This window comes from Nonomuraea sp. NPDC049646 (genome assembly GCF_044465525.1).
In the GTDB taxonomy this organism is placed as follows: Bacteria; Actinomycetota; Actinomycetes; order Streptosporangiales; family Streptosporangiaceae; genus Nonomuraea.
The window spans coordinates 389,653-501,069 of record NZ_JBITLU010000001.1; the positions used below are offsets into that span (position 1 = coordinate 389,653).

At 73.9% G+C, this 111,417-nt stretch carries 104 protein-coding genes (1 of these 104 only partly in view); 49 read left to right on the forward strand and 55 right to left on the reverse strand.

Translation table 11 applies throughout. From position 1 onward, the window contains the following. The first annotated feature begins 20 nt into the window (after positions 1–20). From ACIBQ8_RS01840 to ACIBQ8_RS01885, 10 genes are all read left to right on the forward strand, one after another. Complete coding sequence (locus ACIBQ8_RS01840) at positions 21–2,264, forward strand: hypothetical protein (RefSeq protein ID WP_397190713.1); 2,244 nt, start codon at positions 21–23, stop codon at positions 2,262–2,264. A gap of 112 nt (positions 2,265–2,376) precedes the next feature. Continuing rightward, on the forward strand, positions 2,377–3,492 hold the full coding sequence (locus ACIBQ8_RS01845; RefSeq protein WP_397168206.1) for a GntR family transcriptional regulator: 1,116 nt from the start codon (positions 2,377–2,379) through the stop codon (positions 3,490–3,492). 54 nt (positions 3,493–3,546) lie between these two features. Beyond that, complete coding sequence (locus ACIBQ8_RS01850) at positions 3,547–4,839, forward strand: extracellular solute-binding protein (RefSeq protein ID WP_397168207.1); 1,293 nt, start codon at positions 3,547–3,549, stop codon at positions 4,837–4,839. Then, on the forward strand, positions 4,836–5,768 hold the full coding sequence (locus tag ACIBQ8_RS01855; RefSeq protein ID WP_358293385.1) for a sugar ABC transporter permease: 933 nt from the start codon (positions 4,836–4,838) through the stop codon (positions 5,766–5,768). Before ACIBQ8_RS01850 ends, ACIBQ8_RS01855 begins: the two co-directional genes overlap by 4 nt. Beyond that, entirely contained in the window at positions 5,761–6,573 is an 813-nt protein-coding gene (locus tag ACIBQ8_RS01860; RefSeq protein ID WP_397190714.1) for a carbohydrate ABC transporter permease, read from the forward strand. The genes ACIBQ8_RS01855 and ACIBQ8_RS01860 overlap by 8 nt, the downstream gene beginning before the upstream one ends. A 32-nt stretch (positions 6,574–6,605) precedes the next feature. Beyond that, positions 6,606–7,613, forward strand: coding sequence for a Gfo/Idh/MocA family protein (locus ACIBQ8_RS01865; RefSeq protein WP_397190715.1), 1,008 nt, complete (start codon positions 6,606–6,608; stop codon positions 7,611–7,613). Then, a complete protein-coding gene (locus tag ACIBQ8_RS01870) occupies positions 7,610–8,380 on the forward strand; it encodes a sugar phosphate isomerase/epimerase family protein (RefSeq protein WP_397168210.1) in 771 nt (256 codons plus the stop codon). The genes ACIBQ8_RS01865 and ACIBQ8_RS01870 overlap by 4 nt, the downstream gene beginning before the upstream one ends. Positions 8,381–8,388: 8 nt before the next feature. Continuing rightward, the gene (locus ACIBQ8_RS01875) at positions 8,389–9,876 is read left to right on the forward strand and encodes a beta-N-acetylhexosaminidase (RefSeq protein WP_397190716.1); all 1,488 of its coding nucleotides are present in this window, start codon (positions 8,389–8,391) and stop codon (positions 9,874–9,876) included. Further along, entirely contained in the window at positions 9,863–10,888 is a 1,026-nt protein-coding gene (locus tag ACIBQ8_RS01880; protein WP_397168213.1) for an NAD-dependent epimerase/dehydratase family protein, read from the forward strand. The genes ACIBQ8_RS01875 and ACIBQ8_RS01880 overlap by 14 nt, the downstream gene beginning before the upstream one ends. 1 nt (position 10,889) lies before the next feature. Then, positions 10,890–11,897: a dihydrodipicolinate synthase family protein gene (locus ACIBQ8_RS01885; protein WP_397190717.1), complete on the forward strand. Its 1,008-nt coding sequence runs from the start codon at positions 10,890–10,892 to the stop codon at positions 11,895–11,897. 61 nt (positions 11,898–11,958) lie between these two features. On the opposite strand, the gene ACIBQ8_RS01890 is transcribed toward ACIBQ8_RS01885, so the two are convergent. The 5 genes from ACIBQ8_RS01890 to ACIBQ8_RS01910 form a co-directional block, all read right to left on the reverse strand. Next, the gene (locus tag ACIBQ8_RS01890; RefSeq protein WP_397168216.1) at positions 11,959–13,065 is read right to left on the reverse strand and encodes a mandelate racemase/muconate lactonizing enzyme family protein; all 1,107 of its coding nucleotides are present in this window, start codon (positions 13,063–13,065) and stop codon (positions 11,959–11,961) included. Positions 13,066–13,436: 371 nt separating this feature from the next. After that, complete coding sequence (gene ppk2 / locus ACIBQ8_RS01895) at positions 13,437–14,396, reverse strand: polyphosphate kinase 2 (protein ID WP_397190718.1); 960 nt, start codon at positions 14,394–14,396, stop codon at positions 13,437–13,439. Between the two features lie 103 nt (positions 14,397–14,499). Then, positions 14,500–15,576 (reverse strand): phosphate ABC transporter substrate-binding protein PstS, encoded by a 1,077-nt coding sequence (pstS, locus tag ACIBQ8_RS01900; RefSeq protein WP_397168220.1) that lies wholly within the window; start codon positions 15,574–15,576, stop codon positions 14,500–14,502. 68 nt (positions 15,577–15,644) lie between these two features. Further along, on the reverse strand, positions 15,645–16,352 hold the full coding sequence (locus ACIBQ8_RS01905) for an alpha/beta fold hydrolase (protein ID WP_397168222.1): 708 nt from the start codon (positions 16,350–16,352) through the stop codon (positions 15,645–15,647). Position 16,353: 1 nt separating this feature from the next. Next, positions 16,354–17,112: a DinB family protein gene (locus tag ACIBQ8_RS01910; RefSeq protein ID WP_397168223.1), complete on the reverse strand. Its 759-nt coding sequence runs from the start codon at positions 17,110–17,112 to the stop codon at positions 16,354–16,356. A 72-nt stretch (positions 17,113–17,184) separates the two neighbouring features. Here ACIBQ8_RS01910 and ACIBQ8_RS01915 point away from each other — a divergent pair, with 72 nt between their 5' ends. Then, positions 17,185–18,141, forward strand: a complete 957-nt coding sequence (locus ACIBQ8_RS01915) for a helix-turn-helix transcriptional regulator (protein WP_397190719.1) — start codon at positions 17,185–17,187, stop codon at positions 18,139–18,141. On the opposite strand, the gene nhaA is transcribed toward ACIBQ8_RS01915, so the two are convergent. Together nhaA and ACIBQ8_RS01925 are read right to left on the reverse strand one after the other, a co-directional pair. Continuing rightward, complete coding sequence (nhaA, locus tag ACIBQ8_RS01920) at positions 18,138–19,352, reverse strand: Na+/H+ antiporter NhaA (RefSeq protein WP_397168226.1); 1,215 nt, start codon at positions 19,350–19,352, stop codon at positions 18,138–18,140. The genes ACIBQ8_RS01915 and nhaA overlap by 4 nt on opposite strands. Before the next feature lie 101 nt (positions 19,353–19,453). Further along, positions 19,454–19,600, reverse strand: a complete 147-nt coding sequence (locus ACIBQ8_RS01925; RefSeq protein ID WP_397168228.1) for a hypothetical protein — start codon at positions 19,598–19,600, stop codon at positions 19,454–19,456. Positions 19,601–19,696: 96 nt separating this feature from the next. Between ACIBQ8_RS01925 and ACIBQ8_RS01930 the strand changes: the two genes are divergently transcribed. Together ACIBQ8_RS01930 and ACIBQ8_RS01935 are read left to right on the forward strand one after the other, a co-directional pair. Then, on the forward strand, positions 19,697–19,846 hold the full coding sequence (locus ACIBQ8_RS01930; RefSeq protein ID WP_397168229.1) for a hypothetical protein: 150 nt from the start codon (positions 19,697–19,699) through the stop codon (positions 19,844–19,846). Positions 19,847–20,025: 179 nt separating this feature from the next. Beyond that, a complete protein-coding gene (locus ACIBQ8_RS01935) occupies positions 20,026–20,358 on the forward strand; it encodes a YnfA family protein (RefSeq protein WP_352325964.1) in 333 nt (110 codons plus the stop codon). Here the strand turns inward: ACIBQ8_RS01935 and ACIBQ8_RS01940 are convergent. Together ACIBQ8_RS01940 and ACIBQ8_RS01945 are read right to left on the reverse strand one after the other, a co-directional pair. Beyond that, positions 20,336–21,025 carry a glycosyltransferase family 2 protein gene (locus ACIBQ8_RS01940; protein ID WP_397168231.1) on the reverse strand — a complete coding sequence of 230 codons (690 nt, stop codon included), beginning with the start codon at positions 21,023–21,025 and terminating at the stop codon, positions 20,336–20,338. The genes ACIBQ8_RS01935 and ACIBQ8_RS01940 overlap by 23 nt on opposite strands. Next, a complete protein-coding gene (locus ACIBQ8_RS01945) occupies positions 21,022–22,002 on the reverse strand; it encodes an NAD-dependent epimerase/dehydratase family protein (protein ID WP_397168233.1) in 981 nt (326 codons plus the stop codon). Before ACIBQ8_RS01945 ends, ACIBQ8_RS01940 begins: the two co-directional genes overlap by 4 nt. 128 nt (positions 22,003–22,130) lie before the next feature. Here ACIBQ8_RS01945 and ACIBQ8_RS01950 point away from each other — a divergent pair, with 128 nt between their 5' ends. Genes ACIBQ8_RS01950 through ACIBQ8_RS01960 form a run of 3 tightly spaced genes read left to right on the forward strand, consistent with a single transcriptional unit; the run spans position 22,131 to position 24,792 of the window. Continuing rightward, complete coding sequence (locus tag ACIBQ8_RS01950; protein WP_397190721.1) at positions 22,131–23,471, forward strand: glycosyltransferase 87 family protein; 1,341 nt, start codon at positions 22,131–22,133, stop codon at positions 23,469–23,471. A gap of 41 nt (positions 23,472–23,512) precedes the next feature. Continuing rightward, positions 23,513–24,184: a TIGR04282 family arsenosugar biosynthesis glycosyltransferase gene (locus ACIBQ8_RS01955; RefSeq protein ID WP_397190722.1), complete on the forward strand. Its 672-nt coding sequence runs from the start codon at positions 23,513–23,515 to the stop codon at positions 24,182–24,184. Then, positions 24,181–24,792, forward strand: a complete 612-nt coding sequence (locus ACIBQ8_RS01960) for a class I SAM-dependent methyltransferase (protein ID WP_397190723.1) — start codon at positions 24,181–24,183, stop codon at positions 24,790–24,792. Before ACIBQ8_RS01955 ends, ACIBQ8_RS01960 begins: the two co-directional genes overlap by 4 nt. A gap of 95 nt (positions 24,793–24,887) precedes the next feature. On the opposite strand, the gene ACIBQ8_RS01965 is transcribed toward ACIBQ8_RS01960, so the two are convergent. From ACIBQ8_RS01965 to ACIBQ8_RS01980, 4 genes are all read right to left on the reverse strand, one after another. After that, positions 24,888–25,352, reverse strand: a complete 465-nt coding sequence (locus tag ACIBQ8_RS01965) for a PepSY domain-containing protein (protein ID WP_397190724.1) — start codon at positions 25,350–25,352, stop codon at positions 24,888–24,890. 131 nt (positions 25,353–25,483) lie between these two features. Then, the gene (locus ACIBQ8_RS01970) at positions 25,484–26,332 is read right to left on the reverse strand and encodes a GNAT family N-acetyltransferase (protein WP_397190725.1); all 849 of its coding nucleotides are present in this window, start codon (positions 26,330–26,332) and stop codon (positions 25,484–25,486) included. Between the two features lie 64 nt (positions 26,333–26,396). Further along, complete coding sequence (locus tag ACIBQ8_RS01975) at positions 26,397–27,443, reverse strand: methyltransferase (RefSeq protein WP_397190726.1); 1,047 nt, start codon at positions 27,441–27,443, stop codon at positions 26,397–26,399. Positions 27,444–27,556: 113 nt separating this feature from the next. After that, entirely contained in the window at positions 27,557–28,444 is an 888-nt protein-coding gene (locus ACIBQ8_RS01980; RefSeq protein WP_397190727.1) for a hypothetical protein, read from the reverse strand. Between the two features lie 164 nt (positions 28,445–28,608). Between ACIBQ8_RS01980 and ACIBQ8_RS01985 the strand changes: the two genes are divergently transcribed. After that, on the forward strand, positions 28,609–29,223 hold the full coding sequence (locus tag ACIBQ8_RS01985; RefSeq protein ID WP_397190728.1) for a peptide deformylase: 615 nt from the start codon (positions 28,609–28,611) through the stop codon (positions 29,221–29,223). A 13-nt stretch (positions 29,224–29,236) separates the two neighbouring features. Here ACIBQ8_RS01985 and lexA read toward each other — a convergent pair whose 3' ends face one another. Together lexA and ACIBQ8_RS01995 are read right to left on the reverse strand one after the other, a co-directional pair. Continuing rightward, on the reverse strand, positions 29,237–29,896 hold the full coding sequence (gene lexA, locus ACIBQ8_RS01990) for a transcriptional repressor LexA (RefSeq protein ID WP_397190729.1): 660 nt from the start codon (positions 29,894–29,896) through the stop codon (positions 29,237–29,239). Then, positions 29,893–30,714 carry a lysostaphin resistance A-like protein gene (locus tag ACIBQ8_RS01995; RefSeq protein WP_397168248.1) on the reverse strand — a complete coding sequence of 274 codons (822 nt, stop codon included), beginning with the start codon at positions 30,712–30,714 and terminating at the stop codon, positions 29,893–29,895. The genes lexA and ACIBQ8_RS01995 overlap by 4 nt, the downstream gene beginning before the upstream one ends. Positions 30,715–30,933: 219 nt before the next feature. On the opposite strand from ACIBQ8_RS01995, the gene ACIBQ8_RS02000 reads away from it, so the two are divergent. Next, positions 30,934–31,902: an EamA family transporter gene (locus tag ACIBQ8_RS02000; RefSeq protein WP_397190730.1), complete on the forward strand. Its 969-nt coding sequence runs from the start codon at positions 30,934–30,936 to the stop codon at positions 31,900–31,902. 90 nt (positions 31,903–31,992) lie between these two features. Further along, a complete protein-coding gene (locus ACIBQ8_RS02005; protein ID WP_397168251.1) occupies positions 31,993–33,342 on the forward strand; it encodes a S8 family peptidase in 1,350 nt (449 codons plus the stop codon). Between the two features lie 239 nt (positions 33,343–33,581). On the opposite strand, the gene ACIBQ8_RS02010 is transcribed toward ACIBQ8_RS02005, so the two are convergent. From ACIBQ8_RS02010 to ACIBQ8_RS02025, 4 genes are all read right to left on the reverse strand, one after another. Further along, complete coding sequence (locus ACIBQ8_RS02010; protein WP_397168253.1) at positions 33,582–34,304, reverse strand: hypothetical protein; 723 nt, start codon at positions 34,302–34,304, stop codon at positions 33,582–33,584. A gap of 87 nt (positions 34,305–34,391) precedes the next feature. After that, entirely contained in the window at positions 34,392–35,435 is a 1,044-nt protein-coding gene (locus ACIBQ8_RS02015; protein WP_397190731.1) for a response regulator transcription factor, read from the reverse strand. 60 nt (positions 35,436–35,495) lie between these two features. Then, positions 35,496–36,368, reverse strand: coding sequence for an aldo/keto reductase (locus ACIBQ8_RS02020; protein WP_397168256.1), 873 nt, complete (start codon positions 36,366–36,368; stop codon positions 35,496–35,498). A 6-nt stretch (positions 36,369–36,374) separates the two neighbouring features. Next, a complete protein-coding gene (locus ACIBQ8_RS02025; RefSeq protein WP_397190732.1) occupies positions 36,375–37,322 on the reverse strand; it encodes an NAD-dependent epimerase/dehydratase family protein in 948 nt (315 codons plus the stop codon). Between the two features lie 72 nt (positions 37,323–37,394). On the opposite strand from ACIBQ8_RS02025, the gene ACIBQ8_RS02030 reads away from it, so the two are divergent. Next, positions 37,395–38,324 (forward strand): LysR family transcriptional regulator, encoded by a 930-nt coding sequence (locus ACIBQ8_RS02030; RefSeq protein ID WP_397190733.1) that lies wholly within the window; start codon positions 37,395–37,397, stop codon positions 38,322–38,324. A gap of 50 nt (positions 38,325–38,374) precedes the next feature. Beyond that, positions 38,375–38,836, forward strand: coding sequence for a VOC family protein (locus ACIBQ8_RS02035; RefSeq protein ID WP_397190734.1), 462 nt, complete (start codon positions 38,375–38,377; stop codon positions 38,834–38,836). Positions 38,837–38,861: 25 nt separating this feature from the next. On the opposite strand, the gene ACIBQ8_RS02040 is transcribed toward ACIBQ8_RS02035, so the two are convergent. Then, positions 38,862–39,200 carry a hypothetical protein gene (locus ACIBQ8_RS02040; protein WP_397168262.1) on the reverse strand — a complete coding sequence of 113 codons (339 nt, stop codon included), beginning with the start codon at positions 39,198–39,200 and terminating at the stop codon, positions 38,862–38,864. Then, positions 39,158–39,304: a hypothetical protein gene (locus tag ACIBQ8_RS02045; RefSeq protein ID WP_364334320.1), complete on the reverse strand. Its 147-nt coding sequence runs from the start codon at positions 39,302–39,304 to the stop codon at positions 39,158–39,160. Before ACIBQ8_RS02045 ends, ACIBQ8_RS02040 begins: the two co-directional genes overlap by 43 nt. Before the next feature lie 108 nt (positions 39,305–39,412). Here ACIBQ8_RS02045 and ACIBQ8_RS02050 point away from each other — a divergent pair, with 108 nt between their 5' ends. After that, positions 39,413–40,054 carry a 4a-hydroxytetrahydrobiopterin dehydratase gene (locus tag ACIBQ8_RS02050; protein WP_397168264.1) on the forward strand — a complete coding sequence of 214 codons (642 nt, stop codon included), beginning with the start codon at positions 39,413–39,415 and terminating at the stop codon, positions 40,052–40,054. Between the two features lie 13 nt (positions 40,055–40,067). Here the strand turns inward: ACIBQ8_RS02050 and ACIBQ8_RS02055 are convergent, their stop codons facing one another. Together ACIBQ8_RS02055 and ACIBQ8_RS02060 are read right to left on the reverse strand one after the other, a co-directional pair. Beyond that, positions 40,068–41,126, reverse strand: a complete 1,059-nt coding sequence (locus tag ACIBQ8_RS02055; protein WP_397168266.1) for a B12-binding domain-containing protein — start codon at positions 41,124–41,126, stop codon at positions 40,068–40,070. Further along, positions 41,123–42,718: a PP2C family protein-serine/threonine phosphatase gene (locus ACIBQ8_RS02060; protein ID WP_397190735.1), complete on the reverse strand. Its 1,596-nt coding sequence runs from the start codon at positions 42,716–42,718 to the stop codon at positions 41,123–41,125. Before ACIBQ8_RS02060 ends, ACIBQ8_RS02055 begins: the two co-directional genes overlap by 4 nt. A gap of 225 nt (positions 42,719–42,943) precedes the next feature. Between ACIBQ8_RS02060 and ACIBQ8_RS02065 the strand changes: the two genes are divergently transcribed. The 6 genes from ACIBQ8_RS02065 (at position 42,944) to ACIBQ8_RS02090 (ending at position 50,067) form a co-directional block, all read left to right on the forward strand. Next, on the forward strand, positions 42,944–44,302 hold the full coding sequence (locus ACIBQ8_RS02065) for a TrkH family potassium uptake protein (protein ID WP_397190736.1): 1,359 nt from the start codon (positions 42,944–42,946) through the stop codon (positions 44,300–44,302). Then, positions 44,295–44,957, forward strand: coding sequence for a potassium channel family protein (locus tag ACIBQ8_RS02070; RefSeq protein WP_397168270.1), 663 nt, complete (start codon positions 44,295–44,297; stop codon positions 44,955–44,957). The genes ACIBQ8_RS02065 and ACIBQ8_RS02070 overlap by 8 nt, the downstream gene beginning before the upstream one ends. Positions 44,958–45,081: 124 nt before the next feature. Next, positions 45,082–46,209, forward strand: a complete 1,128-nt coding sequence (locus tag ACIBQ8_RS02075; protein ID WP_397190737.1) for a M20 family metallopeptidase — start codon at positions 45,082–45,084, stop codon at positions 46,207–46,209. Positions 46,210–46,322: 113 nt separating this feature from the next. Continuing rightward, positions 46,323–47,210 carry a GNAT family N-acetyltransferase gene (locus tag ACIBQ8_RS02080; RefSeq protein ID WP_397168274.1) on the forward strand — a complete coding sequence of 296 codons (888 nt, stop codon included), beginning with the start codon at positions 46,323–46,325 and terminating at the stop codon, positions 47,208–47,210. Continuing rightward, complete coding sequence (menC, locus tag ACIBQ8_RS02085; RefSeq protein ID WP_397168276.1) at positions 47,207–48,316, forward strand: o-succinylbenzoate synthase; 1,110 nt, start codon at positions 47,207–47,209, stop codon at positions 48,314–48,316. The genes ACIBQ8_RS02080 and menC overlap by 4 nt, the downstream gene beginning before the upstream one ends. 89 nt (positions 48,317–48,405) lie before the next feature. Then, positions 48,406–50,067 (forward strand): helix-turn-helix domain-containing protein, encoded by a 1,662-nt coding sequence (locus ACIBQ8_RS02090; RefSeq protein ID WP_397190738.1) that lies wholly within the window; start codon positions 48,406–48,408, stop codon positions 50,065–50,067. Here ACIBQ8_RS02090 and ACIBQ8_RS02095 read toward each other — a convergent pair. From ACIBQ8_RS02095 to ACIBQ8_RS02125, 7 genes are all read right to left on the reverse strand, one after another. After that, complete coding sequence (locus ACIBQ8_RS02095) at positions 50,045–52,132, reverse strand: prolyl oligopeptidase family serine peptidase (RefSeq protein ID WP_397190739.1); 2,088 nt, start codon at positions 52,130–52,132, stop codon at positions 50,045–50,047. The two genes, ACIBQ8_RS02090 and ACIBQ8_RS02095, sit on opposite strands and share 23 nt — an antisense overlap. Beyond that, the gene (locus tag ACIBQ8_RS02100; RefSeq protein WP_397190740.1) at positions 52,129–53,361 is read right to left on the reverse strand and encodes an erythromycin esterase family protein; all 1,233 of its coding nucleotides are present in this window, start codon (positions 53,359–53,361) and stop codon (positions 52,129–52,131) included. Before ACIBQ8_RS02100 ends, ACIBQ8_RS02095 begins: the two co-directional genes overlap by 4 nt. Continuing rightward, positions 53,358–55,220, reverse strand: a complete 1,863-nt coding sequence (locus ACIBQ8_RS02105; RefSeq protein WP_397190741.1) for an ABC transporter substrate-binding protein — start codon at positions 55,218–55,220, stop codon at positions 53,358–53,360. The genes ACIBQ8_RS02100 and ACIBQ8_RS02105 overlap by 4 nt, the downstream gene beginning before the upstream one ends. Before the next feature lie 46 nt (positions 55,221–55,266). Next, positions 55,267–56,154 (reverse strand): ABC transporter permease, encoded by an 888-nt coding sequence (locus tag ACIBQ8_RS02110; RefSeq protein WP_397168285.1) that lies wholly within the window; start codon positions 56,152–56,154, stop codon positions 55,267–55,269. Then, positions 56,151–57,101 (reverse strand): ABC transporter permease, encoded by a 951-nt coding sequence (locus tag ACIBQ8_RS02115; RefSeq protein ID WP_397168287.1) that lies wholly within the window; start codon positions 57,099–57,101, stop codon positions 56,151–56,153. The genes ACIBQ8_RS02110 and ACIBQ8_RS02115 overlap by 4 nt, the downstream gene beginning before the upstream one ends. After that, a complete protein-coding gene (locus ACIBQ8_RS02120; protein WP_397190742.1) occupies positions 57,098–59,158 on the reverse strand; it encodes a dipeptide ABC transporter ATP-binding protein in 2,061 nt (686 codons plus the stop codon). Before ACIBQ8_RS02120 ends, ACIBQ8_RS02115 begins: the two co-directional genes overlap by 4 nt. 170 nt (positions 59,159–59,328) lie before the next feature. Continuing rightward, positions 59,329–60,717 (reverse strand): serine hydrolase domain-containing protein, encoded by a 1,389-nt coding sequence (locus ACIBQ8_RS02125; RefSeq protein ID WP_397190743.1) that lies wholly within the window; start codon positions 60,715–60,717, stop codon positions 59,329–59,331. A gap of 220 nt (positions 60,718–60,937) precedes the next feature. Here ACIBQ8_RS02125 and ACIBQ8_RS02130 point away from each other — a divergent pair, with 220 nt between their 5' ends. After that, on the forward strand, positions 60,938–62,785 hold the full coding sequence (locus tag ACIBQ8_RS02130; RefSeq protein ID WP_397190744.1) for a S8 family serine peptidase: 1,848 nt from the start codon (positions 60,938–60,940) through the stop codon (positions 62,783–62,785). Between the two features lie 201 nt (positions 62,786–62,986). On the opposite strand, the gene ACIBQ8_RS02135 is transcribed toward ACIBQ8_RS02130, so the two are convergent. The 4 genes from ACIBQ8_RS02135 to ACIBQ8_RS02150 all read right to left on the reverse strand — a co-directional run bounded on the left by ACIBQ8_RS02135 (position 62,987) and on the right by ACIBQ8_RS02150 (position 66,826). Continuing rightward, a complete protein-coding gene (locus ACIBQ8_RS02135) occupies positions 62,987–64,435 on the reverse strand; it encodes an FAD-dependent oxidoreductase (RefSeq protein ID WP_397190745.1) in 1,449 nt (482 codons plus the stop codon). Between the two features lie 158 nt (positions 64,436–64,593). Continuing rightward, positions 64,594–65,052 (reverse strand): hypothetical protein, encoded by a 459-nt coding sequence (locus tag ACIBQ8_RS02140; RefSeq protein ID WP_397168294.1) that lies wholly within the window; start codon positions 65,050–65,052, stop codon positions 64,594–64,596. Positions 65,053–65,054: 2 nt separating this feature from the next. Continuing rightward, positions 65,055–65,633 carry a hypothetical protein gene (locus tag ACIBQ8_RS02145; protein WP_397190746.1) on the reverse strand — a complete coding sequence of 193 codons (579 nt, stop codon included), beginning with the start codon at positions 65,631–65,633 and terminating at the stop codon, positions 65,055–65,057. Positions 65,634–65,869: 236 nt separating this feature from the next. After that, positions 65,870–66,826 carry an NAD-dependent epimerase/dehydratase family protein gene (locus ACIBQ8_RS02150; protein ID WP_397190747.1) on the reverse strand — a complete coding sequence of 319 codons (957 nt, stop codon included), beginning with the start codon at positions 66,824–66,826 and terminating at the stop codon, positions 65,870–65,872. A gap of 185 nt (positions 66,827–67,011) precedes the next feature. Between ACIBQ8_RS02150 and ACIBQ8_RS02155 the strand changes: the two genes are divergently transcribed. Together ACIBQ8_RS02155 and ACIBQ8_RS02160 are read left to right on the forward strand one after the other, a co-directional pair. Continuing rightward, on the forward strand, positions 67,012–67,560 hold the full coding sequence (locus ACIBQ8_RS02155) for a hypothetical protein (protein ID WP_397190748.1): 549 nt from the start codon (positions 67,012–67,014) through the stop codon (positions 67,558–67,560). 2 nt (positions 67,561–67,562) lie between these two features. Next, positions 67,563–70,250, forward strand: coding sequence for a M48 family metalloprotease (locus ACIBQ8_RS02160; RefSeq protein ID WP_397190749.1), 2,688 nt, complete (start codon positions 67,563–67,565; stop codon positions 70,248–70,250). Here ACIBQ8_RS02160 and ACIBQ8_RS02165 read toward each other — a convergent pair whose 3' ends face one another. Both ACIBQ8_RS02165 and ACIBQ8_RS02170 read right to left on the reverse strand, forming a co-directional pair. Continuing rightward, the gene (locus ACIBQ8_RS02165; protein WP_397190751.1) at positions 70,251–72,302 is read right to left on the reverse strand and encodes a SpoIIE family protein phosphatase; all 2,052 of its coding nucleotides are present in this window, start codon (positions 72,300–72,302) and stop codon (positions 70,251–70,253) included. Between the two features lie 80 nt (positions 72,303–72,382). Next, positions 72,383–72,940: a TIGR00730 family Rossman fold protein gene (locus ACIBQ8_RS02170; protein ID WP_397168303.1), complete on the reverse strand. Its 558-nt coding sequence runs from the start codon at positions 72,938–72,940 to the stop codon at positions 72,383–72,385. A gap of 107 nt (positions 72,941–73,047) precedes the next feature. Here ACIBQ8_RS02170 and ACIBQ8_RS02175 point away from each other — a divergent pair, with 107 nt between their 5' ends. Further along, a complete protein-coding gene (locus tag ACIBQ8_RS02175) occupies positions 73,048–73,953 on the forward strand; it encodes a polysaccharide deacetylase (protein ID WP_397168305.1) in 906 nt (301 codons plus the stop codon). An 87-nt stretch (positions 73,954–74,040) separates the two neighbouring features. Here the strand turns inward: ACIBQ8_RS02175 and ACIBQ8_RS02180 are convergent, their stop codons facing one another. Both ACIBQ8_RS02180 and ACIBQ8_RS02185 read right to left on the reverse strand, forming a co-directional pair. Beyond that, on the reverse strand, positions 74,041–75,591 hold the full coding sequence (locus tag ACIBQ8_RS02180) for an alpha-L-arabinofuranosidase B (protein WP_397190752.1): 1,551 nt from the start codon (positions 75,589–75,591) through the stop codon (positions 74,041–74,043). A 231-nt stretch (positions 75,592–75,822) separates the two neighbouring features. Then, positions 75,823–76,077, reverse strand: a complete 255-nt coding sequence (locus ACIBQ8_RS02185; protein ID WP_397190753.1) for a hypothetical protein — start codon at positions 76,075–76,077, stop codon at positions 75,823–75,825. Positions 76,078–76,222: 145 nt separating this feature from the next. On the opposite strand from ACIBQ8_RS02185, the gene ACIBQ8_RS02190 reads away from it, so the two are divergent. Both ACIBQ8_RS02190 and ACIBQ8_RS02195 read left to right on the forward strand, forming a co-directional pair. Beyond that, a complete protein-coding gene (locus ACIBQ8_RS02190; protein WP_397168311.1) occupies positions 76,223–76,519 on the forward strand; it encodes a phosphopantetheine-binding protein in 297 nt (98 codons plus the stop codon). After that, positions 76,512–77,693, forward strand: a complete 1,182-nt coding sequence (locus ACIBQ8_RS02195; RefSeq protein WP_397190754.1) for a cytochrome P450 — start codon at positions 76,512–76,514, stop codon at positions 77,691–77,693. Before ACIBQ8_RS02190 ends, ACIBQ8_RS02195 begins: the two co-directional genes overlap by 8 nt. Positions 77,694–78,076: 383 nt before the next feature. On the opposite strand, the gene ACIBQ8_RS02200 is transcribed toward ACIBQ8_RS02195, so the two are convergent. The 5 genes from ACIBQ8_RS02200 to ACIBQ8_RS02220 all read right to left on the reverse strand — a co-directional run bounded on the left by ACIBQ8_RS02200 (position 78,077) and on the right by ACIBQ8_RS02220 (position 81,903). Continuing rightward, on the reverse strand, positions 78,077–79,513 hold the full coding sequence (locus ACIBQ8_RS02200; RefSeq protein WP_397190755.1) for a WD40 repeat domain-containing protein: 1,437 nt from the start codon (positions 79,511–79,513) through the stop codon (positions 78,077–78,079). Between the two features lie 28 nt (positions 79,514–79,541). After that, positions 79,542–80,252, reverse strand: a complete 711-nt coding sequence (locus tag ACIBQ8_RS02205; protein ID WP_397190756.1) for a hypothetical protein — start codon at positions 80,250–80,252, stop codon at positions 79,542–79,544. Between the two features lie 72 nt (positions 80,253–80,324). Further along, positions 80,325–80,576 carry a hypothetical protein gene (locus ACIBQ8_RS02210; RefSeq protein WP_397190757.1) on the reverse strand — a complete coding sequence of 84 codons (252 nt, stop codon included), beginning with the start codon at positions 80,574–80,576 and terminating at the stop codon, positions 80,325–80,327. A gap of 499 nt (positions 80,577–81,075) precedes the next feature. Further along, positions 81,076–81,243 (reverse strand): hypothetical protein, encoded by a 168-nt coding sequence (locus ACIBQ8_RS02215; protein ID WP_397190758.1) that lies wholly within the window; start codon positions 81,241–81,243, stop codon positions 81,076–81,078. 78 nt (positions 81,244–81,321) lie between these two features. Further along, complete coding sequence (locus ACIBQ8_RS02220) at positions 81,322–81,903, reverse strand: hypothetical protein (protein ID WP_397190759.1); 582 nt, start codon at positions 81,901–81,903, stop codon at positions 81,322–81,324. 535 nt (positions 81,904–82,438) lie between these two features. Here ACIBQ8_RS02220 and ACIBQ8_RS02225 point away from each other — a divergent pair. The 4 genes from ACIBQ8_RS02225 (at position 82,439) to ACIBQ8_RS02240 (ending at position 85,578) form a co-directional block, all read left to right on the forward strand. Then, positions 82,439–83,038 carry an RNA polymerase sigma factor gene (locus ACIBQ8_RS02225; RefSeq protein ID WP_397190760.1) on the forward strand — a complete coding sequence of 200 codons (600 nt, stop codon included), beginning with the start codon at positions 82,439–82,441 and terminating at the stop codon, positions 83,036–83,038. Continuing rightward, positions 83,031–83,915, forward strand: coding sequence for a hypothetical protein (locus ACIBQ8_RS02230; protein ID WP_397190761.1), 885 nt, complete (start codon positions 83,031–83,033; stop codon positions 83,913–83,915). The genes ACIBQ8_RS02225 and ACIBQ8_RS02230 overlap by 8 nt, the downstream gene beginning before the upstream one ends. Positions 83,916–84,043: 128 nt before the next feature. After that, the gene (locus ACIBQ8_RS02235; protein WP_397168322.1) at positions 84,044–84,604 is read left to right on the forward strand and encodes an RNA polymerase sigma factor; all 561 of its coding nucleotides are present in this window, start codon (positions 84,044–84,046) and stop codon (positions 84,602–84,604) included. Beyond that, positions 84,601–85,578, forward strand: a complete 978-nt coding sequence (locus tag ACIBQ8_RS02240) for a hypothetical protein (RefSeq protein WP_397190762.1) — start codon at positions 84,601–84,603, stop codon at positions 85,576–85,578. The genes ACIBQ8_RS02235 and ACIBQ8_RS02240 overlap by 4 nt, the downstream gene beginning before the upstream one ends. Before the next feature lie 39 nt (positions 85,579–85,617). Here the strand turns inward: ACIBQ8_RS02240 and ACIBQ8_RS02245 are convergent, their stop codons facing one another. After that, positions 85,618–86,331 carry an SDR family NAD(P)-dependent oxidoreductase gene (locus tag ACIBQ8_RS02245; RefSeq protein WP_397190763.1) on the reverse strand — a complete coding sequence of 238 codons (714 nt, stop codon included), beginning with the start codon at positions 86,329–86,331 and terminating at the stop codon, positions 85,618–85,620. A 173-nt stretch (positions 86,332–86,504) separates the two neighbouring features. Here ACIBQ8_RS02245 and ACIBQ8_RS02250 point away from each other — a divergent pair, with 173 nt between their 5' ends. Then, positions 86,505–88,346 (forward strand): serine hydrolase domain-containing protein, encoded by a 1,842-nt coding sequence (locus tag ACIBQ8_RS02250; RefSeq protein WP_397190764.1) that lies wholly within the window; start codon positions 86,505–86,507, stop codon positions 88,344–88,346. Between the two features lie 12 nt (positions 88,347–88,358). Here the strand turns inward: ACIBQ8_RS02250 and ACIBQ8_RS02255 are convergent, their stop codons facing one another. Next, positions 88,359–92,135: a protein kinase gene (locus ACIBQ8_RS02255; RefSeq protein ID WP_397190765.1), complete on the reverse strand. Its 3,777-nt coding sequence runs from the start codon at positions 92,133–92,135 to the stop codon at positions 88,359–88,361. 179 nt (positions 92,136–92,314) lie between these two features. Between ACIBQ8_RS02255 and ACIBQ8_RS02260 the strand changes: the two genes are divergently transcribed. Next, a complete protein-coding gene (locus tag ACIBQ8_RS02260; RefSeq protein ID WP_397190766.1) occupies positions 92,315–93,592 on the forward strand; it encodes an NAD(P)/FAD-dependent oxidoreductase in 1,278 nt (425 codons plus the stop codon). Positions 93,593–93,684: 92 nt separating this feature from the next. Here ACIBQ8_RS02260 and ACIBQ8_RS02265 read toward each other — a convergent pair whose 3' ends face one another. The 4 genes from ACIBQ8_RS02265 to ACIBQ8_RS02280 form a co-directional block, all read right to left on the reverse strand. Further along, positions 93,685–94,668 (reverse strand): BtrH N-terminal domain-containing protein, encoded by a 984-nt coding sequence (locus tag ACIBQ8_RS02265; RefSeq protein WP_397190767.1) that lies wholly within the window; start codon positions 94,666–94,668, stop codon positions 93,685–93,687. Positions 94,669–94,730: 62 nt separating this feature from the next. After that, entirely contained in the window at positions 94,731–95,201 is a 471-nt protein-coding gene (locus ACIBQ8_RS02270; RefSeq protein WP_397190768.1) for a hypothetical protein, read from the reverse strand. Positions 95,202–95,224: 23 nt separating this feature from the next. Beyond that, complete coding sequence (locus ACIBQ8_RS02275) at positions 95,225–96,052, reverse strand: MFS transporter (protein WP_397190769.1); 828 nt, start codon at positions 96,050–96,052, stop codon at positions 95,225–95,227. 193 nt (positions 96,053–96,245) lie between these two features. Next, complete coding sequence (locus ACIBQ8_RS02280; protein WP_397168336.1) at positions 96,246–97,010, reverse strand: S1 family peptidase; 765 nt, start codon at positions 97,008–97,010, stop codon at positions 96,246–96,248. A gap of 245 nt (positions 97,011–97,255) precedes the next feature. Between ACIBQ8_RS02280 and ACIBQ8_RS02285 the strand changes: the two genes are divergently transcribed. Next, a complete protein-coding gene (locus ACIBQ8_RS02285) occupies positions 97,256–98,320 on the forward strand; it encodes a serine hydrolase domain-containing protein (protein ID WP_397168338.1) in 1,065 nt (354 codons plus the stop codon). Between the two features lie 29 nt (positions 98,321–98,349). Beyond that, on the forward strand, positions 98,350–98,826 hold the full coding sequence (locus ACIBQ8_RS02290) for a protein-tyrosine phosphatase family protein (RefSeq protein ID WP_397190770.1): 477 nt from the start codon (positions 98,350–98,352) through the stop codon (positions 98,824–98,826). Here ACIBQ8_RS02290 and ACIBQ8_RS02295 read toward each other — a convergent pair. Beyond that, complete coding sequence (locus tag ACIBQ8_RS02295; protein ID WP_397190771.1) at positions 98,823–100,460, reverse strand: RecQ family ATP-dependent DNA helicase; 1,638 nt, start codon at positions 100,458–100,460, stop codon at positions 98,823–98,825. The genes ACIBQ8_RS02290 and ACIBQ8_RS02295 overlap by 4 nt on opposite strands. A gap of 123 nt (positions 100,461–100,583) precedes the next feature. Between ACIBQ8_RS02295 and ACIBQ8_RS02300 the strand changes: the two genes are divergently transcribed. Continuing rightward, positions 100,584–101,033: a DUF6789 family protein gene (locus ACIBQ8_RS02300; protein WP_397168343.1), complete on the forward strand. Its 450-nt coding sequence runs from the start codon at positions 100,584–100,586 to the stop codon at positions 101,031–101,033. Between the two features lie 13 nt (positions 101,034–101,046). Here ACIBQ8_RS02300 and ACIBQ8_RS02305 read toward each other — a convergent pair whose 3' ends face one another. Further along, positions 101,047–101,520: a GNAT family N-acetyltransferase gene (locus tag ACIBQ8_RS02305; RefSeq protein ID WP_397190772.1), complete on the reverse strand. Its 474-nt coding sequence runs from the start codon at positions 101,518–101,520 to the stop codon at positions 101,047–101,049. Positions 101,521–101,831: 311 nt separating this feature from the next. Here ACIBQ8_RS02305 and ACIBQ8_RS02310 point away from each other — a divergent pair, with 311 nt between their 5' ends. The 3 genes from ACIBQ8_RS02310 to ACIBQ8_RS02320 all read left to right on the forward strand — a co-directional run bounded on the left by ACIBQ8_RS02310 (position 101,832) and on the right by ACIBQ8_RS02320 (position 106,615). Then, positions 101,832–104,240 (forward strand): PQQ-dependent sugar dehydrogenase, encoded by a 2,409-nt coding sequence (locus tag ACIBQ8_RS02310; protein ID WP_397190773.1) that lies wholly within the window; start codon positions 101,832–101,834, stop codon positions 104,238–104,240. 19 nt (positions 104,241–104,259) lie between these two features. Further along, a complete protein-coding gene (locus ACIBQ8_RS02315) occupies positions 104,260–106,008 on the forward strand; it encodes a glycoside hydrolase family 75 protein (protein WP_397190774.1) in 1,749 nt (582 codons plus the stop codon). Between the two features lie 64 nt (positions 106,009–106,072). Then, on the forward strand, positions 106,073–106,615 hold the full coding sequence (locus ACIBQ8_RS02320) for a cysteine hydrolase family protein (protein WP_397168349.1): 543 nt from the start codon (positions 106,073–106,075) through the stop codon (positions 106,613–106,615). Here ACIBQ8_RS02320 and ACIBQ8_RS02325 read toward each other — a convergent pair. Next, positions 106,605–107,441, reverse strand: a complete 837-nt coding sequence (locus ACIBQ8_RS02325) for an alpha/beta fold hydrolase (RefSeq protein ID WP_397190775.1) — start codon at positions 107,439–107,441, stop codon at positions 106,605–106,607. The two genes, ACIBQ8_RS02320 and ACIBQ8_RS02325, sit on opposite strands and share 11 nt — an antisense overlap. 77 nt (positions 107,442–107,518) lie before the next feature. Here ACIBQ8_RS02325 and ACIBQ8_RS02330 point away from each other — a divergent pair, with 77 nt between their 5' ends. Then, the gene (locus ACIBQ8_RS02330; protein ID WP_397168353.1) at positions 107,519–108,070 is read left to right on the forward strand and encodes a helix-turn-helix domain-containing protein; all 552 of its coding nucleotides are present in this window, start codon (positions 107,519–107,521) and stop codon (positions 108,068–108,070) included. Positions 108,071–108,082: 12 nt separating this feature from the next. Here the strand turns inward: ACIBQ8_RS02330 and ACIBQ8_RS02335 are convergent, their stop codons facing one another. Continuing rightward, positions 108,083–108,904, reverse strand: coding sequence for an MEDS domain-containing protein (locus ACIBQ8_RS02335; RefSeq protein WP_397190776.1), 822 nt, complete (start codon positions 108,902–108,904; stop codon positions 108,083–108,085). A 200-nt stretch (positions 108,905–109,104) separates the two neighbouring features. On the opposite strand from ACIBQ8_RS02335, the gene ACIBQ8_RS02340 reads away from it, so the two are divergent. Both ACIBQ8_RS02340 and pip read left to right on the forward strand, forming a co-directional pair. Next, on the forward strand, positions 109,105–109,512 hold the full coding sequence (locus tag ACIBQ8_RS02340) for an ATP-binding protein (protein WP_397168356.1): 408 nt from the start codon (positions 109,105–109,107) through the stop codon (positions 109,510–109,512). A gap of 20 nt (positions 109,513–109,532) precedes the next feature. Then, positions 109,533–110,534 carry a prolyl aminopeptidase gene (gene pip / locus ACIBQ8_RS02345; RefSeq protein ID WP_397168358.1) on the forward strand — a complete coding sequence of 334 codons (1,002 nt, stop codon included), beginning with the start codon at positions 109,533–109,535 and terminating at the stop codon, positions 110,532–110,534. On the opposite strand, the gene ACIBQ8_RS02350 is transcribed toward pip, so the two are convergent. Further along, positions 110,483–110,953 (reverse strand): nitroreductase family deazaflavin-dependent oxidoreductase, encoded by a 471-nt coding sequence (locus ACIBQ8_RS02350; RefSeq protein WP_397168360.1) that lies wholly within the window; start codon positions 110,951–110,953, stop codon positions 110,483–110,485. The genes pip and ACIBQ8_RS02350 overlap by 52 nt on opposite strands. A 59-nt stretch (positions 110,954–111,012) precedes the next feature. Next, positions 111,013–111,417, reverse strand: partial view of a TetR/AcrR family transcriptional regulator gene (locus ACIBQ8_RS02355; RefSeq protein ID WP_397168361.1) — the 3' portion only. It continues 210 nt past the right edge of the window; the window shows 405 of its 615 coding nt (coding positions 211–615); its start codon lies off the right edge, out of view; its stop codon occupies positions 111,013–111,015.

Sequence of the window (111,417 nt, forward strand, 5' to 3'; positions counted from 1 at the left end):
ATTCCTATGGAGGTGGCTTCATGCCCGCAAGGCTGTGGAGAATCGCGGGGGCGCTCGCGCTCGCCGTGCCGCTCATCGTGCCGCTCACTGGACCGCTCACTGGGCCGCTCAGTCTGGCCGCACCGGCCGTGGCGAGCGCGGCGGACCCGCCGTCGGTCGTGATCGACTCCGCCGAGCACGCCCCCGGCCTGGTACGGCTGACCGGCCGCTTCACCGCCGCCTACGACGTGTCGGTCGTGGTGGACGGCGAGCGGGTGGAACGGGCCGAGGTCGCCGACCCCGACGCCGACGACAGCGGAACCTGGTCCTACGACCTCGACACCCGCGCCCTGGACGGCGAGATCGAGGTCTACGCCAAGGCCACGGCCGCCGACACCCGCTACGGCGCCTGGTCGCCGCCGCTGACCCTGCGCGTGGACAATCCGCGGGCCAGGGCCCCGCGCGTGTCGATCACCGAGCCCGCCGACGGGGCCCGGCTCACCCGTCCCACGCCGATCCGGGTGGACGTGGCCGGCGCCGATGTGCGCTCGGTCCGGGTGCGCGTCAACGGCGGCCCCTGGCAGCCCGCCGCCGGCGCGCGAGGACACCACGTCGCGCTGCTGAACCCGGCCAGGTACGGCGACGCGATGGCGAGCCTGGAGGCCGAGGCGGTGGACGCGCGCGGCCACGTGTCCAGGTCGTCCACCACGTACGTGGCGCTCGGCGCGGCGCGCGGGCAAGCCCCGGTGCCGCACCGGCAGGACCGGGCGATGTGGATCTGGGAGAAGGCGTCCTACAACCTGGTGCTCAACCCCGGTTCGCGCCGCCTGCTGGAGACCGTCCTGCCCGCCGGGTCGACGCTCTACCTGGGCGTGGACACCTACGCCGGGCGCGACATGATCGAGGACGCGCGTCCCGGGCTGCGTGACCTGGTGGCCTGGGCGCACGGCCGGGGCATGAAGGTGCACGCCACCGTCGCAGGCGGGACGCGGCCGCCGTACCTGGGGGCGCTGTCCCGCTACCGCGAGCGGGCCGTCGGGGAGATGGAACGGGTGCTCGACTACAACCTGTCCTCCGAGCCGGCGGAGCGGTTCGACGGGATCAACGTCGACATCGAGCCGTACAGCCTGCCCTGGTTCACCAGCGGCAAGCCCGACGTGCAGATCCAGTGGCTGGACACGCTGCGCGCGATGATCGCCCGCCGGGACGCCTCCGGCCAGCCGCTGCTGTTCGGACCGGCCGTGCCGCGCTGGCTGGACACCTCCGCCTGCTGCACCGGCATCACCTACGGCGGGACCACCCGCACCTTGGCCGAGCACGTCCAGGACCTCAGCGACTACATCGCGATCATGGACTACCGCGACCAGGCGGACGGCGGCGCCGGCATCATCGCGCAGGCGGCCGGCGAGCTGGCCTACGCCGAGCGGATCGGCAAGCCGCTGTCGGTGGTGGTCGGCGTGGAGACGCTGGACATCGCGACCAGCGGCGACCCCTCCAGCATCACCTTCCGCGAGGAGGGCAGGGACGCGCTGGAGGCCGAGCTGGCCAAGGTCTCCCGGGCGTTCGCGGGCAGCCCGGCCTTCGCCGGGATCGCGCTGCACCACTACGACTCCTACCGGGAGCTGCCCACGGTCTGGGGGCCCTCGGCCAGGTGGCCCGAGCCGCCCGCCGACTCCGGGCCGCCCACGGGCGTGGCCTCGCCGCCGCGGGCCGTGGCGTTCGGCCACGCCACGGTGGACCTGACGTACGGGCGGGCGCGCGACGACACCGAGGTCGCCCACTACGAGGTGCACCGCTCGACCGAGCCGGGCTTCACCCCCGGCCCCGGCACGCTCGCCGGGAAGGCGCGCGGCCTCACCCACACCGACACCGGCCTGCTGCCCGCCACCACCTACCACTACCGGGTCGTGCCGGTGGACGTGGCCGGTCACCGCGGCCCGCCCTCGGCCCCGGTCACCGTGACGACCGGCGCGAGCGCACTGCGGCCCATGGTCGTGCAGTCGATGGCGGTGACGCTGGAGGGCGGCGCGGCCCGCGTGCGGCTGCGCGTGGTGGACGAGGAGAGCGGGCAGCCGGTGGCCGCCACGGTGCGCGGGCGGTTCACCTTCTCCGCCGGCCGCTACGTGACGGTGACCGCGGGCGCCGACGGCTGGGCCACCGCGACGTCGGAGGCGCTGAGGCAGCCGACCGGCGAGGTGGGCTTCGCCGGTCACCGCCTGACCGCCGCGGGCCGCTACTGGGCCGCCGCCTACGACCGCGACAGGGACGTCACGGCCCGCTGGTGACCGCCAGAGGGAGGGAATTCATTCCTAATATGCCGCGAATAACGGAGTGAATTTAGGGTTGACATTACTTTGGAATGACGAGAAGAATCCCGTTATGGAGCCACCTGAAGGAATGAATTCCCTCCCCAGGGGAAGGCGATTCCGCACCCTCGCGGCGCGCCTGCGGCAGGAGATCGTGCAGGGCCGCTGGCCGGTCGGCGGCCGGCTGCCGACCGAGTCGGAGCTGGCCCAGACCTACTCGGTCGGGGTCAACACCGTGCGCCGCGCGGTCGACCTCCTGGTCGAGGAGGGGCTCGTCCGGCGCCGGCAGGGGTCGGGCACCTTCGTGACCAGCTCCGTCACCCCGGGGGCCAGGCCGCGTCTCATCGGCGCGCTCGTCCCGTCGAACACCTACTACTTCCCGCAGGTCGTGCAGGGCATCGAGCGGGCGGCCACCGCCGCCGGCGTGCAGCTCGTGCTGGCCTGCTCCAACTACGACCCCGACGTCGAGGCCGGGCAGATCCAGCAGCTCGTCGACGTCGGCGTGGCCGGTCTGCTGCTGGTGCCCAACCTGCACCTGGCCGCCGACCCCGACGCCCACCTGGCCCGCCTGCGCGGGCTGCCCGTGCCGTACGTCCTGGTGGAACGCCGCCCGGCCGACCCCCGCCCGGCCGACCCGACCTGCTACGTCTGCACCGACGTGCACGGCGGCGGCTACGCGGCGGTGCAGCACCTGAGCGGGCTCGGCCGCAGCCGGATCGGCTACCTCGGCCGGATCGGCACCGCCAGCTCCGAGCAGGTCTTCGCGGGATACCGCCAGGCCGTCGCCGACCTCGGGCTTCCGGAGATCCCGGAGGCCGTGGCCAGGCAGCCCGTCTGGACCGGCCCCGACATGCTGGCCTACGCCAACACGCTGGTCGCCGAGAAGGTGCGCGCGGTGGTGTGCCTCGGCGACCGCGAGGCCACCGCGCTGCTGCCCTACCTGCGCCGGGTCGGCCTGACCGTGCCCGACGACATCGCCGTCGTCGCCTACGACGACGAGGTCGCCGACCTGTCGGAGGTGCCGCTCACCGCGGTCTCGCCGCCCAAGGCCGAGGTCGGCCGCATGGCGACCGAACTGCTGCTGCGCCGGATCGAGCTCGGCCCCGCCGCCCCGGTCTGCCGGGTCGTGCTGCAGCCCCGCCTGGCCGTCCGGGCCTCCTGCGGGGCCGCCTCCGGCAGCCTGGTCGAGGTCCGCGTCCCGACGTGACGGCGGCGTCCCCCTCACCCCCTTCCCCCCTCTTCGTTCCTGTTGGAGGACCCAATGAGAGTGCGCGTGCTCGCCGCTGCCGCGGCGGCCGTCCTCACCGTGGCCGGCACGGCGTCGTGCGGCGGCCCGGCCGACGACTCCGGGGCGGTCACCCTGAAGCTCGGCTTCTACGCCGCAGCCGGCGACCCGGCCGACACGACCATGCGGGAGCTCGTCAAGGAGTTCACGGCCGCCAACCCGTCGATCAAGGTGCAGCTGGAGGTCGCGCCGTACGTCAAGTTCTTCGAGCGGCTCAGGACGCAGATCGCCGGCGGCCAGGCGCCCCAGGTGTGGCTGTCGGACGGCGTGCTCGTGCAGGAGTTCGCCGCCCGCGGCGCGCTCGCCGACCTGAGCGACCGGGTCAAGACCGTCAACGCCGCCGACTTCTCCGGCATCGAGCTGAACCGCGACGCCCAGGGCCGGGTCTTCGGCTTCCCCCAGGGCGCCCAGACCCCGGTGCTGTTCTACAACAAGAAGCTGTTCGCCGAGGCCAAGGTGGCCGAGCCGACGGCTGAGTGGACCTACGACGACCTGGCCGCCGCGGCCAGGAAGCTCACCAAGGACGCCAACGGCGACGGCAAGCCCGACACCTACGGCTTCCGCGCGTACTCGCCGGGGTTCACCGAGAGCTGGTGGCCCATCGTCAAGGCGTTCGGCGGCGACGTCGTCACCGACGGGGGCCGCAAGGTCGTCGTCGACAGCCCGCAGTCCACGGCCGCGCTCGACTGGATGCTGCGCGCCATGGGCAAGGACGGCTTCGCCCCCGACTACGTGACCACCGAGGCCATGGGCAAGGGCGTCGTGCACACGCTGTTCGCGACCGGCCGGGTAGCCATGTCGTACGGCATCTACGCCCGGACGCTGCCCGCGGTGAGCGCGGGCGTCGACTTCGGCGTGGCGCCGCTGCCGAAGGGCCCGGCCGGGCGCGGCAACGTCGCGATCGTCAACTCCTGGGTGGTCGGCAAGGGCGCCTCCCCCGCGCAGGCCGACGCCGCGTGGAAGTGGATCACCTTCTTCTCCGGCGAGGGCCCGCAGCGCAAATGGGCCGAGCTGGGCGAGGCGATCCCGATCAACAAGAAGGTCGCCGCCGCGGCCCTGCCCGCCGACCGCGGCCCGGTCTTCCTGGAGTCGCTCGACGCGGCCACCGACCTCGGCACCAACGCCGTGTGGTCGGAGTACACCGAGGCCCTGGCCAAGCGCATGAACGAGGCGTTGTCGGGCGCCACGCCGGTCGCCACCGCGCTGCAGACCGGCCAGAAGGAGGCCCAGGAGGTCATCGACCGCTTCTACGCCGGGAAGACGCAGTGACGGTGCTCACCAGGCGCTCCGGGCAGGTGGCCGCCGAGCCGCGGCCCCCCGCCCGGCGGCGGCGCACGGGCGAGCGGGCCTGGGCCTTCGCGTTCGCCTCGCCCTACCTCCTGCACCTGGTCGCGCTGGCCGCCTGGCCGCTGCTGGCCTCGCTGTTCTTCAGCATGACCGAGTACGACCTGATGTCCGCGCCGAGGTTCGTCGGGTTCGGCAACTTCACCCGGCTGTTCGGCGACCCGGTCTTCTGGCGCACGCTGGGCAACACCGCCTACTTCGCGGTGCTGTTCGTGCCCGCGCAGACGGCGCTGGCGCTGGCCCTGGCGGTCGCGCTCAACCAGCGGCTGCGCGGCATGGCGCTGTTCCGCGCGGCCTACTTCGTGCCGGTCGTCTCCTCGTGGGTGGTCGTCGCCTACGTGGCCGACGCCGTCTTCAACCCGCAGACCGGCATCGCCAACCAGGTGCTCGGCTTCCTCGGGCTGCCGGCCGAGAACTGGTTGCAGGATCCGGCGCTGGTGATCCCCACGCTGGCGGCGGTCGCGGTCTGGAAGGGCGTCGGCTACATGACGGTGCTCTTCCTGGCGGGCCTGCAGGCCATCCCCGAAGAGCGCTACGAGGCCGCCAAGATCGACGGCGCGTCGGCCTGGAACCGGTTCCGCTACATCACCCTGCCGGGCATCTCCGGCACCACGTTCCTGGTGCTGGTGCTCACCTCCATCGAGACGCTGCAGTCGTTCGAGCAGGTCTTCGTGATGACCGACGGCGGGCCGCACGGCGCCAGCGAGCTGACCGTGCTCTACCTCTACCGGCAGGGTTTCCAGTTCTTCCAGATGGGCTACGCCTCGGCCGTGGCGTGGGTGCTGTTCGTGCTGGTGCTCGCGCTGACCCTGGTGCAGTTCCGGCTCCAGCGCAGGTGGGTGCACTATGCGTAAGACCGTCTCGTACGTGCTGGTGCTGGCGGGGGCGGCGGTCATGCTGCTGCCCTTCGTCGCGGCGCTGGGCAACTCGCTCAAGAGCTTCGCCCAGTACATCCAGGTGCCGCCCGCGTGGCTCCCCGACCCGGTCCAGTGGGACAACTACGCCGAGGTGTGGCGGCGCACGCCGTTCGGGCTCTACCTGGCCAACAGCCTGGTGATCGCGGTGCTCGCGGTGGCCGGGAACGTGCTGACCAGCGCCATGGTCGGGCACGCGCTGGCCAGGATGCGGCTGCCGGGCAAGCAGGCGCTGCTGACGATGGCCCTGGGCACGATGATGCTGCCGGCGGTCATCACGATCGTCCCGAACTTCCTGCTGTTCCGCTCGCTGGGCTGGCTGGACTCGATGCTGCCGCTCATCGTGCCGTACTGGCTGGCCACGCCGATCGGGATCTTCCTGATGCGGCAGACGTTCCTCGGCATCCCCAAGGACTTCGAGGAGGCCGCCGGTCTCGACGGCGCCAACCCCTGGCAGGTGTTCTGGCGCATCCACCTGCCGCTGGCCAAGCCCGCCCTGGCCACGCTCGCGGTCTTCACCTTCACCACCTCGTGGAAGGCCGTGCTGGAGCCCACGATCTACCTCACCTCGCCGGAGAACTACACGCTGCCGGTCGGCGTGCTGAGCCTGAAGGGGCAGTTCGTCGGCAACGACCAGCTCGTGACGGCCGCGGCGATGATGAGCCTGCTGCCGATGCTGGTGGTGTTCGTGCTGGCCCAGCGTTACTTCGTCCGCGGAACCATGTCCGCGGGTCTCAAGGGCTGACGACAGGCCCATTCCGATCCGGAAAGGAAATCGTGACCACAACATCCGGGCTGCGCCTGGGCGTCATCGGCGCGGGCACCATCGCGGAGTTCCACGTGGCCGCCGCCCGCCAGAGCGCCGGGCAGGTGAAGGTCGCCGCGGTGTGCGACGTCCGGGCCGAGGCGGCCGAGAAGCTGGCCGCCGAGGCCGGCGCCCGCGTCTTCACCGACCACCGGGCGATGCTCGACGCCGGCGGCCTCGACGCGGTCGTGATCACCGTGCCGCACGCGCTGCACGCCCCGATCACCCTCGACGCCGCCGCGGCCGGGCTGCACGTGCTCGTGGAGAAGCCCATCGCCACCACCCGCGAGGACGCCGTCCGCATGATCGAGGCGTGCCGGGCGGCCGGCGTCGTGTTCGCCGTCGGGCACGTCCTGCGCTTCGTCCCGATGCTGCGCGCGGCGGCCGGGTTCCTCGCCTCGGGCGAGCTCGGCCAGGTCGTGGTGGCCGCCGAGCGGCGCACCGCCGACTACGCCGACCCCACCCGACCCCGCTGGTTCCTCGACGCCGACATGGCCGGCGGCGGCATCGTGCTCAACGTCGGCACGCACAGCATCGACAAGCTCCAGATGCTGGTCGGCTCGCCGATCGTGGAGGTCACCGCGCACGTCGCCGGGCCCGCCGGCGGGACGGTGGAGACCGAGGCGGTCGCCCTGGCCCGGCACGCCGACGGCACCCGTTCGACGATCTCGGTCACCGGCACCGGCCTGCCGTTCACCGACGAGGCGGAGATCGTGTGCGGCCAGGGCGCGCTGCGCATCAGCCGCGGCGAGGGCGTCTGGTCCTTCCGGGGCGGCGTCGCCACGCAGGTCGCCGCGCCCGGCATCGGCGAGATGGCCACCGCGTTCGCCGCGCAGCTCGCCGACTTCGCGCGGGCCTGCGCCGGCCGCACCGCCCCCGAGGTCACCGCCGAGTACGCCCTGTCGGTCCTCGACGTCGCCCTGGCCGTCTACGACTCCGCCCGCCGGGGCTCCACCGTCACAGTGAAGGGACAGCCATGAACCCGCTCGCGTTCAGCACGCTCGGCATGCCGGGCGCACCGGCCGAGGAGGTCGTCGCCACCGCCGCCCGGTACGGCTGCGCCGCCGTCGAGCTGCGCTGCGCCGAAGGCGAGATCGTCGCGCCGGACACCCCCGACGCCGAGCTGCGCTCGATCGCCCGGACGTTCGCCGCCGCCGGGATCGGCATCGTCGCCGTGTGCTCCTACACCCGCGTGGCCCGGCCGGACGGCGACCCGGTGGCCGAGGTGCTGCGCCACGTCGAGATCGCCGAGGCGCTCGGCTCGCCGTACGTGCGGGTCTTCGGCGGCGTCGAAGGGCAGGACGACCCGGCCGCCGCCGCGACTCGGAGGCTCGCGGACGTGGCCGGGCGGCTGCCGGACAACGGCGTGGACGTGCTGCTGGAGACGCACGACGTGTTCCTGACGGGCCAGGCGGTCGCCGGCGTGCTGGCCGGGGTCGGCTCGCCGCGCGTCGGCGCCCTGTGGGACGTGGTCAACCCGTGGCGGGCCGGCGAGAGCGCCGCGGCCACCGCGGACGCGCTGGGCCCGTACCTGCGGCACGTGCAGATCAAGGACGCGGCCTCGCCCGCCGACCTCGCGCCGGTGCTGCCGGGCAAGGGCGCGGTCGGCGTGCCCGGCGTGCTGGCCGAGCTGGACCGGATCGGCTACGCGGGCTACCTGGCGCTGGAGTGGGAACGCGCCTGGTACCCCGACGCGGCGCCCGTCGGCGAGGCCCTGGCCGCCTTCCGAACGGTGCTGGGACGGTGATCCCGACGGTGATCCCGACAGCGATCCCGCCGGTGATCCCGCCGGTGGTCCCGCCGGTGATCCCCCTGCCCGCCTCGGCACGTCGGGGCGAGGGAACGTTCCAGCCCGGCGTGCGCGCGCCGGTGCGCGGGCCGCACGCCGCCCTGGCCAGGGAGCTGCTCGGACCGGCCGCGGGCGGCGACGCCCCCGGCGAGATCGAGCTGCGGCTGGTGCCGGACCCGTCGCTCGGCGCGGAGGGCTACACCCTCGACGTCACCCCGGAGCGGGCGGTGATCGCCGCGGCCGGCGTCGCCGGGCTGCGCTGGGGCGTGCAGACGCTGCGCCAGCTCGACGGCCCCGGCGGCGTCCCCTGCGGGACGGTGCGCGACGTGCCCAGGTACGCCTGGCGCGGCGTGATGATCGACGTGGCCCGCTGGTGGCGTCCGATGTCCTTCCTGCGGTCGTACGTGGACCTGCTGGCGTTGCACAAGTTCAACGTGCTGCACCTGCACCTGACCGACGACCAGGGCTGGCGGTTCGAGGTGCGCGCGCACCCGCGGCTGACCGAGGCCGGGGCCCGCCGCGCCGAGTCGCCGGCCGGGCACGCCCGCGAGGGCCGGTTCGACGGCGTCCCGCACGGCGGCTTCTACACCCAGCGGGAGCTGCGCGACCTGGTGGCCTACGCGGCGGCGCGCGGCGTGAGCGTGGTCCCCGAGATCGAGTTCCCCGGCCACTCGCAGGCCGCCGTCGCCGCCTGCCCGTGGCTGGGCCACCCCTCCGGGACGCCCGTCCAGGTGCGGACGTCGTGGGGCATCTCCTCCCACGTGCTCAACGTGGGCGAGCGGGCCGCCGGGTTCGCCCGCGACGTGCTGGACGAGCTGTGCGACGTGTTCCCGTCCCGGTACGTGCACATCGGCGGGGACGAGGTACGCGCCGAGGAGTGGGCGGCCGACCCCGAGGCCGCGCGGCGGGTCGCCGAGGCCGGGCTCGACGGGCCGCGGGCCCTGCTCGGCTGGTGGGGCCGGCTGCTCGCCGGGCACCTGCGCGGGCTCGGCCGCCGCGCGGTGGCCTGGGACGACATGCTCGACCACGACCCGCCCGAGGACATGGTGATCATGGCCTGGCGGGGCGTGGACCGGATCGAGGCGGCCCTGCGCGCCGGGCACGACGTGGTCGCCGCGCCGCACACGCACACCTACCTCGACTACGCCGAGTCCGACGCGCCGGGCGAGCCGGTCAGCATCTCCGGCCCGCTCCCCCTGGAGACGGTCTACCGGTACGACGCCGGCGACTCGGTGCTCGGCCTGCAGGCCCAGCTGTGGGGCGAGTACCTGCCCACCAGGGAACGCTTCGACTACAACGCCTTCCCGCGCCTGTGCGCCGTGGCCGAGGCCGCCTGGTCGGCGGGCCGCGACCTGGGCGGCTTCACCCGGCGGCTGGCCGATCACCTCCCCCTGCTGGACCGGATGGGCGTGGCCTACCGGCGACCCGAAGGAGCCGCGCGTGTTCACCTCTGAGCAGCAGCTGGAGGACCGGCTGGCGACCCCGTCGGCCGCGCTGGCCGCCGACCTCGCCGGGCTGGACGGCGACCTCGTCGTGCTCGGCGCGGGCGGCAAGATGGGGCCGAGCCTGGTCCGGCTGGCGCGGCGGGCCCTGGAGGCGGCGGGCCGCGGCTCGGCCCGCGTGTACGCGGTGTCCCGCTGGTCGGACGGCCGGGCGGCGCGGGCGCTGGCCGACGAGGGCGTCGAGGTGGTCGCCGCCGACCTGATGTCCGGCGGCGACCTGGCCGGGCTGCCCGACGCGGCCAACGTCGTGTTCATGGCGGGCGCCAAGTTCGGCACGTCGGCGGCGCCGTACCAGGCGTGGGCGGTCAACGCGGCGCTGCCGGCCGCCGTGGCCCGGCGCTACCGCGACTCGGCGATCGCGGTGTTCTCCACCGGCAACGTCTACCCGCTGGTGGACGTGGCCGGCGGCGGCAGCGCCGAGGAGGACCGGCCGGACCCGGTGGGCGAGTACGCGATGAGCTGCCTGGGCCGGGAACGCGTCTTCGAGCACGCCGCCGCGGCGTACGGCACCAGGGTCGCGATCCTGCGCCTGAACTACGCGGTGGACCTGCGCTACGGCGTGCTGGCCGACCTCGCGGCCACCGTGGCGGCGGGCGAGCCGGTGGATCTCACCACCGGGCACGTCAACGTCGTCTGGCAGGGGTACGCCAACGAGGTCGCGCTGCGGTCGTTGCGGCACGCGCGCGCCCCGGAGGCGTTCACCCTGAACCTGACCGGCCCGGAGACCGCCTCGGTGCGGCGCACGGCGGCCCGGCTGGCCGCCGCGATGGGGACGAAGGCGTCCTTCGCCGGCGTCGAGAGCGGCACCGCGCTGCTCAGCGACGCCTCGCGCTGCCACGGCCTGTTCGGCTACCCGGACGTGCCACTGGACACCCTGATCGCGTGGCAGGCCGGCTGGCTGTCGCGCGGGCTGCCCCTGTCGGGCAAGCCGACCAAGTTCGCGGTACGCGACGGGAGGTTCTGAGATGTCGATCGGCCTGCTGCGGGAGGGGACGGTCATCCCGGCCCACCCGCTGGCGCTGACCTCAGGGCGCGTCCTGGACGAGCGCCGCCAGCGCGCGCTCACCCGCTACTACCTGGCCTCCGGGGCGGGCGGCGCGGCCGTGGCGGTGCACACGACGCAGTTCGAGATCCGCCGGGCGGGGCTGCTGCGGCCGGTGCTGGAGCTGGCCGCCGAGGTCGTGGCCGAGGAGGCGGAGCGGCCGTTCCTCATGGTCGCGGGCGCGTGCGGCGAGACCGCCCAGGCCGTGGCGGAGGCCGAGCTCGCCGCCTCGCTGGGCTACCACGCTGTGCTGCTGTCGCCCCAGGTGCCCGGGGCGGGCGAGCCGGAGCTGCTGGCCCGCGCCAGGGCGGTGGGCGAGGTGCTGCCGGTGATCGGCTTCTACCTCCAGGAGGCGGTGGGCGGACGCCGGCTCGGCCCGTCGTTCTGGCGCTCGCTGAGCGAGCAGGAGTCGGTGGTGGCGATCAAGATGGCGCCCTTCGACCGGTATCGCACGCTCGACGTGGTCAGGGCGGTGGCGGCGTCCGGGCGCGGCGACGACATCGCGCTCTACACCGGCAACGACGACAACATCCTGGCCGACCTGCTCGCCCCCGTCGCGGGCCGCCGGATCGTCGGCGGGCTGCTCGGCCAGTGGGCGGTGTGGACGCGGGCGGCGGTGCTCATGTTCGACGAGGTGCGCCGGGCGTGGGCCGGGGACGACGAGGTCCTGCGTTCCCTGCTGGCCCGCGCCGGCGACCTGACCGACGCCAACGGCGCGGTGTTCGACGTGGCGGGCGGGTTCCGCGGCTGCATCGCCGGGGTGCACGAGGTGCTGCGCCGCCAGGGCCTGCTGGCCGGGACGTGGTGCCTGGACCCGGACGAGGGGCTGTCACCGGGGCAGGCCGCGGAGATCGCGCGGGTGAGCGCGGCCTACCCGTGGCTGGTGGACGACGACTTCGTCGCCGCGCACCTGGACGACTGGCTGCGCTGAGCCGGGGAGCCGGGGAGCCGGGGGCCGGGAGCGACGCGTCCCGGCCCCCGGCTTGCGTGCGTCAGACGGTCCAGTGGGCCGTGGACAGGGCGCGGACGGCGTCCTCGTCCACCTCGACGCCGAGGCCGGGGCCGGTGGGCACCAGGGCCGTGCCGTCCGAGACCTCCACCGTGGAGCCGCCGACGTACGCCGAGCGCACGAACTGGCGGCCGTTGAGGTCGACCGGGGTGTCCACGCCGAACGCCGCGAACAGGTGCAGCGAGGCGGCGAACCCCAGGTCGGTGTCCGTCAGCCCCGAGCCCATGATGCGCAGCCCGGCGTCCTCGGCGAGCTGGCACAGCCGGCGCGACAACGTCAGCCCGCCCGACCGCTGCACCTTGGCGATGGCGATGTCGACGGCGTCGAGCTTGACGAACGTGGCCAGGTCGGAGGGGTGGCGCAGGCTCTCGTCGAGCGCGACCGGCAGCGGGCTGTGGTCGCGCAGCCGGCGCAGCCCGGTGACGTCGTTGGCGGGCAGCGGCTGCTCGAACGCCGTGACGTCCAGGTCGGCCAGCCTGCGGGCCATGCGCAGCGCGCCGTCCACGGTGTAGGCCTGGTTGGCGTCCACCCACAGCGGCGCGTCGGGGGCCGCATCCCTGACGGCCGCGACGACGGACAGGTCCGTCGCCTCGTCGTGCAGGCCGACCTTGACCTTGAACGCGCGGTAGCCCTCCGCCTGCCCCTCCTCGACCGCCTTCCGCACCTCGCCGGGCGTCTGACCGGCCACGATCCAGCCGAGCGTGATGCGGTCGCGGCGGCGCTGGCCCCACAGCACGCCGAGCGGCACCCCGAGGGCGCGGCCGAGCAGGTCGTGCAGGGCGATGTCGAGCGCGGACTTGGCGATGGGCGAGCCGATGGTCAGCCCGCGGTTGATCACCTTCTCGTAGGCCGCGCAGGCGCCGTCCAGGTCCCAGGCGGGGCGGCCGAGGAGGGCGGGGGCCAGGTAGCCGGCGATCGTCGTCGAGATCGACTCCACGGTCTCGTACGTCCAGGCGGGCGTCGGCGTGGCCTCGCCCCACCCGGTCACCCCGCCGGCCGTCACCTTGACGAGAACCCGCTCGGCGGGCTTCCCCTCGGTGGTGACGTTTCCCCCCGAAATACTGAACGAACGGATGGACGGCAATTCCACGACGAATATCTCAATACGCTCGACGACCAGCGACTTCATCATTCTCCAATGAGCAGGAATTCATGCTTACCCGAGCATTTAAGCCTCCCGAATCTAGCACGCCGTAATTGATTTCAGAATCAATGGCAGGAATTCATGCGGCCCTTTCACCGGGCCCCTCTGGCCGCATCCGGACGTTGACCGGCGACCCGGCCGGGCGCAGGCGCCACGCTCGTCGAGTACGCCAAGGAGCGCGCGCCTTCGCGCTCGGAGTACGCGAAGCTGTCGGCCGGCCACGACGGCCTGCGCGACACCACCGGCGAGAACATCTTCTGGGGCATGTCCTCCGGCTCCACGCCGAAGACCGCCGGCCGCCCGCCGGAGCCGGGCGGTCACGGGTCGGTGCCCTGGGAGGCGACGTGGTCCTCGTCGAAGATGTCCCCCGCCGAGATCACGATCCGCGGGTCGGGCACGCCGACGACCTCCTCGTCCTTGTCGTCGTAGTCGAAGATGCTGAGCACGTGGCGCATGGCCTCCAGCCGGGCGCGCTTCTTGTCGTTGCTCTTGATGACGGTCCAGGGCGCCGACTCGGTGTCGGTGTGCAGGAACATGTCCTCCTTGGCCTGGGTGTAGTCGTCCCATTTGCGGAGGGAGGCCAGGTCCATCGGCGACAGCTTCCACTGCCGCACCGGGTCCACCTGGCGGATGATGAACCGGGTGCGCTGCTCGGCCCGCGAGACCGAGAACCAGAGCTTGACCAGGTGCAGCCCCGAGTCCACCAGCAGGTCCTCCAGGCGGGGCACCTGCTCCATGAACTCCAGGTACTCGTGCACGTCGCAGAAGCCCATGACCCGCTCGACGCCCGCCCGGTTGTACCAGGAGCGGTCGAACAGCACGATCTCCCCGTTGGCCGGCAGGTGGGCGATGTAGCGCTGGAAGTACCACTGGCCGCGCTCGCGCTCGCTCGGCTTCTCCAGCGCGACCACCGTGGCACCGCGCGGGTTGAGGTGCTCCATGAAGCGCTTGATCGTGCCGCCCTTGCCGGCCGCGTCGCGCCCCTCGAACAGCACCACCAGCCGTCTGCCGGTGGCCTTGATCCAGTACTGCAGCTTGAGCAGCTCGATCTGCAGCAGCCGCTTGTCCCGCTCGTAGACCTCCCTGGACAGGCGCTCGTCGTAGGGGTAGTGCTGCCGCCAGGTGTCCACCGGCCGTCCGTCGGCGCGCATCAGCACCGGATCGTCGTCGTCACCGTCGTCCACCCACAGCCCGGGGGTGGTGTCGAGCAGTTCGCTGTGCTCCGCGGCCGCCAGGGGGGCGAGGACCACGGGCTGCTCGTCGCCTGGACCGGTCATGCGGCCCGCGACCGGATGTTCGCGTTCATGGCGTCCTCTCTTCACCGGACGCGGCCGGCTAATCGTGCCGGCGGGCACTGTTCCGGAAAATCCCGCGGGCCGTTCAGCTCGTGGCTCCCAGGCGGCCGCGCACCTGGGCGAGCAGGTCGTGCGGCAGCGGGGCGTAGCCGTACAGGGCCAGGTAGGACTGGCCGGCGTCGCCGGCGGCGTAGCCGAGGAAGGCGCGCGCCAGCGGGTCCGCGCGGCCCGCGCAGACGATCTCGTACGTGACCTGCACGATCGGGTAGGCGTCGGGGACCGGCCGCCGGTGGTCGAAGGTCAGCAACAGCCCGCGCTCGCTGCTCTCGACCGTGGCGCCCTGCAGGGCCTTGCTGGCGCTCTCCGGCGACAGCGCGACGAACTGCCCGGCGGCGTTGCGGACGTCCGCGGTGCTCAGCCGGGCGCTGCCGGCGAAGCCGTACTCGACGTAGCCGATGGAGTCCCCGGTGTGCTGGAGCACCTGGGTCATGCCGCTGGAGCTGGTGACGCCCTGGCCCGCGCCGGTCCACGTCCGGGACGGCTGGTGCGGCCAGCCGCCGGTCGCCCGCAGGAACTCGGTGAGGTTCTGGGTGGTGCCGGACTGGCCGGAGCGGTGGAAGACGTGGATGCGGGCGGCCGGCAGGCGGTGACCGGGGTTGTCGGCGGCGATCTCGGGGGCGTTCCACCTGGTGAGGCGGCCGGTGAAGATGCCGGTCAGGGTCGCCGGGGAGAGCCGCAGGCCGGGCACGGAGGGCAGGTTGTAGGCCACCGCGACCGGGGCCACCACCATCGGCAGGTGCTCGGCCCGGCCGCCGCAGCGCCGGTCGGCCCGCGCCTGCTCCTCCGGGGTCATCGGCACGTCCGAGCCGGCGAACGCGCTGCGTCCCGCGATGAAGTCCTCGATGCCGTGGTCGGAGCCGTTGGCCTCGTAGACGACGCGCAGTTCGGGGTGGACGCGCTCGAACTCGCCGGTCCAGGCGTCCATGGCTCCTTTCTGCGCGGTCGAGCCCGAGCCGTGCAGCCACGCGACCACCGGCTCGGGAGCGGCGCCGTCCTCGCTGCTCATGCTCAGGAACACGGCCCCGGCCGCGGCGGCGGCCCCGCCGACCAGAACGAGCACGGCGACCAGGACCGACTTGGCCGTCCATGTCAGCCTTGCCATTGCACAAGGCTATGAACCGGACGCGTCCGGACCCGTCATCCCGGGGTCAAGCCCCCGGACACGAAGGGTTACCTTGTCGCCAAGCCGCCCGGCGTCCCGTCGGCCGCGGCGGCCAGGAGGCGGGCCAGCTCGACCGGCCTGGTGAACATGGGCCAGTGGCCGGAGTCGAGGTCGACGAGGTCGAGGTGCTTAGCCCGGCCCAGCTCGGCGACCTGCCCGCCGCCGATCCACTCCCGTGCCTGCGCGGGGCTGAACTCGGGGCACACGACGACGGCCGGCACGTCGAAGCGCCGCTCGTCCGTCAGCCGGACCACGCCCTTGGCCACCCCCTCGGGGACGGGGACCGCGGCGGCGGCGAACCTCTCCCTTGCCTCCTGGTCGAGGTCGGCCGAGTCCGGCCCCTCGAAGGGCTCCCATCCCGGGAACGGCATGGCGCCGTCCACGGCCTCGAAGAAGTCGGCGTAGGCGTCGCCGTCGGCGGCGGGAAAACCGCCGATGAAGGCGACCTTGCCCACCTTGTCCGGCCGCGCGTCGGCGGCCAGCCAGGCCAGCGTGCAGGCCGCGGAATGGCCGGCCACCAGGGGCTTCCCGTCGGCCGCGTCCACGGCGGCGAGCACCGCCGCCACCTGGTCGGCGAGCGTGGCGGCGGCGTTCCCGTCCCCCTGGCCGGGGAGGGCGACCGGCACGGGACGGTGGCCGAGCGCCTCGATCGCGGGCGTCACCTCGTCCCAGGCGGAGGCGTCGAGCCAGAGGCCGCCGATGAGCAGGATGTCCATGTCAGTCTTCTTTCTCCAGTGCGTTCAGGTCGCGTTCCGCGTAGAGCCGGTGTTCCCATTCCTCGGTGAGCACGATGTGCAGGCACTCCTTGAGGGGGAACCCGGCCAGCCGCGGCCAGCCGGGCTCGTCGCGGGTGACGTGTGAGGCGAGCAGCTCGGGGGTGAGCGAGGCGATGACCCGGCCGACCATGGCCCGGCGGTCGCGGCGGACGGCGAGCACCTCCGCCAGCGGCGGCCGGGCCGCGCGGTCCCACGGGACGCCGTCCCAGCCGGGGGCCTCGTCCCACGGCAGGTCGAGCGGGTGCCACGGCGAGGGGTCGCCCAGGATCATCCGGCCGACCCAGGCGGCCGAGGCGAAGTTGAGGTGCCGCAGCGTCTGGACGAAGGACCATTCGCCGTCGACGCGCCGGTGCAGCGCCGCCTCGGGGAACGTCGCCGCGCGGGCGAGGGTGCCGGCCCACAGCCGGTCCAGGATCGCCCACGCCTCGACGAAGCCTTCGGGGTCGTCGGGACGCATCCGGGCGCGCTCGGGCATGCGGCGGTTCAGCTCGGCCTCGACGAGGGGGGCGATGTCCACGCCGTTCACCACGACGTTGCGCAGCTCGCCGCTGATCTCGACGTCGACGAGCTCGGCGCCGCTCACGCGCACGCCGGACAGGTCGGCCGCGCGGACGCGGACGTCGCGCACGTGCAGCCGGGTGAACGTGGCCCGCCGCACGCTCACGCCTTCGACCTCTGGTTCTTCCCGGGATTCGGTCATGACGCCACACGGTAGGACGTATTCCGGACGTTCTACTTCCGGTTCCTGCCGTGACCGTTCTAGTCTGCTCGGATGCCGACCGAACTCAGCCCCACCGCGCGGGCCCTGCGCGCCATGGAGGTCCTCCGGCAGCGTCCCGGCGTGACGGCCGGTGAGCTGGCCGCGGCCCTGGGCGTGACCGAGCGCGCCGCCCGCCGGTACGTCGGCATCCTGCGCGAGGCGGGCATCCCCGTCGAGTCGGCCAGAGGCCCCTACGGCGGCTACCGGCTCGGCCGCGGCACCAGGCTGCCGCCGGTCGCCTTCACCGAGCCCGAGGCGCTGGCCCTGGTCATGGCGGTGCTCGACGGCCAGCCGGCCGCCGCCGACGCCGACGACCTGGTGGGCACGGCCCTGTCCAAGGTCATCCGGGCCCTGCCGGAAGGCGTCGGACGGCAGGCCGCCGCGCTGCGCGAGCACGCCTCCGCCGCGCCCGACCGGTACGCGGCCCGTCCCGGCGTCGCCGTGACCAGCGCGCTGGTCGCCGCGTCCGCGGGCCGGCGGCGCGTCCGCATCGCCTATCGGAGCGGGTCGGGCACGGAGTGGGAGGCCGAGGTCGACCCCTGGGCGGTCGTCGTCCGGTACGGGCGCTGGTACCTGCTGTGCCACTCCCACCGCGCCGGCGCGATCCGCACCTACCGGGTCGACCGCGTCCGGGCCGTGCACGAGACCGTCCACGGGTTCCGGCCGCCCGACGGGCTGGACCCGGTGGCGGCGCTGGAGGAGAACCTGGGCGCCGGATGGGCGTACGCGGCCCGCGTGGTCTTCGACGCGCCCCTGGCCGAGGTGGCGCCCTGGGTGCGCCCGCCCATGGGACGGCTCGAACCGCACGGCGAGGGCTGCGTGCTGGTCGGCAGCACGGGCAACCCGGCCATGTACGCCCAGGAGTGGCTGCCGGCCGTGCCGTTCGCCTTCCGCGTCGAGGGCGGGCCTGAACTGCGCGCGGCGGTCGCGAGCCTGGCCGCCCGCCTGGCCGCCGCGCTGCCCGGCTAGGCCGCCCGCGCGACCGTCCGGTGCCGGCGGACGCGCGCGCCGAGGATCAGGGCGGCCAGTACGGACGCCGCCGCCGAGGCCAGCAGGATCGCGCCCTTGGCCTGCGTCAGGTGGCCCGGCCCGGCGTAGGACAGCTCGGCGATCAGCAGCGAGACGGTGAAGCCGATGCCGCCCAGCACACCGACCCCGGCGATGTCGCTCCAGCCCAGCCGCGGGTTGAGGTGGGCGCTGGTGAGCCGCGCGGTGAGCCAGGCGGCGCCGACGATGCCGAGCGGCTTGCCGGCCAGCAGCCCGGCCAGCACGCCCCAGGTCACGGTCCCCGTCCAGAAGCCGCCCGCCCCCGACAGGGAGATCCCGGCCGACAGCAGCGCGAACACCGGCAGCACCACCCCGGCGCAGAACGGCCGCAACGCGTGCTCGGCGCGCTGCGAGGGCGGCTCCTGCTCGCCGGCGCGCGGCCTGGTGCGCATCAGCAGGCCCATCGCGACGCCGGCGATGGTCGCGTGCACCCCGCAGGCGTGCACCAGGGCCCAGATCAGCACGGCGAGCGGCCCGTACAGCAGCCAGGCGGGCAGCGCGCGGCGCACGGCGGTGACCGCGCGCCCCCGCCCGTGCTGGAGGTACGCCCACACGCACAGCGCGGCGGCGGCCCCGGCCAGGGCGGCGAGGTTCAGCCCCGAGGTGTAGCCGACGGCGATCACGACGACCGCGCACACGTCGTCCACGGTCGCCAGCGTCAGCAGGAACGTGCGCAGCGGGGCGGGCAGGCCGCGGCCCACGACGGCCAGGACGGCGAGCGCGAAGGCGATGTCGGTGGCCATCGGCACGCCCCAGCCGCGGGCCGCCTCGCCCGGCGCGGCGGCGTTCACCGCCAGGAACAGCAGCGCAGGCACCACCACGCCGCCGAGCGCGGCCACCACGGGCAGCGCGGCGCGGCGCGGGTCGCGCAGCTCGCCGTGCACGAGCTCCTGCTTGAGCTCGTTGCCGACGATGAAGAAGAACACCGCCAGCAGCCCGTCGGCGGCCCACGCCTGCGCGCTCAGGCGCAGGCCCAGCCCCTCCGGGCCGAAGGACCACGTGCGCAGGGCCTCGTAGGAGCCGGCGAGGGACGAGTTGGCCCAGGCCAGCGCGGTCAGGGCGGCGACGATGAGCAGGACGCCGCCGACCGCGTCGGAGCGCAGGGCAGTGATGATCCGCGAGGAGGCAGACATGAAGGGAGAACTCCAGGACGGTACGGAAACGATCGGGCCGCCCAAGGCGCGGCCCACGGCCCCACGGCGACCGCCCCCGGATCACGCCGGGGTGCGGGCGCTCAGCGTCCCTGCGGCGGGCGGATGCCCGCGATGATGCCCCACGTGCTGACGTAGCCGTTCGTGCCGATCGGACGGAACTCCAGCGGGCGCAGCGGACGACCGTGCCGCTCACGCGCGAGGCAGAGGCAGGGGCGGGTTATGTGCACCTTGCCTCCCGTTTGTCCGATCGTGTCCTCCTCCTACCCTACAAGTTCCCGCCGCCCCTTGAATCCGGTACCCGGGTACGGGGTTACCGTCGGCACATGACCGCAGACCTGCCCCTCTCCCCCGGCTGGACGCCGTCCGCCTGCACGCTGCCCACCGCCGAACGGCCGCTGCGGGTGGCCGAGTTCGGCGAGCTGTTCGCGCGCACCGCGCGTACCCGCCGGGGACCGTCGCGCTGCTCACCGTGATCAAGGCCGCCCAGCGGCTCGGCTTCACCCGAGATCGCCGCGCGGATCGCCGACCTGGCCACCGTCCGGGAGTCGCTGACGCAGGTGGTCGCCGCCGGCTGCGACAGCCTGACCGGCTGCACCGGCCCCGGCTGCCCCCTCCCCGCCGCCGCCCGCGCGGATGCGATGTACTGACCGTCATGACGATGATCCGCTCGCTGCTGCTGTTCGCCCTGGCCGCGCTCGCCGAGATCGGCGGCGCGTGGCTGATCTGGCAGGGCGTGCGCGAGCAGCGCGGCCTGCTGTGGATCGGCGGCGGCGTCGTCGCCCTCGGCCTGTACGGCTTCGTCGCCACCCTCCAGCCGGACGCCAACTTCGGCCGCATCCTGGCCGCCTACGGCGGCGTCTTCGTCGCCGGGTCCCTGGTGTGGGGCATGGTCGCCGACGGGTTCCGCCCCGACCGCTGGGACGTCGTCGGCGCCCTGATCTGCCTGGCCGGCGTCCTGGTCATCATGTACGCCCCGCGCGCCTGACCCCGTCCCCGGGGTGCGCGTCCGCCATGACGCGGCGCATGTCGGCGACGGCCCGCAGCGTCCCGCGCAGGGTGCCGGTCACCTTCGAGCGGCCCGCGCGGGGCAGGTAGTCCACGTCCGTCTCGCCGATCCGCCAACCGGCCGCCGCGGCGCGCAGCACCGTCTCCAGCGGGTAGCCGAAGCGGCGGTCGGCCGTCCCGAGCGACAGCAGCGGCACGCGGGCGGCGGCCCGCATCGGCCCGAGGTCGCGCAGCGCCACCCCGGTGCGGCGGCGCAGGCTCCGGGCCAGGACGGCGTTGCCCAGCCGGGCGTGCACGGGCCAGACGCCGGCGCCGCGCGGCCGCCGGCGTCCGAGCACGAGGTCGAGCTCCCCGTCGAGGACGGGCCCGGCCACCCGGGGAAGCTGGGCGGGATCGAGCGAGGCGTCGGCGTCCATGAAGCAGACCAGGTCGGCGGAGGAGGCCAGCAGCCCGGCGTGGCAGGCGGCCCCGAACCCGCGCACGGGCTCGGCGACCACCCGCGCCCCGAGCTCGCGGGCGACCCGCGCCGAGCCGTCGGTGGAGCCGTTGTCGACGACGATCGGACGGTAGCCGGCGGGCATGCGGCCGAGCACCCAGGCGAGCGCGGCCTCCTCGTCCAGGCAGGGCAGGATCACGTCGATCGTCATGACCGGGCGAACTCCGTCATCCCGGACTCGAACCCGATCGCGGCGCGGAAGCCGAGCTCGGCCTCGGCCCGCCGGGGCGAGGCGACGATGTGCCGGACGTCGCCCAGCCGGTAGCCGCCGGTCACCCGCGGGCCCGGGCCGCCGCACCCGGCGGCGAGCACGCGGGCCATCTCCCCCACGGTGCGCGGCGTGCCTGAGGCGATATTCCAGGCCCTCAGCCCGCCGGGCGGCAAGGACGCGGTCAGGGCCGCCAGGTTCGCCCCGGCCACGTCGCGCACGTGGACGAAGTCGCGGAGCTGGCGGCCGTCCTCGAACACCGCCGGCGCCCGGCCGGCCCGCAGCGCGGAGCGGAAGATCGCGGCGACCCCGGCGTACGGGGTGTCGCGCGGCATGCGGGGCCCGTAGACGTTGTGGTACCGCAGGGCCGCGACGGCCCCGCCGGTCTCCCTCGCCCAGTTGGCGGCCAGGTGTTCCTGGGCGAGCTTGCTGGTGGCGTAGGCGTTGCGCGGATCGGTCCGGGCGTCCTCCTCGATCGGCGCCCAGCTCAGGGGCTCGCCGCAGCGCGGGCAGGGCGGCTCGAACCGGCCGCCGTCCAGGTCGTCCGCGGTCCGCGGGCCGGGCCGGACGTCGCCGTGCGCGGCGCAGGCGTAACGTCCCTCGCCGTAGACCACCATCGAGGAGGCCAGCACCAGCCGGGTGATCCCGTGCCTGGCCATGGCGGCCAGCAGCACGGCGGTGCCGAAGACGTTGACGCAGGCGTAGGCGGGCAGGTCGGAGACGTCCACGCCGAGGCCCACCTTGGCCGCCTGGTGCACGACGGCATCGACGCCGGGCAGCAGCGCGTCCAGGGCCGCGGCGTCGCGCACGTCCGCGCCGGTCCGCGTGTCGAGGCCGACGACGTCGTGCCCCGCCGCCTCCAGGGCCTCGGCGACGTGTCCGCCGATGAAGCCGGCCGAGCCGGTGACCATCACTCTCACGCCGCCGACGGTAGCCGCCGGGCCGGGCGGGCCCAAGCCGCGTTCGCGGTTCGTAAGGGTTCTTACGAACGGCGAACGTCAACCGCCGCGGCCCCCTCACACCGGCCCCGGGATGCGAGGCTGCCGCCGTGGACCGGAAGACGACGGCGGCCGCCGGGACGCTCGCCGCCCTGGCGGCCGTGGTGCTGCGGCTGGTGACGGGCCCGCCGCACCTGGGCTGGTACCTGGCGGCCTGGGCGCTGTTCGCAGCGGCGCTGTGGCAGGCCGCCCGGCTGCCGGAGCGGCGGGCGGCCGTCCTGGTCCTGGCCGGCGGGATCACGCTCGCCGCGACCGGCCTGGCGGCCCCGCCGAGCAGCAGCACCGACTCCTTCCGGTACGCCTGGGACGGCCGGGTGCAGGCCGCCGGCATCTCGCCCTACGACCACCCGCCGGCCGACCCGGCGCTCGTCCGGCTGCGCGACGACTGGCTCTTCCCGGCCGCCTGCGACGCCCCGGCCCTGTGGCCCCTGCCCGGCGGCGGCTGCACCCGGATCAACCGCCCCACCGAGCCGACGATCTATCCGCCGGTCGCGCAGGGCTACTTCCTGCTGGTCCACTGGCTGTCGCCGGACGGGGTGCGGCACAAGGCGCTCCAGCTCGGCGGCTTCGCGGCGGCCGTGGCCGTGCTGGCGATCCTGTGCCGGGCGGCGGGGGCCCGGCGGGCGGCGTCCTGGGCGTGGTGCCCGGCCGTGCCGGTGGAGGCGGTGAACAACGCGCACGTCGACCTGCTGGGCGTGCTGCTGGTGGTGCTCGCCTTCACCGCCGTGCGGGGGCGCGGGGCGCTGCTCGGCGCGGCCGTGGCGGCCAAGCTGCTGCCCGTGACCGCGGTGCCCGGCGCGCTGTCCGGGGTGCTGTCCCCGGGCAGGGGGCCGGGTGGGGGTGTGGCCTGGCGGCGGGTGCTCGGCGTCGTCGTGCCCGCCGGGCTCGTGATCGCGCTGTCCTATCTGCCGTACGTGCTGGCCTCGGGCGCCTCGGTGGCGGGCTACCTGCCGGGTTACCTCAAGGAGGAGCGCTACGACGGGCCCGGCGGCGGGAACCGCTACGCCGTCCTGCGGCTGCTCGTGCCGGACGGGTGGGCGCCCTGGGCCGCGGTCGCGCTGCTCGGCCTGGTCGTCCTGGCCGTCCTGCGGTACGGCGACGCCGGGCGGCCCTGGCGCGGCGCGCTGCTGGTCAGCGGCTCCCTCCTGCTGCTGTTCACCCCCGGCTACTCCTGGTACGCGCTGCTCGTCGTCGCCCTGGTCGCGCTGGACGGCCGGTGGGAGTGGCTGGGCGTCGCCCTGGCCGGCGCGGTCGCCTACACCGCCGGCCCGGCGGCCCCGGGCACCCCCGGCACCCCCGCGTACGCCGTGGCCGCCCTGGCCGTGCTGGCCGGCTGGGCCGCGCGCCGGTCTCGCGGCGATCACCTGCTGTCATCGGCACGGAAGGACTGAGGAAGCTGAGCCGTCCCACGTTCGAGCACCTGCCGCAGATCGTGCTCATCGCCAAGGAGCCCGTGGCCGGGCGCGTCAAGACCCGGCTGACGCCCCCGTACAGTCCGGCCGAGGCCGCCGCGCTGGCCGAGGCCGCGCTCCGCGACAGCCTGCGCGCCGTCGCCGCGACCCCCGCCGCCCAGCGGGTCCTCGCCCTGGACGGCCTGCCGGGCCGCTGGCTGCCCCCGGGTTTCGTGGTGATCCCGCAACGCGGCGCCGGCCTGGACGAGCGCCTCGCGGCGGCCTTCGCCGACACTCACCGGCTGCGGCCGGGACCCGTCGTGCTCATCGGCATGGACACCCCGCAGGTCACCCCCGACCTGCTGCGCGAGGCCGGGGAGGCGCTGGCGGACCACGACGCGGTGTACGGCCCGGCGGCCGACGGCGGCTTCTGGCTGCTGGGGCTGCGGCGGCCGGACCCGGCGCTGCTCCTCGGGGTGCCGATGTCGCACCCGGAGACCGGCAAGGTCCAGCTCGACCGGCTCGTCCGCGCGGGCCTGACCGTCCACCACCTGCCCGAACTGATCGACGTCGACACCGCCACAACCGCCACCGAAGTGGCCCACCAGTCCCCCACCACGTACTTCGCCACCACCCTCCGAACCCTGCACCGCGAACAGGCGGCCAGACCGGTGACCGAGGAGAGCCGGGCCACCGGGAGGCCGGGCCGATGATCGGGGAGATCTATGCGGCCGCGCTCGCGGGTGAGCGTGCCGAGATCGAGTACCTGGACGGCACCCGCGCCGAACTGGCGACCGCGCGCTGGTCGGCGCCGATCGACGGCGACGAGGACATCCTGAGCCACTGCCGCAGCCCCACGCTGGACATCGGCTCCGGCCCCGGCCGGCTCACGGCGGCGCTGACCCGGCGCGGCGTCGCCTCGCTCGGCATCGACGTCACGCCGCACGCCGTCGCCCTGACCCGCCGGGCGGGCGGGTTCGCCCTCCTGCGGGACGTCTTCGACGACGTCCCCGGCACCGGCCAGTGGGCGACGGCGTTGCTCGCCGACGGCAACATCGGCATCGGCGGCGACCCCGCCGCCCTGCTCCGCCGGGTCCGGCAGCTCGTGCGGCCGGACGGCACAGTCCTGGCCGAGATCGCCCCGCCCTGGACGCGCAGCCGGGTCGACCGGGTACGCCTGCGCCGGGGCGCGCATACCGGGGAGTGGTTCGGCTGGGCGACCGTCTCAGCGGCCGACATCGGCCGCCTGGCCACGAACGCGGGATTCACGTCCACCCACTGCCACCCGGCACACGACCGCTGGCTGGCCCACCTCCATTAGCCCCAAGGCCCACCCGGCACTGGGATCCAGCGCCGGGCGGGGGCAGCCCAGGGCGCACCGGGGTCAGCGGCGGGCGGGCGGACGGTTGGCGGCGCTCAATCGTCGTCGGCGTCGTCGTCGCTGCCCGCCTTGCCGTGGTCGTCGGCGTCGTCGTCGCCCTTGGCGGTCTGGTTGTGGTCGCCGTCGGTCTTGGCGGTCTGGGCGGCCGTGGGGTCGTCACCGTGGTCGTCGGATTCGTCGTCGGTCTCGTCGGTGAGGACGGTGCCCTTGGCGGCGTCCACGGTGATCTCGCGCTCGGTGCCGTCGGCGGCGTCGATGTCGATCTCCCAGACCTGGCCGGCGTCCTCGTTCTCCAGTTCGGCCGAGGTGACCTTGCCGCCCGGCACCTTCTCCAGCGCCGTCTTCTCGGCCTGCTCCCGGGCGACCGCCGGAGCCGGCGCGGACGTGGGAGCGGACGTGGGGGCAGAGGTGGGGGCAGAGGCGGTGGCGAAGGCGGTGCCGACGCCGGCGGCGAGCACACCGGCCGTGGCCAGTCCAGCGATGATCATAGGCTTACGCATGCGGAATCACTCCGTCGGTTCGGTCGTCGTCCTGACGCCTCCCAGAGTGGCCGCCAGGACGATAGCGACGAACTGCGACAACCCTAACGTCCGGTTAAGACGCCGAACTCCCCCCGCAACCCCCGACGGACCTACTCGTAACGGGCGCGGCGGGCGATCTTCTCGAACCCGAGACCGCCGAAGAGCGCGGCCGAGGCCGGGTTGTTGACGTTGACGTCCAGGAAGACCTGGCCGGCGCCGCCCTCGCGCATACGTCCGAGCGCCGCGACGGCGAGCGCCCGCGCGAGCCCGCGCCGCCGCCACCCCGGCACGGCACCGACCTGGACCAGGAACTCATCCGCGCACGTCACGAACCCGACGGCGACGTCCCCCTCGAACGCCACCAGCGAGCACCCCGGCAGGAACCCGTCGTCGACCAGCCAGTCCACCCACTGCTCCCGCGTCCACCCGGGAAAGCCCGGACGGTCGGCGAAGGACGCGGAGTACGCCTGGTGGAACGCTCCTTCGGTGAGGGGCGACCACTCCTCGACCGTCACCTGCGCCGGCATCGGGACGTCCGGCAGCGGCCGGGCCAGGTCGCGCCGGAAGACGTCCTCGGCGAACGTCTGGCGGAACCCGCGCGCCAGGAAGAGCTCGTGCGCCTGCGGGGTCAGCGACTCGGTCTCCAGCCGCACCTTCCCGGGCTCGGCGGCCAGCCGGTCGAGCAGGCCCGACCCCAGCCCCCGTCCGCGGTGGTCGGGGTCGACCAGGCCGGTCGCCGCCGACGTCTCGCCCACCGGCCGCACGGCCCCGCAGGCCACCAGCCGCCCGTCCGTGAACGCGCCCACCGCGATGCCCGTGATGTACCGGCGTTCCAGGAAGGAGGGCGACGCGGTGGCCGGGAGCCCGCCGTCGTGCGCCGCGCACCTGCCGGCCAGCCCCGTGATCGCCGGCAGGTCCGTGGCGGACAGCGCGGCCCATTCGAGGTCGATGGTCACCATGGTCTCCTTCGCATGGGGATGATCAAGTATGTCACCACGCGGGGCCGCTCCGGAGAAGAGCCGGTCAGCCGCTTCGGGGGACGCAGTCGAGGACGACGTTGCCGAGCGGCGTGTGACGCACCCCGGCCACGTCCAGCCCGGCCGCGTCGGCGAGCGCGGCGTAGTCGGCGACGGTGCGCTCCCGGCCGCCGCTGATCACCAGCATGCGCAGGTCCATCTCGGCGAACATGGCCGGGGCGTCGCCGGCGCCGCCGCGGGACTCGATCACGACGACCCGTCCGTGCGGCCCGGCCGCGTCGGCGCAGCGCCGCAGGACGCGCGCGGCGTCGGCGTCGTCCCAGTCGTGGATCACGCGCCTGAGCACGTAGACGTCGCCGCCCGGGGGCAGCGGCTCGAAGAAGCTCTGGCCGGCGAACGCGCACCGCCCGTCCAGCCCGAGCCCGGTCAGGTGCCGCCGGCCCCGCTCCAGCGTGTCTGGCAGGTCGACGAGCGTGGCCCGCAGCCCCGGGTGGGCCCTCAGCATCTCGGCGATCAGCGCGCCGGTGCCGCCGCCGACGTCCACGACGTGCCGTACGCCGGACCAGTCGTACCCCTCTGCCGCGTCGGCGAGGTCGTCGGCGCCGGCGGCCATCAGGGCGTCGAACGACTCGCCGACCTGCCGGTGGGCGGCCAGATGGCGCCAGATCGGGGCGCCGTGGACGCTCTCCCACGCGGGCCGCCCGGTGCGGACGGTGTGCAGCAGGCCGGTGAACGCGACGTCCATCTGCCCGCCGAAGCCGTCGAGGTCGAGCCGGTCGCGCATCATGGAGGGATGGCCGGAGGCCAGCAGCGCGGCGGGCTCGTTGACCGCGAACACGCCGGGCTCCCGTTCGGCGTAGACGCCGTGGCAGGCGAGGTGGCGCAGCATCCGGCCCAGGGCGTCGGGGTCGGCGCCCGACCGGCGGGCCAGCTCCTCGACGGGCAGCTCGTCGCCGCCCATCAGATCGGTCAGGCGCAGGGTGGCCGCGACGCGAACGGCCATCGGGGTCACCATGTCCGTGACGGGGGCCAGCACCTCCCACGCCGCCTGCCACGCCGTCGGGTGGACGGTCTCGTCGCCGGTGCCTGTCACGGCCGCAGCCCCCTTCTCCCGAAAGGATCAAGGCTCGCCCGCAACCTACCACGCGATCCCCGGCCCGTCCCGCCGCGCGCACCCTGGCGCGGGGGCCGCCTCCGGGGAGTGCGTCACCCCAGGAGCCTGGAGAACAGTGATCCGAGGCCGAGGCCGCCCAGGAGCGACGCCGGCCGGTCCTGCTCGGCGGTCGCCGCCGCCGACAGGGGCACGTCGGCAGCGGGGCAGGCCGCCGGGGGCCGGCCGGTCAGGACGTCCAGCGTCCTTCTGACGCCGAGCGCGTCGAGCAGCGACACCCGGGACGACGAGGCCGTGACCGACATGCCGTCGTCGCCGGCGCGGATGGTCGAGGCGCCGTCGGTGACGCAGGTCTCGGGCCGGTTGACCAGCGCTTCGAGCACCGCCGTGGCCCCCGCGGCGTCCAGCAGGGACGACGGCTCGGCCTCGGCCGACGACCCGGCGGCCGACGTGCCGGTCTCAGCCCAGCCGGTGTCCGACGTGACGGTGTCCGACGTGACGGTGTCCGACGTGACGGGAGCCGACGTGACGGGAGCCGACGTGCCGGGGGCAGGTGGGCAGCCCAGGGCGTCGGCGACGAGCGGCTCCAGGATCCGTCGGGCCAGCGTGTCGCCGTCCGCCGCGGTCGGCCGGGTCTCCTGCGTGCCGCCGTCCGGCCTGCTCACCCCGATCTCCTGCTCGACGTCGAGCAGGAAGGCGTCGAGCACGCCGGGGAACTCGGCGGCCTCGGCGAACGACGCGTCCGCCGAACGCGGCAGCGCCCCGGGCCGGTCCGCCGGGCGGACGAGCCCTTGCAGGAACGTCCGCACGGCCGAGGTGTCGAGCAGGGTGCCCGCCGTGACCGAGGGCCCGCCGGTGATCTCCAGCCGGGCGGCGAAGCACGGAGCGGCGGCCGCGCTGCCGTCCTCGGCCGCCGCCGGGCCCGCCGCCGTGAGCAGCCCCGTTGCGGCCAGGCCGAGGACGGCGATCGTTCTCTTGCACATGGGTGTCTCCCTGCGACGTTACGTGATCATCCGCAGCGATCATTACCCATTGCAGTGGATCAACTACTCTATGAATGTTTCTAGCCCTCTTTACCCGCCGAAACCGGGTCACCGGGCATGCTCTACCGTCTGCTGAGCGAGCGACGTCGAGCGGAAGGACCCCCATGAGCCCCCTGAACGGCACCGGCCGGAGCGCCGAGGAGCTGACCGAGCGGGTGCACGCCCTGCTCGCCTCCCCCAGGCCGTGGTCGGTCACCCAGATCGGCGACCCCGTGCTGCGCAGGACCGCCGAGCCGTACGACGGCCAGCTCTCCGACGCCCTCCTGCGCGAGCTGCTCGACGCGATGTTCCGGCACCTGCCGGGCGTGGGGGTGGGCCTGGCCGCGCCGCAGGTCGGCATCCCGCTGGCGCTGGCGGTCATCGAGGACCCGGCCGAGCTGCCGCCCGACCTGGCCGCCGAGCGCGAACGCGTGCCGCAGCCGCCGCTGGAGCTGGTCAACCCCGTCGTGACGCCCGTCGGTTCCGGTCTCCGGGCGTTCTACGAGGGATGCCTCAGCGTGGAGGGGCTGACCGCCGTCGTCCCGAGGCACGCGCGGGTGCGGCTGTCGGCCCTCGACGGGGACGGCCGCCCGTACGAGATGGAGCTGTCCGGCTGGCCGGCCCGCATCGCCCAGCACGAGACCGACCACCTGAACGGCGCGATCTACCTCGACCGCGCCGACCTGCGCTCGCTGTCGACCACCGCCAACCACGAGCGTCTCCTGGCCCCCCGGCCCTGACGCCGCCGCCGGGTCACACGCTGCGGATCACCGAGACCACGATCCCCAGCACCACGGCCCGGTCGCCGTCGATGACGTCGTAGCGGGGGTTGCGCGGTTCGAGCCGGACGTGCCCGTCGCGCCGCCGGTAGACCTTCACGGTGGCCTCGCCGTCGATCATGGCGGCGACGATCTGCCCGGAGTGCGCCTCGGGCTGCTGCCGCACCACCACGATGTCGCCGTCGCAGATGGCCGCGTCGACCATCGAGTCGCCGCGCACCCGCAGGCCGAACACGGTGCCGCGGCCGGTGAGGTCGCGGGGCAGGGTCAGGGTGTCGTCGAGGTGCTCGTCGGCGAGGATGGGCGTGCCCGCGGCGATGTCGCCGACCACGGGGACGCTCACCAGCCCGGCGGGCGGCTCGGCCGACGGCGGCCGCAGGAACAGGCGCACGTCGATCGGGCGGGTCATCGTCGCGCCGCGGCTGAGGAAGCCCTGCTCCTCCAGGCTCCTCAGGTGCTTCGAGACCGACGAGGGCGAGCGCAGCCCGACCGCCTGGGCCAGCTCGCGGGTGCTCGGCGGGTATCCGTGCCTGACCACCCAGTCGCGGATCGCGGCCAGGATCCGCTGCTGTCGTCGCGGCAGGGCCGAGACGTTCAGGTGCTCGAACGTGTCATGGTCGTCGTAGGTGGTCACAGAGGAATGCTAGAGGCCGGCCGGCCGGAGCGGTGGCGGCCTCCGGCGGAACGGGCGATCCCGGCCGCGAGGGCGCAGGCCGCCGTGCCCGCCAGGACGAACAGCCCGGTGTCGCCGGCCAGGTACTCGGCCACCACCACGGGCCGGTCCGTCGCGACGGCGTGCTCCAGCAGCAGGGCGAACGTCGCGTTGTGCGCGAAGTGGGCCAGCACGGCCGGCCACACGCTGCCGGACATGACCCGCAGGTACCCGAAGAGGAACGAGAACGCGATCACCGACCCGCCGAACAGCGGCAGCACGACGGCCCGCGACCCCTCGGCGTGGTAGTACGGCGTGAACAGGATGTACGGCAGATGCCAGGCGATCCACACCACCCCGGTGACGAGCATGGACGCGCGCTCCCCCAGCCAGGCGAGCCGGGGCTGCAGGTAGCCGCGCCAGCCGATCTCCTCGGCGAAGGCCAGGATCGGCCCGGTGACGAGCACGGCCGCCACCGACTGCGCCCAGTCGCCCCGCGGCGCGGTGAACCGTCCGAACCCCAGGACGACCGCGCCCGCCGTGGCCAGCAGGCACACCCCGGCGGTGGCGGCGACGGCGGCCGGCCAGGCGCGCAGCCCGGCCCGGCCCAGGCCGAGGCGGCGCAGCCCGTCCCTGGAGCAACCCTCCCGGGTGACGACGAACAGCAGCACCAGCACGGTGAGCAGCGGCGACAGGGCCAGCACCAGCCCCTCGGCGACGCGCGCGGTGGCCGCCGAGACGGCGAGCACGAGGACGATGTAGACGATCGACGTGACGCGGTCGTCGAGCTGTCGGAACATGGGCGGACCTTTCTCCGGGGGCGGGCCCCGCCAAGTGTTCAGGAGCCTGCTCCCGCCGCCCATCGGCCGAAGATCCGAATCGCCGGCCCGCCTCTGCCACCCGGGGACTACGACCACCGGCTGAGGGCCGGTAATCGCGTTGCGCCCGCGCCGGGGCGCGTGTCAGGGTCGTGGCTTCCTGGCGAGTGGTGACAGTGGCGACGGTACTGGTGGTGCGGTATGAGGTATGCGGGGCTCGCGCTCGCGTTCGGGTCCTCGGCGTGTTTCGCGTTCTCGGGGCCGATGGCCAAGTACCTCGTCGCGGCCGGGCTGACGCCGATCGAGGCCGTGTGGGCGCGGATGGCGGCGGCCGGGCTGCTGCTGCTGGGCGTGCTGGCCGCGGTCAGGCCCGCGGCGCTGCGGATCCCGCGGGCCAGGTGGCCGTTCTTCGCGCTGTACGCGGTCGTGGCGGTGGCCGGGGTGCAGTCGCTGTACTTCGCGGCGATCACCCGCCTGCCGGTGGGGGTCGCCCTGCTGCTGGTCTACATGGCCCCGGTCATGGTGGCGGCCTGGGTGCGGCTGGTCCGCAAGGTCCGGCTGCCGAGGGCGGCCTACGGCGGGGCGCTCGTCGCCCTGGCCGGGCTCGGGATCGTCGCCGAGGTCTGGCACGACCTGCGGCTGGACGCGCTGGGCCTGGCCCTCGGCCTGCTGGCCGCGGCCTGCTCCGCCGGATACTTCCTGATGAACGACAGCTTCGGGGACGACGTCGACCCGCTCGGGCTCGTCGCCTGGGGCATGGCGGGCGCGGCCGTGGCGCTGGTCCCGGTCGCCCGCCCGTGGGCCCTGCGGTGGGAGGCGTTCACGACGTCCGCCACTCCCGCGCCGGGCGCCCTGACGCTGCCCGTGCCGGTGGCCTTCGCCTGGATGGTGGTGGTCGCCAGCGTGGTGGCGTACGTCCTCGGGGTGAACGCGGTGCGGCGGCTGTCGGCCGCGGTGGGCGCCACGGTGGCGTCGCTGGAGGTCATCGGCGGGGCGCTGGCGGCCTGGGCGGTGCTCGGCGAGGGCCTGGGCGGGTTGCAGATCGCGGGCGGCGTGATCGTGCTGTCGGGCGCGCTCCTCGCCCAGACCGCGACCCACCGCACGCGAGCGTCCCGAGCGACGGGGCTGGATGGCGACAAAGAGGTGACCTCGGGAGCAATGAAGTGCTGACACTACTGTAAGTAGTTAATTCACTACAACGGGTATTTACAAGGGGAAGCAACGACTGTCCCATCCCGTCCCGAGAGAGGAGGTGGAGCTTTGCGTGTCCTGATCCAGCTCCGCCCCGCCCGTGAAACCGTCGAAGCCGTCCTCGACCCCGGCGTGACCGCCACCGTCGCCGACGTGGCAGGAGACCTGCCGGGAATCGTCCTGGACCAGGCGTTCGCCCCGCTGGCCCTGCCGCGCGCGCTGCCCGCCTCGCCCTCGGGCGGCCTGCTGTCGTCGCTCAACCGGCCGCTTGGCTTCTCCCTGTCGGCCGAGCACGCCAGCGTGCTCGTGCGCGGCGAGCTGTCCGACGACGACCTGCCGTCCAGGCTGGCGCTGTTGTCGTCGTCCGTACGCGAGGTCGTCGGCGTGTTCGCCGACCCGTCCATCCACCCCAACCTGACCTGCGCCGACACCGGCCCGGTCGGCGACTGGCACGACGTCGAACGGCTGCTGCACGCCTCCGACCTGCGCGCGGCCGGCTACGACGGCCACGGCGTCAACCTGGCGGTCGTGGACGGCGGCGTCAACGCCGACCACGTGAGCACCAAGCTCGGCCGCCAGGTCACCCTCGACGCCGGGCACAGCTGGGCCCCGCCCGGCGTCACGCCCACGCCGGGGCGCTACCCGGTGGAGCACGGCAGCCTGTGCGCCTTCAACACCCAGCTCGCCGCCCCGCGCTCGACGCTGCTCGACGTCGCCGTCCTGCAGAGCAGGAAGGGCACGGTCGAGGGCATGCTGTCCGACGCCGTGGCCGCCTACACCCACCTGCGCGGGATCCTGGAGGCCATGCCGGCCGAGTCCCGCTCGCTGGTCGTCAGCAACAGCTGGGGCCTGTACAACCCGCAGCAGGACTTCCCGCCCGGCCACCCCGGCAACTACTCCGACAACCCGATGCACCCGTTCAACGTCATGATCTCCGCCCTGGAGCACGCCGGGGCCGACATCGTGTTCGCGGCGGGCAACTGCGGACGCGACTGCCCGGCTGCGAGCTGCGGGTTCACCGACATCGTGGGCGGCAACGGCCACCCGAAGGTGGTCACGGTGGCCGGGGTCGACACCCGCGGCGAGCGCGTCGGCTACTCCTCGCAGGGGCCGGCCCGGCTGGGCGACCACAAGCCCGACCTGGCCGCCTACACCCACTACACCGGTTCCGAGGCCGGCGGCCCCGGCACGCCCGACACCGGCACCTCCACCTCCTGCCCCGTGGTGGCCGGCGTCATCGCCGCCCTGCGCACCCGCCACCCGTCCACCAAGTTGTCGCCCGCGCAGCTTCGCACGCTGCTCAACCGCACCGCCGAGGACCGAAGCACGGTCGGCTTCGACCACGACTACGGGTACGGCATCGTCAACCCCGCCGGCGTCCTGGCCGCGCTCCGCTCGCACCGCACCCGGGCCGCCTGAAACCGCGGCGGGGGGGGGGGGCCCCCCGGGGGGGGCGGGCGCCCCCCCCCCCCGGGGGGCGGGGGGGCGCGCGGGGGGGGGGGGGGGGCGCCCGGCGGGCCCGCCCCCCCCCCCCCCCCCCGGCCGCGCGCCCCCCCCCCCCGCCCCCCCCCCCGCGGCCCCCCCCCCCGGCGCGGCCCCCCCCCCCCGCGGGGCCCCCCCCCCCCCCCGTCCGCCGGGGAGGGCCGGTGGACGAAGGGTCAGCCGTGGTTCCAGACCGAGGAGATCCGGTCGTTCCACCCGCTGGGGACGAGGTTCGGGATGTCGGAGAAGGGCGGCACGATCAGCGAGCTGCCGCCGAAGTTGATGTGCTCGTAGTAGCGGACCGTGCAGTTCGTGCCGCCCATGGAGCTGATGACGTCGTTCCAGTCGTGCAGGTGCAGCGGGCCGTGATGGACGTCGGTCAGGTCGTTGTAGGCCTGGCGGGCCGGGCACCAGAACCAGTCGCCGGCGTACTCGACGTGCTCGAACATCTGCACCTCGCCCCGCGTGGCCGGACGCGGGTCGCGCAGCAGCGCCGCGGCCCACAGCGCGCCGTTGACCGCGGTGTCGTCGGTGACCGCCGTCAGGCGCTCGGGGTGGTAGAGGTAGGTCAGCGGGCGGCCGTCGAACCGGGTCAGGTCCGCCGGGTCGTGCTCGACTCCGTCCACGACCACCGCCATGGCGGGCGCGGGATGGGTGATGCGTGCGGTGGCGAGCGCTGTGGCGGCCTTGGGCCGGGCGAGCGTCCTGGCGGGGTCCGCCGGCACGGGCTCGGCCGAGCGCGGCGCCCTGACCGCCTTGGCGACGAGCTGCTCCAGCGTGGTGATGTCGTGGTCGCGCAGGAGGGCCAGCACGTCGGCCTCCTCCAGGCCCCCGACGTGGTCGGAGAAGTCCAGGAAGCGTTCGACCTGGCGGCGGGCGGGGGTTGAGATCTGGGTCATCGGGTGCCTCCCCTGGTAGTGCTGCGTACTCCCTCATGGTCGGGCGGGGCGGCGGCGGGGGCAGCCCCCCAGGGTTGGGGATGGCGTTCAGGCGGTGAAGGCGGCCATGAGCTCGTCCCGGCCGCTCGCGCCGGTCTTGCGGAAGATCGCTTTGAGGTGGTCGTGCACGGTGTGTCCGGACAGGTCGAGCAGCCGGGCGATCTGCTTCGGGGCGGCTCCGGCGCACAGCAGGTCGAGGACGCCGCGCTCGCGCGGGGTGAGGGCGTACCAGTCGCAGAACGAGGGCAGCAGCAGGCCGCCGGTCGCCGCCTGGATCACCACCGCCACCTCGCCCCTGCCGTCCCCGTCGAGAGCCTGGCCCTCGACGGCGAGCCAGCGGCCGTACCGGGCCGCCGGGGCGCAGATGACCGGCCGGCCGGCGTCCGCGCCGCGCGCGTGCTCGGCGGCGTCGGCGGCCAGGGCCGTGACGAACGTGTCGGCCAGCCAGGCGTGCACGCCGTACCGGTCGGGGCGGCGCAGCCGGTCGAGCCACGCCCTGGCCTGCGGCGTCACGGCGCGGACGCCGCGGTCGGGGCCGACGACGATCACCCCGGCGGGCAGGGCGGGCGAGGTGGGGGCGAGCGGGGCGGCGGTGACGTACCTGCGCAGCGCAGCCATCAGGGCCGGGGCGAGCAGCGTGGCCCTGCGCAGGTCGTCCTGGCTGAACGGGGGGGCGTCGCAGGCCCGGACCAGCCCGAGCAGGCCCCACACGCCGCCGCGCCCGTCCCGCAGTAGCAGCCGCAGCTCGCAGGAGGCGCCGCAGGCCGCGAACGCCCGCCGCGCCCCCTCCTCGGCGCCGGCCACCGCGACCGGCACCCGCAGCCGGGCCAGCGACGCCGGCCGGCACGGGTCGCCGTGGGCGCGGCGGTGGGCGAGCAGGGAGACGGCCAGCTCGCGTTCGTAGCGGTGCCAGAAGCTGAACGAGCCCTGCCCGAGCCCGGTCGCCGGGCTGGTGCCGACCAGCCTCAGCGCGTCGTGCGGCAGCAGCGGGGCGATGGCGGCGGACACGGCGGCGCCGACGTGCTCGGCCGCGACGCCCCGGTCCATCAGGGTGCGCACCTCGTGGACCACGCGGTCCTGGCATGAGCTCACGCGGCCAGGTCAGCACGCCGCACCCCCACCCGGCAAGCGCCGGGTAGCCGTTCGGCTACGTCAGGTCACATCCAGCCGCCGCAGCTCGTCACCGGTCAGCGTCAGGGCCGTCGCCTCCGCCGACGCCCGCACCGACTCCGGCCGGGTGGCCCCCGGAATGGGGACGACGTGCGCGGAGTGCGCCAGATGCCAGGCCAGGCAGACCTGCTGCGGGGTGCGGCCGCGTTCCTCGGCCACCTCGTGGAAGGGGGTGCGCGGCGGGGCTGCGCCGGGGCCGTCCAGGGCGCTGCGGGCGATGCCGCCGAGGGGGCTCCACGGCAGGAAGGCGATGCCGAGGCGGTCGCACAGCCGCAGCTCGGGCAGGCTGTCGCGGTGCTGAGGGCTGTAGCGGTTCTGCACCGAGACCAGGCGGTCGCCGAGGACGGCCCTGGCCTCGTGGATCTGCTCGCAGGTCACGTTGGAGACGCCGGCCGCGCGGATGAGGCCCGCGTCGAGGAGGTCGCGCAGCGCGCCCACCGACTCCGCCCACGGGACGTCCGGGTCGGGCTTGTGCAGCTGGTAGAGGCCGATCGCCTCGACGCGCAGGCGGCGCAGGGAGCCCTCGCAGGCGGCCCTGAGGCGGTCGGGACGGCCGTCGACCGTCCAGGAGCCGTCGCCGGGACGGCCGCGCCCGCCCTTCGTGGCGACCAGCACGCCGGAGGCGTCGCCGGACCAGGTGGCCAGGGCCTCGGCGACGAGCTCCTCGTTGTGGCCGCGCTCGCCGGCGTGCCAGTGGTAGGAGTCGGCCGTGTCGATCAGGGTGAGGCCCGCGTCGAGGGCGGCGTGCACGGTGGCGATCGCGCGGGCGCGGTCCGGACGGCCCTCGATGGACAGCGGCATGGCGCCCAGGCCGACGGCGCCGACCTCGGCGGTTCCGACACGACGGGTGATCATGTTTGGTCAGCCTTCCTGGAGCAGGTCGGCGACGGCTCGCGGCAGCCAGGCCGCGACGTCGCTGAAGGTGAAGCCGAGCGCGGCGGCCCGGCCGGTGTCGAGGGCGTAGGAGCGGTCGAAGGAGAACGGCGAGGCGGGCTCGCCGCCGGTCACCACCCGGTAGGCGGGGGCCGGCGAGCCGGTCGCGGCGGCGACGGCCGCGCACAGGCCGGTGACGGTCAGCGCGTCGCGCGAGGCGGCGTTGAGCGCGCCGGTGACGTCGGTGCCGGTCGCCGTCCAGTGCAGGAACGCGGCGATCTCCGCGTGGTGGACAAACGACGTCGGGGCCGGGTCGCGGTGCACGGCGACCGGCAGCCCGGCGCGTACGCGGTCCACGTAGTGGCGCAGCCGTCCGGTGAAGTCGGCGTCCCCGCCGCCGAGCACGTGGGCGCTGCGCACGGCGAGGAACGGGAAGGCCGGGTCCCGGGCGAACACGGCCTCGGCCTGGCGTTTGCCCTCCGCGTACGCGGCCGCCTCGCCGAGCAGCCGGGACAGGGCGTCCGGCGACCCCCACGGCAGGCCGCGGTCCACCGGCCAGGACGCGGCCTCGACCGCCTCCTCGCGCACCGGGGCCGCGGCCGGAGGCAGCAGGGACGGCGAGGTGGCCGGGTCGTAGACCTCCATGGTGGAGGTCATCACGTAGCGGGCGGCGCGGCCGGCGAAGACCCGGCGGGCGACGTCGGCGTGCTGGGGCGTGTAGCAGACCTGGTCCACGACGGCGTCGAAGGCCCGGCCGTCCAGGGCGCGGGCGAGGGCCGCCGCGTCCGCCCGGTCGGCGACGACGTGCTCGGCCCCGGGCGGCGGCGCGGCCGAGCCCCGGTTGACCACGGTCACGCGGTCCCCGCCGGCCAGCAGCAGGCCGATCAGGCGGCGGCCGAAGTAGCGGTTGCCGCCGATGACGCAGATGTGTCGCATGCGGCCAAGACTGGCCCGAACCGGGTCAGCAGTGGTAGTGGTGACTCACTGGTCTTGTGTTAAGGAGAACTGTTGATCGACGCCCACCGGCTCAGGGTGCTGCGGGAGGTGGCCGCGCACGGCAGCTTCAACCGGGCGGCGGCCGCGATGCTGCTCACGCCGTCCGCCGTCTCGCAGCAGATCGCCGCGCTGGAACGGCAGCTCGGCACCCCGGTCGTCACCCGCAGCACCCGGGGCGTGGCCCTCACCGAGCCGGGCCGGCTGCTGGTGGAGACGGCCGAGACGATCGCGGCCGAGCTGCGGCACGCCCGGGAGCGGATCGACGAGCTGGCCTCGGGGCGCCGGCGGCTGACCGTGGCCACCTTCACCAGCGGCGGCCGCGCGCTGCTGCCCGGCGTGCTGGCGCGGTTCGTCGCCGCCCATCCCGAGGTCGCGACGAACGTGGTCGAGCGGGAGCCGGAGGACAGCCTGCCGCTGGTCCGCCGCGGCGAGGCGGACCTGGCGATCGCCTACCACTTCGACGGGCCGTTGCCGGTGCTGCCCGGCGACCGCACGGGGCTGGCCTGGACGCCGCTGGCCGAGGACCCTCTGTCGGTGGCGCTGCCGGCCGCCCATCCGCTGGCCGGCCGGGCGTCGCTGGACCTGACCGAGCTGGCCGAGCAGCCGTGGGTGATCGGCTGCTCCAAGACCGAGGCGTTCCTGCGCGGGTACGCCGCCGCGGCCGGGTTCGAGCTGCGGGTCAGCGGCTCCACCACCGACTACCACCTGGCGCAGGCGCTCACGGCGGCCGGGCTGGGCGTCAGCCTGGTGCCGTCCATCTGCCTGGCGCGCGACACGCCCGGCCTGGCCGTCGTGCCGCTGAACCCGCCGCGCCCGGCCCGCTACATCGGGATCGCCACCGCCCCGCGGCGCGACCACCCGCTGGTGCCGACGCTGGTCGAGTGGCTGCGCGAGGAAGCCACGGCCCTGGGACGGCAGCGGACCGATCCTGTCCGCCGCTGATGCCACAGTGGTCCCGGGAACCTCTTCCTGCACCGAACGGAGTGATTCAGATGAGCCGCCATGTCCAGATCACCTTCGACGCCCACGACCCGAAGGCGCTGTCGACGTTCTGGCGTGACGCGCTGCGCTACGTCCACCCCGGCCCGCCCGGGGTCGAGCTGCCGCAGGGCGCCGACCCGCTGGCCGCCTGGGACGACTTCCTGGCCAGGGCGGGCGTCCCCGAGGAGGAGCGCGACGCGCGGTCGGCCATCGAGGACCCCGAAGGCCGCGGCCCCCGGGTGTTCTTCCAGCGGGTGCCGGAGGGCAGGTCCGGCAAGAACCGCGTGCACCTCGACGTCCGGGCCGCTCCCGGGCTGCGCGGCGAGGAGCGCATGGCGGCGCTGGAGGCCGAGTGCGAGCGGCTGGTCGGGCTGGGCGCGACGCGGGTGCGGCGGCACGAGCCCGAGCCGCCGTTCGGCGCCGGCCACATCGTGCTGACCGACCCGGAGGGCAACGAGTTCTGCCTCGACTGACCATCCAGGACGTCCGGCTGAGGAATCAGTCGTCGGCACACCTGCATGGCACGATGAGCAGCGTGCCCGCTTCGATGTGGGTCACCTTCTTCGAGCCGAGGCAGAAGCGGCATTTCAGCGTCTCGGCAATCCACGGGTCGGACCAAACGTTGTGTCGCCAGGCCGGCGGCGGCCCGTCCGGGGGCGGTTCCGCGCCGCGCTCGGCGGGCTCGTTCTCGCCGCCCACCTGGCCGAGGCCGCCGCAGAACGTGCAGGAAAGGAACAGCTCGCCGAGCTGCACGCCGCGGCGGCCCCGGCATTCGGGGCAGGTGATCGGGTCCGTCACTTCCTGCCGGTCCCGCTGCAGGACTTGCACGACACCCATGTGGACTGCTTCTTCGAGTCGCCGTTCCGGTCGATCCACTCCCCGCCGGCACCCATGCAGATGCCGCACACCGGACGCTCTTCCTGCTCGTCGTCGTACGCCATACTGCGGACGGTAGCCGAGCATGCGCAGGCTGTCTGCCGCCTGGCGGATCCGGTGCGCTCACCTCAATCGCGGGGAAGGCAGAAGACGTGTGCTGCCAGAATGGCCGTATGGCCAAGCTGACCGGAGCGCAGATCGCACAGGAGGGGCCGGCGGGGTGGGCGTACCTGCTGGGCCGCCTGCACACCCGCATCCACACCGGCACGTTCGCGGCCGGGCTCGCGCTCGTCGACGCCATCGGGGCGGTGGCCGAGGAGATGGACCACCATCCCGACCTCGACCTGCGTTACGCCCATGTCGACGTCCGGCTGTCCAGCCACGACGCGGGCGGCGTCACCGGGCGCGACCTGCGGCTGGCGCGGGCGGTCACGTCCCTGGCCGCCGACGCCGGGGTGCGCCTCGACCCCGCGTCGGTCTCCGCGCTCGAACTCGGCCTCGACACTCCCGTGCGGGAGACGGTCCGGCCGTTCTGGGGGGCGGTGCTGGCGATGCCCGCCGACGACCGGGGCGACCTGCACGACCCGGCCGGCGCGCTGCCCGGCGTGTGGTTCCAGCCGTCCGGCGACGAGGAGCCCCGCCAGCGCTGGCACCTCGACGTGTGGGTGGAGCCCGCGCAGGTCCAGCCCCGGATCGACGCGGCGCTGGCGGCGGGCGGGCGGCTGGTGCACACCGACGAGGCGCCGCGGTTCTGGGTGCTGGCCGACCCCGAGGGCAACAACGTCTGCCTGTGCACCTGGCAGGAGCGCGACTGAGCCGCGGCGGCGGTCAGCGGGGGCCGTCGGGCAGCCCGGCCCGTGCCTCCGCGAGCAGCTCGCGGGTGCGCGGCAGGCCGGCCAGGCGGGCGGACAGCGCGTCCAGCGTGACTGCCAGCACCCGGGCCGGCGCGCCGCGCGCCGCCAGCACCTCCGCCATCCAGCCGATGAAGGACGTGAACAGGCCGGGGTCGTCGACGTAGGCGGCGGCCTTGAGGTAGTCGACGACGTAGGCGACGTCCTCGGCGGTGTGGCCGGTCGGCTCCTCGCCCCCGGTGACGGGCACGTGCTCGTCCAGCTCCTGCATGACGCCTCTGACCAGCTCGGGCGCCCGGTCGGTGAGCGCCGTGAACTCGGGGCCGGCCAGGTGCGGCGGCCGTCCCGGGCTCAGCCCGGTCGCGGCCCGGCGCGGCGGCCCGGCGTCGAGCAGGTCGGCGGCGGCCCGCGCGTCGGGCGCCCAGGCGTCGGCTCCGAGCAGGCGGGCGTAGCGGCCGTCGGGCCCGAAGGCGGCGCCGCCGACGAGCACGGGCGCGCCCGCCGCCTGGCAGGCGCTGATGGCCGCGTGCGCGGCGGGCAGCCGGGTGGCGAGCGACCCGGACAGCGCGACCGCGGCCGGGGCGGTCCTGTGCACGTGCACGACCAGGTGCGCGGTCGGCACGTGCGCGCCCAGGTAGTCCACCTGCCAGCCGCGCAGCCGGAGCACCTCGGCCAGCAGCCGGGCCGGGAAGGTGTGCCACTCGCCGTCCACGCACGCCACGCTCACCCGCCCCTTGACCGGCGCGACGCGGTGGCCGCGCGCGCCCGGCTCGTGGGCCAGCACGGCCAGCACCCGCTCGTGGACGGCGGTCGCCGTGTGCTCCTGGGCCACGGTGAGCCGGTTGGCCGCCCAGTCCAGGCCCACGCGGGCCTGCGCGACGGCGACGACGTCCAGGAGCATGGTCTCCAGGGGCACGCCGGCGTCCAGACCGGCCCGCGCGGCGTCGATGGCGGCGTACTCGTCGCCGGACGTCGCCGCCGCCCGCAGCGCCTCGACGCAGCGCTCGATCTCGTCCCGCATGCCGGAGGCGCTCACGCCGGAGGACCTCCGGCCGGGCCGTCGGCGGACTCGCGCGGCGCGCCGATGGCGACGATGGCGATGTCGTCGCGCTCCCGCTCGCCCGCCCACTGGGAGGCGAGCATCTGGACGCGTTCGGCCAGCGCGGCGGCCGGCATGCCGACGCACTGCCGCAGCTCCTCGCGCAGCCGGTCGTCGCCGAACATCTCGTCGCCCAGCGGGCCGCCCCTGGCCTCGATGACGCCGTCGCTGTAGAGCAGGCACGTCTCGCCGGGGTCCAGGAGCACCGTCTGGGTGACGCTGGTGATCTGGTCGAGCAGGCCGATCAGGGTGCCTTGGGTGCGGGCGTCCTCCACCCGGCCGTCGTTGCGGACGATCATCGGCGGCGGATGGCCCGCGCTGGTCAGCCGCAGCTCCAGCCGGTGGCCGCGGCGCTCGACCCCGGCCAGCACCAGCGTGACGTAGCGCGGGCTTGGCCCGGCGAGCAGCACCTCGTTGAGCCGTTCCAGCACGCGCTGGTGGTCGTCGGCCAGCGGCAGCAGGGCGCGCAGCGTGTTGCGGATCTTGCCGGTCAGCACGGCGGCCTCCAGCCCCTTGCCCGAGACGTCGCCGAGCACCACCAGCGCCGCCCCGCCCGATCCGGCGACCGGGTGCACGTCGTAGAAGTCCCCGCCGACCAGCGCGCCGTGGCCCGCCGCCCGGTAGCGGGCCGCCACGTCGGCGACGTCGAGGTACGGCGTCATCGGCGGCAGCAGGTCGGCCATCAGCGTCTCGGCGATGGCCCCCTGCTCGGCGTACACGCGGGCGATGGAGATCGCGGTGCCGGCCCGGGCCACGAACAGCCGGGCGAACGCCTCCTCGGCCGGGGAGAAGCCGGCCGCCGAGCGCAGCAGGACCAGCGCCCCCGCGGGCAGGCCGTAGCCGGGCAGCGAGATCACCGCCACGGAACGCGTGTCGTGCCGCCCCTCGCCCAGCACCCAGCCGGGCGCCCGCCCGGGGTCCACCCAGCGGGCGGGCACCGGCGGGAAGGCCCGCAGCGCCTCGGCCAGCCCCGGCATGGACCGCGGATCGATGTCCAGGTTCCGGCGCACGGCCTCGCCGCCGGCCTCGTTGTAGGCGACCTCGTACCGGCGCGGGCCGAACGGCACGACGACCCGGGCGGCGTGGGCGAGGTGCGTGACGGCCAGGCGGGCGACCGCCTCCAGGCAGCGGTCGAGGTTGAGCGAGGACAGCAGCTCGGTGGCCGCCGCCACCATGGACGCGGTCGAGTCCCGCTCGGCCCGCAGCAGCTCCATGGCCCGCTCCCGCGTGGTGACGTCGACCAGCCACCAGGTGACGCGGTCGCGCCCGGCTAGCACGGGGTGGGCCTCGAACACCCGCTCCCCGACCGGTCCCCGCGCGGGCTCGGGCAGGCTCCCGGCGTCGGGCGCGCCTTCGGCGGCGGGCGAGGCGGCCAGGCGGGCGCACAGGTCGTGGTGGGCGCGGGCCAGCCAGTCCGGCGCGATCCGCGGCGCCTCGCCCAGCAGCGACCGGGCGGCGGCGTTCGCCCGCTCGACGGCGCCCGAGGCGTCGGCGACCAGCATCGGGTACGGCGTGTCCTCCCCCAGCATGCCGATCGCGCCCCGTTCGTGATCACCTACGACATTGTCACTCTACTGACGTGACCTGCACGGCTTTCCCGACGCCGAATCGTCTTTGTCGCATTTTTAGCCGCGGCACCCTCGGGGGCACGTCTCCGGACGCGTTTGCCGGAGTGGTCGCCGGGTGGTCTACCGTCTGATCGTGCCCGTCTCACATCATGTCCCCCGCCCGGCCGCGCGCGGCGGGGGCGCGCCATGAGGAACCTGCGGCTGACGGGCGCCTTCCTGTCCCGGTTCCACCATCCGGCGCAGGTCATCGCGACCGGGTTCGCGGCGCTCATCCTGACCGGCACGGCCCTGCTGACCTCGCCGATGGCCACCGCCACGGGCGAGTCGGCCGGCTGGCTGACCGCGCTGTTCACCGCGACGTCCGCGGCCTGCGTGACCGGCCTGGTCGTGGTGGACACCGCCACCCACTGGTCGGTGGCCGGGGAGGTGGTGATCGCCATGCTGGCCCAGGTGGGCGGGCTGGGCATCATGACGATGGCGACGCTGTTCACCGTGCTGGTCGCGGGCCGGCTGGGGCTGCGCGCCCGCATGTTCGCCCAGGCCGAGACCAAGACGCTGAGCATGTCCGACGTCCGGCGCGTGGTGCGCAACGTGGTCATCTTCAGCCTGGTCTCCGAGCTGATCGTCGGCGCCGTGCTCACCGCGCGCTTCGTCACGGGCTACGGCGAGCCGCTGGGCCGGGCGATGTACCTGGGCTGGTTCCACGCGGTGTCGGCGTTCAACAACGCCGGGTTCGCGCTGTGGCCGGACAACCTGATGCGCTTCGTCACCGACGCGTGGATCTGCCTGCCGATCGCGATCGCGGTGATCGTGGGCGGGCTGGGCTTCCCGGTGGTGTTCGAGCTGGCCCGCGCCTGGCGCCGGCCCAGCCGCTGGTCGGTGCTCACCCGGGTCACCGTCGGGGTGACGCTCGTCCTGCTGGCGGTGGGGACGCTGGTCTTCCTGGTGACCGAGTGGCGCAACCCCAGGACGCTCGGCGGGCTCGACGACTCCGGCAAGCTGCTGGCCGCGTTCTTCACCGGGGTCATGCCGCGCTCGGGCGGGTTCAACAGCCTCGACATCGGCCAGCTCTACCCGAGCAGCCTGCTCGCCACCGACCTGCTGATGTTCATCGGCGGCGGCAGCGCAGGCACGGCGGGCGGCATCAAGGTCACCACGTTCGGGCTGCTGGCGTTCATCATCTGGGCCGAGCTGCGGGGCGAGCCCCGGGTGAACATCGGCCACCGGCGCCTGGCCGAGTCCGCGCAGCGCCAGGTCATCTCGATCACCATGATCGGCGTCGTGCTGGTCGCCGTCTCGACCTACCTGCTGCTCGCCATCACGCCCCACAGCCTGGACCAGGTGCTGTTCGAGGTGGTCTCGGCGTTCGGCACGAACGGGCTGTCCACCGGCATCACCGCCGAGACCACGCCCGCCGGGCACCTGCTGCTGGCGGCGCTGATGTTCATCGGGCGCATCGGCCCGCTCACGCTGGGGTCCGCGCTCGCCCTGAAGGAGCGCACCCGCCGCTACGAACTACCCGAGGAACGTGTCATCGTTGGCTGACAAGAAGACAGACCCCGTCGTGGTCATCGGCCTGGGCCGGTTCGGCACCTCGCTCGCCCTGGAGCTCACCCGGCGCGGCACCGAGGTCCTGGCCATCGACAACCGGCCGAAGGTCGCCCAGAGCCTGGCCGGGCAGATCACCCACATCGCCACCGCCGACTCCACCGACCTGGAGACGCTGCGCCAGCTCGGCGTGCCCGACTTCTACCGGGCGGTCGTGGCCATCGGCGGCGACCTGGAGGCCAGCATCCTGACCACGTCGCTGCTGATCGAGCTGGAGATCGACGACATCTGGGCCAAGGCCGTCAGCCGCCAGCACGGCCGGATCCTCGGGCGCATCGGCGCCCATCACGTCGTCTTCCCCGAGCACGACATGGGCGAGCGGGTGGCCCACATGGTGACCGGCCGGATGCTGGACTTCATGCAGGTGGACGAGAACTTCGCGATGGCCAAGACCCGCCCGCCCAAGGAGTACATCGGGGTGCCGCTCGGCCGTTCCAACCTGCGCCGCAAGCACGGCGTCACCGTGGTGGCGGTCAAGAGCGCGGAGGAGGAGTTCACCTACGCCGGTTCCGACACCGAGCTGGCGTACGGCGACGTGATCATCGTCTCCGGCCGCACCGAGGACGTCGAGCGCTTCGCCGACCTGACCTAGCCGGGCGGCCGGGGGCGGTCGTCGGCGGGGCCCAACGAGGCGGGCCGATGTTGGCCGGTGCGACAGGCCCGTCCGCGTCGTGGTTGACGATGATGGGCGGTCCGTCCGACCGGAGGCAGCCACCATGACACCACGCCGTACCCCGTCCGACCGGGCCCGCGAGGCCGCGATGATCGCCGACATCGAGCGGCTCGTACGCTGCGAGTCGCCGTCCGGCGACCTGGCCGCGGTCGCCCGCAGCGCCACGGCCGTGGCCGGGCTGGGCGCGGCCCGCCTGGGGGCCGAGGCCGAGCGCGTGGTCATCGACGGGCGCACCCACCTGCGGTGGCGGTTCGGCGGCGAGCCCCGGGTGCTGCTGCTCGGCCACCACGACACGGTGTGGCCGGTCGGCTCGCTGGAGCGGCACCCGTTCGAGGTGCGCGACGGGGTGCTGCGCGGGCCGGGCTGCTTCGACATGAAGGCCGGGCTGGTGATGGCCTTCCACGCGCTGGCGGCGCTGGACGACCTGGACGGCGTGACCGTCCTGGTCACCGGCGACGAGGAGCCCGGCTCCCCCACCTCGCGGCGGCTGGTCGAGGACGAGGCCCGCGGCTGCGCGGCGGCGCTGGTCCTGGAGGCCGCCGGTCCCGGCGGGGCGCTCAAGACCGAGCGCAAGGGCGTCTCCCGGTACGAGGTGCTGGTGCGGGGCCGGGCCGCGCACGCCGGGCTGGAGCCGGAACGCGGCGTGAACGCGACGGTCGAGGTGACCCACCAGGTCGCGGCCGTGGCGGCGCTGGCCGATCCCGCGCTGGGCACGACCGTCACCCCGACCCGCCTGGAGGCGGGCACCACGGTCAACACGGTGCCCGCGCGGGCCCGCTTCGACGTGGACGTACGGGTCAGGGACGCCCGCGAGCAGGACCGGGTGGACGCGGCGATGCGCGGGCTGCGGCCGGTGCTGCCCGGGGCGGGCGTCACGGTCGGCGGCGGGCCGAACCGGCCGCCGCTCCCGGCGTCGGCGTCGAAGGACCTGTTCGAGCGGGCGTGCCGGCTCGCCGACGCCCTCGGGATCGGCCCGCTGGCCGCGGTCGCCGTGGGCGGGGCCTCCGACGGCAACATCACCGCCGGGACGGGCACCCCCACCCTGGACGGCCTGGGCGCGGTCGGCGGCGGCGCGCACGCCGACGACGAGCACGTGCTGGTCGCCGAGCTGCCGGGCCGCACCCGGCTGCTGACGGCCCTGGTCGCCGACCTGCTGGCCGCAGCGCGGTGACCGCTCCTCACAAGGGCACCCGGGACGCTGTTGTCCGGGCGGACGAACCGGACGCCGCCGCCCGGTGCTCGCCGACCAGCTACGGGACGAAGGCGGCTGCGACCATGACCGGCGTGACTGATCTCATCCGTGACCGTCGCGACTCCCGGCCCGTCGAGGCCGCGTGCGCCGCGGCGCAGGCCGCCGCCGACGGCGCGGGCATCGACATCCGCCCCCTGGACAGCGTCGGCGAGCTGGAAGCCGTCCGCCGCCTGTACGAGCACATCTGGCGCACCGGCGAGAACAACCCGCCGGTGACGGCCGACATGTTGCGCGCGATGTCGAAGGCGGGCAGCTACGTGAGCGGCGCCTTCGACGGCGACCGGATGGTGGGCGCGTGCTTCGGCTTCTTCTCGCCGCCGGCGCGCGCCGCCCTGCACAGTCACATCGCCGGCGTGGTGGCGGGCATGCAGGGCCGCAACGTCGGGTTCGCCATGAAGCTGCACCAGCGGGCCTGGGCGATGCTGCGCGGCGTCGGCGAGATCTGCTGGACCTACGACCCGCTGGTCCGCCGCAACGCCTACTTCAACCTGGCCAAGCTGGGCGCCGACCCGGCCGAGTACCTGCCGGACTTCTACGGCCCCATGGACGACGACATCAACCGCGCCGACGCCACCGACCGCGTCCTGGTCCGCTGGCGGCTGGAGACGCCCGTCGTCGAGGCGGCCTGCGCGGGCCGCCCGGCCGTGGCGGACGCGGCGGCGGCGCGGGCGGCGGGCGCGGCCGTGGCGCTGGAGGCGTCGGCGGCGGGCGGGCCGCTGGTCCGGTACGCCGGCGCGGCCACCGTCCTGGTCGGCGTGCCCGGCGACGTCGAGGCGATGCGCGAGAGCGACCCGGCCCGCGCCGCCGACTGGCGCAGGGCACTGCGGGACGTACTGGGCGAACTGCTCGAACAGGGCGGCCGGGTACGCGGCTTCGACCGGACAGGCTGGTACATCGTGGACAGACAGGAGACGGAGTGAAGATCACCGGTGTGGAGGTCCGCACGGTCGAGATGCCGCTCGTGACGCCGTTCCGCACGTCGTTCGGCACCGAGACGGTGCGGCGGGCGGTGCTGGTGCGGGTCGTCACCGGCGAGGCCGAGGGCTGGGGCGAGTGCGGCGCGGGCACGGCGCCCCTGTACTCCTCGGAGTACACCGACGCCGCCGCCGACGTGCTGGCCCGCTTCCTGGTCCCGGCGCTGGCCGGCGTGGCCGACCTGGACGCCCACAAGGTCGCCCCGGCGCTGGCGGCGTTCAAGGGGCACCGGATGGCCAAGGCCGCCCTGGAGACCGCCGTCCTGGACGCGGACCTGCGCGCCCGCGGCGTCCCGCTGGCCCACGCGCTCGGGGCGGTGCGCGACAGCGTGCCGTGCGGGGTGTCGGTGGGCATCACCGGGTCGATCCCGGCGCTGCTCGACGCCGTCGCCGAGTACCTGGACGCGGGCTACCTGCGGATCAAGCTGAAGATCGAGCCCGGCTGGGACGTCGAGCCGGTCCGGGCCGTGCGCGAGCGGTTCGGCGACGTCCCGCTCCAGGTGGACGCCAACACCGCGTACGGGCGCGGCGACGCCCGGCACCTGGCCGGGCTGGACCCGTTCGGCCTGCTGCTGATCGAGCAGCCGTTCGCGCAGGACGACCTGCTCGGGCACGCCCGGCTGGCCGAGCGGATCACGACGCCGATCTGCCTGGACGAGTCGATCGTCTCGGCTCGCGCCGCCGCCGACGCCATCGCGCTCGGGGCCTGCCAGGTGGTCAACATCAAGCCGGGCCGGGTCGGCGGCCATCTGGAGGCCCGGCGCATCCACGACGTGTGCGCCGCGCACGACGTCCCGGTGTGGTGCGGCGGCATGCTGGAGACCGGCGTGGGCCGGGCCGCCAACGTGGCGCTCGCCGCGCTGCCCGGGTTCCTGCTGCCCGGCGACACCTCGGCCTCCGACCGCTACTACCGCACCGACCTGACGCCGCCGTTCCGCCTGGTGGACGGCCATCTCGCCGTGCCGACCGGCCCGGGGATCGGCGTCGCCCCGATCCCGGAGGTGCTGGAGGAGGTCACCGTCGCCAGGACGTGGGTGCCGATGCCGTCCTGAGCCGTTGGTCCGTCCCGACAGATCAGCCGGTGGCATTTCGTCGTCCTGGACGAAGGATGGGCCACCGGGGCGGCGCTAGCTTCGGGAGCGTGCTTGTCCCCGTGACCGGCCTCCCGCGTGCCAGCCTGGGCCGCGTCCTGGAGGAACTCGGTACCACCCTGCTCCAGGTCGTCTGCGGCGACGCCGGGCTCGCCCGCGACATCGGCGGCGTCGTCATCCACGACCCGCTCGACGAGCCCGAGCTGCCGGCCGACGCGCTGGTCCTCGGCGTCGGCCTGCACGACCCGGCCGAGATCGCCCAGGTGGTGACCCGGCTCGGGCGGCACGGCGCCGCCGCGCTGGTCGTCCGGGCGCCCGTCGTCGCCGACGAGCGGCTGGTCGCGGCGGCGGGCCGGGCGGGCGTGGCGGTGCTGGCCTTCGCCCGCGGAGCGTCCTGGACGCACCTGGCCGGCATGCTGCGCGAGCTGACCTCCGACGGCGGCCGGCTCGGCCCCGACGCCCACGCCTCGGGCCGGATCGGGTCCGGCGACCTGTTCGCCGTGGCCAACGCCATCGCCGCGCTGCTCGACGCGCCCGTCACCATCGAGGACCGCCACTCGCGGCTGCTGGCCTTCTCCAGCCGCCAGGAGGACACCGACACCTCCCGCGTGCGGACGATCCTGGGCCGCCAGGTCCCGGAGCAGTACACCCGCATCCTGGAGGAACGCGGCGTCTTCCAGGCGATCTACCGCAGCGACCGGCCCGTCTTCGTGGCGCCCCTGCCCGACCCCGAGGGCCGGCAGCCGCCCGCGCTGCCCCGGGCGGCGATCGCGGTGCGCGCCGGCGACGAGATCCTCGGCACGATCTGGGTCGTCGTCCCCGAGCCGCTGGGCGAGGAGCGCGCCCAGGCGCTCTACGAGGCGTCCAAGCTGGTCGCGATGCACATGGTGTGGCAGCGCGCCGACGCCGACATGGAACGGCGGCTGCGGGCCGAGCTGCTGGGCACCGCGCTGGAGAGCGGGCCCGGCTCCCTGGAGGCCGCCCGCCGCCTGGGGCTGAAGGACGAGCCCGCGGTCGTCCTCGCGCTCACCGTCGTCGGCCCGCCGGGCGAGAGCCCGCTGCCCGCCCAGCTCGCCGCCGAGCGCAAGCGGCTGGCCGACGCCTTCGCCATGCACCTGTCGGCCGTGCACCCGCGGGCCGCCGCCGCGCTGGTCGGCGACGTCGCCTACGGCATCCTGCCACTGCCGCAGAACCGGCAGGACGCCGACGAGCGCGCGGTCCTGGTGGCCACCGAGTTCCTGGCCCGGGTCGGCTCCCGCCTGCGCCCGCTGGTCGGGGTGGGCCGGCCGGCCGGGGACATCTCGGCCCTGGCCCGCTCGCGTTCGGGCGCCGACCGGGCGCTGCGCGTGCTGCGCTCGGGCGCCGCCGGACGCCAGGTGGCCCGCCTGGACGACGTGCACGTGGACGCGCTGCTGCTGGAGCTGGCCGACCTCGTGCCGCGCGGCGACGTCCCGAGCGGGCCGATCGCCCGGGTCGTCGCCTATGACCGGGAGCACCAGACGAGCCTGGTCGAGACGCTGGACGCCTGGCTCGACGCCTTCGGCGACGTCTCGGTGGCCGCCGCCGCGATGTTCGTCCATCCCAACACGTTCCGCTACCGGCTGCGGCGCGCGGCCGAGGTGGGCCGGATCGACCTCGGCTCCCCGGACGCGCGCCTGTCGGCCATGCTGCAGCTGCGCCTGATGTCGATCAGGTCCGCGCCGGACGACTGACCGGGCCGCGCAGGCCGAGCGTGCCGATGAGGAAGGCCAGCCATTCGGCGTCCTGGGCGACCGCCACGTCCTGGGGGGTGGCCGCGCCGTGCCCGGCGTCGTCGAAGACGTGCAGCAGGACGGGCTCGTCCCCCTGCTGGGCCGCCTGGAGGCGGGCGGCGAACTTGCGCGCGTGCCAGGGACGGCAGCGCGGGTCCGTCGCCCCGGCCTGGAGGTAGACCGCGGGGAAGACGCCGGGGCGCACCCGCTCGTACGGCGACATCCGCAGCAGCCGCCGGACCTCCTCGGGGTCGTCCGGGTCCGCCCACGCCTTGCGGATGACGAAGTCGAGGTACGGGTCGCGGGTGCCGCCGATCAGGTCCAGCAGCGGCGCCCGCGGCAGGACGGCCCGCCACAGCTCGGGCCGGGTGGTGACGGCGATCCCGCACATGAGCCCGCCGTCGGAGCCGCCGGTCAGCGCCAGCCGGTCGGCGGCCGTCACGCCCTCGGCGATCAGGTGCTCGGCGACGGCCACCAGATCGGAGTCGCGGACGTGCCGCCGCTCCCGGTGCGCGGCCCGGTACCAGTCCCCGCCGAACTCGCCGCCCCCGCGCAGGTACGCCTGCACCAGCACGCCCCCGGCGGCGACGAACGCGGCCAGGTCCGGCTGGTACTGGGGAAGGAGCGGCACGTTGGCCGCCCCGTACGCCGAGACGAGCACCGGCGCGGGCCGCGCCGGGTCGAGACCGGCCGGGCGCACCACGTGGTACGGCACCGCGACCCCGTCGGCCGCCACCGCCTGCCCCTCCGCCACCTCGGCGTCGAGCGTGACCGCCGGGGCCGACAGGGTGTGCGGCGCGCCCTGGCCGGGCCGGTGCCGGTAGACGCCCCAGGAGCTGGTCAGCGTGGAGAAGGCGAAGACGAAGTCGGCCGCGGGCACGCCGGTGGCCAGGGCGGTCAGGGCGAAGAAGGGGGCGGCGAGCGCGCCCCGGCCGGGCAGCGGCACCTCGCCGGCGACGGCGCCCGCGCGGTCGAGGATCCGCACCCGGGCGAACGTCCGGTCGAACTCGCTGAGGTACAGGTGCTCGCCGACCGGCGTGAGCGAGCGCAGCACGGTCTCGCCCTCGGGCACCAGCTCCGTCCATCCCGACGGGTCGTCCGGGTCGGCGGCGTCGAGCGGGATGGCGACCACCCGGCCGCGCGGCGCGCCGACGTCGGTCACCGCCACGTAGCGGTCGCCGACGACGTGGCCGGCGACCGTGCCGGCGCAGCGGGTGACGAAGGGCCGCCACGCCGACCCGGGCACGGACAGGTCGCGGACGGCGCACGGGATCGGGCTGCCCACCCGGTGCGCGGCCACGGCCCAGCGGCCGTCCGGGGAGAACTGGACGAGCGTGTACTCCCGCGAGCCGGCCGGGACCGGGATCGGCTCCACGACGGTCTCCCCCGGCGTCCCGAGGCGGTGGGTGAAGACCGCCTGCCGGAACTCCTCCGGCGGGCCGGTGAGCGCGAGGAAGGAGAAGCCGCCGCTGTCGGGCGTCCAGGAGACGCCGCCGGCCCACGCGCTGTGCAGGACCTGGGCGGGCGCGTCGAGCGTGCGGCCGGTGTCGACCTCGACGAGCCGGATGGTGTTGTGCTCGCTGCCGTCGACGCACACGCCGAGGGCCAGGACGCGGCCGTCCGGGGAGGGCGCCAGCCAGGACAGCACCGCGTCCCGCGTGCCGCCGAACTGCGCCAGGTCGGCCACCGTCCGGCCGGGGCCGTAGGGCTGGTCGGCGACGACCACGGTGGCCGCCGTCCCGCCGGGCGGGGTGACCGGGCGGAACCAGCGGCCGGCCGCATACTTGGGCAGCGGCGGGCGGGAACCGGCGTCGAAGGCCAGGATCAGCTCCCGGACGGCCGCCGGGTCCTGCCCGTCGTAGGCGACGGCGGCGGCCAGCTCGGCCTGCCGCCGCTGCCACCGCCGCACCTCGGGCGTCTCCTCCTCCAGCCACCGGTACGGATCGGGCACGCGGACGCCCGCGACGTCCTCGACGACCTCGACGGTGCGCGCGGGCGGATAGGCGAGCGGATAGGAGAGGGTCACGACAACTCCGGCGATTCAGGACGGGCGGGACTGGCGGGACGGGCGGCGTCGAACTCGGCCTGGAGCCGTTCGAACGCGCCGGGGACCCGGCCGACCCGGCGGACGTGGATCAGGGCGTCGTAGGCGGCCGGGAAGTCGTCCACCGGGTCGAGGCCGCCGCCGGCGAGCGTGCCGTCGATCCCGTCGAACAGCTCCCCCGGCGCGCGGCGCAGGTCGACGACGGTCACGGGCGGGCCGAGGCGGTCGAGCGGCGCCTCCACGCAGTTAAGCGGCAGGGTGCGCGCCTCCAGCGAGACGTCGCAGTCGAACGGCCGCGGGGAGCGCTGCGTGAAGCGCACCTCCGGGCCGGAGCCGTAGGTCGTGCCGACGACGACCAGGCCGTCTCCCAGGGACGCGGCGAGCATGCCGCCCAGCGTCGGCCGGCCGTGGAAGGGCGAGCGCCGGACGTGGGAGTTGTGGGCGCTGACGACGATCCGCTCCTCCCGTTCGAGCACCCATTCCACGGTCTCGGCCATGAACCGGTCCCGGGGATACGGCAGGCCCGCCGGCACGGCCTCCCCCGCCTCGGCCTCGTCGGCGAACGCCTGGAGGGAGGCGGCGCACCGGCGCAGCACCGGGTCCTGCGACCGGAGGGCGCGCCCGGCCAGCTCGCGCAGCCCCGCGATCAGGCGGGCCCGGCCGGCCGGGGGCATGGCCGCGTACCGGACCGCCGCCTCGGTCCGGCCGCCCAGGTCGCTCAGGATCAGCAGCTCCTCGTCGCCCGGCCCGGCCGGCATGCGGTCCAGGCACGCGCGCACCGCCGGGCCGGGCGAGGTGGACGAGCCGGGCAGGTCCATCCCGTAGAAGGAGACCTGCGCCGGGCCCGCCGAGTTGCGGCGGCGCATCCAGCGAAGCTGCCGCCGCATCGGCTCGCACTCGCCGAACCGGTAGGTGATGCCGTCGCGGGCGACCGTCGCCGCCGCGCCGGGCCCGCCGTGGACCCAGGCGTCCACGGCCAGCCCCTCGGCGAAGCCGGACTCCATCACGAACGCCGAGAACCCCAGCTCGCGGACGAGGATGCGGAACAGCCGGTCCTTGAGCCGGTAGAACTCGGTGACGTTGTGCGCCCCCTCGCCGACGGCCACCACGCGGGCGTCGCCGACCAGCTCGCGCAGCGTGCGGGCGTCCGCGACGGCGGCGGCGGCCGGGTCGAGGTGGCGCAGCGGCCGGGCGAAGGCGTCGGGCGTCATGCGTGGAAGTACCACAGTTCGGGCGTGTACAGGTAGCTGAGCAGGGCCCGGAACGACGACTGCGGGCCGGACAGCGTGTCCTTCCACACGACCAGGGTGTGCGGGGTCGGGAAGAACAGCACGGGCAGTTCCTGGGCGATTCTGGTCACCTCGGCCGACAGGGCCCCGGCGTCGGCGCCGAAGGTCGAGGCGTCGATGAGCCGGTCCACCTCGTCGTCGCGGTAGCCGCCGAGGTTGAAGCTGCCCTTGGCGTTGAACACGGTGTTGCTGCTGGGGTAACCGGCCGCCAGGTAGAGCGGTCCGTAGTCCTGCATCGCCCACTCGTTCTTGTTCGCGGGGGCGAAGGTGTTGCCGTAGTTGGCGTACATGTAGGTGAGGGACTTGGTGACGATCTTGACCTCGATGCCGAGCTTCTTGGCCGCCGAGGCGAAGGCGACGTCCCGGGCGCCGACGTAGGCGGGGGTGTTCGCGGAGGCCAGGGTGAAGCTGATCTTCTGGCCGCGCGGGATGCCGGCGCCGCACTCGCCCGGCCCGGTGCCGGGCCGCACGCAGGTGGTGGAGCCGTTCTGGACCACCTGCCAGCCGTTGTCGGTGAGCAGCTTGGCCGCCGCCGCCGGGTCGTGCGGGTACGGCGGCGCGTCGCCGAACGCCGGCGGGTACGGCGAGCCGCTGCCCGCGGTGCTGTAGTTGGGCGAGCCCGCGCCGTTGTAGATGCCCCGGCCGGCGATGTAGCCCGGCTGGTCGATCAGGCGCTGGAGGGCCTGCCGGACGTACGGCTGGGCGATGATCTTGTCGAAGCCGTTCACGGTGTTGCCGAAGTTGATGGTCAGCGAGTCGAAGCGGGCGGGCGCGGGCGCGCCGTAGACGTTGAACCCCTTGGCCTTCAGCGCGCCGATCTGCGTGATGAAGCTGGAGTCGAGCGTGCCGACGGTCAGGTTCCCCGCCTTGAACTGGTTGAGCACCGCGGCGGCCGAGGTGAACGCCTTGAAGTCGACCTGGTCGAGCCGCGAGTCGCCGGGCCCGCTGTAGGACTCGTTGGGCGCCAGCGAGAACGAGCCGGTCGTCGGGTCGAAGCTCTTGAGCCGGTACGGGCCGTTGACCACCTGCCACAGCGGGTTGGTGGCGAACGTGGACTGCGACTCCGACTCCTTGGTGAGGTACTTGTAGATCGCCGTGGCGTTCTTCGGCTTGCTGTAGTCGAGGTGCGGGCCGCCCGCGCGGTCGATGTCCCACGCCTTGGACGGCATCACGTACAGCAGCGTCAGCATCGACATCAGGTACGACGGGTTGTAGGCCGTCTCCAGTTCGAGGGTCAGCGTGCCGGGCGCGGCGGCCTTGGCGGTGACCCCGTCGGGGAACTGGCCCGGGGTGTAGAAGCTCCAGTTGGCCGGGCTCTCCGCGAGCGCCGCCTTGAGCAGCGTCAGGGAGAAGACGACGTCACCGGCGGTGACCGGGTTGCCGTCGGACCACTTGTAGTCCTTCATCTTGATGGTCACGGTCTTGCGGTCGGCGCTGTAGGCGGGGGGCTCGGCCAGGCTCAGCTCGGCGTCGGCCACCTGGTCGCCCTCGCCGCTGGGCCGGTAGAGGGAGCGCCACATCAGGCCGCGGGCGATGACGGTCCCGTTGGCGGCGGCCGGCGGGTAGGGGTAGATGTAGTTCGGGCTGAGGCCGGGGGTCAGCGCGACGGTGACCGTGCCGCCGTCCTTGGGCTTGCCCGACTGCGCCGGCTGGCTGGCGTAGGCCGCGGCGGGGTCCTTCGCGGCGTCCCCGCCGCCGGTGCACGCTGTGGCGAGCATCGCCACCGCGGCGGCGAGCGCCACCGCCAGGCGTGCTCGCCGCTGTCCGGACACGTGCGTCATTGCAGGCTCCCTACATGTGGGGGTGAAGATGCGCGACGAGGTTCCATCAGTCGGCCTGCCGCCCGACGGCGTCGCGCAGGGCGTCGGCGAGCAGGTTGAGCGCGAGCACCGTCAGGACGATGCAGCCCCCGACCGGGTAGATCAGCCACCAGTAGTCGGCCGAGATGTAGGCGACGCCGCCGGCGAGCTGGCTGCCCCAGTCCTCGGTCGGGTACGTCAGCCCGAACCCGAGGAAGCCCAGCGCCGCCACGACGAGGATCGCGTCGGCGACCTGGAACGTGATGTTGACGATGATCACGCCGAGCGCGTTCGGGATCAGGTGGGTGAGGATGAGCCGCCGGCGGGAGGCGCCCATCACCCGCGCGGCCAGCACGAACTCCCGCACCCGCAGCGTCAGCACCTCGCCGCGGACCAGCCGGGCCGACACCAGCCAGGAGAACCCGCCGATGACCAGGCTCAGCGACAGCGCGTCGGCGTGGAAGCGGGCCGACAGGATGAGGACGAAGAACAGGAACGGGACCGAGAGCATGACGTCGACCAGCCGCATGAGGAACCCGTCCACGACGCCTCCGGCCAGGCCCGCGACGGCGCCGTACAGGGTGCCGATCGCGGTGGCGAACAGGGCGGCGAGCAGGCCGATCTGCAGCGACAGGCGGCCGCCGGCCATCAGCCGGCCGAGCACGTCGAAGCCGTTGGCGTCCGTGCCGAGCGGATGGCCGGGGCCGGGCGGCAGGGCCGCGTTGACCAGGTCCACGTCGATCTGGTTGGTGGGGTGGAGCAGCGGCCCGAGGAAGCAGAACCCGGCGATCAGCAGCAGGAGCAGGCCGCCGGTCAGGCCGAGCGGGCTGCGCCGGAGCCCGCGCAGCACCCGGCGCCGGTCCCGCGCCGGGACGGTCTCGGCCTCCGGCGTGGCCTCCACGTTCTGTGTGGTCATTTCGTCAGCTCGATTCGGCGGTCGGCGGCGGCGACCACGAGGTCGGCGACGAAGTTGCCGGCCACGGTCAGGACGCCGCCGACGAGGGTGTAGGCGAGCAGCACCGGATAGTCCTCGCGTTGCAGGCTGTTGAGGAACAGCAGGCCGAGGCCGGGATAGTTGAACAGCGACTCGACGATCAGGTTGCCCGCCAGGAGGGTGGGGATGAGCGTGCCGACCAGGGTGACCAGCGGCAGGCAGGCGTTGCGCAGCAGGTGGCGCAGCAGGATCAGCCGCTCGGGCAGGCCCTTGGCCCGCGCCACCCGGATGTAGTCCTGGCCGAGCTGGTCCAGGGCCGAGGAGCGCTGGTACTGCGCGAACACCGCGACGCTGGCCGCGGCCAGCGTGATGACCGGCAGCGCCATCGCCCGCGGATCGGTGAGCACGACCCAGGGCGAGTGCGACTGGGACGCCTCGGCCGGGAAGATCGGCAGCGCCTGGCTGAAGACGGCGATGAGGATCAGCCCGAGCAGGAACGACGGCGTCGCGTAGAGCACGTACGAGACCGCCGTGAGCAGCCGGTCGGCGACGCTGTTGCGCCGGACCGCCTGGAGCACGCCGAGGGGCACGGCGATCACCAGCGCGAGCGCCAGTCCGGCCGCGGAGAGCATCGCGCTGCGGCCGGCGTTCTGCCCGAGCAGGGTGGCCACGTTCTCGTTCAGCTTGTACGACCTGCCCAGGTCTCCCCGGGCGAGCCGGCCCAGGTAGCCGACGTACTGGGCGAGGACCGGGCGGTCGTACCCGTGCTGCCGGTTGAAGTCGGCGACCGCCTCGGGCGAGGCGCGCTGGCCCAGGACCACCCGCCCCGGGCTGTCCGAGACGAGGTGCAGCAGCAGGAACACCACCGCGGAGATGCCGAGCAGGACGACGACCGAGATCGCCAGGCGCCGGACGACGTACCAGGTCATGACCGGGAGGCTCCCTTCAGCGGGGTGGCCGCGGGTTCGAGCGGCTGGAGCGGGTGGTGGCAGGCGACCTGGTGGCTGCCGGTGACCGGCCGCGGGAGGGGCTCGGCCTGGGCGCACAGGTCGTCTGCCAGGGCGCAGCGGGTGCGGAAGCGGCAGCCGCTGGGCGGGTCGATCGGGCTCGGCAGCTCGCCTCGCACGCGTTCGCCGCGCGGCTGCCGGGCCTGCGGGTCCGCGTCGGGGACGGCGGCCAGCAGGCCGGCGGTGTAGGGGTGGGCGGGGGCGCCGTACACCTCTTCGGTGGTGCCGGTCTCGACCAGCTTGCCCAGGTACATGACGCCGACCCGGTCGGCCAGGTACCGCACGACGGCGAGGTCGTGCGAGATCACCACGCTGCTGAGGCCGCGTTCGAGCTGGATCGCGCGCATGAGGTTGAGCACCTGGGAGCGGATGGAGACGTCCAGGGCGCTGACCGGCTCGTCGGCGACCAGCACCGCCGGGTCCAGGGCCAGGGCGCGGGCCAGGTTCACCCGCTGCCGCTGCCCGCCGGACAGCTCGTGCGGGTAGCGCTCCATGACGCCCGCGGGAAGGCCGACGTCCCGCAGCAGCTCGCGGGCGCGGGCCGTGCGGTGGGCGCGGTCGCCCGCGCCCTGGATCGCCAGGGGCTCGCGCAGGATCGTGCCGATGCGCATGCGGGGGTCGAGGGCGGCGCCGGAGTCCTGGAACATCATCTGCAGCCGGCTCCGGCGCGGGCCGAGCGCCCGCGCGCCCATCCGGCTGACCGGCTCGCCGTCGAAGATCACCTCGCCGGAGGTGGGCCGGTCGAGGGCGACGAGCATCCTGCCCAGCGTGGACTTCCCGCACCCCGACTCGCCGACCAGCCCGAACGTCTCCCCCGCAGCAACCTCGAAGCTCACGCCGGAGACCGCCTTGAGGGTGCGGCGCGCGCCGAACAGGCCCCTGCCGCCGACCGGGTACTCGCGCCTGAGGTCGGCGACGCGCAGCCGCGGCGCGCGCTCCGAGGACGCCGGCGGCTCCACCGGGCGGGCGCGGAAGCGGCTCACGACCCGGTCGGCCGGTCCGGTGGCCGGGTGGTGGCAGGCATACAGGTGCCCGCCGTCCTCGGTCACGGGGGCCGGACGCTCCTCGCGGCACCGGTCGGTAGCGGCGTCGCAGCGCGGCGCGAACGGGCAGCCGGGCCCGGCCGCGGTCAGGTCGGGCGGCGCGCCGGGGATGCTGAACAGCCGCTCGTCCCGGTCGTGGGTGAGCGAGGGGATCGAGGCCAGCAGCGCGTGCGTGTAGCGGTGGCGGGTCCGGGCGAAGAGCACGGGGGTGGGGGCGGTCTCGGCCAGGCGGCCGGCGTACATGACGCCGACGCGGTCGGCGTGCCGGGCGATGACGCCCATGTCGTGGGTGATGAGGATCATCGACATGCCGAGCCGGGACCGCAGGCCGTCCAGGAGGTCGAGGATCTCGGCCTGGATGGTGACGTCGAGCGCCGTGGTGGGCTCGTCGGCGATGACCACCCGCGGCTCGCAGGCCAGCGCCATCGCGATCATCACGCGCTGCCGCATGCCGCCGGAGAGCTGGTGCGGGTAGTCGTCCATGCGCTCGGCCGGGCGGGGCAGGCCGACCAGGGCGAGCACCTCGGCGGCGCGTTCGCGGGCGGCCCGCCTGGAGGCGCCGTGGTGCAGCCGGACCGGCTCGGCGACCTGGTCGCCGATGCGCCGGGTCGGGTTCAGCGCCGTCAGCGAGTCCTGGAACACCATGGCGATCTCGTTGCCGCGCAGGGCCCGGTAGCGCGCGGCGGGCAGGCCGACCAGTTCCTCGCCGCCGAAGTCGATCGAGCCGCCGGTCACCCGGCCGCCGGCGGGCAGCATGCCCATGATCGCGAGACCGGTCATGGACTTGCCGGACCCGGTCTCGCCGACGATCCCCAGGGTCTCGCCGCGGTTCAGCACCAGACTGACGTCCGAGACCGGGCGGACGACCCTGTCGCCGCGCCGGATCTCGACCGACAGATCCCGGATCGCCAGCACGCGATCGCTCTCCAAATCCATCCGACGATAGTGGGACCCGCGTCCCCGGCGGTGTTCGTCGCGGACATCGAACGTTGGGGCCGGGGTTCGTCCGGGCGGACCAACTGATCAGCGCGGCGCGGAGCCGGGGGCGGGCATGACGACGGCCCGCCGGCGCGGGAGCGCCGGCGGGCCGTTGTGGGTGCGGTGGTTCAGCCGGACGTGCGGCGGTCGGCGCGGCCGTCGTGCAGGTAGAGGGCGCGGCCGGTCCCGTCGTCGCCGAGGAAGGCGATCGGCGCGTGCGCGCCGCGCTCGGGTTCGAGGGGGATCAGCACGTCGTCGCGCCAGGCGGCCAGCTCGGTGCGGTACGGCACCTCGTCCAGGTCGGCGGTGATGCCCACGGGCGTCCGGCGCAGCCACAGCCGTCCGGCGCCGTCCACGGTCACCTCCGTCTCGCAGGTGCTCGACGTGTACGTGCCGGCGTACCGGGCGGCGTTCGCGGGCGGGACGGGGGCCGGGCCGGGCGCCGGGGGCGCGGGCGGCTCGACCCCGGCCAGCTCGCCCAGAACGCGGCCGGTGATCTCGGCGAACACGGGCCGCGTCCGGCCGCCGTTGGCGACGACGACCACCGCCACGTCGCGCCCCGGCGCCACGCGCAGGCACGCCGACTGGCCGACGGTGCTGCCGTCGTGGCCGAAGACCGCCCCGCCGGGCCACTCGAAGAGCTCCCAGCCCAGGCCCCAGGCCGTGCCCTGGGCGAAGTCGGGCAGGGCGACCTGCGGCCGCCGCATCTCCGCGACGCTCTCCGCGCTCAGCACGCGGGCGCCGTCCGGGCCGACGCCGCCGGCGAGGTGCATGCGCGCGAAGGCCAGCAGGTCACGCGGCGGCATCGCCAGCATCGACCCGGCGGGCGCGTTCGAGCGGGCCAGCGCCCACACCGGGGTCGGCCGGTACGGGCCGTCCGGCGTGCGCTGGACGTGGCCGACCGCGGTGCGGTGCACGATGGCCTCGTACGGGTCGCAGGCGGCGTGGGTCATGCCGAGCGGCGTGAGCAGGTGGTCGCGCAGGCACGCGTCGAACGGCTTGCCCCGCACGACCTCGATGATCCGGCCCAGCACGCAGTAGCCGGCGTTGTTGTAGGAGAACATCTCGCCGGGCTCGAACAGCTGCGGCACGTCGTGCAGGACGTCCAGGAACCGTTCGACGCAGTCGTCGCCCTTGCCGGTGTCGGTGAAGACGTCCCCCTCGAAGCCCGCGACGTGGCACATGAGCTGCCGCGCGGTGATCCGCCGGGCGGCCCGCTCGTCACCGATCCGGAACGCCGGGAGGCAGTCGCGCACGGGCGCGTCCAGGTCGAGCCGGCCCTCGTCGGCCAGTTGCATGGCCAGCGTCGCGGTCAGCACCTTGGTGATCGAGCCGATCTGGAACAGGGAGCCGGGGGTCGCCTCGACGCCCGTCGCCGTGCTCAGCGTCCCGGCCGCGACCTCGACCGTCCGGCCGCCCGCGTGGACCGCCACGGCGGCCCCGGGCACCTCGTTCTCGGCGAGCAGCCCCGCCAGCCGGTGACGCAGCCACGCATCGATCTCCTCCAGCTCCGGCACCGGTGTCCCCCCTGGTCGACTGCGCCCGACCCTAGAGCCGGCGGGGACCGCCCGGTTCGTTCACCGCCACTATGACGGCCGCGGTTCTTCGTCGGAACGACCCAGACCGATGTGTTCTATGACAGATATTTCAGTATTGCCTGACTCGCTGTCATATGCGATGTTCCGCTCACAAGCCGCATGAGCGCAGCTCATGTCACCCCCGGAGAAAGGCGTTTCCATGCGTCGAATCTCAACCCTGTTAGCCCTGGCCTCCGGCGTCTGCCTGGCACTGTCCGGCTGGGCCACCGCCGCCGAGGCCGACACCCCGGCCGCCGCCGACCAGCAGCGCTACATCGTCCAGCTCTCCGGCGTGTCGCGGGCGCAGGTGGCGAACGAGGCGCAGCAGCAGGTCACGGCGCACAAGGGCGTGCTGGTGGGAACCTACCGGTACGCCTTCCACGGCTACTCGGCCCTCCTCACCCCCGAGGAGGCCGCCAAGCTGAAGGGCGAGCCCGGTGTCCTCACCGTCGAGCCCGACCACGAGGTCCACGCCTTCGCCCAGACCGTACCGAGCGGCATCAAGCGCATCTACGCCGACCAGAACATCAACCTCGACATCGACGGCACCGACGACGTCCGCGTCGACGTGGACGCGGCGGTCGTGGACACCGGCGTCGACCTCGACCACCCCGACCTGAACGTGGTGGCCAGCACCAACTGCACCAGCGGCGTCTGCTCGGGCACCGGCGACGACGACAACGGTCACGGCAGCCACGTGGCCGGCACGATCGGCGCCATCGACAACTCCGTCGGCGCGGTCGGCGTCGCCCCCGGCGCCCGCATCCACGCCGTCAAGGTGCTCAACTCGGCGGGTTCGGGCACGCTGGCCGGCATCGCCGCCGGTCTCGACTGGGTCGTGGCCAGGGCGAGCACGATCGAGGTCATCAACCTGAGCCTCGGCTGCCAGGGCTGCAGCAGCTCCGCGATCAGCAACGCGATCACGAACGCCACCAACGCGGGCATCGTCGTCGTCGTGGCCGCCGGCAACAGCTCGGCCGACGCCTCCGGCTTCTTCCCCGCCAACCACCCCGACGTCGTCACCGTCTCGGCCGTGACCGACTTCGACGGCCAGCCCGGCGGCCTGGCCGGCACGATCACCGTGCCGTGCCGCACCGACGGCGCGACCGACACCGACGACACGCTCGCCTGGTTCTCCAACTACGGCACCACGGTCGAGGTCGCCGCCCCCGGCACCTGCATCTACTCCACGTGGATGAACGGCGGCTACAACACCATCAGCGGCACCTCCATGGCCAGCCCGCACGTCGCGGGCGCCGCGGCCGTGCTGACCAGCGGCTCGAACAAGCCCACCACCCGGGCGGGGGCGCTGGCCGTACGGGACAAGCTCAAGGCCACGGGCAACCTCAACTGGACCGACGACGCCAGTGACGGGGTCAAGGAGCCGCTGCTCGACGTGCACGACGCCACGCAGTACCCGCCGACGACCGGTGGCAACCAGCCGCCGGTGGCCGGCTTCACCCAGTCGTGCGACAACACCACGCGGGCGTGCTCGTTCAACGGCTCCGGCTCCACCGACCCCGACGGGACCATCGCCTCCTACGCGTGGACCTTCGGCGACGGCTCCACCGGCAGCGGCGCGACCGTGTCGCACACCTACGCCGCCGCGGGCACGTACACCGTGACCCTCACCGTGACCGACAACGGCGGGGCCACGAACTCCACCAGCAAGAGCATCACGGTCGGGACCACCCCCGGCAACTGCACCGGCTACCAGACGCCGTTCTCCGGCAACCTGACCAGCGGGCAGAACGTGTACTACCCGAACAGCTCCGGCTACACGGCCGCCGCCGGGACGCACAAGGCGTGCCTCGACGGACCCTCCGGCGTGGACTACGACCTGTACCTGCAGAAGCAGGGCATCCTCGGCTGGACCACGGTGGCCAGCAGCGCGGGCAGCGGGCCTGACGAGTCGCTGACCTACAACGGCACGGCGGGCACCTACCGCATCCGCGTGTACGCCTACAGCGGGTCCGGCGCCTACACGGGCGGCTACACCAAGCCCTAACCACGCAACTCCGCGACCCCGTGCTCTCACGGGGTCGCTCCCGTTTACGACCTTTCCCCCTTTTCCGGCTTCTCGCGTTATTCGCCCCCACTTCCTCCGGCCCGCCCTCTTGGATCCGCGCTTCGCCCCGATCGCGAGCACGCCCCGCCCGGAACCCACCACGCCCGCTCACGCCCCTGACCCGCCGGGCCCCCGTCAGGGTCACCGGCCCCTGCCCACTCCCGCCGCGAGCCGGGGTTCGATCTCGGGGAAGGAGCCGTCGCCGAACAGGATGCGTGCCGCCAGCGCCCGGCCGGCGCGGGTGCGCAGGACGGCCACCGCGGCCTCGGCCAAGACCGGCGACCGGATCCCCGCCAACAGCCGCCGCAGCAGCAACCGGCCCCGGAACCGGGCCCTGAGCGCGGCCCCGTCGTACCGCTTCAGCACCTCCCGGTCGCCGGTACGCAGATAGTCGGCGATCACCGCCGCGGCCAGCTCGGACATCCGCAGGCAAGGGTCCAGCCCGCCGGCCGTCAGGGGTGACACCGCGCCCGCCGCGTCCCCGACCAGCAGCCCGTCCGGGCAGGCCAGCCGGCGCAGCACGCCCCCGACCGGGATCGGGCCTCCCCGGCGCTCGACCGGCCCGGCGGGCGCCGCACGACCGGGCGCGTCGGCGGCGAAGGCGTCCAGCAGACGGCGGACGCCGGCCCGCATCGCCCCCGGCTCCCCCGCGACACCCACATGGGCGTGCCGCCCGTCGTCCACCACCCATCCGAGGTACCCCGGCGCCACCCGTGGATCCAACACGCAGTGAAACGCCGGAAACCCCGACCCCGGCGCGACCGCATGGACGATCTCGGCGCCGACGAGAAACCGCCGGTTGACGTCGAGGCCGAGATCCCGCGCCACCCGCGACCGAGCCCCATCCGCCCCCACGACAAACCTGACCCCCACCACCTCCACACCCCCCACCCTCTCCACACCCTCCGCGGATTCGCCGCCCTTCACACCCCCGCCCCCCTCGCCACCCTTCGCGGATTCGCCGCCCTTCGCCCCCCCGACCCCCTCGCCATCCTTCGCGGATTCGGCGGCCTTCAGAACTCCGGCGGATTCCCCGCCCCTCCAGCCCTCCGGCCCCTCCCTGACGTCGGGGGTCGGCGCGCCCTCTCCCCCTTCGGCGCCCTCCCCGCTCCTTCCGTGCCTTGGCCTCATCCCGCCGTTCACGCCCTTCCCGGTTTCGGAGGTCAGCACGTCCTTCCCACCGTCCGCACCGCTCGTGTGTTCCAGTCGGGCGAGGCCCGATGAGATGCCCGTGTACCGGACGCCCAGCAGGACGCGGGCGCCGGCCGACTCCGCCGCGCGGCGGGCGTGCTCGTAGACGGCGGCCATGTCGGCCACCCGGAACTCGTCCCGGTCGCTGGTGAGCCGGATCGGCGAGCGCCGGGACGGCGGGTACAGCAGAACGTCCCGGACACCGGGCCCGAGCAGGTGGCCGGGCAGGTCGAAGTCGTCGAGCGTGCGGCGTACGAAGATCCCGGTGGTCCGGACGCCGGCCGACAACGACCTGCGCCGATCGACGACCATGACGTTCAGCCCCCGCTGGGCCAGCAGCCGGGCCGTGCTCAACCCGGCCAGCCCCGCCCCCACCACCAGAACGTCCACTGTCTGCATATTCCGGGACGTTAGGCGCGAACCCCCACCCCTGGGGCAGTCTGCACGGTACCCGCCCCCAACCTTCACACCTCCACCACACCACCGGCGGCACGTTCACGCAGAGGCCCGGGGCATCAGTCGGCGGGGCCGCGGAGCGCGCGAGCGGGCGAGGGCCGTCAGCGCACCGCGCCCACGACCGCCCTGCCCTCGCGGGCCGCCGCCGCGTAGAACGGCGCCAGCGCCTCCAGCCCTTCGTACGCCCCGCCCGCGTGACCGGCGCCGAACCGCCACCCCTCCTCGGCCAGCCCCCGCGCGGCCGCCGCCACCTGGGCGGGCTCCAGCACGAACGGCGGCCCGTAGCCGACCTCGCACCCGGCCACGTCGTTCGCGCCGTCCTCGCCGGTGGCCGCCGCCAGCCAGGGGAAGCACTGCCTCCACCCCGCGGTGCCGTGCTCGGCCTCGGCGCGTCCCTCGGCGATGGCGGTGAGCGAGCGGTGGTCGTCCGCGAACACGTCCGTCTCCAGGGGGAGACCAGGCGACCGGCCCTCGAAGACCGCCGCGATGAGGGCGGGGTCGGCCCGTACGGACTCCAGCAGCGCGGCCTCGATCTTCACGAGGCTCAACCTCATCGACACGATCAGGAATCGTACGCGGCGTCCGGCACGCCCGGATGCTCCTGGAGTGCGGCGAACGGCCCCTGTTCCACCACGATCACCTTGTCGCCGGCGTACCCGTCCAGGTCGGGGGCGTTCCAGCTCTCGCCCGGCCTGATCCGGTGGAACCGGAACGTCGCGCTGGTCTCGTTCGCGGTCACGACGCAGCGCACCGCGCCGGGCGGGTGCAGGGCGCGGGCGAGCCGGCCGACCTCCAGGGCCAGCGCCACGCCGTGCAGCAGCAGCACCCGCTGGCCCTCGTCGCCGATCACGGGCGCGTGATCGGCGGTGCCGACCTCGACCGGGACGAAGTCCTCCAGGTGCACGGAACTCCGGTCGCACTCCCAGCCGGTGAGGTCGTGGAAGGGGGCGGGGGCGCGTTCGGCGCCGTCCGTCGAGGCGGCCCAGCCGAGCACCTCACCGCGCTGGACGAGCCCCTGGGCCACCCGTTCCCGCAGGCCGGGGGCGAGGCCGCCCGGCGGTGCCGGCAGGGCCGGGCCACCCGGCATGCCGAGCAGACCGGCCGCGGAGTCGTTCATCGTCACGCGCAACACACCGTCCATGATCCCGCTCACGGCCTACCCACACGACCAACCAAGCAGCCGAGGGCCGAGGCCCCCAAGGCCCCGGGGGGCCCGGGGCCCGGGGGGCCGAGGGCCCGGGGGGCCGAGGGCCCGGGGAGCCGGAAGCCCGGGAGGCGGGAGCCCGGGAGGCGGGAGCCCGGGAGGCGGGAGCCCGGGAGGCGGGAGCCCGGGAGGCGGGAGCCCGGGACGCGGGGGTCGGGAGGCGGGGGGCGGGGTTAGGGAAGGAGGTGGAGGAGGGTTGACTCTTCGGTGGGGGTGAGGCCGGCGCGGGTGAGCTCGTGGCCGGAGTCGCGCAGCCAGGCGAGCGTGTCGCGGGCCGTGTCGGCGACCGGACGGATGCGCAGACCGGCGGCCAGCGTGGCAGAGGTGTCCCGGGCCATGAACCCGGCGTATTCCGGCAACGGCAACCACAACGGCAGCGACCGCGGCCCGGCCCACGGCGCGACCTCGTGCTCGGTGAGGAACTCCTGGCCCGCCCAGACGAGCTCCGGCGCCACCGCCAGCCCCTCGGCGATGGCCGCCAGCAGCTCGCCCCTGGTGAAGGGCATGGAGATGCCGTCGTACGGGCCGGTGAGCCCGGCCTGCGCGGCGTCGAGCGTCCAGGCCGCGAGATCGCGTACGTCGACGAGCTGCACCAGATCGCCGGGCGAGCCGGGAGCCAGCACGGGCCCGCCGCGCGCCAGCCGCTCGACCCAGTAGGTGAACCGGTCGGACTGGTCCTCGGGGCCGACGATCAGCCCGGCCCGTACGTGCAGCGCGCCGTCGCCGAGGAGCTGCTCGCACGCCACCTTGGCCGGCCCGTAGTTCTCCGGGTCGTTCTCGTCGGCGCCGTCGGGCAGCGGGTCGTGCAGGACCTGGCTGACCCTGGTCGCGTCGGAGTAGACGCTGCACGACGAGACGAACGTGTAATGACCGGCCCGGCCCGCCAGCTCCGTGACCGCGCGCCGCACCTGGCTGGGCAGCCTGGCGACGTCGACGACCAGGTCGAACGCCCCCTTCAGCGGCGCGAGCCCGCCGTCTCCGGCCCGGTCGACCCGGACGAACTCCACGCCCGGGGGCGGTTCGCCGGCCAGCCCGCGCGCCGCGCACACCACCTCGTGCCCCCGGTCGCGGGCCTGCCGCGCGATCTCCCTGGACAGAAACCTCGTGCCGCCGAGAACAAGTGTCCGCATGCCTGCCATCCTGGCCCACCCGGCCCGGCCGGACCCCCGCTCTTCACTTCCAGCGCAACGCTCCCCCGGGCGGCGGGACGTCCGCGAAAGGGGTCGATCACATTCCGCGGTCATGTATCCGCGCAGCGGCAGACATGCTCTCATAGGGGTGATTCGGGGACTCAGTTCAAGTCAGGCGAGGAGACATGCCCGAACCAGGCTCCCCACCACCCGGCACCACCGGCGACGGCTCCCGTCGTACGGCGCCGACCATCGAAGAGGCCGCCCGCGCGATCCTGCTCGACGTGGCCCCCGAGGACGTGCGGTTCCTGCCGCTGGCCTGCGCGGACTTCTTCGGCAACCCGGCCGCCCGCAGACGCGCGGTCCGCGCGACGCTGCGCGGACGCGAACGCGACCAGCCCACCGGCTTCGACGCGGGCGAGGGCATGCAGCTCGTGCTCGGCGTGGTCCTGACCCTGCTCAACGGCGTGGCCTGCGAGGTGCTGACGGGCATGACGACCGAGCGGGTCGACCGGCTGCGGGCCCGGTGGCGCGAGCGCCGCCGTCGCAGGGCGCTGACCTCGGCCGTCGCCCCGCAGGGCGAGCGCACGCCGCTGCCCAGGGTCAGCGCGGTCGAGGCGGCGGCGATCGGCGCGCAGGCGGCCGAGATCGTGCTGGCGGCGGGGATGCCCGAGGAGCTGGCCCAGCGGGTGAACACGCTGCTCGCCGCGGCCCTCATCGACCCGCGGCCCTGACCGTGCGCCCGCCCGTCGGCCCCTCCCGGCAGGCGACGGCCGGCCCGCCCGCGGCGCCGCCGCCGCCGCGGCTGGACCCGTTCGCGCTGCCTGCGGCCACCACGGCCCGCTTCCTGCTCATGATCGTCGTCGCGGTCGCCAGCGCCGTGCACCTCTACCTGGTGCTGCTCGACCGGTACACCGCCGGCAGCACGAGTCTCGGCCTTCGCGCCTGCGCCCTGGCCGTGGAATCCGGCGCGGGACGGATCCCGGACGGCGTCCTGGTCTCGGCCTACGTCGAGTGCGCCGAGCGCGAGTCGGCGCGTACCGGGTGGGCGGTGGCCGGCATGGTGGCCGGGATGCTCGCCGTGGCCGTCGTGATCCACCTCCTCCACCCGCGCCTGGTCATGCTCTCCCGGCCGCGGCCGCTGGCCCAGTTCGCGGTGGACGAGGGCATGGCCGCCGTGGTGCGGCGCGTCGAGGACACCGTACGGGCCCTGGCCCCCGGGACCGAGGTGTACGTCGCGACCCTGCGCGCGAGCGCGAGCGGCCGGGCCTTCGGCCGGCGTCCCCGGTACCGGATCATCCTCGACCTCGGGCTGCTGCGCGCGGCCGACGCCGACCCCGGGCAGCTCGACGCCGTCCTCGCCCACGAGCTGGCCCATCTGCGCAACAGGGACGTCGGCCTGACCACGTTCGCCTTCGCGATCTGGTGGGCGTACCTGCTGGTCGTCGCGCTGCCCCTGCTGCTGCTCGCGGCGGTCGAGCCGGGCCTGCTCACCGTCCTGCCGTGGCGGCTGGCGGCCGTGCTGGCCCTGCTGTGGTTCGCCCGCACCTCGGTGCTGCGGACCAGGGAGTACTACGCCGACCTGCGCGGCTGCGCCACGCCGGACGGCGAGCGGCTGCTCCTGGACACGCTGACCCCCGCGCGGGCGGACGGCGGGCGGCGCCGCCGGGACCGGGGGCCGTGGTCCTTCCACCCCGGCGACGAGGAGCGGGCGGACGTCATCCGCGGCGCGCCCCGGCTGTTCCGGATCGGCGTGGTGGAGTCCGCGGCCGCCGGGGGACTGCTCGGACTGGGGTACTCGCCGTGCGTCCACCTCGTGGAGATGATCTTCAATGTTCCCGTGGCCCTGTTCAGCCCGGAGCGCCTGGCCGTCGGGGTGCTGTTCGGGGCGCTGGCCACCGGCGCGGTCGCGGGCACGGTGTGGCGGGCCGGGCTGCTGGCGCAGGCCACGCACACGCGTCCGCCGTCCACGCTGCCGGCCGCGCTGGCGCTGACGGCGGGGCTGGTGGCCGGTCAGCTCGTCGCGCCGCCGCTGGTCACCGCGACCGGCTCGTGGACCGACATCCTGGCCGACTCCCCCGTGATCGCGGCCGTGCTGGCGGTGCTGCTCGCCGTCCTGTTCCAGCTCATGCTCAGGTGGGCGGTCCTGTGCGCGTCGGTGTGGCTGCCGCTGGCCCGGCGGGTCCGTACGGCCGCGCTGGCCGGCTCGGCGCTGTCGGCGGTGATCTTCGGGGCGTGGCTGAGCTTCTGGTTCGACATGACCGCGTGGATGGTCAACAGCGCGGCGAGCTGGGACATCTTCTGGTTCGGCCTGTTCAGCGCCGCTGCCAACCCGACGTTGCAGCTCTGCTTCGTGCTGGCCTGCGCCGCCGCGTCGGCCGGCTGGGCGGCGCGGCGCGGCCTGCCGCCCCGGCCCCTCGCGGCCGTCTGGCGGGACGCGCCGCCGAGCCGTCTGGCCGCCCCTCGCATGCCGCTGCCTGCGGTCAACGTCACCGCGCTGGCGATCTGCCTCGCCTACGCCGGGGGGATGATCCCCTTCTACGGGTGGCTGCGCTCGACCTTCGGCGGCGTGCCGCTCACGGGGGCCGTGCCCGTGGAGAGCGCCGCCGCCCTCTTCGCCCCTCTGCTCGTCGTGGCGACCGCCGTGGCCCTGGCCGGGGCGTTCTGCTTCGGCGTGGCGGCCGGGGGGCGGGGCGGCACCGCGCCGGTGGTGGCGGGCGCCGGGATCCTCATGCTGCTGACCGTGTTCGGGCTGGTGCCGCTCATCATGATCCATCTGGTCAACGCGGCGTGCGGCGCCGAGAATCTGTCGTCCTGCATGGCTCCTCTGCCGCGCCTCGTCGTCCTGTCGCAGAGCGGGCCGGTCTTCTCGGTCGGGTTCACCGGGCTGGTCGTCACGGGCACCGCAGCCGCGTGGCTGGGCAGCGCCCTGCGCGGCGCCGCGCAGGCGCTGTCCGCCGCGGGCCCCCGGCCGTGGGGAGCGCGTCCGTGGAACGGCGTCACCGGGCGGCCGGTCGGCGCGGTGCTGTCGCTCGTCCCCACCGCGCTCGCCACGCTGCTCTTCGGCTACCTGGCCGTCAACATGGTGGCCGCCGCGGGCGGCAGGCCGGCGCCCGTCGATCGCGCGGCCGTGGTCCGCGAGCTCCGCGCGGCTCCCCGGGGTCCGCTGCCGCCGGCCCGCGCCTGCTCGGCCGTCCACGCGGTCAGCTCCGGACTGCTGTTCACCGACACCTTCGACTTCTCCCGCGTCATCGCGGGCATGGCCGGGAGCGCCGGGTACGCCATGGCCGCACGCGACCCGGCCGTCCAGGCCATGGGACGCGAGATCGCGGCCGCCCTGCTGGCCGGGGACTCCGGACGGGCGATCCTCGACCACAGCGCCCTGCACGACCTGTGCAGGATCACGGGCGCGCTGCCCTCCTGATCATTCCTCCTCCGCGGACGGGAGCCGCAGGGCGATGACGGCGATGTCGTCGAGGCCGGTGCTGGGCAGGCCGCTGAGCACCTGGTCACAGAAGCTCTCCAGCGGCTCGGCGGCGAGCGACTCCGCCACCCGGCGCAGCCGGGCGAGGCCGAGGTCCAGGTGCTCGCCCGAGCGTTCGATGAGCCCGTCGGTGTAGAGCAGCACCGTGCTGCCCGGCGGCAGCGGCTCGGTCCTGGAGGCGCGGGTCCCGTCGTCGGGGAAACCGAGCAGCGGGCTGACGGCTTCTTCCAGGAAACGTCCGTGGCCCTGGGCGGTGACCAGCAGGGGCGGCGGATGGCCGGCCACCGCGTACCGCAGCCGGTGTCCGCCGTTGCCCTCCTCCACCCGTGCGAACACGCACGTGGCCGTGACCTCGGAGGACAACGACCCCATCGCGACGTTGAGCCGGGTCAGGATCTCGCCGGGCGGCTCGCAGCGGTCCATCGCCAGCGCCCGCAGCATGTTGCGCAACTGGCTCATCAGGACGGCCGCCGACAGGTCGTGCCCCGCCACGTCGCCGATGACCAGCGCCGGGACGCCGTCGGGCAGGACGAAGGAGTCGTACCAGTCGCCGCCCACCTCGGCGGCGCTGGGGCTGGCCCGGTAGCGGGCCACGATCCGCAGGCCGGGCAGGCGCGGCGGCTCGGCGAGCAGGCTGTACTGCAGGGCCAGCGCGACCTGCTGGGTGCGCTGGAAGCGGATGGCCCGGCTCAGGGCGTCGTGGGCGTGGCCGAACATGTTGCCCAGCAGCGTGATGTCGGCCCGGTTGATCGCCGGACGGTCTCCGCACGTCACCACCCCGACCACGGCGGGCACGGCGCCGTCGACCACGACCGGCAGGACCAGCATGCTGTTGGCGCCGCTGGCCGCCAGCCACGCGCGGGTGCCGGCCGGCGCCAGGTCGGGCGGCGGGCACCCGGCGGGGAACGTCTGCAGCACGGGCCGCCGCCGGCGGACGACCGTCACGAAGGCGTTGCCGTCGTCGAGCTGCTCCTCGCTGTACGGCGACAGCGGCACCAGGCCGCGACGTACCGCGGTGACCAGCCGCTCGACGACGAACGGCGTCCCGCCGTGCCGCTCGCCGGTGAGGTCGGTGATGAGGTAGACGCCGCAGCCGTCGGCCAGCTCGGGCACGATGACCTCCGACAGCGCGCCGAGCATCTCCTCCAGGCTGGTGAGCTGGGCCGTGGCCGCCGCGGCGCTGTCGAGCAGGCGCTGCCGCCGCTGCTCCTGCCACTGCTCCTCGATGTCGGTGCACGACCCCACCCACTCCACGACCTGGCCGTTCTCGCAGATGGGCACGGCCCGCATCTCGAAGTGCCGGTAGGAGCCGTCGGCGGTGTGCAGCCGGTAGACGTGCTCCCAGGTCTCGGTGGCCCTGCTGACCGCCCCGGCCCACGACCTGATCGTGTCCTGGCGGTCGTCGGGATGGACCATCTTCAGCCAGCCCTGCCCGCGATGCCGCTCCCACGGCTGCCCGGTGACCCGCTCCCAGCTCGGGCTGGGCTCCTTCACGTAGCCGTCGCGGGTGGTCACCCAGACGATCTGGGCGCTGACCTTCATCAGGCTCTCGTAGCGGCGCAGGATGCGGCGGCGCTCCTCGGCCAGGGCCTCGATCCGGCGGGCCGCGGTGACCTGGTCGGTCACGTCCATCACCACTTCGAGCACGCCGTAGTCGCCCGGCCCGAAGACCACGCGCGACAGGCTGGAGGTGAAGAACCGCCGCTCCTCGCACTGCGGCCCGACGACGTACTCCGGCTCCGCCGTGGTGACGAACGGCTCGCCGGTGGCGTATACCCGGTCGAACTGCTCGCGGAAGTGCACCTCGACGAACTCCGCGAACGCCTCCTCGACCGGCAGGCCGGTGCGGGTGTCGGCGAACAGGGAGCGGTAGGCGGCGTTGGTGTAGACCAGGCGGTGGTCGGGGCCGCGCGCGACCGCCACGCCGACCGGCGCCGGTTCCAGCACCTCGAACGCCAGCCCGCTGCCCGCGGGCTCGCCATCAGCCCCCATCGTGACCTCCCCCGACGGCCACAGCCTCCCCCACCCCTACCCGCGCACGATCCGCCCCGAACGCGCGCCGCGGGGGCCGCTCAGCCGCCGGCGACCGGCGGGACCAGGCCCGACTGCTCCTCCAGGTAGGCGATCGCCCCGACGCCCTCCTCGGCGAAGAACACCAGCTCGGTGAGGGGCAACGGCAGGAAGCCCTCCGCCTCCATGCGCTGGAACTGCTGCTTCAGCCCGTCGTAGAAGCCCGCGGTGTTCAGCAGCACGACCGGCTTGCTGTGCAGGCCGTGCTTGCGCAGCTCCAGGATCTCGGTGGCCTCGTCGAGCGTGCCGCTGCCGCCCACCATGATCACGATGCCGTCGGCGCGGGCCAGGAGCTGCGCCTTGCGCTCGGCCAGGTCGCGGGTGATCATCATCTCGTCCGCGCCCGGACGGGCCTTGTGCGCCAGGAACTCGACCGAGACGCCGACCAGGCGGCCGCCCGCCTCCTGCACGCCGTCGGCCATGACCTTCATCAGGCCGCTGTCGGAGCCGCCCCACACCAGGGTGTGCCCGCCCTTGCCGATGAGCTCGGCGAACTCGCGGGCGGGGCGGGTGTAGCGCTCGTCGAGGTCGGCGGCGGAGCAGAAGACGCAGATGTTCACGCCGTAACTGTAGGCGAACCTGTCCAGGTCAGGGCACCTGGGAAGGATCTGCCCAAGATCCGTCGAGCCCGGTGCCCGTCCGTCGCGGCGGGGGTACGTCCTGGTCCATGAAGAAAGCCATCAACGTCTGCTTCGGCGTGGACGTGGACGCCGTGGCGGGCTGGATCGGCTCGTACGGCGGCCAGGACTCGCCCAACGACATCCAGCGGGGCGTGTTCGCCGCCGAGGTCGGGACCCCGAGGCTGCTGCGCCTGTTCGCCCGCGAGGGGATCAGGACGAGCTGGTTCGTCCCCGGGCATTCGGCGGAGTCGTTCCCCGACCAGATGCGGCGGATCGTCGAGGCCGGGCACGACGTCGGCGCGCACGGCTACATGCACGAGAACCCGGTCGCGATGTCCGCCCAGCAGGAGGAGGACGTCCTCGCGCGCAGCCTGGAGGTGCTGGAGGAGGTGCTCGGCGTCCGGCCCCGGGGCTATGTGGCGCCGTGGTGGGAGATGTCCGCGCGGACCGTCGAGCTGCTGCTGCGCTACGGCTTCGGCTACGACCACTCGCAGTCCTACCGCGACTTCCAGCCCTTCTACGCCCGCAAGGGCGAGCGATGGACGCACATCGACTACGAGCAGGCCGCCTCGACCTGGATGAAGCCGCTCGTGCCCGGCCAGGAGGTGGACCTGGTGGAGTTCTCGGCCAACTGGTACCTCGACGACCTGCCGCCGATGATGTTCATCAAGAGCTCGCCGAACAGCCACGGCTTCGTCAACCCGCGCGACCTCGAACAGCAGTGGCGCGACCAGTTCGACTGGGTCTACCGCGAGCTGGACTACGCGGTCTTCCCCGTCACGCTGCATCCCGACGTCAGCGGGCGTCCCCAGGTGCTGCTCATGCTGGAGCGGCTCATCGCGTACATGCGCGGGCACAAGGGGGTCACGTTCATGTCGATGGCCGAGGCCGAGATCGACTTCCGCGCCCGCTTCCCCTTCGACGGGCGGGCGCGCCCGGCCGACATGCACTGAGCCGACGTGCACTGAGCCGACGTGCACTGAGCCGACATGCACGGAGCCGTCCCCGGCCGCGCGGCCGGGGACGGCTCGGGCCCCCGTCTACGCCCAGGGCGGGCTGACGACCCAGCTCACGTCCGCCGCCCAGGAGGCGGCGTTGTCGAAGGCGTGCGAGCCGCCGTTGCTCGCGATGTAGACGGTGTTGTCGTAGTGGCGCAGGAACCGGTCGGGGAAGTTCGCGGCGGCGAACGACGTGCCCTGGCCGCTCTTGCCGGCCTGCGGGCAGAAGGTGGCGTCGGCGGCGAACAGCGCGCTGCCGTCGTCGTGCTGCCGGTAGAGCTGGTAGTTGCGGTGCCGCAGGTAGTCGCCGGGGTAGTTCCGCGACTCGAACGACACGCACGAGCCCCCGGCCAGGCCGCTGCGGACGATCCACGTGGCGTCGCTCCGGTCCAGCGACGAGCTGCCGGAACCGATCACCGACGTGACCACCTGGTCGTTCTGGTGGCGCAGGTAGCGGGTGGTGCAGCAGGCCGTGGTCGCGCGCAGCGAGACGGACGCGCCCGGGGTGAGCGTTCCGTCCGCGCCGCCGCCCGTGGTGGTGTAGCCGGCGGCGACGATGTTCGCCTGCACGGCGTTCTCGGTGGCGTTCGAGGGGTAGCCGGCGGTCATCACGCCCTCGTAGAAGGTGCCCGCGGAGCCGTTGCTGTTGTCGCCGCCGATCCCGAGGATGATCGCGCCCTCCTTCTTCATGGGGTTGTAGCCGGGGGCGTTGGGACGGGGGCCGTCGTAGTAGGTGGACAGGCCGCCGGACTGGGCGTTGCCGGCGCGGATCGCCCAGTGGTTCGGCTCGCCCTTGACGATGGCGGTCAGGTAGCGGTGGCTGACGCTGGGGTCGCCCGGGTTGTAGCCCGGGTTCACGCCGGAGAACAGGCCGTTCTCCAGGTCGGCCATGACCCAGGGGCCGTTGCCGGTGCCGTAGCCCCAGACCTTGATGTCGCCGAAGTAGATGGCCTCCATGGTGCCGTTGCCGTTGTCGCGGCTGTTGGTCTCGGCGTTGCCGTAGTCGAAGCAGCAGCCGCCGTTGTGGTGGGTGCCGTCGAAGACGGCGTACATGCCTTCGGGCTGGTCGCCCTTGGCGATGCCGTTGGTGGTGTTGTCGCGGTAGCCGGTGCCGGGGGTGACCCGCACGCCGTACGCCTTGTGGCCGTCGACCATGGTCGGGGCCGCGGTCGCGACCGCGAGGTTGTCGTACCCGCCGGGCGCCGGGCCGGGGAAGCCGCCGGGAGGCGCCTGGGTGAGGTGGTTGCCCCGTCCTGACTGGTCGTACAGGACGGTGATGAGGCAGGTCGTGCCGGCGCAGAACGCGTCCTGGGCGGCGGCGTCGGCGTAACCGCCCGCGGCGAGCAGGCCGATGTCGCGGGTGGCGTTGTCGGAGGAGCGGCGGACCTGGTAGAGCGGGCCGTTGTAGGCGGCGTACAGGGCGCGGGTCGTGCTGTGGGCCGCCACGCAGGGGGTGCCGCCGGCGGCGTAGATGTCGCACGGCTGCTGGGCGGCGGCCTGCGCCGCCGAGGGGGCGCCGGCGAGCAGCCCGGCGACGAGCACGACGGCGGCTCCCGCCTTTTCGAGAATGCTTGATCCGGACCGGTATCTCATCAATGGACCTCCGCTTTCCTCGGAAATTCCAGGCATGAGAAGGCGCACTCGCACGCACGCCAGAAATGCCCACCGACCTGCTCCGTCACCGAATAGACGGCGGCGATGTTATCGCTAACATAATTACCGGCAAGAACCTCCGGACATACGTAAGGGACTTGACCGGCCCACTATGAAACGAAATCCCGCAGCCCGTCAAGCTCTGTTCTGCTCGTTTTCGGCGGAGCGCGCTCACGCCGTTTCACACAGCCGCACCACGACGACCGCACCGCCGGTCAGCCGTCCCGCATGAGCGTCCGCCTGCATCCGGTGGGTGCCGGCGCTCCACAGGGAGCCGACGATGAGTGACGCCTGCTTCCAGGCGGGCGACCTCATCCCGAGGCGATCCGGCCCCTCCGCGTCGTCCTCCCAGCCGCGCCGCCGCAGGCGGTCGTGCGCCAGGCGCAGGGCCTCCTCGAAGGTGGCGGCGCCGAGGTCCAGCAGCACGACGTCGTGGATCGTGTGCTCGTAGGCCAGCGCGTCCCAGGATCCTAGCCGGGGGCCGGGGGGATCAACGCATTCTCAACGGGGGCTCAACAACGGTGGGGGCAGGGTGGGCGGGTTCTCGCGTTCACCTCACCACGGAGCTGGGATGACCACTGTCACGTCACGGGACGACCTGGAACTGGAATCGGCGTACGAGGCTCCACGCACCGACATCGAACGGCGGCTGGCCGTCCTGTGGTCGGCCAAGCTGGGCGTCGCGCCCGTCGGCGTCGAGGACGACTTCTTCGAGCTGGGCGGCGACTCCCTGCTGGCGGCCGACGTGCAGTTCGCGATCGACCGGGAGTTCGGCTTCGAGGTGCCCGCCTGGACGCTGTTCCTGTCGCCGACCATCGCCGAGCTGGCCGAGGTGATCGGCTCGCCGGCCCCGCTCGACCATGCCTGACCTCGCCGACCCCGCCCTGTTCGAGGCGGGCGGGCAGCACGAGACCTGGCGGTGGTTGCGCGAGAACGACCCGGTGCACCGGCACGACCGGGGCTTCTGGTCGGTCACCCGGTACGCCGACGTGGACCGCGTCCTGCGCGACCACACGTGCTTCACCAGCGAGCGCGGCACCCTGCTCAACCTGCTGGGCCGCGCCGACCCGGCCGCCGGGCGGCAGCTCGCCGCCACCGACCCGCCCGCGCACGACCGGATGCGCGCCCCGCTGCAGAAGGTCATGGGCATGCGCTCGGCCGCCGCCTACGAGCCGTCCGTCATCGCGGCGATCACCGCCCTGCTCGCCCCCGGCCTGGACGGGCCGGAGTTCGACCTGGCCGCCGCCGTACGGGGGCTGCCGCTGGCGCTGGTCGGGCCGCTGCTGGAGCTGCCGCGCGACGACCGTCCGCGCCTGCTGACGCTGGTCATGGCGGCCAGCGCCGAGGACGACCCCGACTACCAGCTCACCGGCGACGCGTCCGGGACGCTGCGCCGGGCGCACCGCGAGCTGTTCGCCTACTTCCTGCACCTGGTACGGGAGCGCGCCCGCAAGCCGGGCGAGGACCTGATCAGCCTGATGCTGTCGCGGGACGGCGGCCGGATGGACCCCGGCACGGCCGTCTCCAACTGCTACAGCCTGCTGCTCGGGGCGGGCGTCACCCTGCCGAACGTGGCCAGTTCGACGGTGTTCGAGCTGGCCCGGGGCGGCGGCTACCGCGCCTGGGCCGCCCGTCCGGACCTGCTGCGCGGCGGGGTCGAGGAGGCGCTGCGCTGGGCGTCGCCCGGCAGCCACTTCATGCGGCACACGACCCGGCCGGTGCGGCTGTCGGGCGTGCAGCTCGCGGCGGGAGAGCCCGTGGTCGCCTGGATCGGCTCGGCCAACCGCGACCCCGCCGTCTTCGCCGACCCCGACACGTTCGACCCGGCCCGCACGCCCAACCGCCACCTCGCCTTCGGCAGCGGACACCACTACTGCATCGGATCCCACCTGGCCCGGCTGACGCTGCGGCTGTTCTTCGCGACGCTCTTCGCGACCTTCGCCGACGTCGAGGTGGCCGGCGAACCGGTCCGGGTGCGATCGACCTTCCTCACCGGTTTCAAGAAGCTGATCATCTTGGGGACGCCCAGGAGAGGCCAATGACGACAGAGATCCCGTTCACCTACGCCCAGCAACTGCTGCTCGGGCTGGAACAGGCCGCGCCGGCACTGACACTGGAATTCGGGAAACCGGACGGGTGGTCCCCCCGACCACCGCGGAGGCCGCCGGTACCCGACACGTCCGACCTCGCCTCAGGGGCGACCGCACATGGGAGCCCCTGAGGATGAGCGCCCCCAACACGTGAGCCTGCTCGTCCGGCGGCCCGTGAGGCGGGGAGAGCCGGCACGCCCTGTGCAGATCCGCCGCCACGGCATAGGACGGGCGAGCCCGGCGACGCACGCGCCGCCCCTACGGAACTACGGGCTGCGCAGGGCCGAGAATCCCCAAGACAAATAATGTCACCCTGCGCGCCACAGACATCGAAGTCAGCAGATCTCAACGGAGTCGCCGTTCCTCCTCGTCGCCTGTTCGTCCCAAGCCTTCGGGTCGCCGTAACGGTTCCACTCGTCTCGGCTCAGCCGGTATCCGTCGTTCACCAAGGAGCAGACGTACTTCTTCGGATCCGTCTTGATGCTCGCCAGGTCCCGAAAGTCCCATATCGACGCCCCGGCGTCGAAAGAGGTCAGGGCGACGGCCCCGTCTGCGCTGGTCGCAGCTTGCGCGCCCACGCTCGACTCATTGAACAGGCCGGCTATCTGCACCGGATGCGACCTCTCCCGCAGATCCCACACCGAAAGATGCCCGAGCATCGAATACTGCGAACTCGAGCGATAGCCGGAAACAAGACCTGTGCTTCCGTCAGCGCTCAACGAGACGGACGCAACGTCGCTGATCGGGACCGGCACGTCGGCTTCGAGCCCGGGATGAGCCCGGTCAGCCAGATCCCAGACCCGGTACCCGTGTGGCTGACCGGCGAGCAGCACCGTTCCGCCGGCGTTGAGACTGACCGATTCCACGAAGACGTCCGATCCTCCCACCATGGCGAGCCGCTGCGGACCTGACGGCTTGCTCAGGTCCCAGACGTGGGTTTCGCGACGTCTCGAAAGCCCGCTGACTGTGACCAGCGTCCTCCCGTCAGCACTCAGAGCCATGGCGTGCAGCGCGCCAGGGAGGGAGACGGTGGACACCTCCCGAGGACGGGCGCGATCGAAAAGCCGCCAAACGGCCAGACGTCCGTCCGCAGCGGCGATCACGGCCAGATTGCCGTCTCCGGCAAGCTCGACGTGCAGGACATCCCGGCCACTACCGGATCCGCCGGAGCGGCGACCGCTGAGGACCGCCAGTTGTTTCGGTCTGGCCGGGTCGGACAGGTTCCACAGGCGGGACTCGCCATCGTCGGAACCAGTCAGCGCGAGCCTTCCGTCGCCGCTCAACGCCAGGGCATCGACTCTGGAGGCGTGACCCTTGAGCTCTCCGATCTTCTTCAGCATGGAGAAATCCTCGTAGGACTTGTCTCGCCGATCGGATTTCCGGTCGATCCTCCAGACGGTGACGTTCTTCGATCCCGCCGTCAGCCCTGTGCCGCCGTCCGCGCTCATGTCCACGGCATCGCTCTGGCCGTCCGCGAGGAACTCCTCACCAAGATCAGGAAAGATGGTGTTGAGCAGCGCGGACCTGGTGATCTCATCCGCGTGGATGCCTACCGCGAGTGCGCCAAGTCGCTTCGCCAGATCTGGCGAACCGTCCCGCACCTCCGCCCCACGGTAGGCGAACTCCCGAGCGAGGATCACAGCCTGCTGCGAGTCGGCGGCGGCGCTGGGACGCCCCACGAAGCCGTAAGTTGCGTAGGAGAGAATCCCGAGCGACAACGCGACAGCGATCACCAGGAACACCCTCGATCTACCGAACAGCAGATGATTCATCCCGACGCCCTCCGGCCTGATGTCCGTCTCAACTTATCTGGTTCCAGCTCCAGGGCACAAAGCTCTTGGAGAGCTCTTTCTGCTGGTCGGTCGTGCAGTGGTCGTCCGTCCCGGCCAGACAACTCCACCAGATATGGGTGTCCGTGATGACCTTGACACCCTTGCTTCCCTCCTTTATGGCATCCTGGAGATCTTCGTCATTCGCGTCGATGATGCCGATCACCAGTTCCAGGACGGCCTTCACCCCCGCACAACCAGCGGCAATGGGGACAGTTTCGGCGGGAAGGGAGAACCTTATCGCACAGGCGTCCAGGACCGCCTTGAAGATGGTTATCCACAAACCGCTCGTCTCGCCGCCGCGCACGGCTTCCGCGGCCGATTTCGACAGATATGTGACACAGTGCGCATCATACTCTCCGATGCGGCTGCTAGGCTCCGACTTCGTCCGATCATTGACGGCGTTGCGTACTTCACAGACCGAGAAGGAGGCGTCCTGCCACTTGTGGTGACCCACGCAGTTGTTTCCGGAGCTGTCACCGTTTCCGCGCGCCCGCGCGCTTCCCTTGCGGTTGCTCATCACATTCGACCATATCCCCTCGCACGTCTGCCGATCCTTGAACTCACCCCTTCGCAGACTGTCCCTGCAGGCCGTGGTGGCGACGCCGAGGGCGCACTCGTTCCGCGACAAGCCCTTGTCGATGCAGTTCGGGAAGTTCCCCTGCATGTCCGCGCAGTTCACCAGGAGAGTCGACCCGGCACCGGTGATTCGCCTCTGCGAAGTTGTTGCACGCCTTGCTGTCGGCTGCGGATCTCAGGTCCTCCCGGCAGCTCCGATGGTCGCCTCGGACGCTATCGCAACCCTTCTCGTTCCGTAGTCGTTTTTCTGGCAGCACCGCCGGACCTCTTTCTCCGGGCCAGCACAGAGGCTGTTGAAGTTCATCGATTTCGGCTTCGAGCTGCCTCCGGTGCGGCAGTCCAGATAACTGCTGGCATGCGACCCGCAGATTTCGGCGTCGTTCTGCCCGTGCCCCTCTCTCCGGCATTTGTAGTAGTCGGTCTTCATGTCCCCGCACAGTTTCTTGGCGGCCTTCGACTTGCCGCACTCGTCCCGGCAGTCGTTGTACTGGGCGTGAGTGGATTGTCGTTGACGTAGGCATAGCGGTGGAGCTGGATCGAGGGGCGGGGTTCCGGATCAGGGTGTCCCTAGAGATGAAGCGCCAGAATTGCGGCGCAACTGCGCCGTCGCGGGCCCGACCGGGCTCATCGTCCGGATTTCGGCGCGTTCCATAGCCGGCCGCTCACCGACACCATAAACGTTTATCGGCCTGTCATTGAGAAGTGGACCACGAGGCTCTTCGAAGGTGTAATCATTATCCGGCGTCCCGGACGTTCCTCTCGGATTTCCTGATGTTCGCGCCGATCAGTTCTTCGCCGGCTTCCTGCGCGGACAGCCCGACGACGGGACAGTACGGCCGGCGTCGATCCTGCGGGAGCCGGCCACCGGCGGCACGGCGGTCCCCCACGCCTCTGAGGCGTACGACCCCCTGTGGATCTTCTGAGGCTCATCGATCCGGCACCGCGCCGGGATCGCGGCTCCCGCTCGGGGTGAGGAGGATGCCGACGGCCGCGCCGAGGATGAGGATGGCCAAATCCGCGATCCGGTCCATCCAGAAGGCGACCGTGTTGTCGACGGCCAGGAACTGGACCGAGATGCCGCCGTTGTCGCGCACCCACCGCATGGACCGCAGAGAGGCCGACTCGACGTCCGGGGCAGGGTCGGAGAGCGTGATGCTGTCGTTGTACTCGCGTTACCAGATCTCGCCGGCGACGGGGGTGGCGCCTTTCGCCGGGTCGACGAAGTCCCGGTCCGGATAATGCTCCCGGAACTCGTAGAGCGAGTCCTCGATCGCCAGGAAGATCTTGTTCTCGCCCCAGTGCTGGTGATACCGGACGGTGCTAACCGGGAAGTCGAACGCGACCGTCAGCATGTACTCGCCGGCCCGCTGGTGGACCGGCACGACGACCATGGAGAAGTCGTCGACGCTGGTGGGGCTGCTGGGCTCCGTCCAGGCGGCGGGCCTCCGTCCATCGGCGGGATTCGGCGCGGTGGCCGAGACGGGCTTGAACGCCGACTCGCTCCTGCCTTCACGTGACGGTTCGCCGATGCTGAACCAGGTCGGCGTCAACCGCGCGTCCAGCGCGAACCGGAAGGTCTGCGCGATGGGCCGGGAGCTCTTGAAGGAGACGGTGAAGAAGCCGGAGGCCGGACCGTCGTCGCAGAAGGGGTGGGTCTGGCCGGTGCGGGTGCGCTGCTCGACGAGGAGGGTCCGGGCGGTCAGCGTGGCCGAAGGGCCGTCGGCCGGTTTCTCGGCAGCGACCTGGAACGGCATCAGGCCGTCCTAGGACGGCGACTGCGGATACTCGCCTGACCAATAAAGCGCGTAAACGGCGCCCGACAGCAGCAGGAGAGGGATCGGGGACAACAACACCGACCGGACGCGACGTAAGCGCGCACGCATGTGACGCCCTCCTGCACTTCGGCGGAACCGGCGATGGAACCAGCCTATTCGGCTCTCCGCTCGGGGTCCTCTGTACCTCGTGGCGCCGGCCGGGGCGGCCGTCCGCGCGGTCGTGGCGCAGGTACGAGGCGTACAGCCGCCGTTGCCCGACGTAGAGCGGCCGGCAGGCGCCGGGCCCTGCGCGCCCACCTGCTGGACCGGCTGCCGATCGTGGCCGTCCCGATGGTGTTCCAGCGGCTGGACGCGCTGCCGCGGCTGCCCAACGGCAAGGTCGACTACACCGTCCTCGACGGCGGCTGATCGCCTGCCGGGATGATGGGGGGCGTTCCGTACGCGGTCGCTGGGAACCGCTCGCGGCCGGTCAGGCAACAACAGTTGTCCTGATTCATCGCCGAAAGGCCACGAAGTGAGCGCCCCGAACCCTACGGAAGGTGATGACGCCTCCCATGTCCAACGCTCCCTGCACGAACCGGAAGCCTTCGCCGAGCTGTTCCGCCGGCACGCCTCCGGCATCACCCGGTACGTCACCAGAAGGCTGGGGGCCGACGCGGCGGACGACGTGGTGGCGGAGACGTTCCTGACGGCGTTCCGGCAGCGCGGCCGGTACGACCTGTCCCGCCCGCACGCCCGTCCCTGGCTGTACGGCATCGCCACCAACCTGATGGGCCGCCACGTGCGCGCCGAGGTGCACCAGTTGCGCGTGCTCGAACGCACCGGCAGCGACCCGGTCACGGCCTCCTTCACCGACCGCAGCGACGACCGGGTCAGCGCCGCCGCGGCCCGCCGCCGTCTGGCCGGGGCGCTGGCGGCGCTGCCCCGGGGGCACCGGGACGCGCTGCTCCTGGTCGCGTGGGCCGGGCTGACGTACCCCGAGGTCGCCGAGGCGCTGGACGTGCGCGTCGGAACCGTGCGGTCGCGGATCAACCGGGCCAGGGAGAAGTTGCGCCGGGAGCTCGGCGGAGTCAACCCCATGGCCATCGTCAGCGAGGAGCCCGTCCATGAATGAGATGACCGAGCTCGAACGCCTCCGCTGCGAGGTGCCCGCGCCCGCCGCGGACGCGCTGGCCGCGCAGGAGAGCCGCTTCCTGGCCGCGCTGGCCGCGGAGAGGGGCCGCCTCCCGGCCGCCCGGCGCACCCGTCTTCTCGTGGGGCTGCCGGCCGCGGCCGTGCTCGCCGCCGTGCTCGCCGCCGTGCTCGCCGCCGTGGCCGTCCTGGGGCCGGTGGTGGCCGGGCGCGACGCCCGTCCCGCCGCGTACGCCAACGCCGCCATCGACATCGAGCTGCGCGGCGACCAATACGTGGCCACGATCAAGGACCCGTTCGCCGACCACGCCCTCTACAACGAGGCGTTCCGGGCGATGGGCCTGGACGTCGCCCTGGACCTGCGACCCGCCTCCCCCACCGGGGTCGGCCGGGTCTTCCGGCTCGGCTTCGCCGGCACGACCGAGCGCGACCGCATCGGCGGCGCCCTCCGGCCCGAGGGCTGCACCCCCGGGCAGCCGGGCTGCGCGCTCACCGTCACCGTCTCCAAGGGGTTCGGCGGCAAGGGGACGCTCTACCTCGGCCGCCCGGCCAGGCCCGGCGAGCCGTACCAGAACAACGCCGACGCCGGCCGCAAGGGCGAGGCCCTGGAGGGGTACGCCGCGGACGGCCGCACGGTCGCCGAGGTCCTGGCCGAGACGCGCAGGCGGGGCCTGGAGGTGTCGTTCCAGATCATCGAGCCCGCTCCCGGCGGTGACGGCTTCTCGGTGAACCCGCGGGAGCAGTCGGCGAAGGTGGGCGGCCAGTGGGTGGTGTGGGCCGCCGAGCCGCAACGGCAGGGCGCGGTGCGGCTGCTGGTGTCGGAGAAGCGCGTGCCGAAGAACCCCGTGAGCGGCGAGTGACCGCGCCTCTCCTGTCGTATCTCTCCCCACTCGCCGCGGTTTCCGGCGAAATGATGGCACGTGTGCGCACATAGGCAGGGGTGTCCGAACAAATGATTCGATGAGGAGATCCGCCATGGGAACCGCCCGTGGATGACGAGCGATCGGCCAGGTTCGAGGCCGCCTACAACCGGGCCTACGGCCAGATCACCGCCTACGCCGCGCGCCGGTGCGACTCGCCCCAGGACGCCGCCGACGTGGTGGCCGAGACCTTCACCGTCGCCTGGCGCCGGGTGGACGAGCTGCCGGAGGGCCCCGAGGCCACCCTCTGGCTGTACGGGGTGGCGCGCAAGGTCCTGGCCAACCATTTCCGGGGCGACAACCGCCGCCGGGAGCGCACGGCCGAGCTCGACGCCGAACTCGCCGACCTGTACGGCCACTCGCCCGACACCCGGGTCGAGCTGGACGCGATCGGCCGGGCCTTCCGCAGCCTGCCCGACGACGACCGGGAGCTGCTGTCCCTGGTCGCCTGGGAGGGGCTGGAGCGCGAGGAGATCGCGAAGGCGCTGGGGCTGTCCCGCAACGCCGTGCGCATCAGGCTGCACCGCGCCCGCAAGCGCCTGTCGCGCGCCTTGACGGCGGCGGGCGTGCACGTCACCGCAGAGAGCCGGCTGGTCCCGGCGGAGAGGCCGCTGGGGGGAGCGCTGTGAAGGAAACCGTGAGGGACGCCGTGAAGAACGTCGACGAGATCGAGGCGATCAGGGCGTTGGCCCGGGTCGCGCCGGGTGAGCGGGGAGGTGAGCCGTCCGGCGCGGGGGCGCGGGCGCTGCTGGCCACGATCACCGCCGAGGATCCGGGGCCGGAGCCAGGCACGGCCCGACGGGTGCGCCGGGGCGTCAGGCCGAGGCGGCTGGCGTTGGGGCTGGCCACCGCCGTCGCGCTGGCCGCCGGTGTGGTGACGGTCCCGATCGCGCTGAAGGACGGCGCGCCCGCCTCGTGGGCCGTCAACCTGGACGACGGGATGGTGACGATCCAGATCCGCGACTTCGACGACGCGCCGGAGCTGGAGCGGCGGCTGAAGGAGCTGGGCGTGCCCGCGACGGTGGACCACGTCCCCACGGGCATGATGTGCCGCGAACCGCGCGGGAAGCACGTGGAGAACATCCCTCGCGGTCTCTACAGCGTGCCGGAGAACATCCCGGGCGAGACCGAGGGCTGGCAGATGCGCATCAACAGCAAGCTGTTCGGCCCGGGCCAGACGTTCGTCTGGACCATCAGCGGCAAGCACGGCATGACCACGACGTACCTGATGGAGGGCCCGGTCTCGCCCTGCGAGCCGGTGCCCGCGCCCACGCCGAAGCACGTGGAGCCGGAGTTCCGCGCCGCCACCTACAAGGGCCGCTCGCTGGAGGGCCTGCGGGTGGACGAGAAGACGGTCGGCGAGGTGCTGCCCGAGCTGCGGAAGCGCGGCAAGAAGGTGATCTTCGCCGTCATCTCCGTCCCGCCCGGCAACCCGGGAGGCTACGGCATCGACCGCACCCAGAGCACGCCCGTCGGCGACAACTGGGTGGTCTGGGAGGCGGAGGAGAACGCCAAGGGGGTGATCCAGCTGCTCGTGACGGAGGAGCGCCTGGACAAGAACCCGGTCTACGGCGGCCCCCGCGACGCGGTCATCAAGGACTGACCGGCGGTCCCGCGCGCCTCCCGGGGAGGCGCGGGACGGTCACCAGGCGAGCGGCCCCTCGGCGTCGAAGTAGCCGCCGGTGGGGCCGTCCGGCCCCACCTGGGCCATGCGCACGATGATCTCGGCGCCCTGCTCGACGGTCTGCCGGCCGCTGTTGCCGTTCAGGTCGGTACGGGTGAAGCCGGGTTCGACCGCGTTGATCCGCATCTCCGGGAACGCCTTGGCGTACTGGACGGTGACCATGTTGACCGCCGCCTTCGACGCCGGGTACGCGACGCCCGCGTAGGCATGACCGGGGCGGCCGGGATCGGTCATCCGGGACAGCGAGGCCAGGCCGCTGCTCACGTTGACCACGACCGGCGCGCCGGAGCGCCGCAGCAGCGGCAGGAACGCGTGGAGCACGCGCACCATGCCGAACACGTTCGTCTCGAACGTGCGCCGCATCATCTCGGCGGTCACCTCCGCCGCCCCGGCCACCACCTGGCCGTCGTCCCCCATCTCCACCTGGATGCCGGCGTTGTTGACCAGCACGTCCAGCCCGCCGCCCGCCTCGACGGCCCGCACCGCCGCCGTCACGGACGCGTCGTCGGTGACGTCCAGCGCCACCGCCCGCGCGCCCAGCCGCTCGGCGGCCAGCCGTCCACGCCCGGCGTCCCGGCTGGCGACGTAGACGGTGTGCCCGGCGCCGACGAGCCGCCGCGCGGTCTCGAACCCGAGCCCTTTGTTGGCCCCTGTGATCAGTGTCGTCGTCATGGACGCGACGCTAGGAATTCGAGCGCGCTCGAAGTCACAGCCGGCGTTCGAGGCACCGGCGCGGGCGTCCGGTCAGCGCACCTGCCCCCGGGCCGGGGGCGGCTGCGGTTGGCCCTGGGCGGGCATCTCTGCCAAGATCACCGTGTTTCGCCCCGCCTTGACCGAGGAGCCCTGTGGACAGGAGACGTTTTCTCACCCTGACCGGTGTCGCCGGACTGGCGGCCGCCACAGTGCCCGCCGGGCCCGCGTTCGCGGCGGCCTACCCCTTCGCGGACGCAGGGCTGACCTCCGAGGCGCACGCCAAGCTGGCCGAGCTGGCTCCCTACGGCGTCACGGCGCTCGCCTTCACGCCGTCCGGCGGCTGGGTCATGGTGACGCAGGACGGGCGGTACTTCGCCCGCGGCATCCCCGACGCCTGCTTCACGGAGCTGGGGGCGCTGGTCAAGGCCGGCCGGAAGGTCAACGCCGTCGCCTTCCCGCCGGAGGGCGGCGACCGCTGGGTGATCACCACCGACAAGGGCGTGTCGTCCCGCGGGCTGCCCGCGGCGTGCCTCAGCCGGATCAAGGCGTACTACACCGCCGGGCAGCAGGTCGTGGACGTGGCCTTCCCGCCCGCCGGCGGCGACCGCTGGACGGTCGTCGCGTCCGGGGCCTTCCAGGCCAGCGGCGTGGACGACGAGTGCTACCAGATGATGCGCAACCTGACCCAGGGCGGCCGCCGGCTGACCCGCGTCGCCTTCCCCAAGGCGGGCGGCTGGGCCCTGGTCGCGCAGGACGAGTTCCACGCCCGCGGCATCGACGACGCCTGCTTCGCGAAGATGAAGACCCTGGCCGGCGGCGGCTGGCAGCTGCACAACCTGGCCTTCGCGCCGGGCGGCGGCTGGGCGCTGTGCTCCCGGGGCAAGGCGCCCGCGCTGCCCGCCGACCGGGTGCGCCAGTTCGAGAACGCGGTCGGCGGCTCGACCATCTGGCAGCGGATGAGCGCGTACAAGACGCCGGGCGTGGCGGTCGCGGTGGTCGTCGGCAACAAGATCGCCTGGTCCACCGGCTACGGCCGGCTCGCCGCCGGCGGCGCCCCCGCCGCGCATCCGGAGAGCGCGTTCCAGGCCGCCTCCATCAGCAAGGCCGTGGCCGCGGTGGGTGTGCTGCGGCTGCTCCAGACGCGCAAGATCGCGCTCACCGCCGACGTCCGCCCGCATCTCGGCTGGACGCTGCCGGCCCGGTCGTGCGTGTCGCCGACGGCGGCGCCGACCGTCGAGCAGCTCCTGACGCACCGCGCCGGGGTCGTCGGGCGCGGCTCCACCTCGCCCGCCGGGGCCTGCTCCGGCTTCGACGCCGGCGGCGGCGGCTTCGCCGGGTACGGCGCCGCCGCCACGGTCCCGTCACTGCTGCAGATCATGAACGGCGAGGGCAACTCCCCCAGGATCGAGCTGTCCACGGAGCCGGGCGCCGAGTACCACTACTCCGGCGCCGGGTACGTGCTGCTCCAGCGCATGGTGGAGGAGCTGACCGGCAGGTCGCTGGCCGACTACATGAGCCAGGAGGTGTTCGCCCCGCTGGGCATGGCGGGCAGCTCGTACGCGCTCTCCCCCGCCTTCGAGCTCGCCTCCGGCCACACCTCCTCCGGGACGGTCGTCCCGGGCGGCCACAACCGGTATCCCGAGTCCGCCGCCGCCGGCCTCTACACGAACGTGCTCGACCTGTGCCGCCTGGTGTCGTACCTCAACCGGGCCTGGACCGCCACGGGCGACATCGCCGGGCCGCTCACCCGCGCGTCGGTGCGCTCGCTGCTCACCGAGGGCCCGCAGCCCGGGATGGGACGCGGCCTGTTCGTCGCCGGCTCCGGCACCCGGAACTTCTCCTACACCCACGACGGCTCCAACTACGGCTTCAGGTCGGTGTTCAAGGGCTATCCGGAGCTCGGCGCGGGCTACGCCGTGCTGGCCAACGGCAACGACGCGGCGCTGGTCAACGAGGTCGCCGCGGCCGTCAGGTCCGTCTACGGCTGGGCGTAACGCACAGCGGGGTCAGGCCGGGTCCCTCTCCAGCTCGGCCAGGCGGCCGATCAGCTCGGCCGCGGTCGGCCGCAGGGCGGGGTCCTTGGCCAGGGCGCCGGTCAGCAGCGGGCGCAGCAGGACGGGAGCCGCCTCCACGTCGGCCCGGCTCTCCACGATGTTGTAGAAGATCATCTCGAACGAGCCCGTGCCGAAGGGGGGCCGGCCGGTGGCCGCGAAGAGCAGCACGGCGCCCCAGGCGTGCACGTCGGCCGGCGGCCCCGCCCGCTCCCCCGAGATGATCTCCGGTGAGAGGTAGCCGGGGGTGCCGACGAACATGCCCGTCATGGTGAGCCTGGTGGAGTCGACGGCCTGGGCGATGCCCAGGTCGATCACGACGGGGTCGCCGTCCACCAGCAGCACGTTGCTCGGCTTCAGGTCGCGGTGGACGACCCCCGCCGCGTGCATGGCGGCCAGCGCCTGCGCCATGCCCTTCGCCACGCGGATCAGGGCGGCGACCTCCAGCGGCCCGTCCCTGCCGACCAGCTCGGTCAGGGAGACGCCGGGCACGTACCGGGTCACGATGTAGGGCGGGTCGCCGGTCACGTCCACGTCGAGGACCTCGGCCACGTGGTCGTCGCGGACCAGGCGCATCGCCTCGACCTCTTGGGCCAGGCGCCGCCGGGCGAGGGTGTCGCCGGCCACCTCGGGACGCAGCGCCTTGATCGCCACCTGCCTGCCGCCCGGATCGACGGCGAGGTGCACCACGCCGGTGCCGCCCTCGCCCAGCCTGCGCAGCAGCCGGTAGGGGCCGATGCGGTCACCGCGCGGGCCGTCGGCCGGCGCGCCCGGCTGCTCGTTCTCCAGGCGCATCCAGCGCGACCGGCCGAGGGTGACGGTGGCGCCGGGCCGGATCGTCACCGGCTCGTCCGGCGGGAGGTCGTGGGCCGCGGCCTCGCCGGGGATGCGCAGGCGGGTGCCGTGGGCCGAGCCCAGGTCGATCACGTTGACGTCCCAGCCGTCGAGCTTGACCCGCAGGTGGTGGCGGGAGACCGTGCTCTCGGGGTCGGCCAGCTTGACCGGGCGGGCCCGGCCGGCGACCACCTCGGGGGCCGTCTCCGGCGAGCGGCCGAGCAGGTAGGTGGCGTCGAGCCGGAGCGTCGTCCCGTCGTCGAGGACGAGCGTCCCGAGCGGCGGGCGGGGGCCCTTGTGCGGCACCAGCGTGCGCTTGAGCGCGCGTCCGCACACTGCGCAGGCGGCCACGCGGGGATCGTTGAAGTGTCCCTTCTTGCAGTCGACGCCGTAGACCTGCACGTCGTCCCGGGCGACGTCCGGCAGCGGGACGGTTGCCTCCTCGGGCCGCCGGACGGGACCGGGCGTGTCCGGCAGGTGGAGCGCCCGGCCCTCGGGGGTGCCGGCCAGGGCGGCCAGCAGGTCGGCGGGGTGCTGGAAGCGGTCGTCCGGCCGGCTCGCCGTCGCCCTGGCGATGATCTCCCGCAGGTGCGGCAGGCCGGTCAGCGCCGACAGGTCGACCCGCCCGCCCAGGATCGCCGCGATGACGGCGGGGATGCTGCTCTCGCCCGGGTACGGCGACTGCCCGGTCAGCGAGAAGTACAGGAGCACGCCGAGCGAGTAGAGGTCGGACCTGACGTCCACCACCTCGTTCCGCACGGCCTCGGGCGACATGTACGCGGGCGTCCCGACGATGGAGTCGCCGGGGCTGGTGATCTCGGCCGCCTCCCTGCTCTTGGCGATGCCGAAGTCGACGATGACGGCGTCCTTCGACGGTTTCATCATGATGTTCGACGGTTTGAGGTCGATGCGGGTGACCCGGCGGCCGTCCAGGTAGGTGAGCGCCTCGGCGATCTGGACGCCCAGGCGGACGGCGTCGGCGGGGCTCAGCGGGCCCTGCTGGCGCACGACCTCGCTGAGCGTGCGCCCTTCGACCAGCTCCATCACCAGGATCGGCCGGCCCTCGTCGTCGAGGGCGACGTCGTAGGTGCGCACGATCCTGGGGTGGTCGAGCTGGATGGCGATGGCGGCCTCCCTGCGCAGCCGCGCCTCCCCGTGGGGGGTGCCGGACGGGAAGCGGCGTGGCACCTTCACCGCCACGTCCCGGGCCAGCACGATGTCCCGTCCGCGGTAGACGGTGCTCTGGCCGCCCTCGCCGATGAACTCGACCAGCTCGTACCGGGTGCCGACGGTCCGCAGCACCGACTCGACCCCGGCCGGCTCCGGGCTCGCCTGCCGCGTGGGGACCACCGTGACGTCGCGGGACGGGACGCGCAGGAACATGTCGAGCGCGGCCCGTTCGCCCTCGTTGCCCAGGGCGATGCCGAGCAGGGTGTTCTTCAGCCCGTCGGCGAGCTTGTACGACACCAGCCGCGCGTCGGCGTCCCCGCCGTAGTTCGTCGCGTCCGGCCTGCCGGGGTCGCGGGCCACGGTCAGCACGCCGTGCACCTCCAGGTGCAGCAGCAGCCGGTCGACGCCGGCCCGTCCGACGTGCAGCAGCGGGTCGAGCTCGGGCTGCTCGGCCGAGCCGACGATGTCGAGCGCGGTGAACGTGTCGCCCTGCCTGCGCAGGATCCAGTCCACGATGTAGTAGCCGGTGAGCCGCCACCGGTCCTCGTCGATCGGCACCCGGAACAGCCGGTCCTGGCCGCTCTGCCGGAAGAACAGCTCCAGCAGCTCCTCCAGCCGGGCGTAGAACGCGACGCGCTGCTCGTCCTGGTCGCCGATGACCAGGAACGGCCGCTCGCCCTCCCACCTGACCAGCTCGCCGAACTCCTGGAGCAGCCGGCGGGGGATGCCGCGCGCCTTGAAGCGGAGGTAGCGGGCCAGTTGCTCGAACTCGGCCGGCCGCTCGTCGAGCACCGCCTCCAGCAGGCGGCCGGGCGCCTCCCAGGAGCAGGGGACGTAACAGCGCCAGGCGAAGACGCTTTCGTAGACGCTGTTGCCCCGGCCGGTGTCCCTGACCACGTGGTCGTGCAGGTCGGGGCCGGCCACCACGAGGAAGTGCGCGCCCTGCGTGGTGAGCGTGTTCTTCAGGCTGCCCAGCAGCCGTTCGATCTCGTCGAGGCCGGACGGGCTCGCGGTGAGCTTGTCCACCTCGTCCAGCACGATGATCAGATGGACCCGCCGCGGCCCGCGGGACCAGCGGCGCCATCCGCGCCGCCGCGCCGGCTGCCGGGCCAGCAGGTTGATGATGCGCGCCAGGTCGTGCTCGACGTCGGTCTCGGAGTAGGTGAGGTAGGAGGCCTCCAGCCCCAGGGCGTGGGTGCGCTTGCCGGACAGGCTGCCGCTGGGGCTCAGCCAGCCGGCCGGCCCGGTCAGCTTCTTGGCCGCCGGGCCCATGCCGACGTTGAACGTCGCCGTGCGCTCGGAGGAGTCCGTCTGCGTCTGCTTGAGCCCGAACGAGGTGCGCACGTGCGCGAGCAGCAACGCGCGCCGCGCGGCCGCGTCGAGGCGTTGCAGCACCCGCCGGTCCTGCAGCGTCTCGTAGGTCCGCCGGACCACGGCGAAGAGCAGCTGGTCGGGGGTCATGGGACGGGCGACGTTCAGCGAGACCGGCACGACCAGCTCGTCGCGGGGGCGGCCGGCGGCGATCTCCGCCACCGCGCGCATGACGACCGTGCTCTTGCCCACGCCGCGGAATCCGGTGATGAGGAACGTGCCTCCGCGCGACCAGTGGAGCCGCTGGTTCAGCTCGTCGACGAGCTCGGCGTTCCCCAGCAGCGGCATCGACTGCTCGTCGTGGCGCAGCGGCTCGTGGATGTAGCGGAAGGAGCCCTTGAGAGGAACCCTCAGCATTCTCACCCCTCGTTCGGCGGAGCAGATCCCCTGGGACAAACGAGGGCGCCGGATCCCCGGTTCCCCCGCGAGTACCGTACGCGCCGGCGGCCCCGTCCGCCGCCGTACGCCCCCACCGGATCATGGTCGCCGTACGGTCGCCGGGTCTGAGCTGCGAGGTCGCGGGTAGGGCCCCTGGCATGGACAACGAGCGGAGAACGGCGGGGGCCGTCATCGTCGTGGGGGCCGGGATGGCGGGGCTGGCCTGCGCGGTGCGGCTGCACGAGGCCGGCGTGCCGGTACGGGTGCTGGAGGCGTCCGACGGGGTGGGCGGCCGGGTGCGCACCGACGTCGTGGACGGGTTCCGGCTGGACCGCGGCTACCAGGTGTTCAACACCGCCTACCCCGAGGCCCGCCGGCTGCTCGACCTGGACGCGCTCGACCTGCGCCCGTTCGCCTCGGGCGTGATCGTCCAGGGGACGCGGGCCCGGGCCAGGGTGATGCTGCCGTGGCGGCATCCCCGGCACGCGCTGAGCGGGCTGCTGACCGGCCTCGGCACGCCGCGCGACGACGCCGTGCTGGCCGCCCTCACGGCCCGCGACCTGGTGCTGCCCGCGTCCCGGCTGCGCGGCGGGCCCGACCGGCGCACCGACGACGAGCTGCGCGCCTGGGGCATGTCGGAGAGGATGATCGACTGCCTGATGCGTCCCTTCCTGGCCGGGGTGCTCCTGGAACGCGACCTGGAGACCTCCAGCCGGATCTTCCACCTGTTCTGGCGGTCGTTCGCGCGCGGCACCATCGCGGTGCCCGCCCTGGGCATGGGCGAGATCCCGCGCCGGCTCGCCGACCGGCTGCCGCCGGGCACCGTCACGCTCGGCGCCCGCGTCACCGAGGTGAGCCCCGGCGGCGTGCGGCTCGCCGACGGCGCCACGGTCGGGGGGCGGGCCGTGGTGGTGGCCGCCGACCCGGGGGCCGCGGGCCGCCTGCTGAGCGAGATCGAGACGCCGGAGATGCGCGCGGTGACCACCTTCTACCACGCCGCGCCCCGCTCCCCCATGCGCGAGCCGATCCAGGTCGTGGACGCCACGGGGGCCGTCACCGACACGCTGGTGCTCACCGACGCGGCGCCCGGGTACTCCGCCGACGGGCGGGCGCTGGTGTCCACGTCGGTCCTGGGCCTGGCCGACGACGAACGCCCGGTCCGCCGCCGCCTGACCGAGATCTACGGCGACACGTCCGGCTGGGAGCACGTGGCGACGTACCAGGTGCCGGCGGCGCTGCCGGCGATGCGGCCGCCGTACCCGCTGCGCAGGCCGGTGCGGCTGCGGGCCGGCCTGTACGTGTGCGGCGACCACCGCGACACCGGCTCCCTGCAGGGGGCGCTGGTGTCCGGGCGGCGCGCGGCCGACGCCGTGCTCGGCGACCTTCGGTCGCTGCGCGCCGACAGCCTGGCCGCCCTCGACCGGGCGGCGCTCTAGCGGTACGCGGTCACAGGTCGCGCAGAGCGCCTAGGCGGCCCGGGCCCGTGGTCACAGGTCGCGCAGAGCGCCTAGGCGGCCCGGGCCCGCTGTCACAGGTCGCGCAGGGTCTGCATGGCGTCCCGTTCGATGCGCGCGAGGTCGTGCAGGACGGCCCCGGCCTGGTCCAGGCACGCCGCCTCGCGGCCCTCGCCGGCCTTGGCGAGCAGGGCGGCCACGTCCGTCCACAGGGCGGCGGCCTCGGCGTACAGGCGGTGGCCGGCGCGCAGGCGGTCGTCGTTGACGAATGCGGCGCACTCGCCGAGGAAGTCCCGGTAGAGGGCGCGGAACAGGCCGCCGCCGGTGCCGCCCTTCTCCATGAGGAGGGCGGCCGGCGGCAGGTCACGCGCGGGCTCGGCCACCCGGTCCAGCCACCTGGGCACCAGGCGGGCGGCCTTGTCGATGCCGCGGTGTCCCAGGTTGGCGATGGGCGCGGCGAGGAACGCCTCGGCGCACGCCCTGATCGCCGGGACGACCTGGTCCCGCCAGGCGGGTGGCCTACTCGGCAGGGTGAGGGTGAAGGACCGGTTCCTGGCCGTCATCGGGCCGCGCTCGGCCCGCGCCGCGGCCAGGGCGTCCCGGCTCGTCCGCACCGCGCCGCCCTGTTGCGCGGTGTCCACCAGGTACGCCTGCCGCTCGTCGTAGCCGTACATCGCGACGACGTGGCCGCCGAAGTGGACTTTCGAGCTGAAGTAGTCCAAATGGTAGCTGTCGAGCTGGAGGCCGACCGGCAGGCCGCCGTCGATGCGGGCGGCCACGTTCTCCCAGGCCTTGCGGGACGAGCCGGTCTCGGCCACGTCCAGGGTCAGTCCGAGCCTTGTGGCCAGGTTCCTGGTGAGCTCGAACGGCTTGACCCGGCCGCCCAGGAACGGGACGTCCATGCCCTTGGCGTCCCAGTAGACGAAGGACAGGCCCGAGCCGAGCCCGAACAGCATGGGCTCGGACAGGTCGAGCCCCTGGTGGCGCAGCAGCACCCCCAGCGCCGTCGTCTCGCAGTGCTCCATGCCGCGAGCCTCGATGCCTTCCACGATGGTCATGCGTCGCTCTCCTCTGGCCGGTCCGATCGCCTGGCGCGGGGCCGCCGGCCGGACCGGCCCCGTCAGGCAGCCTGCCGCCTCCCACGGGGGGAGAGTCCATCGTCCCGCTCCCGCCGCGCGGCCCGGTGGGCGGTGAGGGCGCCGGTCGCGCAGAGGGCCGCGAAGCCGAACAGCACGTACCGGGCCGAGTCGAGCATGGAGGCGGCGCCGAGGTTGACCAGGATGCCGGCGACCGCCGTGCCGAACGCGACGGACAGGCTGGTCACGGTGGCGATCGCCGCGGCCGCCCGGCCGCCTTCGGCCGGGTCGGGCGTGCCGGTCAGCACGGCCACGGACAGGTGCGGGTAGGCCAGGCCGATCCCCGCGCCGGCCGCGAACAGCACCGGCGCCCAGGCCGGCACCAGCCATCCAGGCGGGTCCGTACGCTGCACCAGCCCCTGGACGAGCAGACCGCCCGCGAGCAGCAGCGGGCCGGCCAGCCGCTGCGCGAACAGCGGCAGGAACGACTCGACCGCGACGCCGAAGGCCAGCACCCCGATCGTCAGGTAGACCCACTTCAGCGGCGAACCCCGCCGGTAGGTCTCCGCCGGAGGACCCTGTGCTCGCTGCGCCGCTCGTGCGCGACGAACCCCACGGCCGCCACCAGCGCCACCGCCAGGACGGCGGTCTTGGCGAGCGTGCCGGCGACCACCGCCGCCACGCTCACCGCCCCCGCGACCGCCGTCACCAGCATCGACGAGCCCACCGGCGCCCGCACCCGGCCGGCACCGCCGTCGCGCGGCGCGTCGCCCCGGCCGCGCAGGGCCCGCGGGACGACCAGGCCGCAGCCCGCCCCGATCACCGCCGTCGCCGCGAACGCCGGCCGCCACGCCCCGAACTGCGCGAACAGCCCGCCGAGCGCCGGTCCGGCGAAGTTGCCGACGCCGTACATCGCCGACATGAGCGCGGCGCCGCGCGTCCAGAGCCGGGCCGGCAGGGCCGACCGGACGACGGCGAACCCGAGCCCCGACAGCAGCCCCGCACCGAGCCCCTGCACCCCGCGCGACACCAGCAGCACCGCCATCGCCGGGCTCACCGCGCAGGCCAGCGAGCCCGCGGTGAAGGTGGCGAACCCGGCCAGATAGGAGCCGACGGTCCCCCACGCCGACAGCGACCGGGCGGTGAGCATGGTGGCGATCACCATGGCGACCAGGTAGACCGTCATGTTCCAGGCGTAGAAGCTCGCCCCGCCGAGCTCGGCCACCGCCGTCGGCAGCAGCCCGGCCGCCAGGTAGATGTTGATCGCGCCGGCGAGCACTCCCCCGGCCGTCACGACGGCGGCCCCGAGATGTTCCCGTCCCAGCAGCTCCCGCCAGGTGGCGGGGACGTCCTGCGCGCGGCTCATCCGCGCGCCTGCGCCATGCGGGCGTGCGGTGGCGGTAGTGGGGGCGGGGGCGGTGTCCCGTGCGCGGGCCCGTTTCGGTTCTCATGACTTCAAGGCCGTCGTTGAACCGCTCCCGGAAGCTTCGCGCCGGTTGCGGCGGGCGGCGCCGGGCCACCGGGCGGGCGGCCCTCAACCGCCGGTGCAGCCCCGCCGGTCAGCTGTAGGCGCGCATCGTCCGGTCGAGCCACTCCGCGTACGCCGGCACGCTGGTGTACAGGCCAGGGCCTTCCGCGCAGGACGGGCTCTTGGCCCCGGGCCCGGAGGTGACCCCGATGAGCTCCCACCGGCCGTTCCTGCCCCGCTGAAGCTGCGGGGAGCCGGAGTCGCCGTTGCACGCCATCGCCTTGGGCACCCGGCTGACCGTGCACAGGCGGGTGCCGCTCGCGTATCCGGGCCCGCACTCGGACGGGGCGCCTCGGCGCGTGTCGAGCTGGTTGAGCCGCGGGGACATCTTCCAGTCGGCCGGGTCGGGCTTGGACTCGGTGACGCCGAAGCCGATGATCCGGGTCGGGGTGCCGGGCCGCCCCGGCCGCGCGGCGATCGGGACGGGCTTCTGGGTGACGGGACGGTCCAGGCGGACCAGGGCGATGTCGTTCCTGTTGGGCGTGTTCTGGGAGTAGCGGGGGTGGAGCACGGCCTGGGCGATCTCGCGTACCTCCCCGCCGGACTTGCGCTGGTCGCTGCCGACGCGGACGGTCCCCTTCGGGATCGACCCGATCCCCATGTCCAGGCAGTGGGCCGCGGTCACCACCCACTGCGGCGCGATCAGCGCCGCTCCGCACACGCCGTCCGTGAGCCCCATGGCCGGGGCCGAGATCGGGATCGAGGCCATGAACGGGTACGCCTCCGTGGCCTTCCCGCCGTTGACGATCGCCCCGGCGCCGCCGGCGGTGACGGCGAGGCAGGCCGCGCCCGCCACGGCGACGACGGCGGAACGACCCAGGACACGATCCAGGGATTTCCTACTAAACAACTGATTTATCCATTTCAGTGCGTGATTACGATGAAAACACGCTATCTGCGAAGAATTCGCCCGCATCAGTACGCCAGCACGCCAACCCGAGGTAGGGACAACCCCCCTCACGACGGGCTGTGGTTTTCCGCAGCAGGACTGGGCGGAGCACCGCATTCCGCCGTACGGCCGATCTTCCTAACGTTGACCGCATGATGCAGACGATGATGAACGTGCTGGTGGCGGCCACGATGGCGGCGGGCGCGCCGGGCGCCGGAGTGGGCAAGGAGCTGGCCGGGATCGTGGCGGGGAAGGGCGCGACGGCGGCCCTCGCCCGGGTCACCGACGAGCGCGGCACCTGGTCCGGCTCGGCGGGCGTCCGCGACGTCGAGCGCGGCGGACGCCCCTCGCCTGGCGGCTACTTCCGGATCGGCAGCGTGACCAAGACCTTCGTCGCCACCGTGGTGCTCCAGCTCGTGGACGAGGGCAAACTGAAGCTGGACGACCCGATCGGCGACCACCTGCCCGGCCTGGTGCCCGGCGGCGACCGGATCACGGTCCGCGGCCTCCTCGACCACACCAGCCACCTGTACGACTACATGAGCGAGCCCGGCTACTCCACCAACCGCTGGCGCGGCGAGGCCCGCTTCCGCTCCTACCGGCCGGGCGAGCTGCTCAAGGTGGCCTTCGCCAAGAAGCTCCCCGACGACGGCAGATGGCACTACTCCAACACCAACTACGTGGTGCTCGGCCTGCTGGTGGAGAAGCTGACCGGCCGCACGTACGGCGAGGAGGTCGCCCGCCGGATCCTGCGCCCGCTGGGCCTGCGCCACACGCTGGTCCCCGGCGACCGGGCGGGCCTGCCCTCCCCCCACGCCAAGGGGTACGAGCCGATGCCCGGCCTCGTGGACGCCACCCGGATGAACCCCTCGCTGGACTGGGCCGCCGGCGAGATGATCTCGACCGCAGCGGACCTGGAGCGGTTCATGTCGGCCCTGCTGGGCGGCAGGCTCACCAGCGCCGCGTCCCTGAAGGCCATGCGCACGACCGTCGAGACGGGCGCCGGGTTCCGCTACGGGCTCGGGCTGCAGGCGTACGCGCTGCCGTGCGGCACGGTGTGGGGGCACAGCGGGGAGCTGATCGGCTACCTGACGTTCGCGTTCCGCTCGGACTCCGGCAAGTCGCTGACCCTGTCGCTCAACCCCTCGACCAGGAACCCGTCCACGGCGGAGATCATGGGCATGGCCGTCAAGGTATTCTGCGGGACCGCGGGCTGAGCCGGCCCCTGAGAGCACCAGGAGGATCCGTGACGACTCCGACGGAACGCACGACGGGCGAGCCGCCGCTCACGGGCGCCTTCCGGCTGCCGGACGGCTCCTGGATCCGCGGCCGGGGCCTGCGCCACCCGCTGCCGGACGGCCCGGCGCCCGGCTTCGGCCTCTACCTCGGGTCGGCGCGGCTCACCCGCCGCCACGAGGACGGGCTGCGCTGGCCGCACGCGTGGATCGAGTGGCCCGACTTCCTGCTGCCCCGCGACCGGGACGCGGCCGTGGAGGGGATCCGCGACCTGCACCGGCGGGCGCGGGCGGGCGAGGCGGTCGAGGTGGCCTGCGGGGGCGGCGTGGGCCGCACCGGCACGGTCGTCGCCTGCCTCGCCGTCCTGGCCGGTCTCGACCCGGCCGACGCCGTCGCCTGGACGCGCGAGCACCACCACCCCCGGGCGGTCGAGACGCCGTGGCAACGCCGCTGGATCCTGCGTTTCCCGGGCCCGGCGCGGTGCTAGGCCGGTCCGCGTGTCCCGCTGGTCCGGATCTCGGTGAGCAGGCCCTCTTCGAGGACCACGTCGAGCTGGAGCTCTCGGTATCCGGCGTCCTCGAACAGGACGGTCAGGCGGTCCTCGCCGCGCTGGATGACCTGGCCGGGCCCCCACGCCCGGTGTTCCACCCGGGCGTGCAGCGGGAAGGGGCCGCCCTCCGGGGACGTCTGCTCGGCGGTCCCGGCGCGGCAGGTGTCGCAGTTGCCGCAGGTGCCGGCGAGCTCCTCGCCGAAGTAGCCGAGCAGGAAACGCCGGCGGCAGTCGGTGGTCTCGGCGTAGCGGCGCATCATCTCCAGCCGGCTGCGGTCGACGTCGCGGCGGCGCTCGGCCAGCTCCCTGGCGCGGCTCGCCGCCGCCCGGGGGTCGAGGCCGGGCACGGGGTCGACCTTGCGGGTGCCGAGCCGTACCGCGCCGGCTCTCTCCAGCAGGTCCAGCAGCGCCGTCAGGCGCCGGGCCGACAGTCCGGCGCGTTCGGCCAGGCCCTTGCGGTCGCTGCCGGGGCCGGACTCGGCGACCGCCTCGGCGACCCGCGCCAGCAGCTCCTCGTCGGGCGTCCCGCCGGTGAAGAAGCGCTGCACCCCCAGGTCCTCGGGGCGGTAGAAGAGCACGGCGTCGGCCGGCTCGCCGTCCCGGCCCGCCCGGCCGATCTCCTGGTAGTACGCGTCCGGCGAGCCGGGGATCTCGGCGTGCAGGACGAATCGCACGTCCGGTTTGTCGATGCCCATGCCGAAGGCGTTGGTCGCGACCACGACGTCCAGGTCACCGGCCATGAACCGGTCGTGCACCGTGTCCCGTTCGGCCCGGCGCAGCCCGGCGTGGTAGGCGGCGGCCCGTACGCCGGCCTCGGTCAGCAGCTCGCTCAGGCGGGTGGTCTGCCTGCGCGAGTTCGTGTAGACGATGCCGGGCTTCTTCGCCGCCGCGACGGTCGTGACGATGTCGTCGGCGGGGTCGTCGAGCGCCCGGCGCACCTCCAGCGAGATGTTGGGCCGGTCGAACCCCTGGACGATCTCCACCGGCGCGCGCATGCCCAGCCGCTCGGCGATCTCCGCCCGTACCGGCGGGGCGGCGGTCGCCGTCAGCGCCGCGACGACCGGACGGCCGAGCGCGTCGGCCACCGCGCCGAGCCGCAGGTAGTCGGGACGGAAGTCGTGCCCCCAGGCCGAGACGCAGTGGGCCTCGTCCACCACCATGAGCGAGGGGGCCGCGGCCGCCAGCTCCCGCAGGACGTCGGGACGGGCGAGCTGCTCGGGCGCGCAGAACAGGAACTCCGTCTCCCCCGCCCGCAGCGCCTGGAAGGTCTCCGCCCGCTCGGCGGCCCGCGTTCCCGCGTCCAGGCTGACCGCCTCCTCGTCGCGGTCGCGCAGGGCCTCGACCTGGTCGCGCTGCAGGGCGATGAGCGGCGAGACCACCAGGGTCGGGCCGCGCAGCAGCAACGCCGGCACCTGGTAGATCGCCGACTTGCCGCTCCCGGTGGGCATCACCACCAGCGTGTCCCTGCCCTCGGCCAGGGCCGTCATCGCCCGGAGCTGGCCGGGCCGCAGGTCGGTCAGGCCGAGCGCCTGCCTGGCCACCCGCTCGCATTCCGCCGCCGTGTCGCCCATCCGGTCCTCTCTGGTCGGGAAGAGGGTTCCTCCTGCCCCGCCGGCCGGCCGCCATGTCAGCCGCCGGCCGTGTTCCGGGTCACGGCCCGTTTCCGGCGTTCCGTCCCGGGCACCGGGCTTGGCATGCGCAACCTCATGAAGGGCGCCGCGGGCGGCGCCGTGGCGACCGCGGCGATGAGCGTGGTGATGCTCGCCGGCAGCCGGGCGGGCCTGATGGAGGACCAGCCGCCGAAACGCATCGCGCGGGCGTTGCTGCCGGGCCACCGGCACCGGCCCAAACCGGGCGAGGGCGTCGTGGGGGCGCTGGCCCACCTGGGGTTCGGCGTCACCGCCGGAGCCCTGTTCGGCCTGCTCGCCCGCGGGCGCCGCACCCCGTCCGCGCTGGGCGTGGGGTACGCGCTGACGATCTGGCTCGCCAGCTACCAGGGCTGGATCCCGGGCCTGGACATCCTGCCGCCGGTCTCCCGCGACCGGCCCGGCCGCCCCGCGGTGATGGCCCTCGGGCACGTGGTCTACGGCTCGGCCCTCGCGACGACCCTGAACCGTCTCAACGCCCGTACCGACCCTCGCTGAGCGGGCGCGGCCGTCATCGTGGCGGGAGCCGCAGCTCGAAGACGACGCGGTCGACGCCGGGGCCGTCGTAGTCGGGGACGGGCCCGGTGACCGTGAAGCCCATCGCGGTGTGGAAGGCGATGGACGCGCTGTTGGCCGGGGAGGTGATCGCCCTGACCCGGTCGCGCCCGTCGGCCAGGGCGAGCGCGAAGAAGCGCCGGTAGAGGCGGCGGGCCAGGCCGCCGCCGCGCAGGCGCGGCGCGACGCCGACGAAGTGCACGTAGGCCAGGCCGGGCGTCGAGGGCGACAGGATGCCGACGAGGAACCCGGCCAGGCCGTCGCCGCCCTCGGCCACCAGGCTGGTGCGGTGGAAGTGGTCGAGGAACAGGCGCGGCAGCCCGGCGCTGATCGGCCGTCCCCACCAGTCGTCCAGCACGGCGACGATGCGGCCGTGGTCATCGGGCTCGGCCGGCCTCAGGCGCGGCTCCCGGGGGTCGTTCTGGTCCATGATCACGTATCGTCCCGGCATCGCCGCGGGGCTGTCCAGCCGCCGGGGGCGAGCGTTGACGTCGGTTTCCGGGCCGCATGGCGCCGGCCTCCCGCCCAGGGGTGACGATCACAGATCCGACCTCCCGTCTGTTCCAGGCATACATCTCCGGCGGAAGTCTGTCCACGGGTGCACGCACCTCCGATGTCTCCTCAGGGCCGAGTTAGTAAAGTTTCCTAAACTTGGAGCGTTCCAAGATCGACAACTTGTTGACGGCCGTGACTCCCTGTGGGAACACGATGAAAAGCCGCTCACCCCCCAGGAGCCACCCGATGAACTCGTGGAAGACCCGGTTATGCGTCCTCGCGCTGGTCGCGGGCGCGCTGGCCGTGCCCGCCGGCCCCGCCGACGCCGCCCCCACCCGGTACGAGGCCGAGAACGCGACGCTCTCGCAAGGAGCCGTCGAGTCCAACCACACCGGCTACTCCGGCAGCGGCTTCGTGAACGGCGACAACGTCGCCGGCTCCTACACGGAGTGGACCGTCGACGCGCCCGCCGCCGGGACCGCCACGCTGGCCCTGCGCTACGCCAACGGCACCACCGGCGACCGGCCCGCCGACCTCGCCGTCAACGGCTCGGTCGTGGCCGCCGCCCGTTCCTTCGTCCCCACCGCCAACTGGGACACCTGGGCCACGGTCACGCTGACCGCCCAGGTCAAGGCGGGCCCCAACACGATCAGGGCCACCGCCGCCACCGCCGGAGGCAACCCCAACTGGGACTACCTCGACGCCGACGTCCAGGTCAGCGCCTTCACCGACTACCAGGCCGAGACGGCCACGATCGCGCGGGGCGTCGTGGAGTCCAACCACGCCGGCTACACCGGCTCCGGCTTCGTCAACTACGACAACGCGACGGGCTCGTACGTCGAGTTCCAGGTCAGCGCGGCGGCCACCGGCCCGCAGAGCCTGACCTTCCGCTACGCCAACGGCACCACGATCGACCGGCCGATGAGCGTCTCGGTGAACGGCGCCGCCACCACCCGGTCCTTCCCCGGCACCGGCGCGTGGACCACCTGGAACGAGGTCACGCTCAACGCCACCCTGAACGCGGGCGCCAACACCGTACGGGCCACCGCGACCACCGCGGACGGCGGCCCCAACCTCGACCGGCTGCGCGTCAGCGGACCGGCCGACACCCAGAAGCCGACCGCGCCCGGCCAGCCGGTGTGCAGCGAGATCACCCACAACAGCCTGAAGCTGGACTGGCCGCCCGCCACGGACGACATCGGCGTCGTGGCCTACGACATCTACCAGCAGGGTCAGCTCATCGCCACCGCCCCCGCGCCGCCGGCCACGCTGACCGGGCTGACCCCCGACTTCGGCTACCAGCTGTCGGTGTTCGCCCGGGACGCCTCCGGCAACGTCTCGCTGAGCAGCCCCGAGGCCGCCTGCCACACGCTGCCCGCGCCGCCGGACGACCCGCCCTCGCCGCCCGGCCTGCCCGCGGTCAGCGGCGTGCAGCCCACGTCGGCGACCGTCACCTGGGCCGCCTCCACCGACGACGGCGGCGTGCGCGCCTACCTGGTCCGCGACCACGCCTCCGGCGCCGTGCTGGCCACCGTCACCGGCGCGCCGCCCGCCACCAGCGCCGTCGTGCCGCTGGAGTGCGCGCACACCTACCAGCTCGACGTCGTCGCCCGCGACACCGCCGGCCAGCTCTCCGCGCCGAGCCCGGCCTCGGCCGCGTTCACCACGGGCGGGTGCGGGACCGTGCCGCAGACGCCGACCTCCGTCGCGGGCGGCTGGGACGTGCCCTGGGACGCCTCCTGGACGCCGGACGGCTCCTTCGCGCTGGTCACCGAGCGGGACACGTTCAAGGTGTTCAAGGTGACGCCGTCGGGCACCAAGACGCAGGTCGGGACCGTGCCGAACGTGCAGACCACCGACGGGGAGGGCGGCCTGATGGGCCTGGACCTCTCCCCCACCTGGAACGGCACGACCGACCAGGAGGTGTTCTTCATGCACACCGCCGCCGAGGGCAACCGCATCGCGAAGATGAACTTCAACGGCAGCACGCTCAGCGGCTACACCACGATCCTCCAGGGCATCGACAAGAACCGCTACCACAACGGCGGCCGCATCCGCTTCGGCCCCGACGGCTACCTGTACGCCACCACCGGCGACGCCCAGCAGTCGGCCAACGCGCCCAACCTGAACTCGCTCAACGGCAAGATCCTGCGTCTCACCAGGACCGGCGCCGCCGCGCCCGGCAACCCGTTCGGCACCCGCGTCTACAGCTACGGCCACCGCAACCCGCAGGGCCTGGCCTGGGACTCCGCCGGCCGGCTGTGGTCGTCGGAGCTGGGCAACTCCGCGCGCGACGAGCTCAACCTGATCCAGCCCGGCAAGAACTACGGCTGGCCGACCTGCGAGGGCACCTGCACGACCTCCGGCATGACCAACCCCAAGTACACCTGGAGCGTCGCCGAGGCCTCGCCGAGCGGCATCGCGATCGTCGGCAACACGGTCTTCATGGCGGCGCTGCGCGGCCAGCGGCTGTGGCGCATCGTCCTGAACGGCGAGAACGTCTCGACGGTCAACTCCTACTTCAACGGCACGTACGGCCGGCTGCGCCTGGTCGAGAAGGTGCCGGGCGCCGCCGCCATCTGGTTCGGCTCGACCAACTCCGACAACAACGGCGACGGCAGCGCCGACACGATCCGCCGTTCCGCCATCCAGTAGCCCCCCGAGGGAGTGACCCGTGCTCGCAACCCGCTTACGCACCCTCGTCCCGGCCGCCGTCGCGTGCCTGGCCGTCTCCGCGCTCGTGGCGCTGCCCGCGCGCGCGGCGACCGTGCGCTACGAGGCCGAGAACGCCACCAACGTCCAGGGCGCCGTCGAGGCGAACCACGCCGGGTTCTCCGGCACCGGCTTCGTCAACAGCGTCAACGCGGCCGGCCCGTACACGGAGTGGACCGTCGACGCCCCGGCGGCCGGCACCGCGACCCTGGCCATCAGGTACGCCAACGGCACCGGCTCCGCCCGCACCGCCGACGTCTCCGTCAACGGCACGGTCGTGTCCGCCGGGCGTTCGTTCGGCGCGACCGCCAACTGGGACACCTGGGCGACCTCCACCCTCACCGCCGCCCTGAACCGGGGCGACAACAAGATCCGGGTCACCGCCGCGTCCGCGGGCGGCAACCCCAACCTCGACTTCCTGGAGGCCACGACCGCCGACGCCCCGGCCACCGAGTACCAGGCCGAGGCCGCGACGCTGACGCAGGCCAGCGTGGCCACCAACCACACCGGCTACACCGGCGCCGGGTTCGTCGACTACGTCAACGCCCCCGGCGGCTCGGTCGAATGGTCGGTCAACGTCGCCGAGGCCGGCAGCCACACGCTGACCTTCCGCTACGCCAACGGCACCGCCGCCGGCCGCCCGATGGACGTCGCCGTCAACGGCGTCACCGCGGTGACCGGCCTGGCCTTCCCCGGCACCGGGAACTGGGACACCTGGGCCGACGCCCGCGCCACGGTGACGCTGAACGCCGGCGTCAACACCGTCCGCGCGACCGGGACCGGCGGCGAGGGCGGCCCGAACGTGGACCGGCTGTCGGTCAGCGGCGCCGGCGGCGCCGACGGCCAGGCGCCCACCGTGCCGGCGAGCCCGCGGGTGACCGGCGTCTCGGCCACCGGCATCTCCCTGGCCTGGACGGACTCCACCGACAACGTGGGCGTCACCGGCTACCGCGTCTACGAGGGCACGACCGTGGTGGCGACCTCGCCCACCGCGAGCGCCACGGTCGCGGGGCTGGCCGCCGGGTCCGCCCACACGTACACGATCACGGCGGTGGACGCGGCGGGCAACGAGTCCGGGCACAGCGCCGCGGTCACCGGCACCACGACCGGCGGCACCGGCGGGCCCACCGCCGACCAGCTACTCGCCGAGCTCACCACGTGCTCCCAGATCTCCAGCGGCAAGTACAAGACCGACTCCGACGTCTCCTCCGGGACCGTCCCGGTGTGCGGCAAGACCGGCGGCGTGTTCTGGAAGGGCGACCTGGACATCGACTGCGACGGCGTCCGCACCGCGCAGTGCAACGAGAGCACCGACTGCTGCTTCCAGGCCGACACGTTCTGCCACACCACCTCGGACACGCCGCTCAACGCGGCGCAGCTCCCGTACGTGGTGGTGCCGAGCCCCAGCTCGATCTGGGACTACCGGACCAAGGGCATCGGCTGCGGGACGGTGGTGGCGGTCATCTACAACGGCCAGGTCGAGTACGCGGTCACGGGCGACACGGGCCCGTCCGGGATCATCGGCGAGGCCTCCTACCGCACCGCCGCCGACCTGGGCATCAACCCCGATCCGAGCAACGGCGGCACCGACTCCGGCGTCACGTACATCGCCTTCACCGGCTCCGGGACGAAGGTGGCGGCCATCGAGAACCACGACCAGGCCGTGACGCTGGGCCGCACCCTCGCCCAGCGGTTCATCGACCAGAACTGACCAGCCGCCCCATGCCCTGATTTGTCCTGGATAAAACGCCAGGTAGCTGGACAGGACAGGGGTTATGGCAAGATCTGCGCTGGTCGTCATCGACATGCTGAACCCGTACGAGCACCAGGACGCCGAGCGGCTCGCCCGGCAGGTGGAGCCGATCGTCGAGCCGCTCGCGGACCTGGTGGCGCGGGCCCGCGAGCGGGACGACGTCGATCTGGTGTACGTCAACGACAACCACGGCGACTTCGCCGCCGACCGGCGGGAGATCGAGGAGCGGGCGATGAAGGGCCGGCGGCCCGACCTGGTGCAGCCGGTCCTGCCGCCGCCGGGGTGCGCGTTCCTGCCCAAGGTGCGGCACAGCGCGTTCTTCGGCACGGCGCTGGAGTACCTGCTGTCGCAGAGCGGGGTCGAGCGGGTGGTGCTGACCGGGCAGGTGACGGAGCAGTGCGTGCTGTACAGCGCGCTGGACGCCTACGTGCGGCACTACGAGCTGACCGTGCCGCCCGACTGCGTGGCGGCCATCCATGACGATCTCGGCCAGGCGGCGCTGAACATGATGGAACGCAACATGTCCGCCCGGCTCACGCCGTCCGGCGACTGCTTCACCCGATGAGCCGGGCCGTGCGGTCGGCGACGAGGTGCGGCTGCTCGGCCTGGACCAGATGGCCCGAGAAGACGTCCTCGTGGCGTCCGTCGGGCAGGCTGCCGGCGTAGCGGCGCTGGTGCTCGCGGTTGGCGGCGTGCTGACGCTCCCGCCCACGGGCGGCGCGGGTCACCGACAACACGATCGTCGGGCAGTGCGGCAGCCGCGGCGGTCGCGCCCGGAACTGCGGGATCGCGGCGGCCACGGCCCGGATCTCCTGGCGCGTCCGGGCGACCCCGGTTGGGGTGAAGTCCTCGGCGAGCATGGTCCGGTAGGTGTCGGCGGGGAACAGCCGCCGGACGTTCCCGCTGAACAGCCGGGCCAGGGGACGGAACCGGCTGAGCGCCTGCGTCACCGCCATCATGCGGTCGACCTGGGCGGCGGTCCGGTCCCAGGCGTCGTACACCGGCGAGGTCTCCGGCAGGACGTCGGCCAGCAGCAGCCCGCGCAGCCGGGGCCCCAGCAGCTCGGCGGCACGCCGCGCGACCAGCCCGCCCATGCTGTGCGCGACCAGCACGAACTCCCCCGGCACGACGGCCTCGGTCATCGCGACCAGGTCGGCCGCCAGGTCGTCGATGCCGAGCGGCCCGGCCGCGGGGCCGCTGCGCCCGCGGCCGGCGCGGTCGTAGGTCACCAGCCGCGCCCTGCTCGCCAGCAGCGGCGTCACCGCGTCCCAGCAGGTGCGCCCGCAGCCGCCGCCCGCCTCGAACACGACCGGTAAGGGGCCCTCGCCGGTCTCCTCGACATAGACCTGCCGCCCGTTCACCGGCACCGTCCGCCCTGGCACGTCGCGCATGCCGCCTCCTCCGCTCCGCTCCGCGAACCGAACGTTTTCATTTTGGATAACGGTATCTCATATGAAATCGTCAGGCCATGGACCCTGTCGAGCAGCTGCTGCACCCCGTACGGCTGCGCATCGTGCACGCCGTGGCCGCAGCGGGCACGATGACGATCGCCCAGCTCTGCGCCCGCATGCCCGAGGTTCCCAAGATCACCGTCTACCGCCAGGTCGCCCACCTGACCGAGGGCGGGTTCCTGGAGGTCGAGGGCGAGCAGCGGGTACGCGGCGCCACCGAGCGCCGCTACCGGCTGCGCCAGGACCGTCCCGCGATCGACGCCGAAGCCGCAGGGTCGATGTCGCTCGACGACCACCGCAGGGGGTTCGCCGCCGCCATGGCCGTCCTGATCGCCGAGTTCGACGCCTACCTGCGCCGCGAGGGCGCCGACCCGGTCGCCGACTCGGTCTCCTACCGGCAGGGCACCGTGTGGCTCAGCCCCGGCGAGCTCGCCGCGATGCTGACCGACCTGCTGGCGGTGCTGGGCGACCGGCTGGGCAACGCCCCGGCCCCCGGCCGCGCCCCCTACCTGCTCAGCGCGATCCTGTTCCCCTCCGGCGAGCCGCCCGCGCACGGAACCGGCCGGTAGCCCGCCGGGGCGTCACGCCGTCCTGGCGGGCAGGACCTCGACGGCGGCGAGCCGGTCGATCTTCAGCAGGGACAGCCGGGTGACCTGACGGGCGGTGGCGCGGATGGTGAGCGGCCGGGGATGGGCTCCGGCGGTAGCGGCCAGGTCGGTCAGCGCCCGCGCGCCGAGGAAGGACATCGCGCTGATGTCCACCACGTGGTGGTCGGGGGCGAGCGAGCCCAGCAGCGCGGTCCAGGCCAGGGCGTTGGTGACGTCGGCCTCGCCGGAGAAGGCCAGCCCGTCGGCGGTGACGCGGTGGCCGAAGCGGGCCGCCTCGGCGATCGCCGGGTGCGCCTGGCAGGCGCGGAAGGCCAGGGCCGGGGGGAAGACGCGGGTGTCGTAGGCGCACAGGGCGGTGAGGGTGCCCGGGGTGAACAGGGTGTTGGCGGCGGCCTCGAACGCGACGAGCGCGTCGGCGTCCACGACGCCGGGACGGGCCCACGTCATGTCCACGGCCACCCACAGACCCGGGTGACCGGCGCCGGTCGCGGCCCGGGCGGCCTCGCGGTAGGCGGCGTGCAGGCGGCCGGGGTCGAACCCGCCGCCGGCGAGCTGCACCTCGCCGGGGTCCATGACGTGCAGGCGGCCCTCGCCGAGCGCGTCCCGCAGCGCCCCGGACGCGCCGAGCCGGTCGCCCAGCGGGCCGCGCAGCCGTGGCGAGGGGACGAGCATCACCTGGGCCCGCCGGTCGGCGCCCGCGTGCGCGAACCCGGCGGCGGCGGCCAGGAAGTCGTCGTCGGAGGCGAAGCGCGCCCCGATGTGATCGCCCGTCTGCACCGGCGGCGGAATCACCATCGTGCTGCCTCCCCAGGCCAGGTTGTCCTCATCCTAGGCAGGCGCGGCACGCCGCCCGGAGGGGTTTCGCGGAATTTCCGGCCGAATGTCGTATCAGGGTGCTTAGGATTTGCTCACTGACAGATGAGCGGCCGCACGCGCACTCCGCTCGTCGCGGCGGGGGGCCGGTACCGACCAACGGGACGAATCAGGCGGTGACCATGGGCGAGTCCTTCGGGCTGCACGTGCCGATCGGCGCGAATCTGGCCCATCTGCGCGGCCTGGTCAGCGCTTTCGCCCTGGAGGCGGGGCTCGACAAGGAGCGGGTGGAACGGCTGGTGCTGGCGGTCAGCGAGGCGGCGGGCAACGTCCTGGAACACGCCCAGGCGCCCGGCACGGTGAGCGCCCGCAGCGACGAGGACGGCGTGACGGTGCACGTCATCGACGAGCGCGGCACCCTGACGCCCGCCCATCTCAACCGCGTCCCGGCCTGGCCGCCGCAGCGCGGCATGGGGCTGTGGATGATGCAGCGCGTGTGCGACCGGGTGACGCTCGACCATCCGGACGGCCGGTCCCGGCTGGAGCTGTTCATGCGCCGCGCCCCCGCGGACCAGGACGGCCGGCCGTGAACCCCTAGTACGGTGGCCGGATGTATCCCGCGATCGAACCGTATGACCATGGCCTGCTCGACGTCGGCGACGGAAATCTCGTCCACTGGGAGGCGTGCGGCAACCCCGGCGGCAAGCCCGCGCTGGTCGTCCACGGCGGGCCGGGGTCGAACTGCACCCCGGGCCAGCGGCGGGTCTTCGACCCCGAGCGGTACCGGATCATCCTGTTCGACCAGCGCAACTGCGGGCGCAGCCGGCCGCACGCCGCCGACCCGGCCACCGACCTGTCGGCGAACACCACCCACCACCTGGTGGCCGACATGGAACGGCTGCGCGAGCACCTGGGCGTGGACCGCTGGCTGCTGTACGGCGGCTCGTGGGGCTCGACGCTGATCCTGGCCTACGCCGAGGCCCACCCCGAGCGGGTCTCGGAGATCGTCCTCACCGGGGTCACCACCACCCGCCGCTCGGAGATCGACTGGCTGTACGACGGCGTCGGCCGGTTCTTCCCCGAGCAGCGGCAGCGCTTCCGCGAGGGGGTGCCGCAGGAGTGCCGGGGCAGCGTCGTGGAGGTGCTGAGCGCCTACGCAGGGCTGATGGCCGACCCCGATCCGGCGGTCCGCGCCAAGGCCGCCCACGACTGGACGGCCTGGGAGGACACGGTCATCTCACTGGAGACCAACGGCAAGCCCAACGCCTACAGCGACCGGCCGGCGGACCGGCTGGCGGCGCTCGTCCGCATCTGCGCCCACTACTTCTCCAACGGCGCCTGGCTGGAGGAGGGCGTGCTGCTGCGGGAGGCGCACCGGCTGGCGGGCATCCCCGGCGTGCTCATCCACGGCCGCTTCGACCTCGGCGCGCCCCTGGAGTACGCCTGGGACCTGGCTCAGGCGTGGCCCGATGCCCGCCTGGTGGTCGTGGAGGACTCCGGTCACACCGGCAGCGGCGGCTTCCGCGACGAGATCCTGAAGGCCCTGGACGGCTTCGCCGATCACCCCGGAACGAACCGGACGAACGGGATGCGGCTGCCCACCTCGCGGTAGTCGTCCACGCCGCCGTCGACGGCGAAGCCCATGACGCGGCAGAGCCGGCGGGCGGCGGCCGGGTGGCGGGGGGCGTACCGGGCCATGATGTCCGCGCCTTCGCCGGGCTCCAGCGGCACCGCCGTGGCGCGGCAGCGGTGGCCGCCGACCTGCAGGCTCACCTGCGGGGTGGCCAGGACGTTGCGGTACCAGTCGGCCTTGGTGCCGAAGCCGGAGGCGGCCACGTAGCCGTGCCCGTCGCGCTGGACGACCTCGATGACGGCCCGGCGGGGCAGGCCCGAGACGCGTCCGGTGTGGGTGAGCAGCATGACGCGGCCGCCCAGCAGCGGCCCGAGGCCGAGCCGGTACAGCAGGATGGGCAGCCGCCACAGGCGGCGGCGCAGCCCGGCCGGCGGGTCCGGTCTCCTGACGATCTCCATGGTCGGTCTCCTTCCGTGGTGGGTGACCCGTCCCGGGCGGCCCGGCCGCGCCGCCGCCGTCAGCCGGGCGGCGGCGCGGCCGGCTCGCCCGCCGCCAGCAGGTCCTCCACCGCCGACAGCGCCTCGCCGACGGGGAGGGCGGGATCGATGATGTGGTGCAGCATCAGCCCGTCGATCGCGGCGGTGACGAGCGTGGCGACGCCGTCGAGGCGGGCGGCCGGCCAGCCGGGGCGCAGGCGGCCGAGGCGGGCTGCGATGCGGCCGCGGGCCAGGCGCAGCTCGTCGCGCAGCACCACGCCCAGGGCCGGATCGCGGGTGGCGCCCACGATCAGCTCGGCGGCCAGCCGGGTCGTCGGCCCGTCGGCCGCCGCCTGGGCGGGCAGGCCGCGCAGCAGGGCCAGCGCGGCGCGCTCGTCGGCGGCGGCCAGCAGCTCGGCGACCAGCGGGCCGACGACGAGGTCGGT

Excerpts from the sequence above, each read along its gene's own strand:
- ACIBQ8_RS01840 (WP_397190713.1), top strand. The coding sequence starts at position 21 with ATGCCCGCAAGGCTGTGGAGAATCGCGGGGGCGCTCGCGCTCGCCGTG.
- ACIBQ8_RS01845 (WP_397168206.1), top strand. The coding sequence starts at position 2,377 with ATGAATTCCCTCCCCAGGGGAAGGCGATTCCGCACCCTCGCGGCGCGC.
- ACIBQ8_RS01850 (WP_397168207.1), top strand. The coding sequence starts at position 3,547 with ATGAGAGTGCGCGTGCTCGCCGCTGCCGCGGCGGCCGTCCTCACCGTG.
- ACIBQ8_RS01860 (WP_397190714.1), top strand. The coding sequence starts at position 5,761 with ATGCGTAAGACCGTCTCGTACGTGCTGGTGCTGGCGGGGGCGGCGGTC.
- ACIBQ8_RS01870 (WP_397168210.1), top strand. The coding sequence starts at position 7,610 with ATGAACCCGCTCGCGTTCAGCACGCTCGGCATGCCGGGCGCACCGGCC.
- ACIBQ8_RS01885 (WP_397190717.1), top strand. The coding sequence starts at position 10,890 with ATGTCGATCGGCCTGCTGCGGGAGGGGACGGTCATCCCGGCCCACCCG.
- ppk2 (WP_397190718.1), bottom strand. The coding sequence starts at position 14,396 with ATGACCGGTCCAGGCGACGAGCAGCCCGTGGTCCTCGCCCCCCTGGCG.
- pstS (WP_397168220.1), bottom strand. The coding sequence starts at position 15,576 with ATGGCAAGGCTGACATGGACGGCCAAGTCGGTCCTGGTCGCCGTGCTC.
- ACIBQ8_RS01905 (WP_397168222.1), bottom strand. The coding sequence starts at position 16,352 with ATGGACATCCTGCTCATCGGCGGCCTCTGGCTCGACGCCTCCGCCTGG.
- ACIBQ8_RS01910 (WP_397168223.1), bottom strand. The coding sequence starts at position 17,112 with ATGACCGAATCCCGGGAAGAACCAGAGGTCGAAGGCGTGAGCGTGCGG.
- ACIBQ8_RS01915 (WP_397190719.1), top strand. The coding sequence starts at position 17,185 with ATGCCGACCGAACTCAGCCCCACCGCGCGGGCCCTGCGCGCCATGGAG.
- nhaA (WP_397168226.1), bottom strand. The coding sequence starts at position 19,352 with ATGTCTGCCTCCTCGCGGATCATCACTGCCCTGCGCTCCGACGCGGTC.
- ACIBQ8_RS01930 (WP_397168229.1), top strand. The coding sequence starts at position 19,697 with ATGACCGCAGACCTGCCCCTCTCCCCCGGCTGGACGCCGTCCGCCTGC.
- ACIBQ8_RS01935 (WP_352325964.1), top strand. The coding sequence starts at position 20,026 with ATGACGATGATCCGCTCGCTGCTGCTGTTCGCCCTGGCCGCGCTCGCC.
- ACIBQ8_RS01940 (WP_397168231.1), bottom strand. The coding sequence starts at position 21,025 with ATGACGATCGACGTGATCCTGCCCTGCCTGGACGAGGAGGCCGCGCTC.
- ACIBQ8_RS01960 (WP_397190723.1), top strand. The coding sequence starts at position 24,181 with ATGATCGGGGAGATCTATGCGGCCGCGCTCGCGGGTGAGCGTGCCGAG.
- ACIBQ8_RS01965 (WP_397190724.1), bottom strand. The coding sequence starts at position 25,352 with ATGCGTAAGCCTATGATCATCGCTGGACTGGCCACGGCCGGTGTGCTC.
- ACIBQ8_RS01970 (WP_397190725.1), bottom strand. The coding sequence starts at position 26,332 with ATGGTGACCATCGACCTCGAATGGGCCGCGCTGTCCGCCACGGACCTG.
- ACIBQ8_RS01980 (WP_397190727.1), bottom strand. The coding sequence starts at position 28,444 with ATGTGCAAGAGAACGATCGCCGTCCTCGGCCTGGCCGCAACGGGGCTG.
- ACIBQ8_RS01985 (WP_397190728.1), top strand. The coding sequence starts at position 28,609 with ATGAGCCCCCTGAACGGCACCGGCCGGAGCGCCGAGGAGCTGACCGAG.
- ACIBQ8_RS01995 (WP_397168248.1), bottom strand. The coding sequence starts at position 30,714 with ATGTTCCGACAGCTCGACGACCGCGTCACGTCGATCGTCTACATCGTC.
- ACIBQ8_RS02000 (WP_397190730.1), top strand. The coding sequence starts at position 30,934 with ATGAGGTATGCGGGGCTCGCGCTCGCGTTCGGGTCCTCGGCGTGTTTC.
- ACIBQ8_RS02010 (WP_397168253.1), bottom strand. The coding sequence starts at position 34,304 with ATGACCCAGATCTCAACCCCCGCCCGCCGCCAGGTCGAACGCTTCCTG.
- ACIBQ8_RS02020 (WP_397168256.1), bottom strand. The coding sequence starts at position 36,368 with ATGATCACCCGTCGTGTCGGAACCGCCGAGGTCGGCGCCGTCGGCCTG.
- ACIBQ8_RS02025 (WP_397190732.1), bottom strand. The coding sequence starts at position 37,322 with ATGCGACACATCTGCGTCATCGGCGGCAACCGCTACTTCGGCCGCCGC.
- ACIBQ8_RS02035 (WP_397190734.1), top strand. The coding sequence starts at position 38,375 with ATGAGCCGCCATGTCCAGATCACCTTCGACGCCCACGACCCGAAGGCG.
- ACIBQ8_RS02040 (WP_397168262.1), bottom strand. The coding sequence starts at position 39,200 with ATGGGTGTCGTGCAAGTCCTGCAGCGGGACCGGCAGGAAGTGACGGAC.
- ACIBQ8_RS02045 (WP_364334320.1), bottom strand. The coding sequence starts at position 39,304 with ATGGCGTACGACGACGAGCAGGAAGAGCGTCCGGTGTGCGGCATCTGC.
- ACIBQ8_RS02050 (WP_397168264.1), top strand. The coding sequence starts at position 39,413 with ATGGCCAAGCTGACCGGAGCGCAGATCGCACAGGAGGGGCCGGCGGGG.
- ACIBQ8_RS02060 (WP_397190735.1), bottom strand. The coding sequence starts at position 42,718 with ATGCTGGGGGAGGACACGCCGTACCCGATGCTGGTCGCCGACGCCTCG.
- ACIBQ8_RS02065 (WP_397190736.1), top strand. The coding sequence starts at position 42,944 with ATGAGGAACCTGCGGCTGACGGGCGCCTTCCTGTCCCGGTTCCACCAT.
- ACIBQ8_RS02075 (WP_397190737.1), top strand. The coding sequence starts at position 45,082 with ATGACACCACGCCGTACCCCGTCCGACCGGGCCCGCGAGGCCGCGATG.
- ACIBQ8_RS02100 (WP_397190740.1), bottom strand. The coding sequence starts at position 53,361 with ATGACGCCCGACGCCTTCGCCCGGCCGCTGCGCCACCTCGACCCGGCC.
- ACIBQ8_RS02105 (WP_397190741.1), bottom strand. The coding sequence starts at position 55,220 with ATGACGCACGTGTCCGGACAGCGGCGAGCACGCCTGGCGGTGGCGCTC.
- ACIBQ8_RS02110 (WP_397168285.1), bottom strand. The coding sequence starts at position 56,154 with ATGACCACACAGAACGTGGAGGCCACGCCGGAGGCCGAGACCGTCCCG.
- ACIBQ8_RS02115 (WP_397168287.1), bottom strand. The coding sequence starts at position 57,101 with ATGACCTGGTACGTCGTCCGGCGCCTGGCGATCTCGGTCGTCGTCCTG.
- ACIBQ8_RS02120 (WP_397190742.1), bottom strand. The coding sequence starts at position 59,158 with ATGGATTTGGAGAGCGATCGCGTGCTGGCGATCCGGGATCTGTCGGTC.
- ACIBQ8_RS02130 (WP_397190744.1), top strand. The coding sequence starts at position 60,938 with ATGCGTCGAATCTCAACCCTGTTAGCCCTGGCCTCCGGCGTCTGCCTG.
- ACIBQ8_RS02135 (WP_397190745.1), bottom strand. The coding sequence starts at position 64,435 with ATGCAGACAGTGGACGTTCTGGTGGTGGGGGCGGGGCTGGCCGGGTTG.
- ACIBQ8_RS02145 (WP_397190746.1), bottom strand. The coding sequence starts at position 65,633 with ATGGACGGTGTGTTGCGCGTGACGATGAACGACTCCGCGGCCGGTCTG.
- ACIBQ8_RS02150 (WP_397190747.1), bottom strand. The coding sequence starts at position 66,826 with ATGCGGACACTTGTTCTCGGCGGCACGAGGTTTCTGTCCAGGGAGATC.
- ACIBQ8_RS02155 (WP_397190748.1), top strand. The coding sequence starts at position 67,012 with ATGCCCGAACCAGGCTCCCCACCACCCGGCACCACCGGCGACGGCTCC.
- ACIBQ8_RS02165 (WP_397190751.1), bottom strand. The coding sequence starts at position 72,302 with ATGGGGGCTGATGGCGAGCCCGCGGGCAGCGGGCTGGCGTTCGAGGTG.
- ACIBQ8_RS02175 (WP_397168305.1), top strand. The coding sequence starts at position 73,048 with ATGAAGAAAGCCATCAACGTCTGCTTCGGCGTGGACGTGGACGCCGTG.
- ACIBQ8_RS02180 (WP_397190752.1), bottom strand. The coding sequence starts at position 75,591 with ATGAGATACCGGTCCGGATCAAGCATTCTCGAAAAGGCGGGAGCCGCC.
- ACIBQ8_RS02190 (WP_397168311.1), top strand. The coding sequence starts at position 76,223 with ATGACCACTGTCACGTCACGGGACGACCTGGAACTGGAATCGGCGTAC.
- ACIBQ8_RS02195 (WP_397190754.1), top strand. The coding sequence starts at position 76,512 with ATGCCTGACCTCGCCGACCCCGCCCTGTTCGAGGCGGGCGGGCAGCAC.
- ACIBQ8_RS02200 (WP_397190755.1), bottom strand. The coding sequence starts at position 79,513 with ATGAATCATCTGCTGTTCGGTAGATCGAGGGTGTTCCTGGTGATCGCT.
- ACIBQ8_RS02210 (WP_397190757.1), bottom strand. The coding sequence starts at position 80,576 with ATGAAGACCGACTACTACAAATGCCGGAGAGAGGGGCACGGGCAGAAC.
- ACIBQ8_RS02220 (WP_397190759.1), bottom strand. The coding sequence starts at position 81,903 with ATGCCGTTCCAGGTCGCTGCCGAGAAACCGGCCGACGGCCCTTCGGCC.
- ACIBQ8_RS02230 (WP_397190761.1), top strand. The coding sequence starts at position 83,031 with ATGAATGAGATGACCGAGCTCGAACGCCTCCGCTGCGAGGTGCCCGCG.
- ACIBQ8_RS02245 (WP_397190763.1), bottom strand. The coding sequence starts at position 86,331 with ATGACGACGACACTGATCACAGGGGCCAACAAAGGGCTCGGGTTCGAG.
- ACIBQ8_RS02255 (WP_397190765.1), bottom strand. The coding sequence starts at position 92,135 with ATGCTGAGGGTTCCTCTCAAGGGCTCCTTCCGCTACATCCACGAGCCG.
- ACIBQ8_RS02260 (WP_397190766.1), top strand. The coding sequence starts at position 92,315 with ATGGACAACGAGCGGAGAACGGCGGGGGCCGTCATCGTCGTGGGGGCC.
- ACIBQ8_RS02265 (WP_397190767.1), bottom strand. The coding sequence starts at position 94,668 with ATGACCATCGTGGAAGGCATCGAGGCTCGCGGCATGGAGCACTGCGAG.
- ACIBQ8_RS02275 (WP_397190769.1), bottom strand. The coding sequence starts at position 96,052 with ATGAGCCGCGCGCAGGACGTCCCCGCCACCTGGCGGGAGCTGCTGGGA.
- ACIBQ8_RS02285 (WP_397168338.1), top strand. The coding sequence starts at position 97,256 with ATGATGCAGACGATGATGAACGTGCTGGTGGCGGCCACGATGGCGGCG.
- ACIBQ8_RS02295 (WP_397190771.1), bottom strand. The coding sequence starts at position 100,460 with ATGGGCGACACGGCGGCGGAATGCGAGCGGGTGGCCAGGCAGGCGCTC.
- ACIBQ8_RS02300 (WP_397168343.1), top strand. The coding sequence starts at position 100,584 with ATGCGCAACCTCATGAAGGGCGCCGCGGGCGGCGCCGTGGCGACCGCG.
- ACIBQ8_RS02305 (WP_397190772.1), bottom strand. The coding sequence starts at position 101,520 with ATGGACCAGAACGACCCCCGGGAGCCGCGCCTGAGGCCGGCCGAGCCC.
- ACIBQ8_RS02310 (WP_397190773.1), top strand. The coding sequence starts at position 101,832 with ATGAACTCGTGGAAGACCCGGTTATGCGTCCTCGCGCTGGTCGCGGGC.
- ACIBQ8_RS02320 (WP_397168349.1), top strand. The coding sequence starts at position 106,073 with ATGGCAAGATCTGCGCTGGTCGTCATCGACATGCTGAACCCGTACGAG.
- ACIBQ8_RS02325 (WP_397190775.1), bottom strand. The coding sequence starts at position 107,441 with ATGCGCGACGTGCCAGGGCGGACGGTGCCGGTGAACGGGCGGCAGGTC.
- ACIBQ8_RS02330 (WP_397168353.1), top strand. The coding sequence starts at position 107,519 with ATGGACCCTGTCGAGCAGCTGCTGCACCCCGTACGGCTGCGCATCGTG.
- ACIBQ8_RS02335 (WP_397190776.1), bottom strand. The coding sequence starts at position 108,904 with ATGGTGATTCCGCCGCCGGTGCAGACGGGCGATCACATCGGGGCGCGC.
- ACIBQ8_RS02340 (WP_397168356.1), top strand. The coding sequence starts at position 109,105 with ATGGGCGAGTCCTTCGGGCTGCACGTGCCGATCGGCGCGAATCTGGCC.
- pip (WP_397168358.1), top strand. The coding sequence starts at position 109,533 with ATGTATCCCGCGATCGAACCGTATGACCATGGCCTGCTCGACGTCGGC.
- ACIBQ8_RS02350 (WP_397168360.1), bottom strand. The coding sequence starts at position 110,953 with ATGGAGATCGTCAGGAGACCGGACCCGCCGGCCGGGCTGCGCCGCCGC.